Source organism: Guptibacillus sedimenti (genome assembly GCF_028610665.1).
In the GTDB taxonomy this organism is placed as follows: domain Bacteria; phylum Bacillota; class Bacilli; order Bacillales; family Guptibacillaceae; genus Guptibacillus; species Guptibacillus sedimenti.
In genome coordinates this window covers 57,229-172,571 of record NZ_JAQQWV010000002.1, presented here as the reverse complement: position 1 = coordinate 172,571, position 115,343 = coordinate 57,229, and the positions used below count along the sequence as shown (strand labels likewise).

The window sequence follows — 115,343 nt, the reverse complement described above, 5'->3', positions numbered from 1 at the left end:
GACACCGCTTACCTATAGCGCTGTTAAAGATGACAAGTGGCTTGTGACCCACTCTATTTCAGATATGCGTGATTATTACCAGCTTGGCTTTTGGGGCTATCACGGCGTTGACCTTTGGAGAGGAGTGATCAGAGCCATTGAGTCTGATGATGATTTAACCGCAACACAGCAAAAAATGCTCGAGAAAAATGCTTCAGAAAACACAGAACGTTCTCATAAGAAACCAAATATCCTTTTGATTCAATTGGAATCGTTCCAAGGGTCACTCATTGGACAGAAAATCAACGGCAAAGAGCTTACTCCCAATTTAAATCAGTTAAAAGAAGAAACGCTATACTTCTCTTCATTCTATCATCAAACGCATGAAGGAAGAACGTCTGATGCTGAATTTATAACAAATACGTCGCTCTATCCATTGAAATCCGGCTCCGTTTATACACGTTTTCCAGAAAATGAATTCGGGTCATTACCGCAGTTACTTAAAGAACATGGCTATGATACAGCGGCCATGCATGCGTATGACAAAGGCTTCTGGAATCGAGATAAAGTGTATGAGAACATTGGATTCAATCACTTCTTTAGCAACAAAGACTATCCGAACAAGAAAAAAATTGGCATGGCTTTGAACGATAAAAACTTTCTCACTACATCGATTGAACATATGGAAACGTTAAAAGAACCTTACTTTTCTTTCATGGTGGCTTTAACGAGCCATACGCCTTATGAGATACCTAAAGATGAGAGAGAATTTGATTTATCAGGATATGAGGATTCAATGTTAAAACGATATTATCAAACGGTCTATTATGTCGATCAGGCTGTAGGAATAATGATTGATGAGTTAAAACAGAAAGGAATGTGGGAAGACTCCCTTATCATTTTTTACGGTGACCATGATAGCGGCCTAACGAACGAAGGCAGTGAAATGAGAAAAGAAGCAAATGTTGAAAGTGCTGTAGATGCTTTTGAACTTGATCGTCAGGTACCTCTTTTTATAAAGCAACCGAATGACAGTAGTGGACAGGTGGTAAAAGAAAACGGTGGGCAAATCGACATCGCTCCAACGATTCTAGATATGTTAAATATGGATATGCCGTATATGATGGGAAACTCTCTTCTCGATGACGAATCCAATTTAACTGCATTTCGAGATGGGTCTTTCCGCTATAACGATTATTATTACGAAGCTGATTTAACAGAAGAAGCTGGAAACGGCACGTGCTATAACGTTTCTAGTGAAAAGAAAGTAGCGTTTGATAAATGTGAAGATCAAATTGAGAAGGTAGCAGAGCAACTTCGCCTTTCTGATGCGATTATTGAAAAGAATGGTCTTGAAAAAATAAACGAGTAAAAAACTGCGGTTCAGACATTTTAAGGTCTGGATCGTTTTTTTGTGGCTTATAGTACCTTTGACATAGCTTTTTTGAGAGAGAAGAAGCACAATTAAGAACTTCAGAGAAACCCGTCGAATTAACGGCGGTTACCGTTCGATAGACCTATTCTCCAACTAAGAAAGTTAGTGAAATGGTTCCTTGATTAATAGACAGAATATTCTTATAGTTGAGGAGGTATAAAACTCATTTCAAATAGGAGGGTTTTATGAAGAAATGGTTGGTGTCGCTATTGGTGTTGACGTTCCTACTTGCTCCCCCCTTTGCCCAGGATGCACAAGCCGGTATTATCGGAAAAGGTGATGCAACCGGAACCCCCGGCGAATGGTACATTGGAGATGAACCCACGTCCGTTAAATCTGGCTCCCTTCCACTCGTATTTGTACATGGTCTAAACAGCTCCTCAAAGACATGGATTGACCAAAACGACATGGACGAACTTACATACAGCAAGAACTACCAAACGGCTTACATTGATTTATATCCGACAGAAAACATGTGGGATAACGGACAGCTGCTTGCTAGCAAACTAAAAGAGATAAACGCTTACTTTGGGAAGAAAGTCATTCTTGTGACGCACAGTAAAGGCGGAGTGGATGCACAGGCTGCAATCGTTCACGCAAATGCCCAGCAGTATGTTGATAAAGTGATTACCCTTTCCACACCACATAAAGGATCTCAGCTTGCCGATCTTGCCCATAGTAGCTGGGCTGGGTGGCTAGCTGCCATTATTGGGAATCGAAATGACGCCACTTATTCACTTCAGACTGGCTACATGAGCTACTTCCGCTCAGTAACCGATTCGAAACCGACTATTTCCGCCACGCCTTATTATACATTTGGGGGAACGAGCTGGGGTAGCTTTGGCGGCGTGCTCTACTGGGGTGGATTGTACTTGAGGCCGTATGGTCCCAATGACGGAGCGGTTACTGTAAACAGTTCCAGACTCCCTTATGGAAATGAGATTCGCGTTGGCAATTGGGATCATTCTTCTATTCGAACAGGAAGCGCTACGCTCAACTTATTCGAACCTTATTTAACCCAGTCAGCCCCTGCCTTCGCCCCGCTCAATGCATTACAAGAAACTGAAACTGCCCAACCAGAAGTAGCCAGCGTTCTCATTAGAGGCGGCGAATTTAACGGGACCAAAATAGAAAGGATACAAATCGAACCAAACACAAAAAGTATCAACATTGATTGGATGAGCCAAAACAAAGATTCTGTGATTACCCTTCAAGGACCTGATCAAAAAACATATACGGCAACAAACACTTCCCAAGATAACGGCATGTTTGAAGGAGCGTTTCATCACCAAATGAAAGTGAACACCCCGACCCCAGGTACATGGAAACTAAAGGTGAAACAGTCTAAGAAAGAAAGTTATCTCATGCAGGTTGCTTATGAAAGTGAACTAAACGAGGACTTACAGATGGAGATGAGTAACTCGAAAGAAGTGAAGCTTCAAGTAAATAGCGCAAAGATTGATCAGAAATCCATTGAAGGCTCGATTCTAATTGAATATAGTCAAAACGGAAAAACCAAGCAAAAGAAAGTCTCACAAGAAGAATTCAACTCACTAAAATCCTTTCCAATTAAACATGCTGGAGAAGGAGTTTACCACATTATGCTTGATGTAAACGGTAAAACGACGAACGGCGCATCGTTTGAGCGAACAATTCTTCACACCGTTTATATGGATGCCAATGGAAAGGTTTATCAGCCTTAACTAAAGAAAGAACGCCGGACGAATCCGGCGTTCTTTTATACGTATCCTCTACTTTTATACCAATCAAGCGCTTTAGCTTCGATCTCCTCGACTAGTGGATTCTTTCCTTCAATGTAAGCTTCCATCTCATATGGGAACCGCTCCGCTAAATCGGCTTTCTTCTCACCATAGCGCATCCGGTCTTCCTCATGTTCACTTAAATAGTCTCGAAATGCTAAGTGCCGATCAATATCCGGGTGTCCTTTTTCATAAAGATGAACATGGTGCGAACGCTGATCGCCACCTTTTCGAAAAAAACGGCGTCCGGGTAGCCCATTTTCCCCAAGTGCTTCATAACCAAGGGATTCCATTGCTCCATTGTGGTGATCGACAGACGCGAGATCGTTTACAACAGGCATGAGATCTATCACTGGCTTTGCCTTTAAGCCCTTCACAGCGGTACTTCCGATATGATGAATTTCGATCATATTCTGACCAAATACTTGCTCAATCTTCCTCGCCTCTAACAAAAAAAGTTCACGCCAAATTTCTTTAAAGTTCTGAACTTCCACTTTTCTCATTCTTCTTCACCCCTTCTTACCTACTCCGGAGTCTAAATCGTGCGGTCAAGAGACCACTTACGCCAAATGTGCCGCTTTCAGAATCCCTTTGTTTCATTTCGGTCACTTCAACTGGCTCGAAATCCTGTTGAAAAATGGCAATCAGTTTCTCTTCTGTAAATCCCAGACCTTCCTGAAGACTCCGCTTTTGATATACTTCTAGATCCGAAAGAGAAGAACCTCCCAGTTCGCCATTCTCGATAAAACACGTTAACGCGAACTCTCCTTCTTCTTTTAAGGATCGCTTTACAAGCGCAATATAGCTCATTCGGCGATGGGGCGCAATGTGATGGAAGCAGCCCGAGTCATAAACAAAATCGTAGGTATGAGGAGTGAGCGAAAGGTAATATAGATTTTTTTCAATAAAATTTATGTTCACTTGCCTTTTATGCGCTTCATCCCTCGCCCAATTGAGTGCTTCTTTGGATGCATCCACTGCATCGACTTTACACCCTTTTTCAGCAAGATAAATCGCATTTCTTCCATGCCCACAGCCCAGTTCAAGAACTTTTCTAGGTTTGAACGACTCGCTTTGGAAATACCTAACGAGATTTTCATCTGGTAGATGGACGAAAAAAGGCACCTCACGCTTACGATCGGAATAAAACGCATCCCAGTTGATCGGCTTCTCTTCTTCGAGCAATTGATCTAGTAGTTGCAACAAATCCTCTTCATTTCGTATCACTTTCTCCATCGTTTCCACCTTTCTCCTTATTAAGAGCGTGCCCAAAGGAGGTTTATTGGCTAAATCTAAGATTTATTGTCCAAAATGCGGTTTTATTGGCCAAATTCGAGATATATTGGCCAAAATCAGTTTTTATTAGCTAACTAGAATTATTCCATTTAATTATACCATTATATGGAATAATCCCCATTCAATCTTAATGAAAATTTACAATCAAGACGTTTGTAACGAAGCGATGATGAGCGTATAATTTGGTAATTGATTGAGAGATAACAACTAAACAACTACTAATGAAAAATGATAAGAGATTACGAGAGGAGTCCTATCGTGACCACCAAACCTTACAACAAAGTATTAATTGCTACACTTCTACTAGCTGGAGCGTTTATTACAATTTTAAACCAAACTCTGATGATTACGGCGATTCCACCGATCATGGAGGAAATGAACATTACCGCAAATACAGCACAATGGCTGACAACAGTCTTTATGCTTGTAAACGGAATTATGATCCCGATCAGCGCTTTTCTCCTTGAGCGATTTACAACAAGACAACTTTTTATTTCTGCGATGAGTATTTTCTCAGTCGGAACGATCATTGGCGGATTCGCGCCGAACTTTGGCGTCTTGTTAATTGGACGTGTCATTCAATCCGCCGGCGCTGGCGTAATGATGCCGCTTATGCAGACCGTCTTTCTCATGATCTTTCCTGTTAATAAACGCGGCGCTGCAATGGGTTATATTGGACTTGTCATTTCCTTTGCGCCCGCTATTGGTCCTGCTTTATCTGGTTGGATTACAGCAAGCTATTCGTGGCGCCTCCTATTCTGGGCGATGTTACCACTCGCTATTATGATTATTGCAGTTGCCCATTTCGTTATGAAAAATGTCACAGAGCTCACGTTTCCAAAAGTCGATCCGATCTCGATTATTCTTTCAACGATCGGATTCGGAGGATTGCTATATGCGTTCACAAGTGCAGGAAACATTGGCTGGAGCAGCATGAGAACGATCGTTGTTCTGATCGTTGGCGTCGTAGCGCTAACTGTTTTCATTTTAAGACAGCTACGCCTTTCACAGCCGATGCTTGAGTTTAGAGTGTTTAAAGATAAGACTTTCACCATTACTACCATTATTGGGATGATGATGTTTCTTGGATTAATCGGGTCCGAAACGCTGATCCCACTATATATGCAAAACATGAGAGACTTCACCGCATTTGAGTCCGGACTTGTTCTACTTCCAGGGGCTGTTATTACAGCATTTATGTCCCCGATTACAGGACGGATCTTTGATAAAATCGGTGCGCGCCTCCTAGCAATTGTAGGCTTAACAATTGTAAGCGGCGCAACGCTCGGGTTCTCGTTTTTAAACACATCGACAACCATTACGTTCTTAACGGTGATGTATGCGATTCGTATGTTTGGTTTGTCAATGGTGATGATGCCGGTCACAACGGCTGGTTTGAATCAAATGCCTAAGCACCTTATTCCGCATGGAGCGGCGATGAACAATACGATGCGTCAGATTGCGGCATCAATTGGTACCGCCATCCTTGTGACCGTTATGACAACAACAGCTCAAACGGCTCAACAACAGCCGTCTATTGCTCGACCAGATATTCATGGCGTAAATATGGCCTTCCTCGTGATTCTAGTTCTGTCAATTGTCGCTCTTGGACTTTCGTTCTTTGTGAAGAAGAATGCGCCTGAACAAGAATACGCTCAAACGAATGAAGCACCGATTCAAAACAATCGACATCAACCTAAGTCAGTTAATGCGTAAAACAAACGTATTAATTTAACCGCTCAGTCGCTTGACTGAGCGGTTTTTTGAGTTGTATTGAATGACTACATATGTTCATTTACTCTATAAACAACTACACTAGAGTTAAAGCCCTTTGTTTAGCTCGAGGTGAAAACGATGCAAAAGTACCGCTTTAAATTAAGTACCATTATCATTATCTTTGTATGTACGGTAGTCACCATGTCACTCTTGATCACAGATCTTTTGATTACAAATACGACGAGTGAAACGATTGAAAATCAATTAGAGGATAAAGCGATTACCATATCCAGAACGATTGCGGAATCTAAAATTGTGAAAGATGGATTAACCGATGTACCTGAGGAAGAGATAAGCATACAGGAATATACCACTAACATTCAACAAGCTTCTGATGTCCTCTTTGTTGTGGTAATGGATATGGAAGGTATACGTAAATCACATCCTGATGTTCAAAAAATAGGAAAACATTTTGTTGGTGGCGATGAACTCAGGGCACTTAATGGAGAAGAATATATTTCCAGATCAACTGGTACTTTGGGTAAATCATTACGTGCATTCACACCGATTTACGACAATAATCAGAATCAGATTGGCGCTGTGGCAGTTGGTATTTCGTTAGAAGCTGTCACATCATCTATCCAACAGAGTCACAGGAAAATTCTTATTGGTTCAACGGTTGGCGTACTTATAGGAATTATTGGGGCATTTTTATTAGCACGATATATAAAAAACAGCCTTTTTGGGTTAGAACCATATGCGATTGCTCGTATACACGAAGAACGAAATACCATGTTACATTCTGTACATGAAGGGATTATTGCTATTGATCGTACCGGGACGATTATTCTCGTGAATAAGTCAGCACGACGCATTTTCACACAGGCTAGTTTGAAGAAACCTGATCCTCTAGGGATGAAAATCAGCGATTTCCTGCCAGGTACAAGGCTCGAAGAAGTTCTTATGTCACGAGAAGCAGAATTAGATCAAGAACAGTTGATTAATGGCGTCTCAATTATTACAAATCGTGTTCCTCTAATTGTAAATGGTCATGTGGTTGGGGCCATCGCCACTTTTAGAGATAAAACAGAAGTAAATCAATTAGCAGAGCAACTAACTGGTGTACAGATGTACGCAGATACATTACGAGCGCAATCTCATGAATTTAAGAATCAATTGCAAGTTCTACTCGGTTTAATCAAAATGGAAGATTATGAAGAGGTTACTCAATTTATTAGCAAATTGGTTGATCATCAAGCAGACGAAATTGGTAGTGTGACAAAGTACATTAAAGATCCAATATTCGCAGGTTTTATCATAGGGAAAATGAGCTACGCTCGAGAATCACACGTTACCATGACAATTGACTTTGAAACAGAGATTCCACAGGCTGGTCAGCCTAAAATCACGCATGAACTGATTACCATTCTGGGTAACATTATCGATAATGCAATCGATAGTGTTTCTACAAGTGAAAAGCAAGAAATCCGCATGATTTTCTCTTATATTGATGATTTATTAAGTATGACGATCATTGATACTGGAGAAGGGATTTCTGAAGACAAACTTGAAGACATATTTTTGAAAGGACATACTTCGAAAGACGGCAAACATAGGGGATTTGGCTTATTCCTTACTAGACAAAGCATTGATAAATTAGATGGTTCAATTGACGTAGATTCTATTTTAGGTGAAGGAACGACATTTACGATCATTGTTCCTTATGATCAGGGAGATGGTTCATTATGATTCAGGTTTTGATAGTAGAAGATGATCCAATGGTTGCACAATTGAACAAGCGATACGTTGAGGAACTGAAGGGTTTTACGCCAAGCCACCTTTCAAAAACAGCTAACGAAGCGTTATCGACATTAGCTTCCACAAAAATTGACCTCGTTCTTCTAGATGTCTATATGCCAGGAGTTAACGGTATCGAATTTCTGAAGTTAGTACGACAACAAAATCGGGATGTAGATGTTATTTTAATAACAGCCTCTTCCGAAATTAATCAAATTCAGCAAGCATTAAGGCTTGGTGCCATTGATTATCTCATTAAGCCTTTTGAATTCGATCGGTTTCAAGAAGCACTTCTGAACTATAAACAGAATTACTACAAGCTTAACGATAAAGAGCAGATGAATCAAAAAGAACTCGATCATATGCTCCGGGCCACACTTCCAGTTTCCGAAGAAGTTCATGTACCTTCAGATAATCGTCATTTACCTAAAGGTTTAACAAAAAACACACTTGAAACGATTAATACGACCATTCTATCACTTAAAGCTACTCAGTTTTCTACAGATGAAATTGCAACAACTACGAACATCTCAAGAGTATCTGTAAGAAAATATTTAAAGTTTCTAAGTAGTATTGGCTATTTGGAAGAGACGTTAACTTATGGGGTAGGCCGACCTATTTACCAATATGCGATTAATCCTGAAAAACAATCTACCATTCGCCATTACCTTTAAAAAGCAACCTTACCGGTTGCTTTTTTTAATTACATTACTATCAATAGTTACATAACGTGTGAATTTTCTGTCAATTATCTTATGATAAAAACAATAAATGAAAGCGTTTACGATACTGCTATTTTTATGATAACGCAAAAAAAGGAGTGAACAAATTGGTGCAAGCTGCTAAAGAGTTAAATTATGAGAATCAACCTGACCCCTCGTCCGAAAAGATAAGTCAAGAAAAGAAATCCATTAAAATTTTTGGTCTCCCAGTGCTATGGTTTGTGATATTTGCGGCCATTACACTCACAAGTCTCTATACTGGAAATCTTCCAGGCGGTATGATTGGTAGTTTACTTATTATGATTATACTTGGAGAATTACTAGGTTGGATTGGTGATCATACACCAATCGTCAAAACATACCTTGGGGGTGGCGCCATTATCGCCATCTTTGGTGCCGCATTCCTTGTTTACGAAGGTTGGTTACCTGAATCTTCGATCGCGACAATGACAACTTTCATGAAAGATGGGGCATTCTTGAACTTCTATATTGCTGCACTCATTACGGGAAGTATCCTTGGAATGAACAAGAAAATCCTCGTAAAGGTTGGTCTGCGCTACTTCTTACCTATTATGGGGGCCGTTGTCGGTGCAATTGTTGTCGCTGGTTTATTAGGTTCTCTTGTAGGCTTTTCTTTAAGAGACGCGATCCTCGTTATCACAATGCCAATTATGGGTGGTGGTATGGGTGCTGGTGCTGTTCCGATGAGTCAGGTTTATTCCGAGTTAATGGGTAATGATCCGGCATATTATATTTCCATGCTCGTCCCTGCACTTGCTCTTGGAAACGTATTTGCCATCGTACTCGCTAGCATGCTTAACTTACTCGGTAACAAATTCCCTTCCCTTACAGGTAACGGGCAATTAATAAAAGGGTTTCAATACAAAGAGGAGAAACAAACTTATGATATTCAAAAGATGGGAATTGGATTACTAGCCGCCATTACCTTCTTTGCGATTGGTGGATTACTTGGAGACTTCATTCCTCTACACCCGTATGCTTTAATGATTATTATCGTTGCTATTGCAAAAATAGCAGACATTATTCCAAAGAACGTCATTGATGGAGCAAGTCAGTGGTACAAATTCGTCGCAAGTAACTGGACACTTGCTCTACTGTTTGGCATCGGGATTGCTTATACTGATTTAAACACGGTACTCGAAGCCCTTACTCTACAATATATTTTAACCGTATTCGGTGTCGTTTTGGGTGCAATTATCGGTTCCGGATTAATTGGTAAATTGGTTGGGTTCTATCCGATTGAGGCTGCTATAACAGCTGGGTTATGTATGGCGAATATGGGTGGAACTGGTGATGTAGCCGTTCTATCCGCTTCAAGAAGAATGGAACTCATGCCATTTGCTCAGATATCATCCCGACTCGGCGGGGCATTAATTCTCTTGTTAGCAGGTTTAGTCATACCCTTTCTCGCTTGACCAAGGTATACTGTAAAGAACTCCCACTATCCGCATAGATAGTGGGAGTTCACGTCGTTCATTTATCAATAAACTAAAAAGCAAATGTGGTGAAGATCATCGATGTTATTCTAATTGTTTTACCGGCTTTTATTATCTTTGCGATTGGCTACATTGGCCAGAAGAAAATCGGATTTGATCGTAAATCCATTTCGACTTCTGCGCTGTATTTAATGTATCCGTTTCTCGCTTTTCAAACCTTTTATACAAACGAGATCACGATGGATTATGCTTATATCCTTATATTCTGCTTTCTCTTAATGATCATTCTAATTATTATCGTTACGATTATCTCGAGAATCAAAGCATTGAAACGTTCTAAATCCGCTGCTATGATCCTTTCTTCCGTATTTATGAATAGCGGCAACTATGGTGTGCCCATTATTCTATTTGCATACGGGGAAGAAGGAGTTCACTATGCGATTATCATGATGGTCATACAGTCATTGCTCATGAATACGGTCGGACTTTATTATGCATCGAAAGGGAGTAGCACATCAACGCATAGCCTGAAAGATTCTCTTCTAAAAATCTCTCGTATGCCAATTAATCATGCTGTTCTTCTCGGCATCATTGTGCAAATAACTGACTTCAAGGTTCCAGAGTTCGTCATGCAAGCAGTCAATCTAGTTGCAGATGCTACGATTCCAACGATTATGATTGTCCTCGGGATGCAGCTCGCTTCACTAACGAGAGGAAGTGTCAAATGGAGTGATTTATCTACGGTTTTTTCCATTAGAATGATTGTTTCTCCTGTACTCGCACTTCTTCTCACTATATTACTTGGCTTAAATCCTTTGCTTAGCAGTATTTTAGTTGTACTTGCATCCATGCCAACCGCTGCTAACACCACGATGTATTCCCTTGAGTTTAATACAGAACCACAACTTGTTTCTTATAGTACACTCTTAACAACAGTGGCAAGTATTATTACCGTCCCTCTAGTATTATGGCTAGTTGGAGCCGTATAGGAAAAGCTACTAACAATCTTAACCTTTTTCACAGGATTGTTTTCCCCTAATCAGGCAATACTTGTTAGTAAATTCAATTACAGGGATGAGCATATGATTTACATTTACCATGACTACGGTGGCACACACACCACCTCCATTGCAGCCGCTTTTCATTTACACCTCTTGAAGCCCTCTTCTCTTCCATTAACGAGTGAAGAGGTCCTTAACGTGCCCTTTTTTAACAAACTAACGAAAAAGGATGCGGGCCGTCTCCTTTTCCACGGCCGTGATTCAGATGGTCATAAAGTCTACACAATCGGAAAAAAATCGTCAAAACTCATTGTGCCTGCCCTATATGACATGACAATGATGCTTTTTGAACATTTTCAAGTAGAGGACCAGATTATCCTCTCAAACACATCACCGACCGTACCGTTCGTTATGTCAATAGGAGGAGGTCTTTCTCGAGGCCTTGGCATCGATGCTCTCGGAGTACCACTTCTCATCAAAGGGGCTAAAAAGTGCAGTCCACTGATTTATGATCTCGTTGAGCATACGAAAAAACAAGCCCACCAAACGACTGAAAAAGTACTTCTACTCGATAATGAGCAATTTAAAATTTAGTTTTTCTTCCTTAATAGCGCGTTGAATCATTGTTTGGTTCAACGTGCACTTTTCATTCAACCTGATTTCTAGGTTTTTGTTTAAAAAAGTAAATGCAACAAAATAATGCAATTATATCGATAGATAGATTGAATACAAAACCCTCGAGAGCAGTGCTCTCGAGGGTTTCATAATTACATAATTTTAACGCTTTGTAACAACGCTAAATAGCCTGATATGATAAACAATACGCTCATTAGAAACGAAAAGAGTGGTGCCATCTTTTTCATAAATCCAGCAATCATCACCACCATAAACACGACTGCTAAAGTGCCAAACAACAGCGCATTCACGTTAACGACTAATTCAACAGAGGCACCAGGTGGAACTAAGCCGTTTGTAAAAAGCGTAAACAGCGGAGATACGCCTTCAAGACTAATGAGAGAAGCCAGATTGTTTGGTGGTGAAGAGTGACTCATCGCACCCGTAGCGGCAAAAATCAGTAACACCATCACGGATTCTACTTTTGTCCACGGTCTAGGATCAAATGCATTGCTCTCTTTAAGCTTTTTCTTCATGATGACGCCATTCAGGAAGGCGTATCCAAGTAGTGGAACAATGAGCAAGTGTTTGATTAATAAGCTTTGTCCGTAAGAAACCATCCATGTATCAGGATAATCTTGTAATGGAATAACAAACTGCATTAACAATAACCCTGTGATCCCTACTACTGTGAAACAGATGACAGCGGTTGGATGAAACCATTTCAAAAATTGCGTCCAGTTTGCCGCGTTTTTTGAAAACCAGCTTATAACGAGTAGCAATCCTACCCAAGTAACGACAGCCGTAAAGTGTATTGTGTGAATGATGAATCCTTTAACTGGATGAATAGAGCTTGTGTGGCTCGCCCATCCTAGTCCTAGAATGAGAAACAGAAGAAGAACCACACCGATGAGTGGGTATCTCTTCTCCAGTCCATCATCAACAAAAAGAATATATAGGCTTAAAATAATGGATAGAAGAACCGTAAAAGTCCAAGCCTGACCTATTTTAAATGTAACTAATACCGACGACAGTGCTTGTCCTATTCCATAGTCCTCATATAAATAAAGAAGTAAATCCAAAATCGGCATGAAGGAAAAAAGCGCAATCCCTACGGCAGCCAAAAGCCGAACTTTTTTAGGAACATGAATAACCGGCTTTTTATCATTTGAAATAAATGAGAAAAGATAATCCGCAATCAGTAGCGCAAAGCTAATATAAAGCAGCGCTTCACTGATTACTGTTAGAATCAACATGGATTATTTTTTCCTCCTCATCAACAAAACACTTCCAATGAGTACGATAACCAGGACAGCAATAACGATGCCCATTACCGTACCGTTAGTACTTTCATCTTCAGCCGTATCTGCCTTTGTCTCTTCTTCTTTATCCACTAGTTCTTCTATATCTTCTGCTTCTGAATCATTCGTTGCTTCTTCAGAAGTTGACTCTTCTTCGGCCACTTCTGATTCAGGTGCGTCTACTGAAAAAGAAAACGTTCCTTCAATCGGATGACCATCAACTCCAATGATTTTCCACGGCACTTCATAATCTCCGTTTGCAATTGGCTGATCAAACGTTCCAGTCATCGTATTGTTTTCAACAGTGATGTTATCAACAGCTACAGTTTCACCATTCGCATTTTGTAATTCAAATGAGCTTGTTTCTTCTATTTCTGTTTCGAAAGTGAGCGTTACTGTGGTTAACTCCTCTGTGATCGTACTTCCATCCTCAGGGTTAGAACTTTCTATTCCAGTGTGGGCGTAAGTTAAATTCCCAAACGTGAGTAGACATGCTATCGTTAATACTACTATTTTCTTCATGATCGATCCTCCATTGTTTAATTCTGTTAGCAGCAAAGTTCACCCGTTTCATGTAACAGAATGAATCGGATAAACAACACATGATTAAATGTGTGAATAATTAACTAATCATCACATTCCTCAACAGCATACTTCCATTATGAAAAACGCTTAAAGTGAATTCAATGCCAACTTAGAAACAGTTTTGGATATTCCATGAACTTTCTCAGTAAGAATAGAAACAATATTCCCATTAAAGTCAAGACAGGGGTTCTGCCTTGACTTTTGTCCTTCGATCATTTTTTTATTGCGGTTTTGATTAAAAAACATTTGGGTGATGGCTACTATTTAGCCAGTTCTGCCTCGGACCTCATACTCGTTCGTTTGACCAAAACAACTCCTAGAAGTAGGAAAGCAAAGCTTAGCATCACACTTGAGCCTACGATCACACTAAATCGTATCGATATGATTTCTGCAGCTATTCCGCAGCCGACCATCACAGCGATAACAAAAATCGCCTCAATCCATTCGAATACACTGCCAATCCTTCCCATGACGTCAACAGGAATATTGTTTTGATAAAAAGTGTAGAAACCCGTATTCATGAATGAAAGGGAAAAGGAGAGGACAAAGCAGCCGATCGCGGCTAACTGAAATGATGACGATGTAGCAAATATCAGATACCCAATGGAAAGCACCATAGCTCCACCTCCTATTAACGAAAGCGGTTCTCCTTTTTCTGCAATAACGGTATTGATAATAGCTCCTAGAAGAACTCCGATTCCAGCAATACTTACGAGAAATCCATATTCGGTGTTTGCCAGATGAAGGACATCTGTTGCGAAGCTAGCTTCAAGTGAATCTACTCCCCAGCTCAATATGCCAACTGCACTCACTAGAAAGTAAATCAAAATAACAAAAATGGCGCTTCGGCTAAACGTGTATACAATGCGCCAATCTTCTCTCATCATTTGAAATGAAATCGTACCTGATCGATTCATGAGACTTCCTGTTTCTACATCAGGTAGCAATAAAAACAGCAGTCCAGCAAGAAATAATGCTCCTGCATTAAGGTAAATGGCATTGGTTGGCGTTCCTATGATAAATAACAGACCAGCAATCGCTGGTCCGATCACAAATGCACCTGAATCGACCAAGCTGCGAAGGGAATTGAAACGGATTCGCCTTTCTATAGGAACAAGCTTCGTCATGTAGGTCATTGATGTTGGATGAAAAATCGAGCTACCCATGTTAATCAGAAAAACAAGAGCATAAATCATCCATAGACTGGATAGTAGTGGGAGAATAAACATCACCAATGCCTGAGCGACATTCACTAAAATCATTAGCCTTCGTTGGTTCACGCGATCAATCAAGCTGCCCGCCCAGGGATTTGTGAACAGAGTGGCGAACGGCTTGAGTAAATACAGTCCTGTTACAGCGAGTACTGAGCCCGTTTGATCTAATAAGATGAGATTAAGGGCAATATGATAAACCCATCCACCGATATTTGTAATTCCCATTGATGTAAGCAACAGCAGGTCGTTCTTCCGAATAGCACTAAGACGTTTCATGACAAGTCAGCTCCGTTCGCGATAAGTATTTGAACCAATAAAAAAATCTCACCCCCAGGACATATAGTCCCGGGGGCGAGATTGCTTATCGCGGTGCCACCCCGGTTCAGTCATGTGTCGCCACATGACTCTTATTAGGTACGGCAGAAGCTGCTTATACCCTAGCTCTATAACGGGAGCTCCCGTTACACCATCCCCACGTTCGGTTCCGATGTACAGCTCAGAGGTTTGGTTCAATCGTGTGACCTTTACTCCTTTTCAGCTACCGGAGCTCTCTGTATAAGGTCGCATGATCTACTCTTCTCATCATAGCACTTGATTTTGTTATATAATACCAGTACAGTTACACCTTGTAAATGCTTATTTACAAGCCTCTTATTTTATTTAAAATCATGCGCTGTTCAACAGACGCAACCGACCTTCTTGTAGCAGCCACCGTGTCCGGATTTATGCTCACGCTATCGATTCCCTCTTTAATGAGGAACTCTGTAAATTCTGGGTAAGTCGATGGACCTTGCCCACAAATCGAGACGGTTTTGCCATATTTATGCGCTCCATGAATCAGCTGTTTAATCGCTCGTTTTACAGAAGGGTTACGCTCATCAAAGTAGCCCATGCTGTTTAGAATGCCAGAATCACGGTCAGATCCTAAAATAAGCTGTGTTAAATCATTGCTTCCGATGCTGAAGCCATCCACAAGCTGCGCGAATTCCTCTGCTTCAAAAATCACAGACGGCACTTCCGCCATAATCCAGATCTTGAATTCTTGATTTTGAATCAAGCCTTCTTCTGCCATAATTTTCTTTACTTTCTCCACTTCCCACGTTGTCCGTACGAATGGAAGCATTGTCCAAACGTTAATTAAGCCGTACTCATCGCGAACCTTTTTAATCGCTCGACACTCCAACCGAAATCCTTCTTCGTACTGAGGAGAAATATAGCGTGAGACGCCGCGCCAGCCGATCATTGGATTCGCTTCAACTGGCTCTACTTCATCTCCACCAATGAGTCCACGAAATTCATTTGAGCGGAAGTCACTCAAGCGAACAACCATTGGCTTTGGATAGATATCCTGGGCCACCTTCGTGATTCCTTCGGACATTTTTTCAATAAACATCTCTTCCTGTCCGGTTTTTAACAAATGCATCGGGTGAATACCGATATTTGAAAAGATAAATTCCGTTCGCATTAAGCCAATGCCGTCAAACGGCAGGTGTTTGTATTTATTGATTAGATCAGGCTCGCCGAGATTCATATAAATTTTTGTCCCTGTGATCGGAGCCAGCTGATGAAGAAGCGCTTCATTGAATCCTTCAGTACTGTTCATCACTTCGTTAGCCGCTTCTTTCATTTTCTTGACTGGTTGAGCTTCTTTTAGAATTCCTTCATAAACCACTCCACGCGTCGCATCAACCGTCACTTCCATTCCATCCATTAACACATCTGTCGCAATCGAAGATCCAACAATACATGGAATGCCAAACTCACGTGAAACAATGGCGGCGTGGCACGTACGGCCACCTTCATCTGTAACGAGTGCTGCCGCTTTTTTCATAGCAGGAATCATATCCGGATTCGTCATGATGGTCACTAGAATGTCGCCTTCTTCTACAAGAGAAACTTCACTAATATCTTTGATCTTGCGGACTTTTCCGCTAGCAGACCCAGGAGAGGCAGCTAATCCTCGAACAAGCATCTTCTTTGGCGTTTCTACCTTTTCAACCACTTTTGTTTCCTCCTCTTTAAGCGTTGTTATTGGACGAGCTTGTAGAATGTAAAGTTCGTTCGTTTGGCAATCAAGTCCCCACTCAATATCCTGCGGCGTTTGATAAAGTTCTTCAATCCGAACAGCGTCACGTGAAAGCTGAGCGATTTCAGCTTGTGATAAGCACTGTTGGTTCACATGTTTCTCACTTAAATATTCTTTCACCGCAACCGTATCCGTTCCGATTGCATTAGCTTTCTTTACGACAAGCACTTTCTTTTCGGCTACGTGCTTTTCGATTAATTTAAACGATCTCTTATCGACGATGTACTCATCTGGTGAAACCATCCCAGAAACAACCGCTTCCCCAAGTCCCCAGCTCGCATTAATCATCATCTGCTCGCGTTCACCTGTAATCGGATTCGCTGTAAAAATCACACCTGACTTTTCACTATTCACCATCAATTGAACGACCGCACAAAGAGAGACATCAAAATGGTTGAACTGCTGTTTTTCGCGATAGTAAATGGCTCGTGCTGTCCATAAGGATGCCCAGCATTTCTTGATGTGATAAAGAAGCGCTGTGATTCCAGAAATCTCAAGATATGTATCTTGCTGTCCTGCAAAAGAAGCTTCTGGAAGATCTTCAGCTGTCGCCGAGCTTCGAACGGCTACGAACGGATCGGTTACATTAAGATCCTGGCTAAAGGCTTCATAGGCATTGCGAATCTCGACTTCAAGCGATTCAAGCATATCTGTCTGCAGAATCCATTCTCTAATTTCTGCACTCACTTCATTAAGCTGATTGTTATTTTCATAATCAAGCGTTTTCATTTTTTGTGTAATCGACTGATCAAGTTCCCGTTCCGAGATAAACGTTGCGTACGCTTCAGCTGTTACACAAAAACCAGGCGGTACGTGTACACCGCTCTGCGTAAGCTCTCCAAGATTTGCTCCCTTACCACCAACAAGAGCAATATCCTCTTTCCTTATTTCATGAAACCATCGAATCGCACTTTGCTCCACCATTAATCCAACGCCTCCCTACTAGATTCGATTATTAGAATAACACATTAATTTAATTATGTCATACTATTTATTTTAAATAGTTTAATTATGATCCTTTTGTTCTTAAGTCTGTCACTTTTTCCATTTTGTTGCCACGCCTTCTTTCAATTGTGAAACCTAACAATTTCTTAACTTCTCTTTGTGAAATCCCACAAAGGGGGTAATTTTCTTGTATACTTTTAATTAGACGCCAAAGTACGAGTATTGAGATTAAGAAAGAAGTGGTTGTAAATGCATAACGATCAAGAAAGTCATAACCCTTTTCAGGGACCATTCCGTACATTAGAAGATTTAGCTGACTGTATCCGAGAGAACCTCGGTTGCCCAGTTACCATAGAAGATTCAGATCATCGCATTCTCGCGTATAGTTCGCATGATGAAAATGTGGACCCGGCGCGTATTGCCACCATTATGAAACGAAAAGTACCAGAAGAGGTAATCAAAAGCCTCTGGAAAAAAGGCATCATTCCACAGCTTTTTGAAAGTGATGACCCCGTGATAATCCCTGCTATTCCAGAGGTAGGACTTGGCCAAAGAGTCGCTATATCCGTTAGGAAAAATGAAGAGCTACTCGGTTTTATTTGGGCTCAATTAAATTGGGAAGTGACTCAAGAGGAGCTCGCGCTTCTAAAAAAAGCCGCGAAAGTGGTTAAAAACCAAATTCTGAAATTGGACATTAAGAAACGTCATTCAGAAGAAGGGCATCGCGAGTTTTTCTGGAAATTATTAACGGGTCATTACACAAAAGAAGAGCACATCCAACAGCAAGCTTCCATGTATCAGCTAAAAGTAAAGGGCGAGATGGCGATCGTCATCTTTGAATTTAGTGAAGAAATACAGCAGTCTCTTGAACGTCATATGAACTATTACATTCAGGCTTCACACCAAATCGAATTGATCTACAGTACGTTAGATCAAAACCAGCTCATTTTACTCGTTCGTCCTTCAAACCAATTCAACACAGCTGAACAGCTCACGAGTTTTGTCCAAGTTTTTGTTGAGAAAATTAGTAATCGTCTTGGTGTTGATACGTTAAAAGGCGGGGCAGGCGCCCTCTATCAAACCCCACTTTCGATAAAAGACAGCTACCGCGAAGCGCTTCATGTGCTGTCAATTAAAGAACGATTTAAAGGGGAAGTTACGGGGATCTATAGCTATCAGGATCTTGGGATTTATCAATTCATTGACCTCCTCTATCAAGAGCGTCAGCATTATCAAAACCCTTATATCGAGAAATTAAAGCAGTATGATGCCATTCATCATACACAACTACTTGAAACGCTCGATACTTATTTACAGCAGGACAGCAATGTGAAAGCAGCAGCTCACGCTCTTCACGTGCATACCAATACGTTGAACTATCGCCTCAAACGCATCGCTGATGTGGCGAACCTTGACTTAAAAAATGCCAATCAAAAAGTAACGCTTTTTCTTGATTTAAAAATCGAACAAATGAAATCATAGGGTGTTTGTGTAATTACACAAACACCCTATGACCTTTTCTCTTATTTACACAATGTGAAATGAAAAAAGGACGTCTATAATCGGAGGTACTTGTTCATTAAATACTGTCTAAGGGGATGAAATCATGTATATTGGAATTCCAAAGGAAATTAAAAATAATGAAAATCGCGTAGCGATTACACCAGCAGGTGTTATCGCCCTAACAAAGGCTGGACATCATGTAACAGTTGAGACCGAAGCAGGAATTGGAAGCGGTTTCGAGGATATTGACTATCGCGAAGCGGGCGCAACGATTGCAGCAGATGCTGCATCCGTTTGGAACCAAGAAATGGTGATGAAAGTAAAAGAACCACTTTCATCTGAATATGCTTATTTCCGTGATGGACTCATTCTCTTCACTTACCTTCACTTAGCAGCAGAGCCTGAATTAACAAAAGCGCTTAAAGATAGTGGCGTAACGGCAATCGCTTATGAAACAGTTGTGGATCGTGGAACACTCCCACTTCTTACACCAATGAGTGAAGTAGCTGGACGGATGGCTTCACAAATTGGCGCACAAATCCTTGAAAAACCTAAAGGTGGAAAAGGAATTCTTCTTGGCGGCGTTCCTGGAGTGAAACGCGGCAAAGTAACGATTATCGGCGGTGGCGTTGTTGGAACAAACGCAGCGAAGATCGCAATGGGCCTTGGAGCAGACGTAACAATTCTCGACTTAAGCGCTGAGCGCCTACGTCAGCTTGATGACATTTTCGGAAATGCGATTAACACGCTAATGTCAAACCCACTTAATATCGCTCAAGCTGTTAAAGAAGCGGACCTTGTGGTGGGCGCGGTGTTAATTCCAGGAGCAAAAGCACCGAAGCTTGTGACAGAAGAAATGGTGAAAAGCATGACACCAGGATCTGTTCTTGTTGATGTTGCCATTGACCAGGGTGGTATCATCGAAACAGTTGATCACATCACGACGCACGATAACCCAACATACGAAAAACATGGGGTTGTTCATTACGCAGTAGCGAATATGCCAGGGGCTGTTCCTAGAACATCAACAATCGCACTTACAAACGTAACAATTCCTTATGCGCTTCAAATTGCTAATAAAGGTGTAACGACTGCGATTCAAACCAACCCGGCACTCGAAAAAGGATTGAACGTAGCAAACGGCGCAATCACGTACGAAGCTGTCGCAAGAGACCTTGGCTATGACTATGTTTCAGCAAACGATGCATTGCTTGGAGCTCACGCTTAAAAATAGACGTTTATACTTCAAAGAGCCAGGAGGCATCATCTGCTTCCTGGCTCTTTCTTATTGCAAATAAAATGAAATAATAGCAATTAAGCTAGATACCTCGATTGACTTCCTTCATATTGTCCAAATTGATAGCGATTAAGAAGCTTATCAAGCTCTTGACTGGCCATGACAGTTTGTTTATGTGTAAATCCATGAGCTAACACTTTTGATGTTAAAACTACTTTTTTCTGATCAATGAGAGCTAGAAGATTTGATCTCGTGTAACATTGTATAGGCAATTTCAACGCTTCCCTTCCTTAATGATTGTAGTAGAAACAGAAGTAGATTTAAACAGCGTTCTATAAGTGGATATTAAGGAGTGAGTGAACGTAAAGGTCTTCCTTCACCCGAACAAAATAACGATCAACTTTCTTATCCAACGCTATCGAAGTCGTTCATTTAAAACAGTCCATGTTATAGTTTACTATATTTTGTAAAAAAAGGGTAGTGAAAATATTTTCATTTTTTTCTTACGACTACTCCTTAAATGAAGAATCCATATCTTCTGAATTCCTTTTCCTTGCCAATGGCTCCCCTGTTTTGATCGACGCTTGCCGCTCTAATCTTGGAGAAAGAGAGACCTTATCCTTTTCAAACAGAAGCACCACGGTGGAACCAAAACTAAAAAAGCCGACTTCCTCTCCTTTTTCTAGGTTTAAGGTTGGGTGTGTTAATTCAATCGTATTTACCCACATCGCTCCCACTTTTACGAGAGCCATAAACATCCCATCATCTTGTCTTAATTCAGACACAATTCTGTAGTTTGTCGAGAGGGGCGACTTTCCTAAAGTCATACCTAACTTATTGACCGGAGTAGATTTTCCACCAAGTTCATACTGTTTTCCTATAACAGCATTAGCAGGAGCGTGAATCCGATGATAATCTCTGGGACTAAGATATAACACAAGGAATACACCATGCCGATATCGAGCAATCATTTCCTTATCCTGCAATAAGTCCTCAATTGAATACCTAATTCCTTTCACTTTAATTAACGTGTCATCGATCTCACCAAACTGCTCCAACTTAGCATCAACAGGACTGACAATATCGCTATCTCTTCCTTTAACAGAACGTGAACCAGATTTAAGTTTTCTTACAAAAAATGCTTCTAATGACGTAAACTCCTTCAGCTTTAAATCCAGCTCGTTCGTTTGGATGTTAAACAGCTTCACGTATAAAGGAATCAGCCACCTGCTGAATCGAGTTCGGCTCATCTTATTAATGAAATAGCCTAACCTCCTAGAATTGAGCAAACCGATCATGCCTCGATACACTATCTTTTTCAATTGGACCCCTCCGCATATTCGATTCTATTGTTATAAACTACCCTATTTCCATCGATCTAATAGGGTGTAAGACAAGCACGATGATGTTAAGGATCGTCTTTCAACGTCGAATTTAAAATTTATCCACAAAAAGGTCGCCATCATCTTTTGATAGGCGACCTCTCTTTTTGTATGTGCGTGATTTTTGTAGCTCCTTCACCAAAGCGGTTCTTCTTCATTACTTAACGTATAATAAAACGGAGATAGAAGAAGAATCAGGACGAGAATGGCAAATGAAAAACCTAAATACAACCATAATGATAAATTGTATATCGTAGTAATGGCAAGTGGAATTACGACGAGCATTGATGTATAGCTTGATCGCTTTCTCGCTTTCGCAGAAAGAAATTGCTTTGTGTTACAGTTTGGACAGGCGGCTTTTGAACGATAGATTAGTCTCATCGCTTCCTTCCACCGCCAGATGTATCCACAGTTCTGGCAAGTTGGCATAACCAAACCTCCTTGATCTATTATCTTTCACAAGAAAAACTCCAGTTTATCGCAAGGATATCTTTTTCCAAGTTGACTTCTCCTCCTTTTTTTTCACATCCTTCAACGGCTGAGTCTATAACTTGATGATTAAAATACCATCCCACTCCTATGATAAAAAAGAAGCCGAGGGGGAGAAGCCATAATAAAGTAATTTTTTTTATACGCCTAGGCTCCTTTTTATTTTTCATTAAAATAGTCCTCAAAGTTGTTTGCGATCATTTCTAACTCTTCCTTATGTTTTGTCACAAATACCTCAACAGTCTCATCGTCCATAAGTTCATCTTCATTCGGAAGATCAGGAAATTCTTCTCCAAGAATCGTCGTGATTTCATCTCTCGTAAAGCTCCTATTTTTTTCTTGAACATGAAACTCATATCCTTTTGCATTTGGAACGAGAACGCTTAAATAAATCGCGTTGTAATGCATTGTTTTTAGGGCATTCTTGTTGTCAGAGGACCAGTAATCATGAAAGGTTTCTTCTGAACGATCACCTTTTACTTCATATGTAACGTTTATCTTTTCATTCGTTAGATCTAATTTCCCGACTGTTTCTCCACCTGGCAAGTGACTGAGTAGAGCGAGTACGTCAGAATTGTTGCCTACGTACGTGCCGCTGTAAGGAAGTATCGATTCATACTGAACGTCTTCCATCGTTTTAATGGCAGTTTGATCGCTCGCTACGCCACTTGAACAGCCAGCCGCTAGAAGAAGAACCAACGCTAACGTTAGCCGTATATTTCTCATCCTATCCCTCATTTCTTGGTTTTTATCTCTACTAATAAGTACGATAAACAATGCTAGAAAGTTTCAAACTACAAAAAGGGTAACTCCTTGTGAGTTACCCTAACTGCTTATGGCATTTTTTCCATTTCCATATAAAGAGCGTTCCAACGATGACCATCTAAATCAATAAATCCCATCCCATAGAGCCAGCCGTCCGTTAACCCTAGTTTTGCGAAAATAACTCCTCCAGCTTTTTCAACTTTTTTAACCAAATCATCCACTTCTTCACGGGTATCAACCCCTATCGAAAAAAGAACTTCGGTGGCCTTCCTAGCATCAGCTACTTTGCGCGAACGTTTCAAATCTTGCCTCAGGAAACAGCATCACGTTTGATCCCTGGATACCAACCTGCACACCATCTCCAATGGACTGTACCGAAAAGCCAATGTCGTGAAAAAACGCTTTCGACTTATCCAGATCCTTTACAGGCAAGTTCATCCATAGCTCCGTTGCCATTAACGTGTCTCCGTCTGAAGTTTCTTAATTTGATCTGAATGAAACGGGGAATCTTTCACCTCATTGACGACACTAAATGGATTTCCATCAGGATCATAAAAGTCGAAACAGGTCATGCCTCCAAACTTTTCAATCTCAGAGGTTCTAACTCCCTCACTTTTTAGCTCTTGATAAAAGGCATAAATATCATCTACAAGAAAATTAAAGTAACTATTTTTCTGTTCGTTCTGAACTCGAAACTCCGCCGATTGGCTCGTTTCAACCTGTTCAAGACCAAGCTGAGTAGAACCTTTTGGAAAGTAAAAACCTGCTCCCTTCCCAACGCCTTCTCCCCACTCCTCAATCTTCTTTACGCTAAGATTTTCTTCATACCATGCTGTTGCCTTTTCAAGATTTGTTACTGGAATAAATACACTACCAATTCGAATCATTACATCATCTCCTTTTTTCATCATGAATGGTGTCCATCAGATCAACCTCAATCTGTTCTGTATCCTTAAAATGATAAAAACGTTCAAGGTGCCAGGCACCTAACCTTCTCTTCAAACCGCTTTTGGTGATCCAAGTATGCAGTTCCTCATATGTATTTAAAATCCCCATGTTCGATCCCTTATGCTTTAGAACCGCATAGGTTTGAGAAGGAATTCTTAACGACACCATTCCCTCCGGCACAGCCTCTATCTTCTTTACTTGGTGGCATACCCAATACCCATCCTTCTCTTCAGATGAAGCGTCTACGACAAAAGCACCTAATTGCTGATGAAAATTCAACACATTAGCAATCTCTTTTTTACGGGCATCTAATTGTTTTGCCGCTAACGGAATTTGCCATGCGTACTCCTCTGCCGGGCAGCGAACTCTTATGCCGACAAGATAAAGCTTATCCAGCATTTCAACGTGAACCTTACGCTTTCCCATCAATTTGTCGGCTCCTCACTAATCGGATCTGGAACGAGATAACGTTCTTTGAATTCTGAACTGATTTCACTCCATACATCAAACATATTTCCATCTAGATCATAGAAGACAAAGTTTCTACCAGTATGTCCCCTGTTTTCCAGTTCACCGACCTTCATATTTTTCGACAAAAATTCCTCTCGAAGCATTTCAAGCTCTCGAATTCCATCCACTTCAAACGTTAAAGAAAAGTGCTCTTTTCCTTCACGATCATAGAAATTGGCACATTCCTTTTCTTGGGCTTTGACTAAAAAAATGCTTTGATGAGCCATATTCAAAATCGCTTTATGCTGATCTAGATAGCTCAGCTCGGCATTTAAATTCGATACATACCACTCTGTCGCTCGTTTAACATCCATAACAGGTAGATAAGTAGAACCAATGCGAAGCAAGGACTGCTTCATCACATCATCTCCTTTAGTACATTTTCTTAAATGTACTGTTCCATAGACATGTATGAAATCCCTTCCAACTTTAATACTAGTTAAGAAATGGATAAAAAAAAGTCTTTGACAACAATAAGAAATTGCTGTAAATTATCAAATGGACGAACATTTAAATAAAATTAAAACGTATTATTCGTTTTTAGGAGTGAATCTCATGGAAAACGTATTTGATTATGAAGATATCCAACTAATTCCCGCTAAATGTGTCGTAAACAGTCGATCAGAGTGTGATACTTCTGTTACACTTGGCAAGCATACATTTAAACTACCAGTTGTACCTGCAAACATGCAGACAATTATTGATGATACGATTGCGGTTACGTTAGCTGAAAAAGGCTACTTCTACGTGATGCATCGTTTTGAACCAGAAAAGCGGATTGCTTTTATTCAAGATATGAACGCACGTGAGCTGATCACATCGATTAGCGTTGGCGTAAAAGACGAGGAATACGCGTTTATCGAACAGCTTAAAGAACAGGGACTTACACCGGACTATATTACGATTGATATTGCGCACGGTCATTCGAATGCGGTTATCGAAATGATTGGTCACATTAAAAACCACTTACCTGATAGCTTTGTCATTGCCGGAAATGTTGGGACACCGGAAGCAGTCCGTGAACTCGAGCATGCTGGAGCGGACGCAACAAAGGTTGGAATTGGTCCCGGAAAAGTGTGTATTACAAAAATTAAAACCGGTTTTGGAACTGGTGGCTGGCAGCTAGCGGCACTTCGCTGGTGTGCAAAAGCTGCAACAAAGCCGATTATTGCTGACGGCGGCATTCGCACGCACGGCGATATTGCAAAATCCGTACGCTTTGGAGCTTCGATGGTCATGATTGGCTCCCTTTTTGCAGGACATGAAGAATCTCCTGGAGAAACCGTTGAACGCGACGGCAAGCGATTCAAAGAATATTTTGGATCAGCTTCTGAATTTCAAAAAGGCGAGAAGAAAAATGTGGAAGGTAAGAAAATGTTTGTGGAACATAAAGGGAACCTTCAAGACACCCTTACAGAAATGGAACAGGATCTTCAGTCGGCTATCTCATATTCTGGTGGAGACAAGCTTGAATCCATTCGTACAGTCGATTACGTTGTCGTCAAGAACTCTATTTTTAATGGAGATAAAGTTTATTAAGAAGCGCAGCTGCGATCATGCAGCTGCTTTTTTATGTTCTTTTCGCATAGGCTTAATGAACTACTTCTCTTCTTTTCTTATGTGTAAAAAGATTCAACTTACATTGAAATCAAAGGGGATTTGAATGCGATAAACGAAAGTTTATTAAGATCGAGTATTCAATAAATAAATCCGGAGGTGAGTGAAGAACTTCTTCTAAATCATTTAGACAAAAGGCTATTGGATCATACTAAACAACGAGGAGCTGATGAATTGAAACAAACTTTTAAAACCGGCCTAGTCCTCTTGCTGCTATTTGTTCTGATCTTTCCTCCTTTATCATCAAACCAGGATGTCAGTGCCGACAAAACAAATAGTAATCTTTCCACCGAGCTTAATGAGATCCTCTCAGATGAACGCCTTGATGGCGCCATTGCCGGAATAAGCGTACGATCAGCAAACTCCGGAGAACTGATTTATGAGAATTACAGCGAGACCCGCCTTACGCCTGCCTCTAACATGAAATTATTTACGGCTGGCGCTGCCCTTGAAACACTTGGACCGGATTACCGTTTTACGACCGAACTTTTAACGGATGGAGAAGTGAAAAACAAATTTTTGAAAGGGGATCTTTACCTTAAAGGAAAAGGCGATCCAACTCTCCTTAAAGAAGATTTCGATGAACTCGCACACTCATTAAAAGAAAAAGGTGTACATAAAATTAAAGGCGATTTGATCGGAGATAACAGCTGGTATGAAGATGAAGCTCTGTCTCAAGACCTTTCCTGGTCGGATGAAGATAACTACTATGGCGCCAAGATTTCAGCACTAACAGCTTCACCAAATGAAGATTATGATGCCGGTACTGTCATCGTAGAAGCATACCCGGGCAAACACCCTGGCGATCCAGTTGATGTTCGTCTATCACCTTCATCTGATGTGATCGAAGTACAGAACCGTGCGAAAACAGTCAGTGCAGACGAGGATGCGGAACTAAGCATCACACGTGAACATGGTTCAAGTACGATTTTAGTCGAAGGGGAAATATCTGTGGATGCAACGCGTAAGCGCGAATGGATTGCGGTTTGGAATCCAGCGGAATATGCGCTTAGTTTAATGAAGCAAGCCCTAAAAGAAGCTGGCATTCAATTTAAAGGTGACATGCTGCTGCGCACTACACCTAAAGAGGCAACTCTACTCGTTGAAAAGAAATCCATGCCACTATCGGAGCTTCTAATCCCTTTCATGAAGCTAAGTAATAACGGTCACGCAGAAATATTAGTAAAAGAAATGGGAAAAGTGAAGAAAAAGGAAGGCAGCTGGGATGCAGGGTTGGAAGTCATGAACGATTTCCTGAAAGAGGTTGGACTGGATACGGATGAGATGCGACTAAGAGACGGATCGGGCATTTCCCACGTTTCGTTAATAAAACCCAATCAGCTTTCCGACTACCTGTATCGCATTCAAACGAAAAGCTGGTTTGAAGCCTTTCACTATTCGCTCCCCGTTGCGGGCGATGTCGACCGCTTTGAAGGAGGTACCCTTCGTTATCGTATGAGAGATACCGCTGCAGAACAAATTGTTCATGCGAAAACCGGTTCCTTAACTGGGGTCTCTTCTCTTTCAGGCTATGTGGAACAAGGCAACGGCCTTGTGTTTTCCATTATGCTGAATCAATTTGTTGAAGAGGATGATATGAAGGATATTGAGGATGAAATTGCAGTTGTTTTGGCTATGTATTCAAATGAAAAATAGAATGAGCAAAGGGAGACTACATCAGTCTCCCTTTTTTGTATACCAGTGACTTGCCGCTTCATTATTTTTTGTATATTTAATGTCGCTTTTGATTAGCCGGTAATGCGATTTGATCAAAGTTTTCGACTAACCTTTTTAAAGCCTCTTCTAACTCTTCGCCTTCCATCTCTTCTCCATGTCCCGTCACAGCTAGTGTAGGCTGCAAACTAACTAGCTTTGATACTGACTTTTTCGCTTCCGCCCAATCCATCGTAAAATACTTTGGAGGACCGCTAATTTCCTTTTGTTGTAGCACCACACGATAAAGAGATTCCTGCTTAACGGTTACAAAGGCATCCCCTGCAATTAAAACACCATCTCTTTCTCGATAAAGAGAAACATGTCCTGGCGTATGTCCTGGCGTATGGATCCAGTTCCAGCCCTCCATATAGGGCACTTCACCATTATGGGGAAGGGGATAAAGGTTAGATGAAATGTCAATTCCATGATGTGGATATAGAGGCGAGAGCTCGCTAACAAGTCCACCATCAGCTTTCGCATCCCCTTTTGGATAATCCAGTTCCCCGTTTAAATAAGGAATTTCATCTTCATGAGCATAAACCGGTACGTCCCACTCTTTTAGTAATGGCTCGAGTGAACCTACATGATCAAAGTGTCCATGCGTTAATACAATGGCTTTCGGTTTTCCAGAATGTCCGAACCTTTTCTCAGCAGCATCCATGATCGCCTGCTTCGAATGAGGCATTCCACAATCAATCAACACCCACTCTCTCGCATTTGAATCACCATAGAGACAAATATTCACAACCTGATTCGTCCAATAATAAAGATCATTACAGACTTCACGCCCTTTTCTATTATTCATGCTAGTAAAGGGAAGATGAACGTTAGAAAAATCACTATCTAATGGCTTCACGTTATTTCCTCCTATCTGTACCTTACTGATGAGCCTTATCTGTTCAGTGTTTGAAGGTTTAGATCAAACCATTCTCAATCTGCAAGGGTAATTCATTCCATTCGTACATGGTGATACTGTTAGTGTATAAACTCGCCGGTAAAGCAAAAGATAAGCTTTGTGTTTCTTCAGTAAGGGAACCAATTTTTGGCATGGAAATATCCCTCGAGGAATTTATTCGGAGGGTATTCTGCTCTCTTGTGACTTTTCGAAAAAAAAAAGGAGGAACAAACATGCAACAACAAAGACCGAATCAACAAAATCAGGCAATGCCAAATGCACAACCCCCTATCCAAAACGCAGGTAATACAAATCATGGAGGGCACGAATTATTCGATGCTCATGAAGTCATTGCCGGCATCATAAACTTATTGGATCACTATCAAATGTATGAACAACACGTCCAGGATCCTGAATTAAAGACCATCTTAAACCATCAATCTCAGTTCGTTACAACGATGTATAATATGATTGTACAGAGCTTTCAAACAGGACAAGATCCAAAGGTGCCGACTGGACAATATACGATGCAACAATCAAATGAGGTTGTGTATGGTATTAACCCTGGACCACCAAAAAAACCAAATCAGTCGGTCAATGAGCTTTCCGATAAAGGGTTAACCGCTTATATGTTAGGTCACACAAAATCTCTCGCTTCTTTATTCACCATGACCGCTCTTGAAATGACGAATCCGATCTTACGACGCGTTGTGAGTGACAGTGTGCCAAACCTGATTGAATTAAGTTATGAAATTTTCCTTTATCAAAATAAGCATTCTTATTATCAAGTCCCTCAACTTGCTCAACAGGACATGCAACTCATGCTTCAAAGCTACGCTACTGTTCCGAGCCAGGGAACCATACATTAACTTAAAAAAGTTGAACGCCGCTGCGTTCAACTTTTTAGATTTAGCCAATATAACGAAATTTTAGCCAATAACTCGGATTTTATTGATAAATGAAGCGTTCCCCCATATATTTTTGGTTGCTAAGGACCGTTTCCATCACTTGTAGAGCTTCATAAGGATGTTCTTCGGGGTTAAGATGTTGAATTTCATTATGATAACCGTTACTAAAATTCAAAATATCTTCTACTGTTTCTTCTGTGCCTTCTTCATCCACCTCATAAATTCCATTGCCTAATCCGACTACCATTTCACCGTTCCACGATACTAAATTTCGAGGCATTTCCTTTATGTGCGCATTAATGAATCCTTCATTTTCTGCAAAGTTCCTATAAACTAATATCAAGCGGTTTTTGTAATCAGGATGACTCATATCAAGATCATTTAAATGATTGACAGATTCATTCATATTAAAAATAAGGTTATTCACCACAAACCCTAATTCTTCCTTTTCTTTCTTCTCTTCGTCATAGTAGTGATAAATTAGGAATATATTCAAAGCGAACGATAGCAGAAGGAAAGGTATAATCACTTTTTTTAATTTTTTCTTCATCTTACTCCCCCAACATGAGCTCATTGTTTCTATTGCTTAAACCGACGCTGAAGCTGCAGCTGCCTGGTCAGACTTCACACAATCAATCGCCACAACGAGCGCAATAATAATCGTTTCCATCTCATCATCTAGGATTTGAACTTTGTAACTATCGCCCCAGGTGAACCATTCCTTGCCCACTTTCGCTATGATTTCACCATCCTGCAACACTTGGAAATCCATATCCCACCAATTACCATTCACTTCAATTCCTTCCATATCAATGGTATAACGAGCTTTTAAGAAAGAAAATTCCTTCTTGATGGTTAAAATCTCCTGACCATTTACCTCCACAAAAAATTTGGGTAACAAGGTGAAGGCTTTTTTCTCAATAAGGGCTACTTCCTCTCTTGAAGTGTTCATTATGGAGAAAGTCTTTGGCACTTGCATAAAACTTCCTTCCACATAATAGCGATCATTCTCTTGCTGATCCTTTACTGTATATTTCCCACTAAGACTGAAGACCTTCTGCTTCATATAAAGTTGCTTCATCCATTTGCCTCCCAATTGCCTTTTAAAATACTTACGAGTTAGGTGGATATTTCGTTCCTTCAATGCATGAAATAGTCAATTAAAACTTTTATCTCCTTTTTTCGCATGACAAATAGGATAACAATCAGGATTAAAACAATTAGACCTAGTGAGATGAATGCTATACTCATTCCGCCCATACTCACATGATCACTGCCTGTCGAAAAAACCTCCTAATTTAATGAGTAACTTTTATTCCAGTTTTTAATAAGTAAAAAAAGATTCAACACGACTAAAAAACCTAAATGTAAGACAGGCGCGATTTGCAGTTGTACTAGCGCGGGAGAATCATTTGCTAAATCAGTTCTAAACACTAGCAGATTAAATGAAAATGCCAGAATGAGAAACCCAATTGAAATTCCTTTAACACTATTCTTTTTTATAGAAGCTAAAAAAAGTGCGAAGAATAATGTTGCAATAAAAAACAACAGCTGTGAAAAAAGCGCTTCAGTCGTTGTAAAGGATACAGGAATATCTGATATGATTAACATTTTATAGGAAAATGAAATTAGACCAAACAATAACCCTAAAGACATAAAAATCACTGACATAGTTGCATTTGCAATTGATTTAATAAGAACATCCACCCTTTTCTAATTGAAGGAGCTATTAATCTTCTAACCACTCATTTCAAAGTATTGATTTAACCACCATATAAAAAGACTAATACTCAGGATTCCCCACGCTACTGTACTCACGATCCACCAAATAATAGACCGACTTGCTCGGGCACTTTCTTTACTTTTCCCATTTACTTTTATAAGGGCAAGCCTATTTTCCATCGTTTTCTTCATAGACATAAGGACAATCAATCCGATTGTACAGAAACCAATAATAATCCAAAGTGAAGCGTACACCGGGATGCCTCCTCTAAATTCAACTTGTATTCGTTACAATTTCAAAAACCTTACTACCAATTATTTCAAAACACGTGTTATAACTCAAGAAAAAGAAGCCCACCGCAGGCTTCTTTTCCTAGTTATATAATTTTGCTAGGTCTGGCTCCCCAAAGAAACCCCTCTACCCAGCTTATTTCTTCAATTTAATCTGCACCGGCTTGCTTTCGTGCGCACGAATGGTTTTTCTACCCTTCTTTTGCAAAGCCGTTCGTTTAATTGAGCTCGTTACATCATGTATCATATCCCCCACATCATGCGCGGACTCGATCAATGGATCAACGGCTTCCATTTTTCCTTTCACATCATCGGAAATTTGGTTGGCGGTATGAATCAGTTCCTCTGCTTCTTCTGTAATGCCGTTAACTGAACTTCGGACACCAGACAGCGTCTCTTTCGTTTCAGCCAGTGTTGCCATAACTTTTCGTAAAGTTAAAATCAAATAGACAACAAGAATCACAAACGCGGCGGCTACAACAACTGCACTCCATCCAAAAATTGAGATCACTTCCCTTCTTTTCTCTAAGTCTATGAAGGTGAGTGGTCGGACATTCTTTTAGGTACAAGTTTTAAAGCTCCTTGTTAAACGAATAGGCGACACTAAACTGCTTCAAAAAAGCTTAGCCGAAAGTTCCTTGCTAATCTTTCTCAGTAAACTCCATAATATGAATACCCTCGGATGCTTTTGGCGCTTCAAAAAAGTTAGTCACATGAATAAATACCGCTTCCGTATCAAAAGCTGCTCTTTCTGGTTGTTCCTTACGCCTTTGTTCGATCTGACGTAAGCACTGCTCGTTAGATCGATTAAGATAAATTAATTGATGGTTTGCATTAATCTCAGATGCCAAATCCAAAAACCACTTCCGCTGTTTTTGAGTGTTCGCCGGAAAATCCATCACTACATCTGTGCCGACACTTAATATGTTTTGAACATGTTTTTTCAACAACGGCTTGAGTTGCGCTGAGAATGTCAAATAGTCCTCAAATGACGCAATCTGATTGGGATAAAGAGAAGAAAGCCATTCATCTTCAGACAAAAGTACCGCCTGATGGTCGATTGCGAATTGTTTTGATTTAGTTGATTTTCCTGCACCCATTTTTCCACAGAAAAAGTAGAGCGTTCCCAATTCCCTCATGTTTTTAGCCCCAATACTTATGTTTTATCTTCTAAAATAATAAAATAGTAAAAAGCGATTCATTACTCATTCTGAGTTAACTTACATTGATCTATTCATGATTGCGTCTGTAGCCACCTCATCCCCTCTAAAGTTAGGACTGAGAACATGTGAATTAGTATGTTTTTTCATCTGAACACCATGTCATCGATATACAGATATCTCATATAGTCTTATTATAAATCGATTTATATAAATCGATTTAAATATTCGCCAAATATTTTGTTCATAACTTTGGGTGTGTTTTCTAAATAAACATTCATTTGTTCAATGTTTGAGCCCAATTTATCAGAGTTTCTTTCATCTGTTGGAAAATCAGATATTCCTTTAATGATAATACATTCAACATCATTCTTCTGACAGATATAAGCAATTGCACCCGCTTCTGTATCGGCTATTGTGATTTCGTTTTCTTTCAGTTCTAAATAGTCCTTCCACATAACGACTGCTTTATCAGCGGTGCCAATCGTTCCGGTATAGAAATCATCGCCATATTTTGATAGATCCATATTAACTATGAAGGATTGTTTAATCAGAGGCTCGACTTCTTTTACTGTGCAATCATATTGAACGGCTTCATTGGGTACAAAAATATCCAAATTACTGAACCTATCATCTATTCCTGCACATGTTCCAGCAACGATTACTTTAGTTAAATTATATTTAGAAATCATATACTGATTACCACCAACACCATTTACTTTCCTTACACCAGTACTATAAAAAACAAGGTCGGTATCATTAATTGATCTTATAAAATACTCGCCATAAGGATAACCGAAACGTTCATTATCTTTCACGCCAAAATATTCCAATGCCGCTTCATATTCCCACTTCGTTGCTATACTTATTCCGATCATCAACTTATCATCCTATAAATAAAATTTGTCACTATTGAATGTCTCTACAAGGTCTGAATTTCATTTTCATCACTATCCTTCATACTCTATTCATCAACAATTCGTTATTAATAAGTAAATCCCCTTTTTTACCAACTTGCCCTTAAACGACATGGAGCGCTTACATTTTATTAAGCAAACGACTCCGAGATTATTGAATAACCTTTTCTAAATTACTATTTTCTTCACTAAAGAAAAAGCTGCTATTTATTCCTTTCAATACTAATCACGTCTTTTTTGGGAGTAAGATGATCCTTGTCTCCAATAGAAAAGTCAGACGTGTGACGATCTAACTCAACATATTGAACTACTTTACCACCGTTCACAAAAACCATAAGATAAATATCGTCTCTCATTTCGAGATTGCTCGGATCTTTGAAATAAAAACCTAATTGTTTTTCTATACTGCCTTGTGTACTGTAAGGCGTGAAAAGAAACGCTTCTTCCCATTCGAAATTGGTAAGCGATTTAACCCTTATCTCATTCTGGTTTTTATCTGCCACAATCGTATGAATAGCATTCTCCAAGTCTTTATCACGTTGAATATTATCCTGATTACACCCTACTAATAACAGCAACAGTAAACAGAGAATAGAAATTGTATTCTTCAAATAAGCCCCCCTCACATATTGAAGTCTATGTGATATTTAAAAATAGACTTTTCCACGAATTAAAAAGCACAACTTCTCTGCAAAACAAAATAGAGAAAGTGAGCTTTTCAGTTAATTCATTATTTTATTTGAACTAATATAAAACTGACTTTTTAGCTCAGCTATCTATTGAATTCATTAACTGGAAGAAGTATTCAGGTTTATGAGTCTTATTTAGGTTATACCATGAATGTAATACATCTGGTGTAAATACATCTATTTTTTTCAGCACTTCCATCGCAAATTCCAGAGGAGCTATCCCTGATGCAGTAACTAAATTCGCATCAGATACCGCAGATCTCAACTCATAATACTTTTCTCCCTTATAGTTAGGACATAACATTTTAGTATATTCTAAGTTATTACTTGTATGCTTTCTAGTATTTAAATATCCCATATTCGCTAGGCCCTCAGTTGCACCACAAATTGCAGCAACAATCGTGCCAAGCTTTAAAGCTTGGCCAATCCTTTCCAAGATAGGTTGATGAATTTCTTCACTCCAAGTAGTCCCTCCTGGTAAAATTAAAAGATCTTTACTCTCAAGCGTACATTCATCAAGAGAAATATCTGGTTTTATGCTCAGTCCTCCCATAGTAGTAATCATTTCGTTATTAGCTCCAACTGTAATGACTTTTAAAGGTGCTAAACCTTTTTTGAAATATCTTCCTGAGTTTAGTTCAGCAATTAAATATCCATATTCCCAGTCCGACATTGTATTAAAAACATATAGAAAAACTTTTTTTGTTTGCATCCAATAACACTCCCATCACATTTGATATAGCCAGTATAATAAAACTTCCCTGACAGTTAATGTCAGGGAAGTTATTTTACTTGATGAAATTCTATTAATTCCGACAGCACATCAACAAGTCGTTTCTTTAGACTGATTGGCTCAATCACTTTAATAGATTGATTGTACGGTAAAAGTAAATAAGGTACATATGTATGAATCACATCTTTTTCAAGAAGAAAAACTGCTTGATTTGAAGTCCGTTCTTGTAAATAATGTCCTAAAAACCAATGTTGGCAAATATCAGCCAATACACTTTTATCCCCTTGAATAACCAAAGAAATAATCCCTTCCTTATCTTCTATAGTTGGAAGAAGACTTTTTATAAAAAAGTCACGTGCTGAAAAATTTTCTGGTCGGTTAAACTTATTTTCGGTTAGCAATAGACTTTCAATTCGATCTACTCTAAAACTACGGATATCATTCCTAAGATGACAAAATCCAATCACATACCATTTATTATTCCAATAGATAATTCTGTACGGATCGACTAATCTATCATTTGATTGCTTTTCGCTACTTTTATGGTAAAGAATTTTTACTGAGTACCCTTCAGCTACGGCCTGCTCCAACTCTTTCAAAAGTGGGTCCACAGAGAGTGAACCTAATCGACTTATTATTTCTAGACTAGTTAAATGTTGGTTTATCTTTGCTTCCTGCTCTTGGTTTGAGTATTTACTTAGTTTTGAAATGGCCCTACTTAGTGCTTCACCTCCATAATACCCGGCTTCTTCTGCAAAAACAGCAGCGTGATATAGTGACGTTTGCTCCTCAAAATCAAAAAAAAGAGGAGCCTCAATAAAATTGTTCAATAAAGAATATCCACCGTTATGTCCAGGTTCTGAAATGATTGGTACACCACTTGTTGAAATTGTATCAATATAACGATACACAGTCCTAATATTCATCTCTAACTTTTCTGAAATTTGTTTTGCGGTCATTTTTTCACCTGAACGAAGCATCCATAGAATTGCTAACATATTGTCAATTTTCGGCATGTAATTCCACCTCTATATGAGATTGATGTCCTATTATGTATTTCCGATTTTTGGTGTTTCTTTTCGGTATCTTTCTATATAATGTCGCGCTTGCAGGAGCATCTCATTATGAAATTAACCATTCTATATACGCTTCATTACTGCCAATTATTTCAAATCAGAGAGAGTGACACAATAATTAATTTCATAAAAAGAAGCCTATCTAATTAAAGATAAGCTCCGAAATTGCAAAAGATATCGAAATGAAACTTTCCATAAGAAAAACATAGGAAGAATTTAATCTTCTTATGGTTTCCATCCTATAATTTATCTGTATGTTTTTGCTTCTTTTTTAAATACTCCGCACGTATTTTTTTTAGATGATCCTGCTTATCAAATTTGGCAGTCGTCTGTTTTTCATGGAACTTTGTCACAGCTACCTTACCTTTGTGATCCAATTGATATCTTCCCACTTTGTTCACCACTTTTCGTCTCTTACAAGAGAATCTCTTCAACAATATAATATACCTTATTTTACTGCATTAATCTTTATTTTGAACACTTATTTCATAAAAAAGTGTTCTTCCACTTCTTAAAGAAATGCTCCGATTTAATGTAAGAAATACTTTCTACATCTATTTTAATCACGCTGCCTTTTACCTATGTTATAACCAGTAATAATCCCTACTATTGTAAGAAATAAAATATCCTCTTCAAAGTCATTGAAAAATACCCCATATAATGCCCAAACTATTATAAAAGTAAATATTGAAATAAATAATCCTTTCATCTTGATTCCACCTTTTATACCTTCAATTCAATATCTAAAACTCTATTCAAATTGTTTCAAAAGAGCGTAAATCACTCAATCATTTATTTTACAAAAAAAGCCTATCCTATTACAGATAAGCTCCGAATTAATAAAAGATCATTTTACCCCACTAATAAATTCTTCAATAATATAGTTATACAAAACTGGTTTATCAATATTAGCAGTGTGTCCGGCATTTGGAATAATTCCAACATTTAGATTTGGATTTTCACTTTTCACATATGAACCAGCATTAACCTCGTGCTGTTCTTGATCACCATTTAATAATAGAGTAGGTACTTTTAATGAGGATAATTCTATATTTGTTACGGTTGGATATTTAAAGGTCATCGAGTGGAGGACACTTCTTAATGTCTTGTTCCATTTACTACCGTGAACAGTTTCGAAGTATGAAGCTGTCTCTTTATCATTCTTATCAATATTTAAAAAATGATTATATTGATTTTCCATTATTTCTTCAAGTTCTTTAGGAATGAAAGGAGAATAGCCAGTCAGCACAATCCCTTTAACTAAGTTAGGTTTTTCCATTGCAGTATGTATGGCTAACGAAGCACCTAATGACAATCCTATCAAATAGCCTTCACCATTTGCTTCTAAATACTGAATTAGCCATTCTAAAGTATCAGTAAAATACTCTTCTTGACTAGAATATTCATTTCCGCCGTGACCTGGCAGATCCACTGCATCAACTACATATTGCTTATCAAAATGAGAAATTTGTTCTTTAAAATGCAACTTGCCAGTTCCCATAAAACCGTGAAGCATATATATCTTTTCCAATTTAAATCCCCCAATTTAATTCTCTGATTTTGAATGTTAACTTCCTATCCAACAATACCAATTATTTCAATTTAGTGCGAATAACTCAATCTTTTACTTAAAATTAAAAAGAAGCCTATCTTATTACAGATAAGCTCCCTATTTTTTAAAACTGAGTTATTCATCTTTTACATGGATCACTTCAAACCGTTCACAAACAAGGGGCATATCCTTCGAAAATTCACGTCCAATTGCATTTAGTTCTTTTCTAAAGAATTTTTCATGTTCATCAAACCAATATCGATAGGTTCTGTCTCCTTCGCCTTCCGCAATAGCAAACTCTTCACTAACCTCATTCATTGGAGTTATAGAAACCTCTATTGTTTTAGTGATTGCTACAGGCTCATGATCACTGTTTAAAATAATATTGTAATCTTCCGTTGTTGGAAGGGCTTCATTCTCTAGTTCATAAAATATATGCCCTGAGCATGTTGCAGTTTTAATACCATCTATCACTAATTGCGCAAGAGTGTCAGGCTCGACTCCGAGTTGCCACGCAGTAACTGATTTAGGCTTATTTTGGCTCTTCCAATATTCATTCCAATATATTTCGGCTGCTTGATTCATAATATATATATCCCCTTATTTTATTCAATTAAATGGCCCAGTTACTAATTTAAACAAAAAGGCCATAATCCTTTTTAGATTAACGCTCCGAGTTAATGGAACAAGAAAAGCTAAAAACTTCATTCGTCCTCTTCTACTTCTCCAGAGTAGGAAATAACAAATTCTTTTAAGCTTGAAGCTATTTCTTCAATTCGTCTTGTTTCGTGATACCAAATATATATCCTGTTATCACAAACTCTTCCAGCATTCCTAAAACATAACTTGTCCCCTGTTCCATCTTCACCAATTGATATAAGCTCTTCCGACATTCCTTCATCCTTAATATCAATATTTTCTCTTACTATATCGTCCCACGTTCTCTTTAAATTTTTAGAGTCTTTAATAGGGAAAAGAGTCCATTCACCAACCTGAGCATTATTAGATAGTTTAAATAGTTCTTTGTATTGTTCCGGTAAATCCACATTTAATTTTTCTTCCGTTGATTTAATATCTAATTCGGTAATTCCAGGTTTTTTTGAATCAATTAAGTGGATTACGTCTTTCATTCAAATGCCCTTCCTTTCTAACTTTATCAAACAGTAAGACCTGGTATTCTTAAGTTATTTCCAAACAGCAACGCTATCTCTAAATCTGCATAGAGCGCTTACTTTTTATTAAGTAAACGCTCCGATTTAATTGAAGAAGGTAGTGCCGCTATATTATGGTTTTACTTTCACAACAATCATTTCTCTAACGTTATTTTCAACCTCTTAAGCATCGTGTCATAGCGGAGTCCCGTAACATCTTCGAAGCTTTTTTTAAAATCACCAGAGTTGCTAGTAGCATCGATAATATCTTCAATGACATTTTCACCATTCTTATCTATCAGAAATTTGATAGTGAAATAACTTTGATCATAGACATCTGTGCCATCTTGTTTTCTGGCGGTTTTCCATTGTTCGTAACTCCTAAGTTGGTCATAAGTTACGAATTCAAAATCACTCGCTTCGACAATGGTTCGATCATTTGCTATGTAATCAGCAACGCCTTCTTGAAACCATAAAGGATATTGGTTCATTGGAGTTTTGGTCCCTTCAACTTTACGGTCAAAAGTATAATGGGTAAATTCGTGCAAGATACTTTTTTGAAAAAAGTAGAGTGGCGTTTCTTTTCCGTTCAGTATCCCTTTCTTGTCATCTATTTTGATCCCTATGTATAAGCCGAAAGGGTCATAATACCCAGACACACTATCCAAAGTAGAAATTTTTTGAAAATCCTTTTCATTATTAAAAAAGATTATATCTACATCTCTATCTTTTATATCACCTAAAATTTCTTTGTTTTTGGTCTTAGCCCAGTCAATTGTATCCTTAATCAGTGGAACTAAGTCATTATCCTGTTTATCAATGTAGACAGAAACATTTTGATAGCTTTGCATATCTTTTGACGTTTTTGTTTTTCTCTCTAATTCACCATCATAGTTCAGATTTAGTATCGTTTTCACTGCTTGAAAATACGTTACTGGCTCTCCCGCAGTTTCTTCAACTTCACTGTGAATGTAGTTAACTCCTCCTATTAAGAGTAATAATAGAAGAAAAAATATACTTGAAAAGATGATGACAACCATTTTTATTGCTTTTTTCATATTTCCCCCTTTCATCCTATCTTGGTTCAATCTAAGACTAATTCACAACAACTTTACTTAGAATTTTTTTCTTTTTCGTAACTAAATTATATAAGCTGTTGTGCTTATAATTGTAAGTCAACATAGAAATTAATAATGCGACCAGAATAGTAGATAAAACAATCTTAATTACACAGTATTTAGAATAAGCCCCAAAAAGCAAACCAAAAATTAAAGGATAATCAAACAACTTAGAAGATATGATTTCTCTAATTAAATTGATAATGAGAACCTCCAAACCCTAATTACATAATCCTGCAACCTTCTTAATTCCAATTATTTCAAAATAACACGAACAACTCAATCTTTTAATTTCAGATAAAAGGAGCCTATCACTACAGATAAGCTCCCTGATACTGGAAGAATTGGTTTCGAAATATATTGAAGCAAATCTCAAACTAATGCACTCGTTAGTTCATGAAAGTTATCCTTCTTTATAATCAATAGTTTCCTTAAGATATTTAGCATTATTTTTATCAAGTTTATAATATTCTACTTGGTCCCAGCCTTCTCCACTACGCTCACCGATAATAGCACCATCATTTGTGAACCATACTCTAGAGTCAATTAAACAAACCGATTGTCTCGGACTTATTAACTTATAATAAATATCTGGATTTTCTTTATCTATATTTACATTCTTTATCTTCTCTTTACCTAAATAAATCATTAGTAAATTATCTATAATGGCTTGGTTTTCCGTATCTTTAAAAACATTGAGATAATCAATTTGACTTGGATTATCGCTGTCTTGATAACCAATTCTGATTTCCCTGGAAGCCTCATTATTGTTTATATTACCAGTAAAATAACCACCGACAAAAATAATTAAAGCAACAGCTATAACACCAGTTATTTTCATCAGCTTCATAAAATACGCCCTCCTTAATCAAATTCATTTTTAAAGTAACCTAAACTTACTCCGTTCGCACAATAAGCGATAGCCTCTGTACAGCTATCGCTCCGAGATAATGGAGCAAGACTTAATTTGAAAGACACACACCAAGCAATTAGTATCTTTGTTAGAAATATTTACCCATTGTAACCTTCTATAAAGATTAGGAATTTTGCTATCGCAATTCCTAATAAAGAAATGAAAAAGCAGAGGAGTAATATGAATAGTATGGCTCCCGCAATTCCTTTAATAGAACAATAGATGCAACCCAAAGCCATTGGGGTAGCAATAACATACATTAAACTGACTTTTCTTACGAAAAACCTCAGTATTACACTAATTATTAGCGCTATTAAACCAATATTAAACACATTAATTACTATGGTAATATCCACCATGAAAACTTCACTCCTGAGGAACAAAAATTAAGCTATATTAGTTCTACACACCTTGGTTGAATAAGAAGAAAAACAATATCTCAAACTGTCCTTCTCCAAGTCATTAAACTGCTCTAAATACTTACAGAGCGCTCACCTTTTATTGTGCAATCGCTCCGAGATGCTGAAGTACATAGTGTTAGATAAAATAATTAATACTACGAGACACTAGAAAATAAAAAGCAACAATACCTAAAACTAAATTAACTAAAGCTAATTTCTTATCACCTTTTTTGAAACTTATGGTAAAGCCATAAAGACATCTAACCATCCAAAAAGCTAACAAAAACAACCAACCAAAATGGTCATTTCTATAATTTTCATCGAAAAACATTTGTATCGCACCTATGACTAAAAGAATAAGGATGATGTTAATTAATATCTTTGGAGCCTTATTTAAGTTTTCTTTCTTCATATTAAACCACCCAATTTACTAAAATATCTCGAATTAAAGTCTTCAACAATGCTGCGCACACAAACCTCTAATACCAATTATTTCAAACCTACCTACATAACTCAATCTTTTATATCAAATTTAAAGGAGCTTATCCTATTGCAGATAAGCTCCGATTTAACTGAAAAGCGTATTGGAAGTTTTAAGCCTCCTTGGGAAACAAGTAAGAAATCAATAATAAAATTATACCAATCGCAAAACCTGTCCAAGTTATAGCATTAATTGTGTTGTATTCTAAATCCTGAGCTATTCCTGATACGAACACTACTAATCTTATAACGACAGAGAGCATTACAATTCCAAATGCAATCCACTGAATGATATTTCGTTTGCTGTAATCCTTACTTTTCATAAGTTAATCCTTTCAATAAGCATAAATTCACAATCCTACCTCACCCCTACATTGGAAACTTGCTTTTTATTACACAAAAGCTCCGATTTTCTTGAATACTAAAAATGTATTGATTTCAAACATCTCAACTTTTTGCGTTCCGAAGTTATTCATCTTTAAAATAATCATAATCAATTGCTTTCACTACAAAAGTGTGATTAATATCTACACCTACATTGTGGGCAACCATTAGCTTTGATAGTTCTATTCCATCAATCAGTATAATCTTTTTAGATTCTAAACGTTCCGCATATTTTTTTGCACCTTCTGTAAAATAAGATGTTGTAATGAAGACACCTTTTCTAGCACCTTTCCCATCTAATGCACCAGAAAAGCTTTGAACAACGTCACGACCAACAGAGTTGTTGGCTGCATATCTCTTTGCTTGAACATAGATATTATCTAATCCTAGCTTATCTTCTTTAATTACTCCATCCAAACCTTCATCATTTGTCCTCTGGGTTACTTGCCCATCTCCATATCCCATTTCAGTTAATAACTCTACAACTATATCCTCAAATTTTACCCAATGGACATTTCTTAATTGCTTCAATAGATTATCAGCTAATTCATTGGTTAAGTCAGTTAACTTTTCTTTGACAATTGTTAATGGGTCTACTACTTTCTCTAATTCCTCGATTTCTTCCTTAATCTCACTGCTACTCTCGTTAAGTAATTCTTTGCCTTCGTTAGTAATTTTGTATGTAAGTTTGTTTACTTCTTCGATGTAATTTTCCTTTTTTAAACTATATCTAACACTTCGAACTCTAGATAGAAATATGATATCTGAAGTATTTTCATACTTCATCAAGCGTTGCTCTTCACCTAATTTAAAGTATTCTACTAACTCCTCTGTAATTTCACTAGCAGAATATGCTTCTCCATCTTTGATAATTTCTAAATAAGGAATCATCATTTCTCCAGTAGAAGGAATTGTACCTTTGATTTTTTCATCAAATTCATTATGTATTGGATCCTGCCTATATTTTTCAATTAATCTCAGTTCTTCCTTCTCATTTTTAGGTATACCCTCTATATCAATTATCTTTTTAATTTCTGGAATAGTTAAGCCAGCTTCATTCATCTTTTTTAAAAACATCATAATCCTTAATGACTCTGAAGTGTACATAACCTTATTTTTGCTAGTAACAGTTGGGATACAATCTTTAAAATGCTTTACCCACCTCCTACCGTTTGCCTCTGACCAACCAACTATCTCTGACATCTTAGTTTTAGTTAATAATTCATTATTCACTATTCTTCCATCCTTCGAATACTTTTTATTAGATCATCTGGTATTACAAATAGACTTAATAAATTTTTCATAAATCAATATTAACATATACTCCCAACTATCTTATTTAAATAAAACAAGCTAAGCTCGGCACGCCTTGTATTAACATGCCATTAATTTAAGCGATCTCCTGGTAAAGCTCCATTTTCTGGATGACTCCAAATCAAGTACGTAATCTGAAACATTCCTCAATTATAGAATTCCATATGCGTTTTTCATTTTTAAAGAAGGACCTTATTAAAACATCGCCTACACATATGTAATACCAATCATTTCAAATTAGTGCAAACAACTTAATCTTTTCTTTTACACTAAAAAGAAGCCTATCTTATTAAAGATAAGCTCCGAGATAACAGAAGACTCGATATCGAGATGTTTCTTAATTAAAGGCACCCGTTTGTTTAATATCAATTAAAATTAATTATTCATAAAAACAAACGACTCTTTGTTTAGTTCACTACTCCCAGAAGCCCTTCTCTCGCCTTCATTATCCACTTGTTTTGTTTTCTTCTTACCTGAATAAATCCCAATCTTCTGCTGTTGAATGTCTATGATGCTCTTTACAACTGCTTGTATCGAAAAAATGAGAAGAACATATAAAACAAGAACCGGTACAATCAGCCAATATCGCTCAGTCATGATACCCATACGCATGGTTTCAAACATTCCAGTCCATTCGTAAGTTAATGACTGTGAAGCCACACCGCCACTCCTTACCCCTCCTCCTAAAAGTATTCTAAACACACTTAAATGCATTAGAACTTGAAGTGCTTGAATCATTTGTTGTCCAAAAAGGTGGACTAGCTTCGGAAAGAGATGAACTGTTATATGTTGAAATAAGAGTCTACTTTTACTTCCGCCTAATAAAATGGCTGCTTGTGCAAAGTCTCTTCTCAAGATTTCTTCAGCTTCACGACCAATTGTATTTAATACAACAGGGATAGCAAATAAAACGAGAATGCTAACTTCCAATATGATATTAGACGTCATAACAGATTCAGCAAAAAGTCTTTGGTCTTCATCAAAAATCAAAACATTTACTAACAAAATATACGCAATGAGAGAAAGAGGGAGGAATTGCATCCCATCAGCAATGTTATTAATAACTTTTTTAGATCGATTTCCTAACCAAAAAAGATAAGGTATTGAGAGCGCGTACCCAATAAAAATTCGTAAAAACGCAATCAATGCAGTAAGAAGAATGGTGTACTTCGCACCAACGATTAACTTACTTAAAATAGGATGACCATGCGTATCTGACCCTAACAGTAATACTCCGTCACCCGGCGGATGAGGCGGGTCATGATAAGTCCCTTGTTCACCTTGGATTATTCCAATGGTACTCACTGGAACTTCTGCAATATAGCTATACATAAAGCTTGTGATTGTGATCCCTAACAGATAGATCAGTGCTATTACAAACTTAGGCTTTTTACACAGAGATACAAAAAAACGTCCCATTTTGTTTATTAATGAAAAAATATGTATACCACGATTGGCTAGGCTTTTAGAATTCGTGGAGAATAGTTTCATACCACTCATGGAAACTCTTGAATCATTAAACTCCTCAGCTTGTTTCACATTGAAAATCCATTCTAGAACACTATAAATGATATAAAATGGTGTAAAAATTAGAATGAGAGTAATCGCTATGATAAACGGTCGAGTATCAAAAAAGATTAATCGAACGATACCATAGAAGTTATGTAAATACTCTATAACCAACAAGCTGGATAGTGTGATCCACACGATTGGCTTCGATTGAATCACCAGACTTATTTTAATATTCCTTAAGCAGTGCCATATCAAAACATGCATTCGACTAAACCCTTTACTTCTTACGTACTGAACATAATCTTTCTTCCATTCTTCCTCTAACAAAAGCAAAAATGCCCGATAAAATAAGACTGTCGGTAAGATACATAAAGATAAAATGGGAGACAAATAGATTTTCTCACCTAGATAAGCAAATTCAAACAGTAAAATATCAAAAGTCTTATAAATCCAGACTACAAGCATTTGCAGTAAAAAAATAAAAAGAATGTCAGGTAACGCTTCCAAACCATTTAACACAGTATGAATGGCATGTTTCATCTTATGAGGGAAACCAAAAGTTGATAGGGCAAACATCATTCCAAGAACAATAGCAATCACTAATGCAGCAAAAAGAATCGTCATGGAATAAAGGTAGTTGTCGAATATATAGGAAAACAACGGCTTCTCTACTAATTGGTGACCGACATATTGTTGAAAGTGCCAATTAGAAGGAGTAATGATTGAAAGGATGACGTCCCATAGATTATAAACGTAGAGACTTATATTCAGTTCAAATCCATCTGTAAAAAAAACAGTCATACAACTAATAAATATGATCCCTACAATGCCTACTATGTACTTGTAGAACACTTCAAATAACTTCATTTCCCACCACCTTAAAACCACTCAACTTTGAATTTATCAGTTAAATATTCCTATATATTGTATACGTCTGACAATTAAAAAAGTTTCATTCTATAATAAAGTGGTTTATTTAGATGTATAAAATATGGATTTCTACTTAACGGTTACGAGAAATTATTCACACGTAAGTATAACGCTTATCTTGAATTCAAGTCTTCCATTAAACTGCCCGATTACGGAACACTACTAACCCCTCATTTCAAATAATACATCCTAGCCATTTCCCCTTCATGCTTTTCTCCACTTCCAATCAGAAATTCTTTTCCTCTTTGAAAACCAATCTTCTCAAGAAGACGGGCAGAACCTCTATTTTCAATAAGACAGCACGTTTCAAAGCTTTTAAACCCTAGCTCATATCTACCAAAGTCTACGGCTTGTTCAGCAGCTTGTGTTCCAATCCCTTTCTTCCAAAAAGGAGGAGCCACCCAATAATCGATTGCGCCGATATCACCTTGTTCACGTCTAACGGAAATGCTTCCAGCGAATTCGCCATCAGCTATGATGGCAAAGGGGTAGTGGTTTTCTCCCTGATGTTCTTCCGAAACCATCTCATACCATTCTCTTGCCCCATTTGTTGGGTAAGGTTCTGGTACATTAGTCATTCTAGAGACACCTTCTATGGATAAGTAATGTTGAATAAGTGGAAGATCCTCTTCTATTATCAGTCGAAGAGTTACATTCATTTACTCATCTCCCTTCACAATGTGGTTTAGTAAGACCTTTTCTTTTGAAACATCATATCGCTAAATGCAATACCCGCTGCTAGCCCAAAGGAAGTAAACAATTGATACCCGTTAATACTGGAGGAAGTGAGTAATGAAACGAACACGTGAATGGCGCTTAGTCCGGCAAACCATTTGATGAACGTACCGACTCGCTCCTTCCTTTCGTACTTGTGAAGCATTCTCGTATTCCAGGCTGCTGTAAGAATAAAGTACAGAATGGACAGAAAAAAGTAAGCTAAACACCCAATAATTACTTCTGTTGCATAAGGATAAGTATCATTCCAATACACAGTGTAAGCCATTACACCTAAACTCATTAGCATAAAACTAAATAATACCACTGACAGTCGATTTGCTTTTTTCATTCAAACACCTCTTTCAGCTCAGCATCTATTTCCATTTTTTCACTTCAGGTAGATTTTGTCATCTGTTTTTGAAAATGATTCTCCAGTCAACGCAAAAAAAAGCTAAAGATAATAACACCTTCAGCTTTTTAAACCATTACAATTTATCGAAAAACGTCCCATTCAACAGCAGCACGATGTCTCCAAGAGCACCGATGCAGAAGAAAATAAAGTAGTAGCTTGCTTTTGATATAGTTTTGTTAAAAAGCTCTTGAAACGCTTGAATAAACACCTGCTCAAACTTAAACCAACTTAAAATCCACCCAATAAGTAAAAAGCTAACGATTGTCATAATCTACCTCCCCCTACACATACCGACACAGTTATACCTTTCACTCTATCATACGTCTAAAAGCGTTTAATCTCTAAAAAAAAAGCCGTTCAATCAAACGTGGCGTGCTTGATTGAACGGCTTTCTAATACTATTCTTTTTGATCTGTAATTAACATATGCCCTGGCGCATGCGTGATCATAATCTCTGGTTTAACGTTTAAGCCAACATACTGAGGGGTTACCCCGCACGCCCAGAACACAGGGATGCGTTCTTCTTCATCAAAAGGAGGAAATTCTCCGTAGTCTGGTTTTTCAATGTCCTGAATGCCAATCTCAGATGGGTGCCCAACGTGGATCGGAGCACCGTGCGCGTGTGGGAACTTTGATGTAATGGCAATGGTCTGATCAAGCTCTTCTTTCCGAATCGCTCTCATGCTGACGACCATATTCCCGTTAAACTGACCCGCTTCTTCGCACGGAATATTTGTTTGATACATTGGCACAACGAGATCCATTTCCTGGTGAAGTAGACTAATGCCGCGTTCCACAAGCGCTTTTTCAAAAGTAAAACTACATCCTAATAGAAACGTGACATAGTCCTCTTGCCAGACGTCCTTAAGGTCAAGCGTCTCCTTCTCTAACTCCCCGTTTTTGTAAATGCGGTATTTCGGAAGATCTGTTCGAATGTCTGCATCCGCAATGCGAGGGTTAACCTGACCTGCTTCAAGGACATCAACGATCGGACACGGCTTCGGATTTCGCTGACAAAATAGGAGAAACTCGAAAGCGTATTTTGAGGGAAGAGTAATCATATTCGCCTGCAAATAGCCATCACATACGCCTGATGTTGTCCCGGTCTCAAGATTGTCGCGATACTTTCGTCGCTGTGTTTGAGGGGTTACCATTACACCATCTCCTTAAGTTCATAGATTTCTAGAAACTTTGTATTAAAATCGCCTTCTACAAACTTCTCGTGATGAAATAATCTCTGATGGAATGGAATGGTTGTTTTCACGCCTTCGATCTTAAATTCATTGAGCGCTCGCTTCATCCGCTGCATGGCTTCTGTTCGAGTTGCGCCGTATGTAATCAGCTTCGCTACCATCGAGTCATAAAATGGCGGGATGACATAACCAGGATAAACGGCCGAATCCACTCGAACACCAAAGCCACCTGGCGGGAGATACGTTTCGACCTTACCGGGAGAAGGCATAAAGCCGTTATCCGGATCTTCTGCGTTAATGCGACATTCGATCGCCCATCCGCTCATCTCCACTTCATCTTGCGTAAGGGATAGTCGTTCGCCGTCAGCTAGTTTAATCTGTTCTTTAATTAAATCAACACCCGTGACCATTTCAGTGACAGGATGCTCTACCTGAATGCGCGTATTCATTTCCATAAAATAATAGTTTCCATCCTGGTCATAGATAAATTCGACTGTTCCAGCGCCGGCATAATTAACGGCCTTCGCTGCTCGAACAGCGGCTTCTCCCATTTCCGATCGAATCGATTTTGTTAGGGCAGGAGATGGGGTTTCCTCGACAAGCTTCTGCATCCGTCTTTGAATCGAGCAGTCGCGTTCCCCGAGATGAATGACGTTGCCATAAAGATCCGCGAGAACTTGAATTTCAATATGACGAAAGTCTTCAATGAACTTTTCCATATACACTCCAGGATTACCGAATGCCTTTTCTGCTTCCTGTTGGGTCATGTTAATCGCTTTGATTAATTCTTCTTCTTCTCTGACAACGCGAATCCCTTTACCGCCACCGCCGGCTGTTGCTTTAATAATGACAGGGAATCCCATTTCATTTGCCAGTTCAAGCGCTTCTTCCTTACTTGAAATAATGCCATTCGAACCTGGAACGACCGGAACGTTCGCATCTTGCATTGTCTTTCTCGCCACATCCTTGATTCCCATTTGACGAATGGATTCTTTGCTTGGACCGATAAAAGCAATGTTACAGTCCTCACACATCTCCGCAAAGTCCGCATTTTCAGCAAGAAAACCATAGCCAGGATGAATGGCATCCACGCCACTATTTGTAGCAACCGTCATGATATTCCCTACGTTTAAATAGCTATCACTAGACGAAGTAGGACCGATACAATAACGTTCATCCGCTAATTGCACATGCAAGGCATCACGATCCGCTTCAGAATAAACGGCGACAGCGGTTAAATCCAGCTCATGACAGGCGCGAATAATACGTACAGCAATTTCACCGCGATTTGCGATTAGTACTTTTTTGATTCCCATCTGATTCCCTCCTATGCTGGTTTTACAGTAAAGAGCGGCTGGCCAAATTCAACAAGATCTCCGTTTTCCACTAAAATTTCAGTGATTTCACCGTTCACATCTGCGTGCACATCATTAAACATTTTCATTGCTTCAAGACAACAAACGACCGTTTCTTCCTTCACCGCATCTCCTACTTCAATAAAGGCTGGATCATCCGGAGAAGGAGATGAATAGAACATACCAACCATAGGGGCTTTCACCGTATGCGTTTCCGGTGTTTCTTGCGGCTCTGCCTCAGGAGTAGGAGTTAGATCCTCCTGTCCTCGCTCTGCAACAGCGGTTGGAACCTGCGCTTTCGCTTCCTGAGGATCGCTTTTCTCACCTTCCGGATTCTGATTTTTCACCTTAACGACAAAGCTATCGTGCTCGTAATGGACTTCATCAACTGTTGACCCATCGACATATTTAATAATCTCAATGATTTCTTTTGAACTTAACATGCTGTGTCCTCCCTTTATCTCACAGATACTTTTTCTAACGTTCGAAGAAAACGATCATTCGTTTCAAACACTTCCTGTGCTTGTTCCACGGTTACTTCACGAAAGTGGATCGTACAGCCTGGCATCGCTTGCGCTAAGTATGGAATATCGCTTGAAATCACCGTGGCAATGCGCGTATAACCGCCTGTTGTTTGCCGGTCTGACATCAAAATAATCGGATCGCCATTCGCCGGAACCTGAATCCCGCCAAGCGGAATCGCTTCCGAAATAATATCAGCAGACGTTGCGTGCTCCACCTTCTCCCCTTTTAAGCGAAAGCCCATTCGATCGGACTGAGGGGTTACCTCATATGGAGTTGAAAGGAATGTTTGAATCCCCGCTTCCGTAAAAGCAGACTGGTGCGGTCCAAGTACGACTCTGACGGTTAACTCCTTTTTATAAGACGGGACTTCATCTGGATGAAGTGCACGTCCACTAATTCCTTTGATCTTTCCAGAAGTTTGAAGCATATCGCCTTTTACAAGTGCTCGTCCTTCGACGCCACCAATTCCAGCTTTCAAATAGGTCGACTTACTTCCCATCACAAGCGGTACATCATAACCACCTGCAATACTAATATACGAACGAGCACCAGCGAGAGGCTGACCAAACTCCAGGAGATCGCCTTCTTTAACAGTGAAACTTTTCCACATCGGTGCTTTTTCTCCGTTCACTTTCGGTGAGAGATTGCCACCGCAAATGGCAATAACCGCATCATCAAGCACATCGAAAGCTGGCCCCATAACCGTAATTTCAAGAACGGCTTCATCGCCTTTGTTTCCTACGAGGAAGTTCGCTACATTCATTGAAAAAGGATCCATTGCACCGGATACGACAATTCCGTATTGTTGGTACCCTTTTCTTCCACTATCCTGGATTGTCGAAAGCAACCCAGATTTTCGAACTTTAAAAATCGGTTTAGACATTGGCGTTCACTCCAACCCGTTGGATACGAATACCTTCATTCATAAGGCGCTCCCTTAACTGTTGGACAAACTTCAGGGCTTCAGGCTCATCTCCATGCACACAAATCGTATCGGCTTGAATGACAATGTCTTCCCCATTTACGGCTTTCACCTGCTGCTCATGAATCATGCGAATCACACGCTCAACCGCTTGATCGGCATTGTGGATCATGGCGTTTTGTTCAGACCTTGGTGTGAGGGTACCGTCAGGCTGATACGTGCGATCTGCGAAAACTTCCTGAGCAACCGTTAGTCCACGCTCTCGCCCTGCCTTAATTAATTCACTCCCCGCTAAACCATATAAAACTAACTCTGAATCCACTGCATAGACAGCGTTTGCAATCGCATTTGCAATGGCTGGATCTTTCGCTGCCACATTATAAAGAGCTCCGTGCGGTTTCACGTGGTGGACTTTTGTTTGGTGAACATTCGCTATACCCTGGATCGCTCCAATCTGATAAGCAACAAGGTTAAACACCTCATTAGAAGATAGCTTCATCTCACGCCTGCCGAATCCTCCGAGGTCAGGAAATCCCGGATGTGCACCAATGCTAACGCCAAGCTCTTTCGCTAGTGCCACTGTCTTCATCATGACATTGTGGTCGCCTGCATGATAACCGCAGGCAATGTTCGCTGATGAAATAAATTCGAGTACATTCTCATCGTTTCCAATCTTGTAAGCTCCAAAGCTTTCTCCTAAGTCGCTATTTACATCAACCGACTTCATGAACACTCACCTTCTTTTCTTCGGTTTCGACTACATACTCTCCACGTTTGATCGATTCTTTTATGTTTAAAAACTCTTCTTTACTAATTGGAGCAAACCGCAAATAATGTCCTGACTCGAGCAAAATCGGTCGCTCTCCTGTTGGGTCATATAGTTTCACAGGGGTTTGCCCAATAAGCTGCCAGCCACCTGGTGATTCTAGCGGATAAACCCCCGTTTGAGCTCCAGCAATACCAACAGATCCAGGCTCTATCTCAGCACGTGGATTTTCACGTCTTGGCGTTGCGATTTCTTCTGACATCCCTCCTAAATAAGGAAACCCGGGAACAAAGCCCATCATGTAAATGAGGTAATCTTTATTTGCGTGAATCGAGATCACTTCTTCTTTACTCAATCCATTATGCTCCGCTACAAACTCTAAATCGGATCCTACTTCATCCCCATAATAGGTTGGGATGATATAAACAAGAGAAGCAGATTCTGCTTCTCTTCCATGTTGTTGTTCGTCTAACTCTTCTAGCTTTTGTTTTAATGCGTTGAAAGAAATTTTATTCGGAAGATAATAAATGGTTAACGTGGTATACGCTGGTACCCATTCCACAACACCGTCAATCGGATGCTTCGCTAACTCATCGGCAAACATTCTAATCTTTTGATTCGTTTCTTCTGAAATCTCGGTGCCAAATACAAGCTGAATGCCTGTATCCCCAAGAGGATAATATTCAAAACTCACACGTATTCCTCCTAACCATTAAGAAAAAAGCTGTGGTACTTTATCAATAAGCGTCACGATGGCGAGATAGGCAGTAATAAGGAAGACAAACCCGCCAAAGATCGTGAGCCATAGTGGGTGTTTGTAGTCTCCGACAATGGATTTCTTATACGCCGCTACAAGAAGCGTTCCAAGAGCAACGGGCAAAATCAATCCATTAAAAGCTCCGGCAAGGATTAATAACAGAACCGGCTTACCGATAAACGCGAAAACGATTGTTGATACGGCGATAAAACCGATCGTTACACCAGAATGATGACGATCCACTTTTTTGGATAACGTTCTAAGGAACGAAACGGATGTATACGCCGCACCAACGACTGACGTAATTCCTGCTGCCCAAAGTACAACACCAAACATTTTATAGCCGACAGCTCCAGCTGCTTGTTGGAAAACAGATGCTGGTGGGTTGGCTGGGTCTAGTTTAAACCCTGTGGCGACAACACCTAACACAGCTAGGAATAAAAACACGCGCATGATCGACGCAATTAAAATGCCTGAAACCGAGCTCTTCGTTACCTGGTGTAAATTTTCTTTCCCCGAAATACCTGCATCAAGTAAGCGGTGCCCACCAGCAAACGTGATATAGCCACCTACAGTTCCACCTACGAGTGTAATAATCGCAAAAACATCGATTTTATCTGGCGCGAACGTATGAACAATCGCATCACCAACTGGTGGGTTACTTTGAAAAGCAACGTACAATGTAAGAAGAATCATGATCCCACCAAGGATTCGTGCGATTTTATCCATCGCTACTCCGGCTTCTTTTGAAAGGAAGATCCCAATTGTAATGACTCCTGTAATCGCTGCACCTATGCGTGGATCAATGCCGAAGAGCACGTTCATACCAAGCCCAGCCCCACCGACATTCCCAATGTTAAAAGCTAGTCCGCCAAGTGCTACTGCGAACGCGAGAAAGTATCCAAGACCAGGGACAACCATGTTCGCGATGTCCTGTCCTTTTCTCTTAGAGACGGCAATAATACGCCAGATATTCGCTTGTACCCCAATATCTAAAATAATTGACATTAAAATAACAAATCCGAAGCTTGCGAGTAGCTGCTCAGTAAAGACAGCCGTTTGTGTTAAAAAGCCTGGTCCGATTGCAGATGAGCCCATTAAGAATGCGGCACCGAGGATAACGCCCCACTTGCTTTTCGTTGGGCCGCCTTCTAACTCTGTTGGCTTTTGCTTTTCAATACCCATCAAATTCCCCCTTTTTCTATATGATTCATTCTTTGCTTGAATCGATGCGTTTTTTCTCTTACCTCTACGATATCACGTAATTTTCAGATAATTTTATAAGATTCCGCACAAAAAAACCGCCCATTTCGGGCGATTTCGCTCATGTAATATCATATTTATCAATTCTGCGCTGAAGGGCATAGCGGCTCATCCCTAATAATTTACTAGCCTGCGTGATATTCCACCTCGCATCTTGAATGGCTTTCTCGATGTATTTCTTTTCAATCGCTTCAATATGGTCTTCTAATGAAAAGCGATCATCGAAGACGACGTCGTCAACTGATTTAGAACCCTCTACATATCCTTCAACCGGGTTTAGAAAATCAAAGTGATAGGCCGCAAGCTCTTTCTCCTGGTGAAGAATCGCGATTCGTTCAATCGTATTTTTCAATTCCCTGACATTTCCGGGCCAATCGTAGCTCACTAAACGCTTTTTTGCATCACCTCGTAATGCTGGTTTTTCCTTTCTCATTTGTTGACAAAACTCATGGAGAAAATGTTCCGTTAGCATCACAATATCATCGCCTCGCTCGCGCAAAGGCGTTAACTTTACTGGAACGACGTTCAAACGATAGTAGAGATCGGATCGAAACGTCTTCTCTTGAATCATTTCCTCGAGCGATCGATTAGTGGCGGCAATGACGCGTACATCGATCTCAATATCATGTACACTACCGATTCGCTTAATTTTCTTATCTTCAAGAAAACGAAGAAGCTTCACTTGGATATCGAGTGAAAGGTCTCCAATTTCATCAAGAAACAACGTCCCTCCATCGGCCCACTCCATTAAGCCTACTTTTGGATTCACTTGTTCTGTCACGCTATTTTTTTCTCGACCGAAAAGCTCCATTTCAATTAAGTCTGCTGGAATGCTGGCACAGTTCACCGCAACAAACGGCCCTTCATGACGCTTACTTTGCTGATGAATGCTTCTTGCAACAAGCTCTTTCCCGGTACCTGTCTCCCCTCGAACTAAAACCGTCGTATCATTACTTTCAGAGATTAAGGAAATTTTATCTTTTAACTCGTGCATTTGCTTACTTTCACCGATCATTTGAACAAGTTTCGTTCGTCGCTCTTCCTCTCGATAGCGTTCGACTTCCTTCTCGAGATGGTGCTGTTTAATCCATTTCTGAAGCGTGATTTTCAGCTCTTCTAACTCAAAAGGCTTTGTTAAATAATCAAAAGCACCTTCTTTAATCGAGCGCACAGCTGTTTTCGCATCGCCATAGGCCGTTAACATCATCACAGCCATTTCTGGATAGCGTTCTCTAAATTCATGTAACGAATCGAGCCCGTTTCCATCAGGTAAGCGAATATCTAATAAAAGCACGTGCGGACTAAATTCATCGAGCATGCGCCATCCTTCTTCAAGCGTTGATGACGCTCTTACGTCGTACCCTTCATCTTCTAAAAACATTTGTAGCGTGAGACGAAGCGTTGTTTCATCGTCAATAATTCCTACTTTTACAGCCACTTAATTCTCCTCCCTTCCTGTTGGAAATGTGATCGAAAACTCCGTCCCTTTTCCAAGGATACTCTTTACATCAATTTCCCCATTGTTTTGAACGACTAACTGATGAACGATTGATAGCCCAAGGCCCGTTCCTTCTGCACGCGTTGTATAAAATGGATCAAAAATTTTCTCCATGACCGTATCCTCCATTCCAACACCCTTGTCAGCTATCATAATCGTTACGTCACGATCCCTTTGGTAGCTTGAAAGAATCAGTTCTCCGCCCTCTGGCATCGCGTTCATCCCATTCAGGATAAGATTTAACAGAATCTGTCGGAGGTGATCACGATCGACGTAAACTTCTGTATCGTTTTCGAAATGATGAAGGACTACATTTTTTTCATTCGCGATCGTTTTCATGAGCAACACGAGAGAATGGAGCGTTTCATCTACTTTCAACACAGAAGGATTTGTTTCCATCGGCCTTGAAAACTGCAGAATATTGGTGATGATCTTATTCACACGATCAATGTCCAACAGCATATTTTCCGTTAATGTAAGCTGATCCTTTGTTAGCTCAAGCCTGCGTGTTAATAATTCCGTCGTTGTTTTAATGCCTGCTAGCGGGTTTCGAATTTCATGGGCAATACCAGAAGCCATCTCACCTAATGAGGCAAGACGCGACATTCTTTCCACGCGCTGCTCTAATTTTCGTCGATGCGTAATATCTTCAAAGGTAATAATGGAACGTTGCTTTTCTGACGTTCCCAATACTTTGTAACTTACGGCATAGAACACTTTCTCTTCCTTCCGCTTATGACCCCAAATTTCCTCGCTTCTTCTTTTCGTTTCATGAATCGTTAACTTCCCAAGCCGTTCTTTTAATAGCGGATCTTCGTTCATCATCGTCTGAGCCGCTTCATTAAAAACTGAATCAGCCCCTTCAATCACAAGCACCATGCCAACGTGAACGCTATTTAGTATCGTCTCATTCAGCTTTTTGATTTTATCAATTTGCACATTACGCTCATCAAGCGTTTCCACCATTTCTTTCAATGACGAGGAAAGTACGCCTATTTCATCTTTCCGATTTTCATTCATCTCGATGTTCTTCGTTCTCTCTCCTAACGCAATTTGCTTACAAAAAGCCGCTAAATTCTTAATCGGTTTTGACAGGTGATAAGAAAGAATGATCGTAAATTGCACTGCAATGACACCAGTAAAAATGCTGATGAGAAGGGTGTATTTTTGAATATTAGGAAGTGAACCTGAATAAAAGGAAAAGGACATCGGCTGGTAAAGCGTCCAATTCCACTGCTCGATTTGTTCTGTGAGCACTGTGTTTTCGGTAAAAAAACTCGTTTTCGCTTCGCCATTGTACCAATCAAGTTCACTTGCTTGAACAACTTCTCCTTCAGAGGAAAGGGTGCCATCTGCTTCTTCTACGTACAGACCTTTCGTTTCATTGATCATGATTTTGATCAGCGATTTGGCTTCTTCTTCGTCCATCTCTCCGCTTTTCACACGATCATCAAGCTTCGCGGCATAACGACCAAGACTCGTTAAGTGTTCTTGAGCCGTCGCCTGCTTTAACTGTTTTTCTGACTGATAACTTGACCACATGGAAACGGCACCTATAATAAAAATCGGTACGAGTACAATAATTAAGAAAGGCACTAATATTTTTCGTTCAATGGAGTGACGCATCTGATCGCCCCCTTCCTTTTAGAAAGAAAAGAATGCCTGCTACCACAAGCGAAGGGAGAACGGGATGAAACACTGGCTGCAGCTCATTCGGAATAAGTAGAAAAGCCAGTACATACGTGATCACTCCTCCAAATGTTGAAAGAAGCGCATGACGATGACGGACGTTCGTATAAAGACCTCCATATAGCGGAAAGAACAACGACACCGCAATAATTCCCCAAATGTGACCACTAAATTGGACAATCCCCTGTGGTGGTGTAAAGGCAATCACAAGAGAAAAAGTGGCAAAGATAAATATCATCCACCTCGTCCATGAAATCACTTTTAGATCGGCTGCATGCTTATTTCGTATCGGAAGCGTGATATCATACACAAAGCTCGTCGCCATGATCAATAGCTGCGAATTCGCTGTTGAGATCGCAGCTGCGACAACGCTAATTAACAACACGCCTTTTAACGGTGTTTCGAGTAGGTAAGTAATAATGAACGGATAGATTTCATCTGTACTTGTGAATGGAACGCTAGGATCAAGCGCGCGAGACCCAATTCCGATCACAAAAATCGAAAGATAGATGAGGACAAGAAAAACGGTACTTGCGCCAACCATTCTTAGCGCAATTTGTTTGGAACGGGCGGAAAGAATACGAACAGCATATTGAGGATTCGCCGCAACGCCCAGTCCGAGCGAAAAGAACGCACTTAACAACGCCCAGAACGATAAGCCACCTTCAGGAAACAGCGACAAATAAGATGTGGATCCACTTTGATCTAAAGCTGAAAGATTACTCATGAGTTCCACAAGCCCACCAATTTCACCAACAATAAAGACGGCACCTAGAATGGTTCCAAAGAGGATTAAGCAAAAGTGAAAAATATCGGTTCGTGCCACAGAGTGAAGACCGCCAAATGTCGTATAGAGAACAAAAAGATAAATTAAAAACACACTAACCGTATAAGGAATTTCAAGCATCTGACTAACCACTATCCCGAATCCTCGAATTTGGATCACAACATAGAGAAGGTAGCTCACGCTCAAAATGATGCCAACCCAAATTTGAAGAAGCTTTGAATCATAGCGCACGAGAAAAAATTCCGGAACCGTTACAACGTTATATGTATAAAGTTTGGACGCTAGAAAAAACAGCCCTATAATTCCAAGTAACCATGCGATGGCCGTCGTCCATATCACGGAGACCCCACCTTCATAAATTAATCCTGGCAATCCAAGTAAAGAGGCTGCACTAAACCAGGTTGCACAGAAGGAAGCCACGCTTGGAAACAAAGGAAGATTTCTTCCCGCTAGAAAATATCCCTTCAATTCATCCGTCTTATCAAAACCATGCTTTCCTAGAATAAGAATGGCAATGGTATAAATGAGGAAAACGCTTAAATATAGTAGTTCATCCATTTCGTCTCCCCCCTCCCATTTCCTGTAAATAATAAAATCATTTCTCGTATCAGGATTCATTATATACAAAATCACGCACCTGAACCAGAATCGGCTATATGGCCACGTTTCTACCATAACATAAGAAAGCCGCTCCCCTTATATCGGGTAGCGACTTTATTCTTTAGTTCATTCGTTTCAAAAAGCGTCGGAACGCCTTTAGTCCCGCTTCATCTCGTTTAAATACGCCTGCGTGTTCTAAAACCGTCGAAAATCTTAACGCAATTTCATCTCTCAGTACGGTTTGTATCTGTTCCTTCTCAATTCCACCGTATTTATCAACGATCTTCTTCGCCCATGGTACATGTTTTGCAATCCGTTCATCCTGTTGCGCCTCATCAAGCTGTTCTTTTTCGATATAAGTCGCAAGGATTTCCATTTCATCAACAAGTCTTCCTGGAAGAACGGCAAGTCCCATCACTTCGATTAAACCAATGTTCTCTTTCTTAATATGGTGCACTTCCTCATGCGGATGGAAGATGCCCATCGGGTGCATTTTGTTCGTTCGGTTATTTCGTAATACGAGATCAAGTTCAAACTGGTCATCACGTTTTCTTGCGATGGGTGTTATTGTATTATGAGGTTCGCCGTTTGATTCGGCTATTAGCTCAACTTCACGGTCGCTATAACCTCGCCATAAAGCTAGGATTTCATCCGCAAGTTCAGTTAGCTGTTTCCGGTCCTTTCCTCGTAATCGAATAACAGACATTGGCCAATTCACGATCCCAACCATTACCTCGGCATATCGCTCGAGCTGAACTTCCTCTTGAATTTCAGCTTTCGCCATCGGAAATTCATGATGTCCTCCCTGGAAATGATCGTGACTTAAAATCGATCCTCCAACAATCGGAAGGTCTGCATTGCTACCAATAAAGTAATGTGGAAACTGCTCGGTAAAGTGAAGCAATCGATCAAACCCGTCTTTCGAAATGGCCATCGGTCGATGGTGTTCCGATAAAATAATCGCATGCTCATTGTAGTAAACATAAGGGGAGTATTGCAGGTACCACTTCTCTCCTTCAAGGTTAACGGGAATGACCCGATGTTGATCGCGCGCAGGGTGATCAAGTCTTCCGCCATATCCGACATTTTCCTTACAGAGCAAGCACTTTGGATAAAAAGAAGACGTATTTGCTTTCTCTGCAGCGATCGCTTTAGGATCTTTCTCAGGCTTTGAGAGATTAATCGTGATTTCTAGATCACCGTACTCTGTTTCACTATACCAGTGAACGTTTTTCCTGATGCGATTCGTTCGAATGTAATCCGAATCCTTAGATAGCTGATAGAAGAAGTCAGTAGCAGCGATTGGGCTGTGCTTATAGCGATCGAAAAACGCACGAACAATTTCAGACGGACGCGCAACGAGGGTATTCATAATCTTTGGATCAAACAGATCGCGCTCCGTTATCGTGTTTTCTTCTATTAATCCCTCTGCAACAGCATAATCAAGCATATTTTCAAGAATAGTCGTTGGCGTTTCGACTTGCTCTTCTGGAGGAGAAGGCAATGATTCTGTTCCATCGAGCTTAAAAAGGTGAAAAAGGGCGTTTCGAACGTAGTCAATATCAAGTTCTGAGATCATTTGCTTTTGAAATCCATATTGAATAAGTCGTTCGATTTCGAGATAGATCATGCGAAGTCCTCCACTTTATGAGCACCATCGCCTATTTCAACGACGTAGAAATCCCCTTCAAGACCGGTTTTCATGGTATATGTCTCCCCAACACGATCAATAAAAGACTGGATGTGATCTTTTTTCACGATACTAATTGTACATCCTCCAAAACCAGCGCCGGTCATTCTTGAACCCACGGCCCCTTCTTCCCAGGCTGCTTCTACCATCGCATCTAATTCCTTGCCCGTTACTTCATAATCATCACGCAGTGAAACGTGAGATTCATTCATTAGCTGACCAAAAGCTTCCACATTTCCTTCATTCAGAAAATCAACTGCTTTCATTGTGCGGCGATTTTCATACACCGCATGACGAGCACGTTTCCTCGCCTCCTGATCTCGAATTACATGCTGATGAGCATCGAACTGCTCTTCCTTCACATCGCCTAACGTGTCAATCGCAAGTTCTTGCTGCAAGGCTTTTAGAGCCTCTTCGCACTGAGTCCTGCGTTCATTGTATTTGGAATCGGCTAGTCCTCTTCGCTTTTTTGTATTCGCAATAATCAGCGCATGGCTCTCTAACTTAATCGGCGTTTGCTTATAATGAAGCGTGTCGCAGTTAAGTAAAATCGCATGATCTTTTTTCCCCATGCCAATCGCAAACTGGTCCATAATGCCGCAGTTCACACCTACAAATTCATTCTCTGCTCGTTGAGAAAGCTTCACCATTTCAACCATATCAACTGAAAGACCAAAAAGATCTCTTAGTACAACCGATGTTACTAGCTCAATCGATGCTGATGAAGACAGCCCCGCTCCGTTTGGAATATTGCCATAGAATGCTAGATCTAGTCCGGTTGGAATGGTATAACCTGCTCGTTGAAAAAGAGCAATCACACCTTTCGGATAATTCGCCCAATCATCTTGATCCTTATAGAAAAGGGAGTCTAATGATGTTTCGATGATTCCCTGATTAGGAAAGTTCATCGAATAGAACCGGACTTTCTGATCCTCACGCTTTCGTGCCACGGCATACGTGCCCACACTTAACGCACAAGGAAAGACATGCCCGCCATTATAATCGGTATGTTCACCAATCAAATTCACTCGCCCCGGTGCAAAAAAGAGCGCTTTTTCCCCTTCTTCTCCAAACTGTTCGTTAAATGTCTGTTTCAGTTCTTTCATATTGCTTCTCCCCTATCGTTATGCTCCGATATCACAAAGACATAAGAAGAAAAATCTCCAGATTCTTCTAGTCCACCTGTTTGTGATCCATCATACTCGCCTGGTAACTGAATGCCAGCACTCATTAGTTCATCTCCATAATACGTTCCTTCATAGCCACTTACTTCATATTCTTTCTCCGGATCAAGTCCTTTGACATACAATCGCTTAAACGATGGATTGGGCTCAGCTAGCACTTGATAATACCCAACGATCGCTTTCTTTCGATCAGCCGACACACTCATCCAGCTCGTCACATTGCCTTTTCCATCGAATGGACTGATTAAGCGGTAAAACGTTCCGTACTGAAGCAGCGCTCGGTTTTCTTTATACCAGTTGATTTGCTCAGTCATTGTAGTAAGCTCAGCATCACTCATCTTCGTCACATCAAGCTCATAGCCAAAGGCACCAAAGTAAGCCACATTTGCCCTTGTCTCTAGCGACGTAACTCGTTTTACTTGATGATTCGGAACAGCTGAGACATGCGCCCCCATACTGCTGATTGGATATACCATAGACGTTCCATATTGTATGCTCAGTCGTTCAACAGCATCTGTATCATCACTCGTCCATGCCTGTGGAGCATAATAAAGCATTCCTGGATCAAACCTCGCTCCACCACTGGCACACGATTCAAACAGCACATGTGGGAAGGCTTCGATTAAACGTTCATACAAAGCGTATACACCTAATATATAGCGGTGCGGTACTTCTGCCTGCTGACTTTTCAGCAAAGAAAGGGAGCCGATTTCCGTCATATAGCGATTCATATCCCATTTCACATAATCAATGTTTGCTTCTTTTAAAATCGTTGCCATCTGCTCATAAATGGTATCGACAACTTTAGGATTGGAAAAATCAAGCACAAGCTGATGGCGGCCGATTGATTTCGATCTTCCAGGTACTTGAATGACCCACTCTGGATGCTTCTTGTACAGTTCACTCTCTTCCGATACCATTTCAGGTTCAAACCAGAGCCCGAACATTAGTCCCAGATCGTTCATTTTAGACGCCAGACTTGGTAGCCCTTTTGGGAGCTTTGTTGAATCAACAAACCAGTCACCGAGAGAACTCCGATCGTCATTTCGCTTTCCGAACCATCCATCATCTAACACAAACAGCTCGACTCCTGTTTCCTTTGCTTGTTTCGCAATACTCAATAATTTTTCCTCATCAAAATCGAAATATGTGGCTTCCCAGTTGTTTAGTAACACTGGACGTTCTGCATCACGCCACTTTCCTCGAGCAAGCCGAGAGCGATAAAGATCATGATACGTTTGACTAAGATGATTTAATCCGTGCTCTGAATAAGCCATCACCACTTCTGGCGTTTGGAACGTTTCACCACTTCGGAGCACCCATGAGAAATCAAATGGATTAATTCCCATCGTCACTCTCGCTGTCTCGTAATGATCCACCTCAACCTGCGCTTGGAAATTCCCGCTATAAACGAAGCTAAAGCCATAAACTTCTCCTGCATATTCCGTTGTCATCGGTCTTTTTAAAGCAAGAAACGGGTTGTGCTGCGCACTGCTCGTTCCACGCGTACTTTGAATACTTTGCACACCTGGGCTAAGTCGTCGTTCATGAACATGTCGCTCTCTCGACCACGAACCTGAGAGCTGCATCATACTAAAATCTGCATCTGGAAAATCAATTGAAGCACTGTGTGCTCGCTTTATCACATGATCACGACTACCTTCATTCGTAAAAGCGGCCGAACGAATCATGACATTCCGCTCGTGATACACCGAGTACATTAAAGAAAGAGAGAGATTCATAGACGAATCATGCAAATGAATCACTATCGTATCTGCTTCTGATTCATCTTCTACATATGTCGCAGGTAAACCTGATAGGCGCGGCTTTCCTTTCACAAGTTCATACGATTGATAAGTAAAATTCGATATGCGGCTTCCATCCGGATGCTCGATTTGAAAAGCAGGCTCTCGATAGTCAGATGTTCCGTACCCCGGATATTCCTGTTTTATTAAATCTAGCGAAAAAGTTGGATCGTCCTCAAACACATAAGAAGACGCGACTCTCGCCTCCTTTTTTGATAGATGGCTAAAATCAGAGCGGTTACGTATCTTTTTACCAAAATAAAGTTGTCCTAACTGCCCATTTTTCATTACGTTAAAAACATAGCTAAGCTCTTTTCCTTGCAGATGAAACTGAAGATTTTCTTCATTAATGAATACTGGCATCTGTTTCCCTCCACGTCCTATTCGAAAACGTTTCCATTTCTCCGTTCTCGTTCCCGTGTCTAGTTTAAAAAAATCCCCGTCACTGTTCAATGGTAAAAAAAATAAAGATTTATGCCTTTTATTGCTTAGACTTCTTATGGAGGATAAGATAAAATGCTATTTAGAAAGTAATTTATCTGACTTATCTACACGATTAAACAGTACTATTTTGCTTATTAAGGAGAATGACCATGGAAGAAAAGCCATCACAATATGGGTCTTATGGGTATCGTTTCTCAGATCCGATGCTTCAAAACCTTGCTCAAATTTGGTCACTGGGGTGGGATGAGCAAACCACGACGCTCTATGACTGGGATGGGAAAAACCGGCTGGATACAGGTAAATTCATTTTTCAATATACGATCTCTGGAAAAGGGTGTATCGATATTGACGGCGAACGTCATGAACTAACGCCCGGGCAAGGATTTATCGTCAACATTCCTGGCAACTATCGGTACTACCTACCTGAAGACAGCGATCGATGGGAATTTATTTACTTAACGTTATACGGGGACGTTGTCAAAAAATATTGGGAAGACATCCAAAAAGACATGGGACATATTATACATTTCCAGCCTGACTCCGATCCGGTTCTTTACTTATTGAACCTGTTAAACATGGCTTCAAACCGTCAAATTTCGAACGCGCATCAAGCATCTGGTTATGCCTATCAATTTACGATGATGCTTTTTACGTATTGTTCGAATCTTGAAAAGCGACTTTCCGATTGGCCAGAGGCTATTGTTGAAGCGTCAATGTATGCAATGAATCATTACAGTGAAGAAATTGGACCAGATGAAATGGCCGCTTCTTCTGGTATGTCGCGATATCATTTCACGAGACAATTCAAGGAATATACGAACCAAACGCCCATTCAGTATTTAACGGACATTCGGATTAAAAAAGCAAAAGAACTTCTAGTGAACACCAAATATTCATCAGAAGATATTGCGCTACTTATTGGGTATAAAAACGCTAATTACTTTAATAAAGTTTTTAAAAAAGTGACAGGCACCTCACCTGGAAAGTATCGGACAACGTTGTTGCTCCAGAAGTAAGCGAAAAGGACCGCAAAAGCGGTCCCTTCTACTTTGAAACTTCAATTGTAATCGATCGTTTGTCATAATTAATAGTCATACTTTTTCCTGAAGCTACAAAATTCTCAAGCACATCCTTTGATAGCTGCAGTGCAAACTGCGTACGTTCAAGCTTCTCTATATCAGCTGGGTCCACAAGATCCAGCTTCATTTCCTGCTCGTTTACTTCTTTGTGCAGTTTCTCCAATGATTCGTAAACGCTATGATATAGCGATTCGATTGGCTCATTTGCCTTACTCATCCCACATCATCCTTCATTCCATTTGACATTGTTCCTATTATATCAAATGGAAATCGTGTGGAACATTACGAAATGATGCCAATCGGCGAAAGCAACGTATAAATCACAATCATGGCGACGGTTGCTGCAATTCCTACCGGATATAGAAGCTTCCACGGTGACATATCGACTTGGGCATTTTCTTCAAGAACAAAATCTTTATCACGCGGTGCAATCTTTCCGATAACAAGCATCAGAATCGTACAAGCGACAAACAGAATTCCAAGGATATGCAAGAAGTGAATACCTGTATCCCAAACGAGTTGAGTCGTTGCATAAACTGAAATAAACACAAACAGAGATACTTTAGCTGCAATCGATGGAACGCGTTTCGTTAAATAACCGACAATTAGAATCGTAAAGATTGGTACGTTATAAAAACCGTTCACAATTTGTAAGTATTGAAAGAATCCTTGAGGAACTTTATCAATCAATGGAGCGATACACATCGCAAAGATTGCGAGAATAATCCCTACAAATTTCCCTTTTCGCACAATCACATTATCTGGCGCTTTCGGATTAAAGTACGGCTTGTAAATGTTAAGCGCAATGAGTGTAACAGATGAATTTAGGGCAGAGTTAAAGGATGATAGAATCGCCCCAAATAGCACCGCAGCAAAAAATCCAACGAGTGGCTTTGGCAATACTTCATTTACTAACATCGGATAAGCATCAGTAGGCTCAAGACCTGGTCCAAACATATTGAAGGCGATAATACCAGGTAAAATAAGAAAAACAGGTCCTAGCAGCTTCAAGAAGGCTGCAATCAACACGCCCTTCTGCCCTTCCTTCAAATTCTTCGCAGCAATCGCACGTTGCATAATGTGCTGTGCGGTTCCCCAATAAAACAAATTTACTAGAAGCATCCCTGTAAACATTGTCCCAAATGGAACAGGACTATTCTCATCTCCGACTGAATTTAGTTTTTCAGGAGAATTTTCCACAATCGTGTTAAACCCACCAAAAATCGATCCATCACCAAGAACATAAAGCCCGATAATTGGAATCATTAATCCACCAATTAAAAGACCGATTCCGTTAATCGTATCCGATACTGCAACGGCTTTTAGACCACCGAATATCGCGTAAATTGCGCCAATAATTCCGATCGCAAAAACGGTTACATAAAGACTAGCCATGCGACTAAGTCCTAACGCTTCTGGAATATTAAATAGTCCGTTTAATGCAACGGCCCCTGAATAAAGAATAGGAGGAAGCAAGTTGAAAACGTAGCCAAAGAGAAAGAGAATCGTCACAATTTGCTTCGTGCCAAAATCGTATCGCTCCTCTAGAAAATCAGGAATCGTCGTAATTCCACCTTTAAGATAACGAGGCAATAAGAAGAAAGCGACAATCACCAGTGAAATGGCAGAACCGACTTCCCACCCCATAACGGCGATCGTATCTGAATATCCCTGGGCATTCAAACCTACTAATTGCTCGGTTGATAGATTCGTCAGCATCAACGAGCCGGCAATAACCCATGCGCCGAGACTTCTTCCTCCTAGAAAATAACCATCCTGTGTTGCTAAATCTTCTTTTCGAGTTACAAGGTATGAGATAACAGCAACCATACCTGTAAAAAATAGAAATGAACCGACTGTAAAGAAACTCATTGGTGCCTCTCCTTTTTGTAAGCGGAATCAAAGTAATCCACACCGCTATGTATGCGTTTAAATGTCTGTGTTTTATTCTATACCGCGTTCTGTAAGCGTTTCAACGGTAAAAAAAACAGAAAGTTGTGCACTTTTTTGCTTTATCCCGTTACCGAGGTATTAAAAAGCCGCTGTGTCGAAATGACAACAGCAGCTTATCTTTGTGAGTTAATTAAAAAGGAGTTTGCTCTTTCAAAAGAGAAATAGTAGATGACAAATGGAGGTTTTTCTTATGAGACAATTTCTATACAAGCTTACGTTAATTCCTGAACTACTTGAAGAAAGAAACTGGACCGACAAAGAAAACGACATTGTCTCAGAGCACTTTCACGCCCTTCAACTCCTGTTGAAAAATGATACGCTCATTATGGCAGGCCGCACCCTAAACAATGATTCTTCTGCTTTTGGAATTGTTGTCATACAAGTTCCATCAGAAGATGAGGCAGAAGCATTAATGAACAGTGATCCTGCTGTACGAGAAGGGATTATGACTGCAGAGCTATTTCCTTACAGCGTTGCCCTATATAATGATACTTTCTCAACACGTTAGCTTATGGAATGATCAATCAAAAAGCAGACGCCTCGTGGACGTCTGCTTTTTGATTAGAAATATTGAACCATATGCTCTTCGTTCAGAAACTGCCCCTGTACATAGAGAGCCTTCTCTTCAATATAAACGGTTTTAAAACCGAAGCTCTTGTAGAGGTGTTTTGCTCGTTCATTCGTTGATACGACGGATACACTTAATATAAGCAGCGCATCCTGGTTCTTTGCATACTCCATTACGCGAGAGAGAAGCGCTCTGCCTGCCCCTTTGCCACGATATTCCGGTGTAACGTAGACAGCAAACAAATCCGCTTTATGGCGAACTTTAATCCCAGACCCTCTCACAAATGTAACCACACCAATTAACGTCTCGTTATCAAAAGCGCCAAAAGTAGCGCCAGATTCCATGTTTCTCGCTGTGCTTTTAATCGGGTCATCCTTTAGAATCGCCTCTTCGTAACTTGACGCGAACGCCTCCGGATTTTTCTTTAATGCTTCTAATCGAAGCTCCCAATACGTTTCTGCATCATTTACTGTTAGCTGTCTTACTTCCATGTCAAAACCTCCTAAGCTATGAGTCCTTTTATAAATGCTTTACATTTTTCTGCAATGAATTCTTTATCATGATCGAGTGTGGCCACGTGATAGCTGTCATTCAACTCAATTACTTCTTTATTCGTTGAAGCAATTTCTTCATAAATAGTAGTCGAATTTTCTGGCGGTACAACATGATCCTCGATTGACTTAAAGATTAACGCTGGCATCGTAATGTTCGAAAGATCCTTTCGGGTAACGTCTACTAACTTCAAAATCTCTTGAATCGACTTCGTTGGCGTTTTCTCATAAGCCAGCTCATCAACGCCTTCCGCTTTAATATCTGAACCAATGGCATCAAGGAAGCGCGGCTCTGTTTTTCCTCTCATTTGTTCGAGGTCAGGCAAATCAATTGCTGCATTAATCGGCATAATTCCTTTTACTTCTGGGTGTTTGCTAGCTAAATAAAGCGTTAGCGTACCGCCCATTGATAACCCAGTGATGAAAAGCGTATCACAACGTTCATTCAACCATTGGTAGCCATCTTCAACAGACTCGATCCACTCTTCATATGTACTCTGTTCCATATCCTCATAATGTGTCCCGTGCCCTTTTAATCTTGGGCCACATACCGTGTAACCTTCCGAAGCCAGTAGCTCTCCTAGATAACGCATGCTTTGCGTTGAACCTGTAAAACCATGAAGAACTAAAACGCCTATTTTGTTTCCTTCAAAATAAAATGGTTCTGCACCTTGTTGAATCTCGTAATTCCCCATCTAAATCCCTCCTAATGGTTATCGTTATTCGTCACGGAAGCGCTTCATTCCTTTCAAGAAATGTGCGAATAGAGGTTTGAACTTGGCCATACAGTGGAACATATTACCTGGATATACTTAACAGGAGGAATGCAACGTGTCACACTTATTGAAGCAACATGATCCCCAACAAAAACAATCATTCATTCAACGTTTATTAGACCGCGGTGTATATAAATTAAAAGACAAACAGCTTTATGAATGTACAATGGAAGAATTAGAGCGACTTGTTCATATGGTTGAGCTACCATAACATCTCCAGAGGATACTGCCGGAGATGTTTTTTTGTGCAACTATTTACCCTTTTCCAACCAATCACTCGCCAGCATACTATAGACAACGTGATCATAGAATTCTCCGTTTACAATTTCCACCTGTCTAAGCACACCTTCTTTCGTAAACCCAAGTCGTTCAGGAATGGCACGGCTTTTCTTATTGGCAGACGCCGCACGGATCTCTATTCGATTTAACCCCATTTCCTTAAACCCTAAATGAATCATTCCCCGGCACGCCTCAGTCACAATCCCCTTCCGCTGAAATTTCTCACTTAGCCAGTAGCCAATCGTAGCGTATTGATGGGTTTTATTCACTTCATTAAATCCCACGGTTCCTGCAAGCTCACCTTTATAAAACATGCCAAGCGTTTTCGGATACCCTCCTGTTTCACTAACACCTTTTAATGTACTTTGGATAAAATCCCGTGAAGCCTCAACATCCGTATTGTAATCAACCCATGCGAGCCACTTTTTTAAGTGATCTCTTGATTCATCGATCAAGTGATAAAGTGCTTCTGCATCGTTAAGGGTGTACATTCTTAAATAAAGATCCTCGTTAAGCTGATATGTAAACATGTTCCTATTCTCCTCTTTTTTCACCTTAAGACTTTGTCTCGTCTTGTCATCCGTTTTCCGTTATGAACCTTGTTTTTCCTCTAAGTCGTTAGTCTTTTTTTAATCATGAGGATTTGGCCACGATGGCTAATTTCATCCTCCATAACATGGAACCATTTGAAATAATGGTTCGCCTTTTCATCCCAGCCAAAAGGCGTTACTTCTTCTAGCCAGGTATCGTCCTTTTCTCTTAATTCATTAAGCGTTTTCGCACGAACAAGACTAAGCTCACTCCAATAATAATCAAGGTCGCGCCCCTGAATCACTGTTCTCGCTTTATCTCCAAGCTCAATGCCTGTTTCAAGTTCCTCCCATTCCGCATCATTTAATTCCCGCTCTTGAAACGTCATGATTTGAAAGGCTCTTTCGATTGAAGACATATGATGAAGGAGCATCCCAATGGAATTACTCTTGTCATCTATGTGAAAATCGAGTTGATCAACCGCTAACCCTCTGATTGCCTCTTCTGTAGTGTGTCTGGCATAATCCATCATCGACACTAACCTACCAACCTCAGGCGTAAAGCCTTTCTTACGATCAATCATACAAAGATCATGATGTGGCATCGTTCGACATCCTCCTTTTGATCAAATCTAGCTTATTCTTACTACTTTCCATAGTAGACTCGAAAATCCCTCTTTGGTTCCTTACTTTTCCAGAAAAAGCCCTCGATTCTAGCATAGAATCGAGGGCTTTTGTGTGTTTAACCAATAAAATCTGGTTTTGGATAATATAATTGAATTTTGGACAATAAAAACGCAGTTTGGCCAATATATCCGAAATTTGGCCAATAAACGTCGAACAGCCGTCCTCCTGCCACCACAGCAACCAAAGAAATCACTGCATTTCCACGAAAACGTCTTTCACTTTGCCTGTAATATCGTGACTTGAGGCGCCTTCAACCATCATCGCAATCAATAAGTCCTTCTCATCCGTGTTATACGCAACAAAAAGTCCATTTTCTGGGCCTTCTTCTTCGCCTGCCGCTTTTAACTCAGCCGTTCCTGTCTTACCAGCGAGCGAAATGCCTTTAACCACTGGATCATAAGCGGTACCCTCAGGATCAGAAACCACCTTCTCAAGATCATCGCTCACAATCGAGGCGATTTCAGGGGAAATCACTTTATACTCCTCCGCTGACTCGTCTTCTACCGTTCGAAGCGTCGGTTTCAGCATCACACCATCATTCGCAAACGTCGTATAGGTCATCGCTAACTGATAAGGGGAAATCTGTAGCTCCCCCTGTCCATAGGCAGAGTCAGCTAAAAGAATGTCATTATCACCGAGCCCACCGTTTGAGATCGATGAGTTTTCAGTTGGAAAAGGAAACTTGACTTCCTGACCAATCTGGAATGATTCCAATCCTTTCTGGAACTTATCTGCGCCAAGATCAAGCGCTTTTCGTGCAAAATAAATATTGTCCGAATGCATAAGCGCTTCTGCAAGGTTTACTTCAGGATCAGCCGGCTTCACGCGCGTCACTTTATATCCACCCCAGCTTGAGTCTGGCTGCCACTTCAAACCATCAATTTTCTCAACTGCATTCGGATCTAAATCACCATCCCGCAGTGCGATCGAGGCAGTAAGCGGCTTAATTGTTGACCCAGGTGAATACGTTTTATTAAACTTCGCTGAAAAAGGAAGATCCTTATTACCAGCCAACTTCGCATACTCGCCTTCGTCAAACCCAAGCGTAAAATCATTTGGATTATAGGCAGGGGAGCTTGTTAATGCAAGCGTCTCACCTGTTGTTGGATGGAGCGCTACCGCAGTTCCCGGATCTTTTCCAAGCTCTTCAAACAACTTCTGTTGGACAGTGCCATCGATCGTAACTTGAATGTTCTCGCCATCAACCTTTTCCTTACTGGCAATCACTTTCTCAGGATCCGCTCCCTTTACTTCAATCGACCAGCCCGTTACACCATGAAGCTCGTCTTCATACACTTGCTCAAGGCCAGCTTTTCCAATGCTCTCATAGCTGGAATACCCTTTTCCTGCATACTTCTCAAGGTCTTCTTTCTGCATTTGTCGAATATAACCCGTCAAATGAGCGGCACTTTCACCAAAAGGATAAATCCTTTCTTTTGTATTATTAATCTGAACGCCGGTAATTTCACCTGCATCAGCAATAAGCTCTTCCTCTGTTTCCATGACGCTTTTTAGCGGAACGAACTGTGTGGGATCAGACTGCACCCAACCTTGATTAAGCTCTTTTTCTATATCCTCTACGCTCATTTTCAAAGCGTCACTAAGTTCATTCACAATCTTTTCTTGATCGGATTCAATAGCTTGCGGCACCACTCCAATTTGCTTCACCGTACCATTAACGGCTAATCCATCACCATTTCGATCGGTAATTTCACCACGAACTGGAACAGAAGAACGAATCGTAACCTGATCACCTTCTTCTAATTCTTTAAAAATAAACGAAGGGTCCCAATTCACCCCATAAGAATCAGCATCTTCTCCTTCAGTTAAAGTAAGCGTTGCTTCGTTATCAAACGAAACTTCCCCTGCTAGTGTCTGCATCGAAACTGAAAACGGAAACGTCACTTCTCCATTATCATTTGGCTCTGGCTCTTCTTCAGGTTTCTTAAAAGTAACGCTTAAATCCTCAACTTCCACATCGCCATAGATTGACTGATACCGCTCAACAAATTCATCTTCTGAAATCGATTTTTTTGTTGCTGGAGATAATTGCTTATACATGCTACTAAACTCCTGCTTGTTCCAGTCCTTTACGTATGTATCGAACGCATCAACCGCTGATGGTTGATCCGAACATCCCGCTAAAAACAGTAAAAAAAGCCCCATTGCGATAAATGATTTTAGTTTCACACTCTGCCCCTCTTTTTCTATTATTTTCCTCTTATTATAAAAGACTTTAAGACAGGAAGGAAGGGAAAAAGGTTATCCTTTGAATGCGTAAGTGCGACTTCCTTTTACATTTGTTTTCACACGAAACACTCCGCCGGCATACGGAAACTGCTTCAGTTCATCTTCACTCGTATTTGTTCGCGCTGTGGTAATGTAGAGCTCATTTCGCTCTTTTCCGCCAAAGACGCATGAGGTCACATTCAAGGCTGGTACGCTAACTTCTAGCAGTCTTTCACCAGTATCTGGGTTCCATCTTGTTACCTTAGAACCTCCCCAGTGAGCGATCCATAGATTTCCTTCTTCATCACTCGTCATACCATCTGGCATACCCTCGCCATCAGGAATCGTAATCACTTCAACAGGATTTCGGATATCACCTGTAGACAAATCATAGTCATAGCGAACGACTTTTTTCGTCGGCGTGTCAATAAAATACAAATAGCGCGTATCTGGTGACCAGGCGAGTCCATTGGACGTACTCACATGATCGATTTTTTTTGTCACTTCAAGGTTTTCATCAAGACAATAAAGCGCGCCTTCCCCTTTTAACCCTTCCATGTGCATCGTTCCTGCCCAAAACCGCCCAGCTGGATCGCATTTTCCATCATTAAAGCGATTATCAGGCAAATGACTCTCTGGATCGGTAATCGCCTCTACGTTCTCAGTTGAAAGATTCATAGCATAAAATCCCCCAGCCATCGCCATCACTAGACCACCTGATTCACGTGGTGCAATCGTTCCAACCATTTGCTCCTGCTTCATCTCAATATTACCTGCCGTCATCGGGTTGTAGGCATGAACCTTCTTTCCTTCAATATCAACCCAATAAAGAAGCTGACTCTGATCATCCCAGCAGGGTCCCTCCCCGAGTATTGCGCGTGCATCAATGACTAGTTTTGCTTCCATAAACTGTACCTCCTGATTAGTGAATCTTCTATTCTCTCTACTTTAACCCTTAATAAGAAAAGGGTCCACCTTCTATAGTTTAAGAAGGGAACCCATGCTTTTTAAATTAAAAATGGATTAGCTAAATCGGTCCACTGGTATTTTTGTCCCCAGCTTTCTTTTGCGAGCGTCGTTACCCGATCAATGATCTCCTGTGGAACCGTTTCAACGGCTCCCATTTCATTCGGGTTATAATGATAGGCATACACACGTGATAAAAATTGATCAAATGGAAGAGAGGCTTCTCCTTCCTCTTCCCCATGATTTCGGACCGTTGACTTAATGCCCTGTCCCCAATCCTGTCCGCTATCATTATTCGGATTATAAAAGTAAACTCTCGTTTCCCCAGATGGATCAGCATCAATACGCTGGATGCTAATCGCATGAAGACCGAGTAAATCGGCGTTCGCTGTAGTGACGAAGATCCCGACCGGGTTTGGATAAATCAGTTGATGACCTTCGTTGTAATCCGGATGATGCGTTGCATAAAAGAGTCGTGCAAACTGTTCATAGTTTGTTACAGCTCCGGTTACCGGATTTATAACGGATGAAAACTCCTTAGAAATCCACTGACCATAAAATTCCGGATTCACAAATTTATGACCATCTTCACCACGTAGAGCGCTTCGCTTCATCATTTCATCGTAAACGCGATCAAGATGAGGAACGAGAATAAGCGAAACGGCATCAAGCTCTTTATGAAGATCCGGGGCAAGGCCTCCCGCGATAAGCGACGAATTAATTTCAGCACCTTCAAACGAGATATCAATTTCCCCGTCTCGACACGCTCTTGCGACAAGCTCTAGCAAAAATCCTGGATCGTGCTGTGACCAGAGGCTGATGCCTCGGGCTGATTGACAGGTTGGGTTCATTCCCTGTCCAATACCAAGCGGTTGCCCTAATACGCTTAAAAGTCCAGATAATAGAATTCCTACCGGTGTGATGTCCTTTGGATTATCCCGTGATGCGAGTAAATCCTTTTCGACTTCAGGGAGCATCTCAATTTCAACCATACGCTCCAGTCCTGGAATGACAGGCGGAGAGGATAATACGCCGCGCTCAAGCATGCGCGCCAGTCCGTAAAGAGACTGAGCAGTGACAGGATAAATTGCTAATGAAACCAACTCTTTCACTAAGGAAAAATGCTCATTTAGGTTCGCTTCCCCTTTTTCAGTCAACCCAAGTGTTAAGACGAGTAAATGAGACGCGTCCTCTTCTGCAAGAGTACGTGCAAGATTGGCATGAACCGGTGAGACGAGGCCCGTATCACGCATCACGTCTGCAAATCGTTCTGCTTCTAACTCTTTTTCCATCTCAGATAGCGCATTAAATTGACTTTGATAGTCAGCAAAGTTAGGGTATTTCTTGCTCAGTTCTGTTGGTGCGTGCACGCTATCAAGGTAGCGCTGAATGCTTTCGCGTCCTTCTACGCTTAAGTCCTCTGAAGATAAGAGATTTTCAGCATAACCGATCATCTCTTTAATTCGCTTCACCATGATCGGGCGCTGAGCAGTCAATCGGTCGATTTCATCAACAAACGTAGCTGATAGCGATCCGAGCGACATTTTTTCAGCTAAAAATTGAAAGAGGAGGATGCCTCTCTTTTGTTCTTGCCCTTGATTAATTCTTGCTTCCTCCGTTTCAGCTGGAAAAATCATTTGGAGATTCAGCGCCATCACTTTGTTTAGAAAAGTGCGGGCTTGCTCACGTGAAACATCTGGGTGTGTATAGTCCTCTTTCGCAATTGCAAGCATACGAAGCTCACTTAGCACTTCAAAGATCGAATAGTTTCCGTCTATTTTAAACGATCCACCTACAAGAGGCGGTTGTAATTTACGAGGTTCTTCCCATGGTCCACCTTCAAAAATGCCTGCCTTATCATAGTCACCAGCAAGTTGATAAAGGGATTCGAGCTTATTCTGGTCAATGAGAACGGCAGCGTCTGATAACAATTCTTCTAACACAACTGGATTCTGGCGGTTTTCCTTGAATGACTGAAGAGTCCTGACAAACTTTTGCTGTTCTGAATTTGAAAATGATGTTTCCATTTCCATACATCCCCCATTATTTACAAGATAGCTATTTGTACCCCAATCCAGGAAAAGGAAACCACATCTAAGGAACTATTTATTTTCGATTATCGAGCATTTCGCGGAATTATTGAGAATATCACGGAATTATCATGATTTTCGCAGAATAAAAATAAATATCGCGGATATATTCCGAAATTCGCGGAAATAACAAGATCCTCTCTGAATAAAAGTTCTTCTAAAAGAAAAAACGGTCATCTTTATCGCAGATGACCGCTCTCAACATAAAATTTTACTCTTTTTCACTCGTTTTCCAAGATGATTCAAGCTCATACACTTTTAGAGATTCAAGCGTTACCTTTCCATTCATCGCATAGATCTCAAAACCATCACTATGCTCTGATGGGAAGATCCGATTGGTCATGACACGCTTTCCATCATTCGCAAACAATTCAACGGAAGAGCGATCAACAAAAAGATGGAGTTTCACTTTGCCATCTTCCGTTGGTTCTAGCGGAGCTCGATACACACCAGGAAACTGTTCATGAAAACTTGTATCGCCACTATTCTGTCGATCAATAAATGCTAGATTATTTTTTGAATCATATCCTACAATCGTTTCCTCTTCGTCTCCCTTTCGAACGCGGAAGCCGAATTCACCTGACGTTTCTAAATCGAATTCGGCAACGACTTCATAGGTATCAGCTTTAAAATCATCAAGCGGCATTCGACCTTCCACTTCTTTATCCGATAAATCCACTAACTTCTTAGAACGATTCGACTCAATCTCACCCGCAGGCTCTTGGATAAGACGCGTTTCTCCGTCCACTTCTTTCAAAGAAACCTCACGTGGTAAAGACATGGCACCTTTCCATGGATCTGTCGGTAAATCAGACGCATACATCCAGTTACTCATCCAGGCAAGCCAAATGGGATTGCCCTCATGGTTGCTGAAAGCTTGTGCCGCATAAAAATCGGTGCCGTAATCAACCCAGTTAATGTCGTCTTTTGCCCCTTCTCTCGTGAACGTCTTTCCATCGAAATCACCGATAAAATATTGTCCACCCGATCCACCAGCAATACTTCCTGGATTCATATCCACCTGTAGCACCCATTTCTCATTAGAAGAGTCGCCATCAACCGGTAATTGGAAAAGTTCTGGCGTCTCCCAAACACCACCCTGTGCGCCCTGATCAACACCGAATTCACTTAATTTCTCCCAGTCGATCAAATTATCTGAGCCATAGAAAATAACTTTATTTCCTGCGGCAAGAAGCATGATCCACTTTTCAGATTCTTCGTGCCAGACCACTTTAGGATCTCGAAAATCTTTTATCCCAGGGTTCAGAAGTATCGGATTCCCCCGGTATTTCTTCCACGTTTCTCCACCATCTTCACTATAAGCGAGACCCTGCGTTTGTTCTTCGCCCGCTATTGTATAAAAAGCCACAAGACCCGCTTTTCCTTCTGCAAAAAGGCCGCTCGTATTGGTTTTGTCATAAATCGCGCTACCAGAAAAAATCATCCCCTGATTATCCGCTTCTAGCGCCATCGGTTTTTCTTCCCAGTGATAAAGATCTTCACTGACCGCATGACCCCACCCCATGTTTCCGAATTCATTTCCTGTAGGGTTATGCTGGTAAAACAAATGGTATTTTCCTTCAACATACACCATCCCGTTTGGATCGTTCATCCAATTTTGTTCTGGCGTATAGTGAAACTGGGGACGTAGCGACTGATTGTATTCTTTTGGTATCTCAGGCTCTTTCTCTTCTTGTTCTGGCGATTCATTTTTGCCATTAAAGTTCGCAAAGATAAGAATGCCGATCACGACAATAACGCCTACAGCTAGCAACCATTTTCTCATAGTATCCAGCTCTCCTGTCTGTCAAACGAATAATGCCTCTAAATAGAAAAGTAACTGTCGAAGCTTCCCCTCCGACAGTTACCATCATTCTTATTTAAATACGCCAGCATCCATTTCTTTTAAAATCTTCGTTTCATCATTGTGAATCGAAAGTTTAAGAGATGGAGCTAATGTGCCGCCAAAGTGATCAAATTGATATTGCTCTGACTGCGCGCCAAGTTCATTGATTGTTAAACCGTTTAGGTCATAGAAGTTAGCAAAGCTAATCACTGTGCCATTCGGCATAACCATCCAAGAATAGGTCTGATAAGGCTCATTCTCCGGATTTGCTACAACAAGACCACTTCCGTTAAGAGGCTCATAGTCTGATGTTAGAGAATCCGATACAAAGCCATAAAGACCATCTGGACCAGTTATTCCTGGAGCAAACTTGTTTTTGTGCGTATCAGTGAAAAGATAGTATTTATTTCCCTTTGTTACGATATGCGGACGTTCAAGCTCCTGATTGAGGCTGTTCGCTTCCATCAGTGGAGGCATGATGTCAAACTCTGTGTAATCATCGTTTTCCGCTTTTGCGATTCCGATATTACCGTTAAAGAGTTTGGATTCTTCAGGTACTTCGTCTACTGTAGCGAAGTCTTCAGAACCGATGTGCTCTTGTTCAACAGAGCGTTCTGCAGGTGTACCGCCAGAGTTCCCTTCAAACAAGATGTAATCTTCGCCTGTTTTAGGATCTTCAAAGAACCACGGATCACGGAATGCATAAGCAATGTCTCCCTGCTTACTTTGTTCCATTGTCTGGTAGTATTCACCATCTGGCTCAAGAATCACTTCATGATCAGACCAGTTGTTGAATTCGATTCCCTTATTTGAAGCATCAACATCAGCAGAAGCCTTTACGAGACGCTGCTCATAAGTTAGCTGTTCTTCGCCTTTACGACCTGTTGCCGTATAGAAGAAATTAATCTCGCCATCTTCAATCATGGCTGAACCTGCCCATTGACGTGAACCTAGTGCCTGCTCTTCATTAAAAACAGTACCGCCAAGCTTCCAATCTTTCCCGTTCTTTGAAACGAAGTAGCGAATTTCAGCAATATCATGACGCTTACCAGGTAATACATCACTTGGAGCTGTTAGCGAGAAAATCACTTTATAACCGTTTAATGTTGCAATCGAACCATCTTTGTTACGTAGTGGCCACGTGTCCCAGATATGGTACTCTGGCGCAATTTGTTCAAGGTCTTTTGTGTTAATTTCTGGAGCTGTATTATCTTTGTTTTGAACAATTTTAGAAGCATCTTCTCTTGTCCAGTTCGACGTTTCACTCTCTGCTGCAAAGCTTGTTGCAGGGGCAAAACTTGAAAACAGGGTAGCGAATCCGAGAACGGAAGTCGCTACTGTTTTTGAAAACTTATTCATATGGGTAAGTCTCCTTTAGTCTGGTTTCCCAGTTTTAGTGTGAAGGCATAATTTGACCTGGCTTAAGTGCGCCAGTTACTTTTGTTTCATCACCATGAATCGAAAGCTTAAGCGTCGGAGCAAAAGTACCGCCAAATTGAAGTTCACCGTTCTCATCACGATACTCGTTCACAAAGCTGATCACTGTACCATTCGGCATCACTGCGTGAGAGTATGTCATAAATGGATCATCTTCAGGGTTTGCTACAACAAGACCGTTGCCGTTAAGCGGCTCGTAGTCACCGCGAAGAGAATCATTCGTAAAGCCATAAAGACCATCAGGGCCCGTTAATCCAGGAGCAAATGTAAATTTATGTGTGATTGTAAAGAGATAGTACTCTCCACCTTTTACAAGGATGTGTGGACGCTCAAGCTGCTGGTTGACACCATTTGCTTCGAGTAGTGGTGGAAGCAATTCAAAGTCTGTTAGCTCTTCATTCTGTGCTTCAGCAATCCCAACGTTACCGTTGTAATCTTCAGCGCCAGCTGGTACATCGTGAGTTTCACGGAAATCAGCATCACCAATATTTTCTGGATCTAGTGACTTGTCGTCCCCTGCTGTATTCCCTTCAAAGATTAAGTATTCTTTTCCTGTTTTAGGATCCTGGAAGAACCATGGGTCACGGAATGAATAAATAATATTTCCTGTTTTTTGTTCTTGCGTTTCATAGTACTCACCGTCAGCTTCAGCAAGGATTTCATGCTCACCAAAGTTGCTTAGCTCAACAGATTTAGATTTCTTATCTGCTTCGATATCAAACGTTGTTTTCGCAAGACGTTGTTCAAATGTTGTTTGTTCTTCACCTTTACGTCCAGTTGCTGTATAGAAAAGGTGAACCTTATCATCGTCATCCATCATTGCTGATCCTGCCCATTGGCGAGCGCCTAGTGCATCTTCTGATTCATAAGCGAGTCCGCCCATTTTCCAATCTTTTCCGTTCTTCGAGTAGAAGTAGCGAATTTGAGCTTCGTCGTGACGACCGCTCCATGTATATTCTTTAGAAGCTGTAAGAGCAAAGACAACCTGGTAACCATTTACCTGTGCAATCGATCCGTCACGATTACGTAGTGGCCATGTGTCCCAAACCCAATAATCTGGAGCCACTTCATCCACGTTGTCGATGTTAGGTGCGGTGTTGTCTTTCGATAAATCATAACCCTGCGCGTCTTGACGAGACCAAACTGCTGTCTCCACATCCTCAGCCGCATTTGTAGATAACGGCATGCCTGCAAATCCACTTACAAGCATAATTGTCGATAGTGCAATCCCCTTAAATACAGAAGACTTTTTCACGTTCCCCATCTGCCACACTCCTCAAAATTTAGTAAAATGTTTCGTTCGCCATAACTGTATGGAAAATATGTGAACCAGTCAATATGCCCGAAAAAGCAGAAATCTTACAGGTCTTTAGATAGGAAAACCTTATTCTGTCAATCAAGAAAGCGGTTATCAATTGGGTATCGAAAAGGCTTTCATCGCAAAAATAAATGGTTCTTTAGAATCAGGAATCGATTCCACATAGAGGCATATAGACCCATCTTATATGACAATTACTTTACTGCATTGTCATAATTTTAATATAAAAGTTAATGTCCTGTTATCAATTCACCTTAATCTTCCACTACAAATTGCTCGATTCATGTGCAAATTAACGTCTCTGGATTATAATAAAGACAACCTAACTAAGGAGGTTATACTTATGAAAAATAGCATCGAATTACATAAAGATTCTTACCTGAAAGAACTAGAAGAATTCTTGAAAATCCAAAGCATTTCAGCTGTCCCTAATCATAAATCAGATGTTCAAAAAGGAGCTAAATGGGTAGCCAACTCTTTGGAAAAGGCCGGCATGGAAAACATTGAAGTTATTGAAACAGAAGGTCATCCGATCGTCTACGCTGATTGGCTTCATGCAGAAGGTAAACCAACGATTCTGATCTATGGCCATTATGATGTGCAGCCCGCTGATCCACTCGATCTCTGGGAAACGCCACCATTTGAGCCCGTTATTCGTGATAACAAGATCTTTGCTCGTGGTGCGACGGATGATAAAGGTCAACTGTTTATTCATATCAAGGCGATGGAACTTTTGATGCAAGAAGATGGCAAGCTCCCCGTTAATGTGAAGTTCTGTATTGAAGGGGAAGAAGAAATCGCCAGCCCACACCTTGGACCTTTTATTGAAAAAAATACTGAGATACTTTCTGCTGACGCTGTTGTGATTTCAGATACCTCCTTTATTAAAGAAGGCTTACCTGCGATTTGTACATCGTTACGTGGGGCCCTTGCGATGGAGGTGAAGGTGAAAACAGCGAATACGGATCTCCATTCTGGCGTATACGGCGGTGGGGTTCCAAACGCAGTTCATTCCCTTGTTCGTCTACTCGATAGTCTTCACAGCGAAGATGGCGCCATTGCCGTTGATGGATTTTACGAAGGTGTGCCAGAACTGACTAAGGAATTGAAAGAAGAAATCGCTCAGATTCCGTCCGATGATGAAGGAATGAAGCAAGAGCTCGGATTAACTTCTTTATTTGGAGAAAAAGGATTCACTTTCAAGGAACAGACGGGTATTCGACCAACGCTTGAATTGAACGGGATTTCAGGTGGATACCAAGGTGACGGAATTAAGACAATCGTCCCCTCAGAAGCCACAGGTAAAATTAGCTGTCGTCTCGTCGGAGATCAAGATCCACAACAAATTTATGAACGTATTGAAAAACACCTTCTTGATCATCAACCAGTCGGTACAACCATAACCGTTAATCAATTTATCCAGGCCCGTCCCGTCTCTCTTGATTCAAACGATCCAATGATTCAAAAAGCGGCCGATGCTTATGAAAAGGTGTATGGCGTGCGTGCTCTCTTTCCTAAAGAAGGCGGCTCGATTCCAATTGTTGAAGTATTTGCTCGCGTCCTTGAAGCGCCTGTTGTGCTCATGGGCTTCGGACTCCCGTCAGAAAATTTACATGCGCCTAATGAACATTTTCATATCGAAAATTTCACAAAAGGGATCGAAACCGTTTGTACGTATTTCAAGTCACTTTCATAGAGAATTAACCTATTTTTATACCAAATTTAGATATACTAGAATTGCTTTAGTTATTTTAAAACAGCGGCACCTCTCTCCCATTATAATCAGGGATTGAGATGCCGCTTATGTTCATTCTTAACTTAGTTAATTTTCGCCAAGATCATCAGGAGCTCCGCCTTTTTAATTGGGCAACTAGATAAGCGGTAGTGTCATCCAAAAAGTGTGAGACTCTCCCTCTGACTTTAATCCAATCTGCCCTTGATGGTGTACAAGAATTGCTTTGGATATCGCGAGTCCAAGTCCTGTTCCGCCTGTATTACCTCTTTCGCGTGCAGAATTTGCACGATAGAACCTTTCAAAAATTTTATCTTTTTCTTGGATAGGAATTGCTTGTCCAGGACCGGAGATCGATAGCCTATAATGACTTTCTACTAATTCTCCTTTTATCATTATTGGTCCTGTTCCTTGATAGTATCTAATTGCATTATCAATTAAATTACTGATCACCTGCGAAATCTCTTCAGTAGAAACCTTTACTGTACCAGATTCAGCCTTTACCTCCACGTTAATTCCTGCACTTTCTAATGACCAACGAAACATTGCAACCGATTGATGTATTAGAAATTGCATATCGATTGGTTCTTTCTCGGTATACGTCTGTTTAGATATATAATCCCATTCCTTCACTTGTTCAAGCTGTTCCACCATGTGAATAAGTCGTTCCGATTCCTTCTGAAGAGAATGGTAAATTTGTTGATCCCCTTCAATCACACCATTTTTCAAAGCACCCAAATAACCATTCAAATTAGCTAATGGGGTACGAAATTCATGTGAAAAATCCAAAACCAGCTCTTTTCTATGTTGTTGCATCTCTTTTAATTGTTTCACCAGATCATTAAAATGAACAATTAATTCTCCTACTTCATCTCTCGTATTCACAATAATGGGGTTGGGATAATGACCTGCTTTCATTCTTTTCGTTGATTCAATTAGCTCTTTTAACGGTCTTATGATTTCCTTTACCAAGCGATAATGTATTAAACTTCCAATTGAAATGGCAGCTATACTAAATATCCATAAATATTGAAAAAGAATGGAGTTAAATAGTTGCTGTTTCTGGTCATTCCACGATCCCAATCCATTAGCCAAAGAACAGGCAGTATGATAGATCGCCCAACTGCTTAATGCGATAAATATACCAACGACAACGACATTAACAAATGTCAGACGTAATAAAAGTTTATTTGGCAGAAAGGTCTTTGCGCGTTTATTCCACAACAAATTTATACCCCATTCCTCGAACTGTTTGAATACGTTCAGGAATACCAGGATTAACCTCAATTTTTGCCCGTAGTTTCTTAATATGGGCATCAATCGTCCGATCCATAACCGTTTTATCGACGTAGGGGTATAATTGTAAAATCAAATCTTCTCTTGATCTAACAACATTTGGGTTTTCCATAAAATGATAGAGTAGATTGAATTCGTGTTTTGTTAAGTTTATCTGTTTATCATAGAGAAACACCTCACCGTTTCGAGGTTTGATACATAACCCTTTGTAAGTGACTTTTTGACAAAACTGTCCCGTACGTCGCAAAACGGCCTCAACGTGAGCAAGAAGTTCTTCTGGATCGAACGGCTTGGTCAAATAATCATCTGCTCCTATTTTTAATCCCTTGATTTTATCCTCTGTTCGCGCTTTGGCTGATAGCATAATAATCGAAACCTCATTCCGTTCTTGATCCCGTACCCACTTGCAAAATTCCTCTCCAGGTAAAAGGGGTAACATTAAATCAAGAACGACTAGACACGGATGGTGTTCTAAGAACACATTTTTCGCTAATTCACCGTTTGCAGCTTCTACTACCTCATAGCCTGCGTTTTTCAGATATATCGCGATAAGGTTTCGAATCATTTGATCATCTTCTACGACTAAAACTGTCTGCTTCACCAAACTCACCTCTTGGCTATTGTACTATATGTAAGACTATTTCATCTTTTCATATTGTTGTATCATGAGGTCATAATTTAATGCACCCATTGCAACGAATTGGATTCGACCATTTGAATCGATCATATATGAAGTTGGATATGCACTCACTTGATACGTATCAGAAACATCAGAATTCACATCCATCACAACTGGAAAGGTCATTCCGAATTCTTTTACAAATCCTTCGACTCCTTCAGTACTCTCTTCTGTTTCTGTGAGGTTTACGGCTAAGATCTCGACATCTTTTTTCTCGTACAGTTTTTGAAAATCAGGAATTTCTGCTCTACAAGGTGGACACCAGGTAGCCCAGAAGTTCACGATTACTCGTTTTCCTCTATAATCAGATAATTGCACAGCTTCTCCATTTAACGTTTGCAGTTTGAAGTTAGGTGCAATCTGCCCTTCATTTACCCCAACATCATTTGATTCTACTAAATCATCACCTTCAACCGCTTGAGTTGAAGGCTGAGAGCTGGCTACCTGATCATTACTGCTATTTTCCCCTTTAGCGTCATCAGTAGAGCTAGTAGAATCATATACTGCCCAACCAACCATACCTATAATAACGATAATTAGAATTGTTCTTCTCATTCCTCATCCCCCTTTATCCTAATTCTGATAACCATGTATTTTGTACTAGATCAAGCAAAAAGCCTGTTATTCGTGGCAATAGCCCGAAGAATAATACCAATCCCATAAGAATCATGATTACAGCACCGAACTTCATAATGACCTCACTATGCCGAACGATCCATCTAGTCGAACCGAGAAAGAATGTCAAAAGTATAAAAGGTAAAGAAAAACCAATTACATACATCACCGTATACACGATCCCATGCCCTGGATTACTCGCTGCCAATAATAGAATTGATCCAAAAATAGGACCGATACATGGTGTCCACCCAGCAGCAAAACCAAGCCCTACAAAAAAAGTGCCAAGGTATCCAACCGGTTTTTTAGAGTAGCGAATACGTCTTTCTTTCATTAAAGTTGGAATCGTTATCCACCCTGCAACAAAAAATCCCATGAGGATAATAAAAATTCCCGCAAAACGCTGAATTAATAAACCAGAGTCACCTAGTAATAAGTTTTGAACCCATTGACCTAATAATGATGCACTAGCCCCTAAACTAATAAAGACAAGTGATACCCCTAATAAGAAAAATAACGAATGGCTCAATAATTGACTACGAATCTTTGAATTTTTATTTCCCTGCAAATCCTTCACACTTATTCCAGTTATGTACGAAAGGTAGGCTGGAAAAATTGGTAATACACAGGGAGATAAGAAAGATAAAGCTCCAGCTCCCATTGCGAGGAACAGACCTACTAGTAGAGCTGTATCTGCTTCAATTCCAACCAAGTCTTTCCCTCCTTCTCTTATTTATGATGATGAACATACTAATTAAGTAAAATAATCCAACAAACCATGGAGTGATTATATAACCAAACAAAGTTACTATTGGTTGAATAAAATCTAGTAACACCATTCCTCCAGACCACGCCGTTATCGTCACAATGAGTAGCGTAGAGGATGCTATTTTTTCCCGCAAGCTAATGAATAAGACGAGGAGAAAACCAACAACAATTAAGGTTTCATAAGCATAGGCATTACTATTCCAAACCATTTGGATAAATTCATACGTAAATGCCGTTACTAATAAAACAAATACAAGAGATTCTATAAAGTAAGGCTTATTGTTAGACGGGTACTTGGATTTCAAGAGAGTGACAAGTGTACTAAGTAGAATCGCAAAATAAAAAGCATGTGAATTGCTCGGGTAAGCTAATATTGCCAGTGGATCTTTAATAAACAGAGAAAAATTTAAAATTATTTTCCCCATCCAAATGTAGAGAATAATGTTAATCAGTTGTGACACGATTTCTTCGATATGTTCTCTTCTCTTTTGCTTCGATAGATCACTTATCACATAGAAGGTTCCAAGTCCGATCATTAGACTTAAACTAATGATGCCAATTGATATTAATTTGCTTGCACTCACCATCCGTCGTTCCTCCATTTAACTGTATCTAAGAATTTAGTATAAGTGGGTTATATGAAAATTTGATGAAATTATTTCACCGTTAGGATAACCGCCCATATTCGTTGTATGGATTTTAGTAACACTGTGATAAGCTATAGGGAATCTAGTCTATCTTTCTTTTCTGCATGCGAACACCATTTGAGACTGAAAGGAGACCCATGATCATGTTTAAAAAAATATTAAAACGAGTCGAAAAACAAATCAAAAAGTCGAGTGGGAGTAGCCACAAAAGAAAACATTATCATAGAAGCAGCTCAAGCGGGCGGAAGCATTCGCCTTATGGCGGCAGTCATCGCTATAAACGAAGAGGCTCAAGTAGTAGTAGCTAATCATAAAACCAGCACCTGATCAGGTGCTGGTTTTATGATTAGGAATAGTACTTATTGTTTTATTAAGGTGATCTCGTACCTGGTAGATGCTCTTAAATCCAGTCTCAATCTGCAGCAGTTGCTTTATGAAATGTTCCGTAGCTGGATGGATGCTTAGTTCTTCTGTCCATGGGCGGTCTTTTCTACTGGTGGGTTCGTAAGAAGAGTAAAGCAAGAAGAGTAGAAAATCACCTAGATCATATAAATCCTTTTGAATGAGCTCAAGCGTCTCCTGATCTGACTTATTTTTCAGTGAGACCGCTAATCCAAAATCAATAACATAAAGCTGAGCGTTTTTTACCATCACATTCGGTATTCGGAGATCACCATGACTGATCTCGTGCATATGTAAATAAGCTACAATATCGATCAAACCTTTAAGAAACTCAAGAGATTCCAGTTCATTGAATCGATTGTATTGATCAAACAGAAGGTCTTCGAGGTTCACACCCTCAATGTAGTCCATTACTAAGAACTGATTACCGTTAAAATGAAAAGCATCATGGAGCTTAGGAATACGAACATGGTCTAAAGAAGCCAGTATCTCAGCCTCCACTTGATAGAAAGAAGTGTTACTGTTTTTCAGTTTACTTGGACGTATTTGCTTTACGACACATCGCTCTCTCGTTTTTTTATTTTTAGAGAGATACGTTATTCCGTAACTTCCCATCCCAATAACACGCTTCACTTCATATTGGTTAGCAATAAGAAACTGCGGCTTGTAGGGTCGATCGACAAAAAATCGATAAAGGTGTTTCATTCGCCTTCTCCAGTTATTCATACCTTACCCCATTAAAAGAAGCAGCCATTGATGTCAGCTGCTCTTGTTGGTTTTTATTCAAACATTTTTAGGCTCTTACCATCATATCTTCGTACGTTTGATCTTTCGGAAGCACTTCTACCAGTACTTTTCTTACGCGACGCTCTTCAACTTGTTCGACGACAATTTTAAGATTTTCATAATAGAAGGAATCCCCGTTACTAGGAACTGTTCCGAGATTCTCAATGACCCATCCACCTATTGTGTGATAAGAACTTTCAGATGTAGCCGCCTCCATTAAATCGAAGAAATCATCTAGCTGAAATTGAGCATCAAAACGATAGTTGCTATCGGAGATTCGTTGCATTGTACTGAATTTCTCATCTTGCTCATCCCAAATTTCTCCCACAATCTCTTCTAGTACGTCCTCTAATGTAACAATTCCTGACGTACCACCAAATTCATCTAGTACAATGGCCATGTGTACCTTTTCCTTTTGCAATTTTGGTAAGAGAGTGGAAATCTTCATTGATTCTACCACAAACAAAGGCTCTCGAATTAATTCTTTAATATCAACAGTTTGGTACTTAATCAAGTGAGTAAAAAATTCTTTCTCTGTTAAAATCCCAATAATATTATCAATACTATCTTGGTAGACAGGTATTCTTGAAAACCTCTCTTCAAAGAAAATTTCTTTCATTTCTTCTACGGATTGATCAATATCAATGGCCACGATGTCAATTCGCGGTGTTAAAACCTCACCTGCAAGCGTATCATCGAAATCCATCGATCGATGAATGAGGTCTCTTTCCTCTTTATCGATGACACCCTCTTCTTCACTAATATCTAACATCACTTTTAACTCTTCTTCTGTAACAGATGGCATTGTGCTGTTTTTCGCAAAAAGACTTGATACCCACACTTTCAATTTAACAAAAAAGAAATTAATAGGTGCAAGCAGCTTAATGAGAACATATAACACCGTTGCGATCATTAATGAATAAGATTCTGCATGTTCCTTTGCTAACGATTTAGGAAGTATTTCACCAAAGATTAAGACTAAAATAGTCATGAACACCGTACTAATGACGAGGCCAGCATTCCCACCAAATATTTCAGTTGCTACAGCAGCTGAAATACTAGCAGCAGCAATATTGACTATATTGTTTCCGATAAGAATCGTTGATAAGGCTTTATCAAAGTTTTCAGCAATGGCTAAAGCTCTTTTACTTCCACGCCTTCCTTCATCTGCGAAATTTCTTAACCTAATCTTGTTAACACTTGAATAGGCCGTTTCAGCTGATGAAAAAAAAGCAGATAACAGTAATAAGGAACCTAATAAAAGAATCGAATCCAGTGGTATGTCATTCAAAAAATTTCACTCTCCTGAGTTGTTGTTTATCCTAACTTTTTTTAAATTGCATTTGTACTTATTACACGATCAAGTTGAGTAAAGAAGCAATGATTGAATAAGTGCGACAGTTTGAGGCGAAAGATTTTTCTTAATCTTCGTTTGAGTTTCTTCATCTAATTTCTCAACACTTTCGTGAATATCCTTTAATTCTGCGCCTAAATATTCCATTTTATCAATTACTTGTTTCACCTGACTATGAATCATTTCTGTATCAACTTGACTAGCCTTTTTTACCGTTAGACGTTGGTGGATTTGACTTAACGTCATTTGCATTTCTTTGCATTGTTCGATGAACTTAATATCATCGATCGCATCTTCCCCATAGAAGCGATAATTCGTTTCAGAGCGCTCACACTGCAGTAATCCCATTTTTGTATAATAGTCAACTGTCCGTTTCGAAACATGGCAAACTTCAGCTAACTCCCCTATTTTTAACAACACCCCAAGATCGATCACCTCACAATCATTTTAAGTTAAAATGTGTGAACTGTACAGTATAACGTTATACTTCCTCTTTGTTTTTTGATCCGTTCACTGTGTTATAAGGGTATTGAGATGAAAAAACGGCGTGATTGTGAACTTAAAAAAAGCTGCGAATTCCGATTCGCAGCTCTTTTCATTTAAACACTAGATACCCTTTTTTCACTCTTTTTCCGTGAGAAGGATGCTCCAACCACTTGATATGCTGAAGTTTCTCTTCCAATTTCGCGGCAATTTTCCATTCAATTCGATGCATCATTGTTCTCGCCTTATATGGAGAGATGTCAAATTGATTCGCTGCTTCATGATAAGGAGAATATTTTTTTAGAAGGTTCAGGTATTGATCGGGTGTTGCAGCCGCTTTAATCAACCTTACTTCTAATTCATCAATGAACTGATAGAGGGCTTTCTCCTTCTCCGGGAGTTTTGCCACGATATCACGAACGAGCATCTTCAATAAATATTCATTGCACTCCATTCATCTTCCCCTACCCTTTTACCAGCTTGACTTCTTCACTCCAGGAATCTGCCCCTTATGAGCATATTCACGAAACGCAATTCTAGACATTTTAAATTTTCGTAAGTATCCCTTAGGGCGACCAGTCACTTCACAGCGATTATTTAACCGAGTTGGCGAAGAATCACGCGGCAATTTACGCAAAGCTTCATAATCACCTTTCGCTTTCAAATCCTGACGAAGCTCAGCATACTTCAAGACAAGCTCCTGACGCTTTTGTTCTTTTATTACTTTCGACTTCTTAGCCAAATAAATGCATTCCTTTCTCTATTTTAATCGTTGCGATTTGAGCACTAAGCAGTTATCCACAACTTATAACGATCAATCACTTTTACAAATCGTAATAATTACGTTTTGTATTATAAGCCTCTATTCGTTATAACGCAAGAAAGAGAACTTCGGAAGAGCTTAACTTTTGTTTAAGCCCTTCCTTTCACGTTCATCTTGTTTTCTTGATTTACTTCTTCCCATATGTAATGCAAGCTTATTAATGAATCCTAAAATAAGGCCAATTCCAGTAAACAAATATAAGATAGTAAAAATCTTACCAAAATCGGTTTGTGGACTAAAATCACCAAAGCCTACGGTCGTTAGCGTGACAACACTAAAATACAGAGAATCTAATACAGACCAACTCTCTACAGTGTGATAGAAAATCGTTCCTGAAATAAGGGTGATCGTTGTTAAAAAGAATAGCACCTGGAATTCTTTATCTTTAATAGCCCACCATAATGCGGATAGCATTCTCTTTAACGTGAGTAGAAAGGAAATCATATAAACCTCCTGTTTAAATGAAGGTCTATCACAGACAGCGATAGCCTAAAGCTGATTTTAGCATATCACTACTTATAAACGAGACTACCGATCCATAATTTTTTCGGCTCTTTCCCTGAAATTTTCTAAGCTAAAAGGGAATGCTGATAGATATGTCTAATTACTGTTAGATAGGAGCGTGGTGAAATGACAGAGAAAGATTGGCTCACACATGCCATTCAGTTAGCATCAAAAAGTGTTACAGATTATCGTGGTGGTCCATTTGGGGCTATCGTTGTAAAAGATGGCGTTGTGATTGGGGAAGGGTTCAATCAAGTGACAAGCGACCACGATCCAACTGCTCATGCAGAAGTTGTCGCTATTCGAAACGCCTGCAAAAAACTTGGAACGCATCAGCTTGACGGCTGTGTCATTTACGCAAGCTGCGAACCGTGTCCAATGTGCCTTGGCGCCATTTACTGGTCACGGCCTGATCGCGTTTACTTCGCAGCTTCAAGACACGAAGCTGCCGATGCCGGATTTGATGATGCTGTCATCTATGATGAAATCGAGAAAAAACCTGAACAAAGAACCATCCCGTTCCATCATATTGAGATGAAAGAAAAGAACGAGCCTTTTCAAAACTGGCAAAAACATGGCGAACGAGTAGAATACTAAAGAAGGATGTGCGTTAGCACATCCTTCTTTTCATAAACGAACTTCTAAAATTCTTCCATTTTCTTTTCGTTTACTTTATCGATTTTTAACTTCACTTCCATTGGTGTTACATCAAGAGAAACGTTAATGGCAGCATAAGATTCTTCCCCATTTATCTTCCCCCAGTACCCTTTCGTTTGATCCGTTTCTGAGAAAACAAGCTTAAACCCTTCCCCTTTTTTGTCACCAGTCAGTTCATAAGCGAGACCGATCGCTTCATTGGAGTCACTATCAACGAGATCATACGTAAGAACTCGTTTAAGTGCATCTTCACCAAAAATCCCTGTATTCGTAGTGCTTTCTGGGTAATAAGGTTGATCAATAAGAGGTTTATCTTCTGTGATCTGATACGTCTTTGATTCCCAGAAATAACGATCTCCTTTTTCAATGTAGCTGATGTTCACATCTTTCATTGCCGTCGGAAAATCTGTTGTTTTCTTAGCATTTGAAAGATCAACGATGACAAGCCCACTCTCTCCCACCACTTCAATTGATTGATCGTCATTATGAACAACCATTGCACTGTTTTCGTCAATACCGTAGCCCATTTCGTTACCAGCATCCCATGCCCCAACGATAAGTCGGCCAAAGCGTCCACGCTTCACAAAGTGCTGATCAACCGTACCACCCTCAAAGAAACCAAGCCCTTGGGTAAGGAAAACGCGATTGTCATCAGCATCACCATAGTTATCTTCATAGGTGACCCCTTCATTTAGCGCACCAGAGCTTGTACCTGCGCCAATCATCGGATCACTCATAATCGCTGCACCAGCACTGGAGCCGCCTAGAACGGCACCATCTTGATAGATCTGCCTGATTGAAGCTAATACAGGGGTGTCCTCCCCATCATTAATAAGAGTCTTCGTATAATCTAACTGATTCCCCCCTACAAACCAGATCGCATCATACTGCTTCACTTTGTCAGCAAGATCTTCATTGTATGCACCATCATTCCACTTCGATTCATCTTCCTCTGTAGAAGGATCATCACTTACGGCAATAGGAAGAATATCAATATTCTCCTCACTAACACCATAACGTACGAAGTCATCTTTGTAGGAAGATGCACTATCAATTGGCGTCGCACTGGCAGTTGGCAGAATGCCAATTTTCAATTTATCTTTTGTCTTGTTTCGGTAATCCATCCCTAATGACAGAAAGGAATTGTAAACTTCTTCATTGTCGGGACTTAAAGCCCCTCCTACAATCACCAGTGATCCTTTTGTTTCATTTGCGCCAGTGGCATTCGTTTCCAACTGCCTCCCTAGGATGACTAACACCATACAAACTGCGAGCATTGCTGTAACAGCGATAACATGCTTCCATTTCCCCAACTTCCACACTCCCTTTTTCATTGTTATCAAACTATTATGCAAGTTTCATTCCAACTCTCGAACCCTATAGTGTAGAGGTCAGTTTCTTTCGGTCACGTTTATCTGGTTGTTTAACCCACCCAAAAACAACCTAAAAAAAAGAGCAAATTCCTTATAGGAAAATGCTCATCATGGATGTTACCGCCATATTGCAAAAATAGCGTAAAGTTATTCCTTATTAGGATCATTTAGCACCTTAGAGGCACTTTTTGAACTAACTCGCTGAAGCATATATTCCAGCAAGAAAAGATAATCCTCCTGATTGCCTGTGTTTTTAGCAAGATCGGACAGTTGCTCTAAAATATACAAACAATCATTTTCATACAGACTATAATTATCAAATCCTAAAATCGTCTGGCGCGCAAATTCCCACAGATCTTCGTGTACATCCTCATCTAACGTTTTACTTAGAAGGGAGATCATCGTTAAAAGCTCCGTCATCACTGTAGAATTTTGATTTGCATACTCACGAATAGATGCGAACCCCTTATGAAGGTAATAAGGAAAATTCTTTTGATTTAAGATAACGCGAAGCTCGTCTTCCTGATCGAAAAGATAGGGAGAAAAGTTCGTAGACTGTCCAATGCTTTTCAACAAATCAGCAATCTGATGAATCGTATTCGTAACCGTAAGCGGGTCATTATGGCCTAAAGCTTTGATCGCTACTTCGGCAAGCTTCATTAATCCATACTCCAAATCTTGAATTTCTGTACGTTTTACTCCAATCTCAATAGACTTGATGTAGCGTTCAGGATTAATGCTTTGTCCATATTCCCAATAAGTAAGTAGTGGTGTTCCTTCTACTACAAATTCGCCAATTCTAACATCAAACCTTAGAAGGCAGTTGTCTTTATTCGCTTGTTTAATAAGTTTCGCAAAGTCAGCGACTTGAAAATAACCAGATTGACTTGTTTTCATTACCTTTCCATCAGACTCAAGAGGAAGAGATTCAGTCTCTACTTCCTTCTCAAGATGGTAAGCGTTTAATTCTTTTTCTAGGGAAGCCTGCACGGATTTCGACTTAACATTCATATTAAAACTGATGTTATGAACTTGCATCCAGGTTGCTGTATGGTTAATAAAATAAATAAAGGTTACCGCAGCTGTAATAGCTGTCAGAATGGATAATACCGGTGTCGCAACAACGTATTCCTCTTCCCCATGTGTCACATACAAAAAGTTTAAAAGTACATAAATAAAACTTCCATTAAAAATACCAAGTACGTGTTGGGTTGCCCGGTCACTGACAAAGTTTACGAGCATTTTGGAAGAGAACTGACCGCTAAACGTCGTGAGTGCGACGAGCAAAGAGTTAAGTGTAAAGGCACTTAACGTTAGCACCCCTCCAACGAGTGCACTTAGAAGCACCTGCAGTGTCTGTCCACTGAAGCCGATCCCGATCGGTAAATATAAGCTAATATCCACCACATAATCGAGATAATAGGTAAAAGCAGAAAGAGCGATCGCTCCAACAATATACCAAAACGGCATAAACCAAATGGTTGAGTTCAATTCACTTTTCCGCTGTCGCCTCGACATTTTTAAATATTTCTTTATATAGTAAATGAACCCCATAGTAGTCACCGTTCCTCAAAGTTTTAAATACTTCTTCTTACTACCCTGCAAAGAAGTAAACAAACCTAAATATTAATGTTTCCTTAAAAGTAGGGGACGAACCATCACCAACGTCTTTAATAATCTTCACAATTTTTTAGACATTAAGTCCTGTCGATAAGGAATCACTCTAACAAAAGAATGCCACTTTACTTTTAGCAAAAGTATTCTCTAAGTATCGAGGATTAAATAAACTTTTCGATAGGTTTTGTTACTCAAAAAATTAATTTCAAGTGATTCTTCTAAATGACCTCTAAGCTCTCCACCTATTATTTTTTCATTCAAAATGATAACGGCAATACCTGCTTTTGAAGCATCAATTGTTTTTATACAAAAAAAATCAAAAAGATCCAAGGGGAAAGGGTTAACGCATAATAAATATGCTGAGCCTTTCCCCTAGGACCTTTGATATCAAAAGGGGCTTCTCCTTTTGCAAAAGATATAGCTCTCGTCTCAGAAAACGAAACACCGGAATCCTCGAGTAGGACCAATCCTTTCGCACGAGAATAGTAATAATTAGCATCATCCGAATATGCTTTGTTTTCTTTTATCTCTTTATGAAAGTAATCTTCAAACGTTTGTGGTTCAGAACACCCTACTAATAATGACAATCCTATAGAAAACACTAGAAATAACTTTTTGTGAATACGTCTCCTCTCTTCAGTCTTACTGGTTATACATATTATTAATTTGATAGATATTTAGAGAATAACCATTGTCCTGTATGCCATATGTACGTGGAAGTTCTTTAACTGCCATCACTGCCTGCAAATCTCCTCGCGAAGCATAAAGGTTCATTACCCACACAAATATCCCGAACCAAATTCCCGTTCCAGAAATGAAAAGACTTAGTACAATGGAACTAGCTCCAAGAACGAACATTGGCGCCATGGTAATAATGAGATAAGCCTCTTTACTAAAGATTGCTTCACTTTTAGCAAAAATAAACGGTCCACTAATTCCATACTGGGCACTTATCCCACTATAATACTTCATCAAAATCCCATGGATGAATTCATGTAAGACAATATACACAAAAATTAATAACGGGAAAGTCAGAATTAATAGCGGTAACTGTTTGATTAAATGAATCAATTGCATTAAGGAAACAAAATATTGTCCTACCAGGATACTAATAAGACTTAGGATAACAATACTTATATTTAAAACCTTAGGAATTTTGAGTTCTTCCCAATCAAGCTTCTTAATTTCTTGATTATAATAAGATGGAATCAAAGCTTTGCTCCTTTTTACAAGATCGAAAAAATATTCTGTTTCAAAATTTTTTATGACCCGCATTTGATCTTTGGAATAATGGACATTCCGACCGTTATCCCTATGCATAATCCTATTACTAGCCCCACAATTGTATCTTCAACGATCGGAATAAAGATAAAATAGCCAATCGTTAAACCTAATGCAATAAACATAACCATTAATGTAAGTTTCAGAGTTATTCCATCTATCGCGCTCCTTTTCGTCTAATGACTAGTAATAATTGATTTTTAGTCATCTATGGTTACGATCTACATAACAAAAAGGTTTCCCACAAAATCTATACAGCCACTCTACTAGACTATTTCCGTCACTTTGCTCAGTTGTGTTCGGATTGGTTAATCACAATCGAAAGTTTGTAATTCACGTGAGCATTCAATCGAATAAGAAACTCATCCAGCTCTTTATTAGAAGGAAAGCGGCATTCTAGTAAATAACAACCATCGCCGCTGATTTTATAGTTATTCAGAACATATTCGCCTTCCACTTCTAGAAAAGAAAGGTAAGGTTGATGGTGAATATTTCTAGTATAAACGTTGATAAAACAATGCACGCCATACCCCATTTTCACCTGATCAACCTTAATTGTATAACCTTTTAAAATCCCTTCTTCTTCTAATCGAACGACCCTAGATGAAGCCGCCTGACCCGTTAAATGTACTTTTTCACCAAGCTCTTTCATCGTCATACGTCCATTCTTCGTTAGCTCTTTTACAATTCTCCTATCCGTACTGTCTAACATGCGACCATTTCCTTTCACATTTCAAGTATAATCCCGAAAACACTTGATTTTATGCCTGTATTTCCTCTTATCATTTATATTATCCTATAGATGAAGCAGATCAAAGGGAGGAACGCAACATGAATATTCACTTAATTCGTAACGCTACGCTCATTTTTAAATATGCAGACAAAAAGTTTTTAATCGATCCATTCCTATCCGAAAAAGGAGCAATGCCCCCTTTCCCAAATACCGCAAATCAGCATCTCTCCAACCCGACTGTCGGATTATCAACGTCGATCAACGAAATCATTGATGTAGACGCAGTCATTGTTACTCATCTTCACCCTGACCATTTCGATGAAAAGGCAAAAGATCATCTTCCAAAAGAGATCACCATCTTTGCTCAAAACCAGGAAGATGCAGAAGTGATAAAAGAAGAAGGATTTCAGAACGTCGTTTCCCTTGAGAAAGAATCCTCCTTTGCAAATGTTACGTTATCGCGGACAGACGGAAAACACGGAGAAGGCAAAATCTTAAAACAAACGGGAAAAGTATCCGGCATCGTATTTTCTCATCCCCAAGAAAAAACGTTATATGTCGCTGGAGATACTCTTTTTAACGAAGACGTCCAAGATGCGATTGAGAAACATCAACCAGAAGTGATCGTGGTAAATGCTGGGGCTGCTCAATTTCTTGAAGGTGGTCCAATTACAATGACAAAAGAAAATGTGGTGGAAACTTCTCAAGAAGCGCCAGAGGCAACGATCATTGCCGTGCATATGGAGTCACTCAATCACTGCCTGTTAACACGGGACGAATTAAAGCAATTCATCAAAGAAAAAGATCTTCTTAATAAAGTTCTCATTCCTGACGACGGTCAAACCCTGTCATTTTAAAGCATAAACCCGCAGCATATTGCGGGTTTATTTCTTTTCTTTGCTCCTAAATGACTCCTATCTGAAAAATCCATTACATATTCGAACAATCCATTTCATAAGCATAGAGATGTATCAAATTCGCTTAGGGAGGGGATTGCGATGTCTGAAAAAAATTCAACGAAGGAAGATAACATCGTAAAGAAGACATCTAAAGCCGCAAGTGATCTTGTGAATAAATCCGCTGACACAGCGAACGATATTGTAAAGTCCGTTAGCGGAGAAGGCGGTCTTGTTGGGAAAGCCGCTGATGCGTCAACAGACTTTGTCAAAAATGTAAGTAAAACAGGGAATAAAGTGGTTGGGAAATCTGTGGACACAGCTTCAAACGTTTTGAAAGGCGCTTCTAAAAAGGTTTTTGGAAAGAAAAAAGAGAAAGAGTAGGTATCAATACGAAAAGGACTCCGAAATCGGAGTCCTTTCTGCTTATCTCGCTACTCACCGGAGAGTTAGCTTAATTTTGTCGCAATTTCCTTCGCCACGATTGTTGTGGATTGAGGATTTTGACCAGTAATCAAATTTCCATCTACTTGCATATGCTCTGACCAGTTCTCTTTCGTCACAACATTAGCCCCTAGTTCTCGAAGTCGAGATTCAAGCAAGAAAGGCATATATTGATCAAGAGTTGTTTCTCTTTCTTCGTCGTCTGTAAACGCCGTAATGGTTTTCCCTGAAACTAATGGCGTACCATCTGAAAGGGTAACACCAACAAGTCCAGCAGGACCATGGCAGACTGAAGCAACAATTTTGTTTGATTCATAAAACTCACGAATTAAGTGTTGAAGCTTATCATTTTCTGGTAAATCAAACATTGTGCCATGTCCACCAGGCATGAAGATCGCATCAAACGTAGATGCCCCAACAATTTTTTCAAGCTTTTCTGTATCTTCAAGGTGTTTCGCAGTATCCAGAATTTCTTGAGGGGTTTCTCCACCTTCTAGACTGCGTTCATCCACTGGCGCTTTTCCACCTAGAGGACTTGCCACCGTGATTTGATAACCACGCTTTTCAAATTCGATATAGGCTTCCCCAAACTCCGATAACCATAAACCTGTTTTATGTCCTTCATTCATTGTATCTGCGGTTGTAACAACCATTAATATACGTTTGCTCATGACTGTTCCTCCTACTGTAATTATTACTTTTACAGTTAAGATCATAAGCTGTTCTTAAAGGGAAATCAAACAAAATGACTTCTAGAAATAAAAAATTACATAAAACTCCGCCTTTACAGGAAAGTTAATCAACAAAAAGGCAAGGTGAGTAAAGTGAAAAAAATAACAATTGTTGCGATCATCAGCTTTATTTTCTTCAATATCAATCTTCTTGAAGCAAATGCAGAAGCACCTCCAGAAGACTATGGTGCAAAAGGAGCATTACAAGACTCTTCTATTACACTTGAAGAAGCATTAACGTATGCATTAGAAGATGAATACCTTGCTCAGGCGCGATACGATGACATTATTAAAGAATTTGGCGAGATTAGACCCTTTACGCAAATAAAAGTAGCAGAACAAAGGCACATCACTGCGCTTCTTCCCTTATTTACAAGGTATAACATTAACGTTCCAGAAAATAATGCTAGTCAGTATACAACCACTCCAAAAACGCTAAAAGAAGCTTTCGAAGCTGGTGTACAAGGAGAAATCGATAACATCGCCATGTATGAGAAATTAGCCGATCTACCTGACCTCCCACAAGATGTACGAAGTGTAATGACCAGGCTAGGAGACGCATCCAAAAACCACCTTGCTGCATTTAAGAAAGGGTTAACTCAGTACCAATGAAGACAAGACCCCTACCGTATAGTAGGGGTCTTGTTCTATTCAAATGTACCTTTTACAAGACACTCTTGTCCTTCAACCATCTTACAACCTCTCGCAAAAACAGTATCAATTTGAAAATCCGAGTCAACGATCACAAGGTCCGCATCTTTCTCCACCGCAATCTCACCTTTTTGACTTAACTTCAATAGCGATGCCGGATTTTTCGTTATCACTTTAATAGCATCCGAAATCGGTACGCCATCTTCAACAATGGCATCTCGCACTTCTTTATAAAGTGAAGCCACTGAACCGATTTGTAGCCCTTCAAACTCTCCCGAAGCATTAAAAGCAGGTAAACTTGCTTGTCCGTCTGATGTAAACGTAATCCGCTCAACCGGAACACCAGCCTCAAGAGCACGCTTCAATCCCGTACTGCATTTCACTTCGCCTTGTTCAAGAAATTGTGGAATGGTGCTTGTCGTGAAATCAATGTTCCCGCCTTTTTTCCCATAAGCGACCCCGGCTTCGAAAAGTTCCTCTGTCCGATTGATATGCGTTGGGTGAAACGTCTTAATCGGGATATCCGTCGTCTCCACGACTTGCTCGAGTAACGATAGTTTAGACGGACTGTCCCCGAGGTGAATATTGACGATACCAGCCTTTCCCGAAAGCATTCCACCGATTCTTGCAGCGGAAGCAATCTTCGCCATTTCCTCTACTGTTGGCTGAGAAGAACGATGATCACTAATCGCAATCTCTCCCGCTCCGATCACGCGATCTATCAAGATAATGTCATCCTCAATTTTTCCAGTTAACGTTTTTACCGGTACTTGATAACTTCCTGTATGCACATAGCACGTAATACCTTCTTCTTCTAGTCCTCGCGCTTTCGCAATGAGGTCAGGCATTGTACGCGTTGTGCCATCTGTTCCAATCACTCCAACAATCGTCGTTACCCCAGCACTCGTCGCTTTCGATAACGTTAATTCCGGTGTTCTTGTTCGATAGCTCCCTTCACCGCCACCACCTGTAATGTGAACGTGAGAATCAATGAATCCCGGAAAGATGATCTTTCCATTCGCATCAATTACCTCATGCGGAATCTGATCAGGTAGTTTAATTTCATCCTCAATCATCGCGATTTTATCAAACGCGATTAGTATATCTTTCTTACCGATATGATCCGGCGCATAAATCTCGGCATTTCTTATGACTGTAAACATTGTCTTTCCTCCAAACGGTTGTTACTGGAAGTTCATGAGCGAAGCTGTAATCACAAAGACAGACGCGAGAACAAACAGCAAGATTTGAAATTTAATAATAAATTTAAACCACGTACCCCAGTCCATTCTAGCTGCACCAAGTGTACCCATTAGCGCCGCTGATGTAGGTACAATAATATTTGTCAGCCCGTCCCCTAGCTGGAAAGCTAGAACAGCAACTTGGCGCGTAACCCCAGCAATATCAGAGAGCGGGGCCATGAGAGGCATTGTGAGTGCCGCTTGGCCACTTCCAGATACAACAAAGAAATTAAAGACAGACTGGAAGACAAACATAAACCACGCTGATAGTGCAGCTGGAAAATCATCAACTAAATTTCCTGCACTATATAACATTGTATTTAACACAGAAGGTTCACCAGCAGCATCGCCGCCAAGAATAATCACAATCCCTTTGGCCATCCCAACGATTAACGCAGCCGGCAGCAAATCTTTTGCACCGTCTGTAAAACCCTCTGCAATATCATTTACTGTCATGCCATTCAACTTAAAGATCACAGCAATTACACCAGCGACAATTCCTATTGTAAAGAACTGAGTCGCAATCTCCGGGATGTAATAAGCATGTTCAATGACACCCCATATAATCCAGCCAATTCCTGCTACAAGTGTGAGGACAACAAGTCCATGGCCAAGCGTAAATTTGCTAGCTAGGTCTTGATTCTGATTGTACTCCCTAAAGTAGCGATTCGCATCTGTACTAAGCGATTTCCTTGGATCCTTACGAACACCATTCGCATACCACATTGTGTACGCAATCCCTATAATCGTAAAAACTCCCCACATTACCATTCGGAATGGTGAGCCTGACAAAACTGGAATGCCGGATACTCCTTGAGCAATCGCTACGCTAAACGGGTTCATCCACGAAGTCGCAAATCCAATTTGTGTCGCAACATACGTTATCATTACCCCTGTAATAGCGTCATACCCGAGAGCTACGACAAGTGGTATGAGTATCATCGCAAAGGCAATCGCCTCTTCCCCCATACCAAAAACAGCTCCACCAAGCGAAAATAAAAAGAACATAATCGGAATAATAAGTACTTCTCGACCCTTTGTTTTATCAATAATGGAGAGAATTCCTTGATCAATCGCCTTTGTACGCATGATGATCCCAAATGCACCACCAATAATTAAGATAAAAGCGACAACCCCTACAGCAGATCCCCATTTATCACCTGATACTAGCCCTTCGAACACATAATTTAGAAAACCCGCTCCACCATAAGGCTCAAATAGTGAAACCCCTTCTCGGACCGCATCTCCACCATCGTCCGTTACATACTTGAAACTGTCCGGGACAAGAACCGTTTTCGTTTGCTCCTCTCCCTGCTGCACATATGTTACATCCTCCGTTTCAAACGTTCCTTTTGGAATAAAGTACGTTAAAGCAGCAGCAGCAAGTACGACAAAAAATACAATCACAAACGTATGAGGCATCTTCATTTCTTTTTTTCTCTTTTCTTTTTCCATACTTCCCCTTCTTTCCGTTTTAATCATCATTACCTACTCTATAGAGAAGCAAGTTTCATGCCAACTTGATGAATACTTGAATTGTCCGAAAAATCATTAAACAAAGATCGTAATTGGTTCTTTTAAGTTCTTATCGGTGTTACAATAAAACCAAAACATTAGAAAAGATGTGAACAACTTGGAGCGACCTACCTTAACGCTAATTGCTGGAAGTACCCAAACGAAAAAAATACTCTATGATCAATTGCATCAGTTGGCCGGCGATTACATCGTCGTAAGAGCTTTTGCGATTGACGAATCTTTACCACATCAACTTGAAGATCACGTTATCTTGTATTCTTCCGAAGCAACTAAAACGGAAGCTGCTACGATAAGTAACATCTCAGGAAAAGAATCCATTGTAGGCAAACGAACCATTCGCCATGACTATATTGATCGTCTCCTTACGATTCCACATGGCGAAAGAGTCTTAATGGTGAATGATGACGATCCGTCCACGGTTGATGTTATTGAATCACTCTACCAACTTGGCATTAACCACGTGACGTTTCTTCCATTTAAACGAGGACAAATGTTTTACGACAATATTCACGTAGCCGTTTCTCCTGGCGAAACGCACTTATGCCCATCTTATATCCCTCAAATCATTGATATCGGAGTAAGACCTTTTGATATGGCGACGATTATTAAAGTAATGGATTATTTTCAACTGGACGATTCCGTTTCTTCCAAAATTTCCGAGCGCTACATTCGAAGTATGATCGTCTTACACCGCAAGATTCTTGGTGCTGAAAAAGAGGCGCTTCAAACAACAGAACATTACCAAAACGTCGTTAATACCGTCGATGATGGCATTCTTGCCATCAATAAAGAAAGAGAGATTACCTTGTTTAACCACCGACTTGAGGCACTGTTCCAGATGCCAGCCAAAGATGTCATTGGTCGTGATCTTTCATATGTAGTAGATACCGATCTTCAAGATTTTATCATTAATGGATTAGAGGAAAATAAATTCGTTTCGATGAACGGGGTAGATGTTGTCGCCTTTCGTCAATCAATTCCGGAGGAACATACGACAGTTGTTACTTTTAAGAGCGTGAATCAGGCGTTTGAAATTGAAAAAACGGCACAGCGAGAGCAGCATAAGAAGGGATTCGCTGCAAAATATGACTTCGAAGATATTCTCGGTGAACACCCCCGCCTTCTTGAACGCGTACGTATCGCAAAAAAACTCGCCATTGCAGAGCACCCTGTTTTGATTAACGGAGAAACAGGCGTTGGTAAAGAACTTTTCGCACATGCGATGCACCGTAACTCTCTTCGAAAAAACGGACCGTTTATCGCGATTAATTGTAGCGCTTTGACGGAAAGTCTTTTAGAGAGTGAATTATTTGGTTATGAAGAAGGCACATTTACAGGAGCTCAACGCGGAGGAAAGAAAGGACTATTTGAGCTCGCAGATAACGGAACGATTTTCCTCGATGAGATTGGTGATATTAGTCCAACAGTCCAAGCCCACTTACTGCGCGTTCTTCAAGAAAAAGAAATTAGAAGGATTGGTGGTAGAAAAATTACGCCGATTAATGTAAGAGTCATTGCCGCTACAAATAAAAACCTTGAACAAAAAATTACAGAAGGTACGTTTCGCTCGGATTTATTTTACCGATTAAATGTCCTTCAACTTGCGATCCCTCCACTTCGTGAACGTTTGAGCGACATTCAATCACTCACAAACTATTTTGTTACAAAAAGCGGCACGTGGATGAAAGTGGACCCGCAAGTGATTGAAGCGTTTATGGCCCATCATTGGCCAGGAAATATTCGCGAGCTGAAAAGCATGATTGATTATGCGCTTGTGGTCGCAGGCGGCTCTACGATTACACTTGACGACCTCCCCCACCATCGCCTTGAACCTAAAAGCGAGAAGCAAACGTCGCTTCCAGTAAGCACCATCGACGCAAAGGATCATTTCGTCATATTACAAATGATGAAAAACCGAAATGATGAAGGCAAAACCGCAAGCCGAGATTTTCTTTCAAAGAAAAGCGCAACCTTATCACACCCACTCTCTCCTCAGCAGATCCGGTTACGTTTAAACGATCTTGAAAGCAAGGGATATGTGGTAAAAGGTCGTGGTCGTGCCGGAACACAAATTACATTAGAAGGCGAGCAGTATTTAACTCAGTTAAAGGCGCATCAAAAAAGCCGTTAGGGATATCCCTAACGGCTTTCGTTTTATCGAGCTGGAAAATGTGGTACAACTTCTTCTCCAAGCTCTTGAATGACTTCATCTGCAGGACGGTTGCTATCAAAGAGCGCAAAGAAGAGATGATTCACTCCAGCTTCTTTATAGATGTTAAGAAGCTCGATCAACACGTTCCGTCCAATCCGAAAACCAAGTCGAATCGGCGTTGGCTGCTCATTCGGATCTTCTGACAAATCAAGATGCATCGGCTGGCTGAATGGTTTAAACACACCAGGATGATATTTCTCTGAAAGCTCTCGCCAAGCCGCAATCGCTTCTCTTTGTTGCTCTGGGCCTCGAGGATAGTACATCCACCCATCGCCGTGTTCCGCAAACCATTCCATCGACTGCTGCGCAAATCCTGTAATAAATGTAGGTACTCTTTTCGTAGGTTTTGGTACAAGATTCGCTCCATGAATCGTTCCCTGTTCAGAGTGAATCGATGGGTACTCCTGGTATAAAGCTTCATTTAAATAGTGAAATGCCTCTACAAAATCATGACCTCGGTTAGCATGGGATGCATTTAATCCACGGAAATCAGATTGTCTGTCACCTGATGAAACACCGAGAAAGAGTCTTTCAGGGAAAAGCTGATCAATCGTTGCTACTTCCTTCGCTACTCTTAAAGGGTGGCGAAGCGGCAAAACAGCCGCTGCCGTCCCAAGCCCAATTTTCGTCGTTTTCGAAGCAAGATACGTTAAATAAATCATCATATCGTAAATTTGACCGGTGGCAGGATCACCAAATTGCGGATCTTTTAAAAGAACATCCCGCAACCATAGCGCTGTGAAACCATATTGTTCGGCTCCTTGAGCCAGCTCCACCTGTTTTTCCATCGTCGGTGTACTGAACTGATAATTCTCAAGTGGAATATGAAGACCAAGCGTTAGCTCACCTTCCTGATACGTTCTTTTATAGGCTTGATGTTTTTCAAATAAATTCATGATTAGAACCTCCTACGCTTTTCTTTCCATCGCACGAAGCCAACCTGTAAGAGCGACCGCTCCTACAACCATAATGCCGCCAATCCACGGCGTGTGAATTAACCCAATTGAATCAACGATGACCCCACCGACAAACGACCCAATCGCAATACCAACGTTAAATGCTGCGATATTAAGTGCGGATGCTACGTTTACCGCTGAAGGAACATACTTTTCAGCAAGGTTAACAACAAGTACTTGCAACCCAGGAACATTCATAAAGGCAAATAATCCCATAAAGAATATCGTAATAATGCCAGCTACTTTAAACGGAAGTGCAAATGTCATCACGAAAAGAATGATCGCTTGCAGGACAAACATCCAGAACAATGCTTTTAATGGGTTTTTATCCGACGCTTTACCGCCAATCATATTTCCGATTGCAACTGCCACACCATACACGAGTAAAATGACACTAACAAATTTCGCACTAAACCCTGTGACATCTTCAAGAAGCGGCGCTAAATACGTAAAGGCAACAAATGTACCACCGTAACCTAACGCTGTAATCGCAAAAGCTAATAGTAATTTTCCATTCGTTAAGATCTTTAATTGTTCACTAAATTTCGCTGGCGGAGCTTCTTTCAAATCTTTTGGAACGAGAATGGCACTCGCGATAATTCCAATGACACCTAGTAAGGCAACACCAAGAAATGTCGCTCTCCAACCAAATGCTTGTCCGATAAATGTACCTAGTGGAACACCAGTTACTGTAGCAACAGTTAATCCTGTAAACATAAAGGCAATCGCACTCGCCCGTTTATTTTCTGGAACGAGGTCTGCTGCAATCGTTGAACCGATTGAAAAGAAAATTCCGTGTGAAAAAGCGGTAATAAACCTGGCGACGAGTAATAAACCGAACGATGTAGAAATTCCCGCTACAAGGTTACCAATGATAAAGACGACCATTAAGGACATCAGGAGCGTTTTCCGATTCATTTTTCCAGTTAACGCTGTGAGAACTGGAGCACCAATGGCTACTCCAATGGCGTACCCTGATATCAGTAAGCCAGCCAATGTAATTGAAATCGATAAGTCATCTGCAATAGAAGAAAGAAGTCCAACCGGAACAAACTCGGTTGTTCCAATTCCAAATGCACTAATGGCAAGAGCTAAAAGCGCAAGCGTACCGCTTGATTTTTCTTTTGATTTTGACATTGTATGTGTTTGAGAACTCATAAAGCGAATTCCTCCTTGAATTTTTTTAGTGCCGAAACGACAGGGAGGCGCCTCCCTTTTCGGCGGTACAACTGATTATGCAACCTTCTAGACAATAATGGAAGTACGTACTTTTTTGTACCGCAGTACCCAAAAAGTACGATAGGAACTTTAAAGTACCCACCCTACTCATCCCCTTGCGAAAAAGAAGCAACAAGAACAAGCTGACTCTGATTATGCGCTCGTTTCTTCACTCTGAAAAGTACGCACTTTGCTGTAATATAGGCACCTATAAGTTCCTAATGGCTCAAATCAAGATCTGCACACCAAAAAACCTCCCACTAAAATTTAGTGGGAGGTTCTGAGTTCTTGTTCTATTCTTCTTTTAAATCAAACGCGTTTACATAGTCACCTGGAATTCCGGCTTCAATGTAACTTCTAACAAGCTTCCAATTTCCTTGGACTTCTTTACGAAAGGTATTAAAAAAGACATTTCCTGTTTCACTTTGTTTGCCATCTACTTCAATAGAAGCGAAAATAATCGCAAGCATTTCATTTCTTCGAAGCGGCGTAACAGCTAGTTTCTTTAAAATCCATGTCGATCCATCATTCTTAAAAGCTTTAAATGCTTGCTCCCAGCCTTCAATCGATTCCTCATAGCCAAAATCGTATAATTCAGATTGACTGGAGATCTCCCTTGCTTGATAAGAATCACTTATTTTAACCTTTATTTCATCTAACGAGGAGTTCTCCCAGCTCGCTAGAAATTCATCTAAAAATTCTTGAAATCCACTCATAGCAATCGCTCTCCTTTCTCTTTCATTTTCGAGCTCCGATCATCGAATTCCTTCTCTCTCTTTTCGCCTCCTTTACGCAATAGGAACAACCGTCAGAATATGTTATATTACATAAGAAGTGATATTGAAAGGACTAAATGACATAATGAGTAACCATAAAGAATTACAAGAAGAAATAAAGAAGAGACGAACCTTTGCGATCATCTCTCACCCCGATGCTGGTAAAACAACATTAACAGAGAAACTGTTGTTTTTAGGTGGACAGATTCGCTCAACTGGAACCGTTAAATCTCGAAAATCATCTAAGTATGCCACATCTGACTGGATGGAAATTGAGAAACAGCGTGGTATATCCGTTACTTCCAGTGTAATGAACTTTAACTACAAAGGTCATACCATTAATATTCTCGATACACCAGGACACGAAGATTTTAGTGAAGATACGTACCGTACCCTTCTTGCCGTTGACAGTGTTGTCATGATTATCGATGCTGCTAAAGGGGTCGAGTCACAAACAAAGAAGCTCTTTAAAGTTGTTAGTGAACACGGCATTCCGATTTTTACCTTCATTAATAAAATGGATCGGCAGGGTCGCGAACCGCTTGAGCTTCTTGAAGAAATTGAAGATGTTCTAGGCATTGAATCCTATCCAATGAACTGGCCAATTGGTATCGGTCAATCGTTCCAGGGTGTTTATGATCGCCATCAAAAAGCAGTTGAATTTTATGATACAGAAGGCGACAACAAACAGGCGATCCAAATTTCAGATCTTGATGATCCTGTTCTTAAAGAAAAAGCCGGTGAAGATCTCGTGAATCAGCTACAAGAAGACGTGATGCTACTTGACGAAGCTGGCGCAACATATAGCGAAGAAGCCCTGCAATCTGGTAAGCAAACGCCTGTGTTCTTCGGAAGTGCGATTTCAAGCTTTGGTGTGCCTACCTTCTTAAACCACTTTCTTGATCTAGCTCCTTCTCCAGCACCTCGTGAGAGCTCTGAAGGGGAAGTGAAGCCAGATGACGAAACGTTCTCAGGGTTTATCTTTAAAATTCAAGCAAACATGAATCCGGCGCACCGTGACCGCGTGGCATTCTTACGTATCGTGTCAGGTACATTTGAAAAAGGAATGGAAGCTTGGCTTGAGCGTACAGGAAAAAGCTTAAAACTATCACAAGGGCAACTTTTCTTCGCCTCCTCTCGAGGCAATGTAGAAAAAGCATACCCTGGTGATATTGTTGGACTCTATGATTCAGGAACGTATCAAATCGGTGACACACTTGTTGGTTCGAAAAACGTCTATTCCTTCGGTGCTCTACCAACTTTCCCACCAGAGCATTTCGCGAAGGTTCGTGCCCAAAAAGCGATGAAACAGAAGCATTTCTACAAAGGGGTACAGCAGCTTTCAGAAGAAGGTGCTATCCAAGTCTATCGTACCGCTCACTGGGATGAAATCGTCATTGGTGTAGTGGGACGTCTACAGTTTGAGATCTTTGAATATCGCATGAAAGGTGAATACAACGTCGATATTCAATTTGATACAATGCCGCATCAGCATGCAAGATGGATTGAAACGGATAATCCAGAAGAGAAAGTAGACAGCGTTCGTAATATGCTTGTTTATGATCAGCTTAAGCGTCCTGTTCTTCTGTTCCAAAACGACTTTGCGCTTAGATGGTTCCAGGATAAAAATCCAGATATTCCTCTAAGAGAATCAAGATAAACATACACAAAAGGAACGTGCATCTGCACGTTCCTTTTAGTTTGCAATCGTTTCTTCAGAACGAGAGCGGTGAACTCTTCCCCATTTTTCCATTTCTTGAAGCAATGGTTCAAGAGCATAACCGTATGAAGTTAAAGAATACTCGACTTTGGGCGGTACATCATTCGATTCTACTCGGTTAATTAACCCATCCTGCTCGAGTTCTTTGAGATGTTTAATTAACGTTTGATGAGGAATGCGTGGTATCGCCTTTTTTATCTCACTAAATCGAAGAGGCTCCTCCACTAATTCTAGCAGCAAAACAGCTTTCCACTTCCCACAGACTACATCAAGCGTCGTTTTCATATCCTCCACGGATCTGTTCAAATTCCCCCTGCACCTCCAGGTATATAGTAATATACTTCTTCACAAAAACGCTCATTGTAGTAAGATAGCATATAATAACCTTATTTTATCATAAGTTAACTACAAAGTTAGAGGGGAGTTTCTATGTCCGAAAACATTTCACACACTGTCCAATCTATAGGGCAATCCATCCTACAAAACATCGATCAAATCGCAGCAAACGCTCGGCATCATATCGAAATTTCCATCAAAGAACAGAGTCTTCCAAGCATTGTGCCTTACACATTTACCGAACAGATCATCGTACCATTAGGTGAATCGATTGAAGCTGGAGAAGTTTCGTATCCAACAGAGCAAATTTCAAGCTTTAAAGAAATGGATGCTATTCCCGCTTATTTGGATACGGTGTTAATGAGCATTTCAGTCGTTAAAAAATCGCTTCTTAGATATATAGAAGAGAATCAGCAAACTTTCTCGCTTACGGTTTCAGACATCATTATCATTACAAAAATCGTCGATCCATTGATTGATTATTTCATTCATCATTTTACCGAAAGCTATTTAACACAAAAAACAAATAGCCTTCGATCAGAATACTATCAAGATGATGCATTATCTGTACCAATTATTAAACTATCTTCTCGTGTAGCGATTTGCCCAATCATTGGGGAAATTGACGAAAAACGCGCAAATCTTATTCTTGAACGAACATTAATGGAATCTAGCGCAAAAAAGATTCGCTCTCTTATTCTTGATCTATCCGGTGTCGCAACACTTGATACAATGATGACCCAACACCTCTTTAAAATCGTTGATTCACTAGAAGTAATGGGTGTGGATATTATTGTAACTGGGGTTAGTTCTGAAGTTGCAATCGGCGTTGTCTCATTAGGACTTGATTTGCAATCCCTTACAATTAAACAGAATTTAGAAGGAGCTCTAAAATCTCTCGGAATGGTAGAAGGGTAGTTCATCTATTCCACTGATATGAGATACTGCACTCAAATTAAAACTACACTTCGGTGTGGTTTTTAATTTGCTTTAAAAAAAGTGTCCTCTTTCGTTTATCATTCAGGAAATTGCTCAAGCTGTTTTAGGAAATGAACGAACCGCTCTTCAATTTGCGCTTTCGTACCATAACGAATCACCTGTTCACGACGTAATGATTTTTCATTTATTAACTGATAATGAGTATAGGTCATCGTAACAAGTTTCAAGAAAACTTCAATGTGCAGGTTATCCCGCTTTGAACGGGATGCATAGGCTTCTATAAACCCTTCAGCGTTAGCTCTTAATTGTGGAAGTGATTGAAGATAATTCCCTTTCCGGTATCTAAGCGTGTTATGAAAAGAAGGAAAGAGATAATGGTAATTGAAAACGTGATTCGCAGCTAGCGAAACACCCGGAGAAAGAAGCGGATACGGATCAAGCACCTTAAGGCCACCTTCTGAAAAGATCAGGTTCTCAGGAGACGTATCTTGATTCGTAAACGTTATTTTTTCACCGCTTACGGAACGAGCAGAGATCAGTTCTCTTCCAACTGCTTCAACTCGTTGCTTATCAAAACTATAGCCGCTTGCAAGCAAAAGATTTAACTCCTCAACATACTCCCTCGTCTCTTCCATAACGAACTCTATTTGATCCATATCTAGCTCACCTTTTAACTTACCATTCTGATCAAACTTCAAGTACCCAATCCCATTATAGGGAGGTTCCATTGATTCTAGAGCGAGAAAAAAGTCTCCTATTTCCCTTCCATATCGACGTGATTGGTTTATTGTCAAATCACCAAGTTGATCAGATTTACCCAAGTACGATTCTAACGTATACGTTAATTCTGGTTGTACGAAAAATGTAAAGAACTCAGGACATACCCCTTCTTTTGCTCGATTAGCATGTTGATAAAAAGCTTTTGTTGCAGCATACTCTGTTGTTAACTCTTTTTGTTGGAAGTGGACCTCTTTCTCATAGGCCACTTTCTTAGGAATCCTGAGAACGAGCTGTTCCTTCTCCAGTAAAAAGGCAAAGTGCCAGGCACCTTCTCCCAAGAGATGGATTTCACCTTGATTCGATAAGGGACGTAACCCTTCATTTGCTAGTGCTTGATTCATCAGATCAATTTCTGAAACGTTTTGTGTAGCAAGGAACTCCATCTTTATGTATTCTCCTTTTCATTTCCGAGATAAATCGTCTCCAACCGCTCTTCATCCACCTGCAGTCTTTCAACTTTATAGGCATACGCTTCTTTTCGTGAACTTACGACCACCTTCATCGAATCGTCCACATAGTGAACAGCTGCTCCATCGTCGAGCGCTATTCCTGGTTGCATGTGACCTGAATCAATCAAATCATGATAGGCAGATCGTCGCTTATCTTCTCCATCAAAGTGAGGACAGCTACTCCCTGGTAGAAAGCCAAGACAATCCAGTGCGTGAAGCTCATCTCCAAATGAATCCGTGACCCCTTCTTCAAACCAGCAGATCGCCCCTGCGCTTATTCCGGCTAAAACAATGCCTTGCTCCCATGCTTTCTTCATCACTTGATCAAGTCCCCATTCTTTCCAGAGGACGAGGAGATTTTTTGTGTTTCCTCCCCCTACATACAGAATATCCTGACTTAACAAGAAGGCTTCGATATCTTTCACATGTGGTTTAAATAAGGACAGATGGGAAGGCACGCATATTTGCTTCTCAAAAAAGGTATAGAATTTTGTTATGTATCCATCTGCATCACCGCTAGCAGTCGGGATAAAACAGATTTTCGGTTGCTTGCTGATAGCTTGCTTTAAGATATAGCGATCCAATAGCGGGTTGTCGGGTTCCATTGAAAAACCTCCGCCACCCATCGCGATAATTTGCTTCAACTTCCTCATTCCTTCCATAGTCACCTTTCATTAAGAAATTCCCGACCTTCTTCTTTTTTCCTGCAAAAAAGCTGCGTCCCCCTGGAGGAACACAGCTTATTTATCTTATTACACCGCTTCTTTTTGTGTTTTTGCTCTTTTTCTTTTCGATAATACTTCTTTACTCGCTGCTCGATAGAAAGAATAACCCATCATTAGGACAACGACTGAAAATGGTAAAGCGGCAAGGATTAGCATATTTTGCAAGCCTTGCGTTCCACCGAAGTAGACGATGATTGCTGCCATGGCAGAAAGGGATAAGCCCCATACGATCTTAATCACCGCTGAAGGATCCAATGATCCTGATGTACTAAGCATCCCTAATACAAATGTTGCCGAATCCGCTGATGTAATAAAGAAAATCGCAATAACAAAAATCGTAATAAACGACATTAATGTACCAAGAGGGTACTCTTGTAAAACAGCAAATGTTGCCGTCTCTATCGAATAATCGGAAATCGTTGCAATTCCACTTTGTTGCAAGTCGAGAGCTGAGACTCCAAAGACCGCAAAGAAAATGAAGCAGACGATTGAAGGAACAAATAATACACCAAGCATAAATTCTTTTATCGTACGCCCCCTTGAAATTCTCGCAATAAAGATTCCAACGAAAGGGGACCATGAAATCCACCATGCCCAGTAAAAAATTGTCCAACTATCAACCCATGAGCGCTGATCGTTGTTGATCGGTTCAATATGAAAACTCATATCAAAAAAGTTCGAGATGTAACCACCTAAAGAGCCAGTAAACATATTCATAATATATAGCGTTGGTCCGACAATAAGGAGAAGAATCATAAGAGCAAAACCGAGAATCATATTAATATTACTTAAATATTTAATTCCTCTTTTTAACCCAGACCATGCCGAAGCAATAAACAACACGGTTGAAATCACGAGAATGAGCAGCTGAACTGAGAAGTTTGCTGGAGCATCAAATAAAAACTTCAGTCCTTGATTAATTTGTGCTGATCCGAAGCCAAGCGTTGCCGCAACACCTACAACTGTCGCAACAACAGCAAGCGTGTCGATCATGTTTCCTAGCGTTCCCTGCATTCGTTTTTCTCCAAACAAAGGGGTTAGTGTAGCACTAATTAATCCGGGATACCCTTTATGGAATTTAAAATAAGCGAGTACGAGCGCAACAAGGGCATAAACAGCCCAGGCGTGAACACCCCAGTGAAAAAAGGAATATTGAAGGGATTCAACAATCGCTTTATCCGTTCCTAATTCGCCACTTGGACTACTTTTGAAAGCATGAGAAATTGGCTCTGCCGTTGTCCAGAAAACCATTCCCATACCCATTCCTGCACTGAACAGCATCGCAAACCATGTTGGCAAGCTGAACTCCGGCTTGTCATCTTTGCCACCAAGTTTAATATCTTTAAATCTTGAAAAAATCAAGTATACACAAAAAACAAGAATCCCCATTATAATGAGGAGGTAATACCATCCAAATCGACTTGATATGAAAGCTGTAGCTGTGGACGTTACTGACTGTAAATGCTCTGGCCAGATCGCTCCCCATAATACAACTAACGTACAAACAATGAGACTATACCAAAAAACAAGCGTTGCATTTTTCATTAACTCACCTCTTAAATATTTAACTTCTTACGTATAACAAACGATGCCGGATAAATACATCGAGATCTCCTTTCACTTTTGCATCAATTTCGTCTACCGTTATGTAGAATTCGTTCAAAATTCTCTTTTCTTCTTTTACCCTAATCATCATCATTTAAGCTATAAATTTAAAAAGAATGAAAATTTATTTCAATCACTATTTCTTAATCCTATCTCTTCAAAACAGAGGGAATCTTCTTAAATAATGATTTATTTTTCCATATCTATCCCATCAATGATACGATACTATAGAGATAGCAGAGTTTTTACGTCGTTAAAAGAGAGGTGAATAAAGTGATTTTGTCAAATACTCCTACCTATACTTCGATCGAGGATGCTTCGAGAGATGTACTAGAGGTTATAAGTAAATTCGTTGGTGTTAATACATTCTTCATAGCAAAAAATGATAAAACCGCTGTCGATATCATTTCTTCTTTTAACAGAGATGAAATTATTCTCGAATCAGGTTTTGAAACCCTTTATCGAGATTCTTACTGACAATTCATTGTTAAAGGCGGTCGTGAACCCCTTATCATTGATGATTTAGCTACTCATAATTCAACAAAAGATTTGGAAGTAACTAAAAACCTTGGTGGTGGCTCGTTAATCGGAGCACCAATTTATTACCGAAATGGCGATAATTTCGGAACGCTTTGCGGACTTGATTTAAAACCCTTTCACTATACCCAGGATCACATCGACTTGTTTAAAGCGATGGCCAATCTGTTAGGTAATGTTCTTGAATTAGAACGAGCAAATACAGAAATAGAGTCTCTCTCTGTCCCTGTTGTTCCTATCTCAGAGGAAGTGGCCATTCTTCCAATTATTGGTGACGTGAATGAGATACGAACGGAACGATTAATGGAAAGAGCACTTGCTGAGAGTGCAAAGAATCAGCTTGACTACTTGATCTTCGACTTATCAGGGTTAACGAATATTCATACTGAAAGTGCAGCGAACTTGCTAAAGATTGGACAATCTCTTAAGTTAATCGGTGTTCAGATGATTGTAACGGGTATTCGTCCAGAACTTGCGATTAAAGCCGTTCAGGCGACGAGTGATTTCGATCAAATTGTAGTGAAATCTAACCTTCAACAGGCCTTAAATTGGATTGGATACAACCTTATTAAGCATTAAAAAGGACCGCCCGTAAGTAAAGGCGGTCCTTTTTGTCTATGATTCAATTTCAAATCCAAGATCCTCTATCATTTGGTGATCTGCTGTTGCATCCGCACCATCTGTTGTTAAGTAGTCACCAACAAAGATTGAGTTTGCAGCATAGAGACCCATCACTTGAAGTGAGCGAAGATTTACCTCTCGCCCCCCCGAAATTCGAATTTCCTTCGTCGGATTCATGAACCGAAAAAGGGCTAGTACTTTCAGACAGTAGCGTGGATTCAGTTCATCCATCTTTTCAAGCTTAGTCCCTGGTACAGAATAGAGAAAATTAACAGGAATAGAATCGGCATCTAGCTGACGAAGTTCATTTGCCATGTCATACACATCTTCATGCGTTTCCCCCATACCTATGATGCAACCAGAACAAGGTGAAATCCCAGATCTTTTCACATTTTCTACCGTATTTACACGATGATCATATGTATGCGTTGAGGTAACCTTCTCATGGTACCCCTTACTTGTATTAACATTATGATTATAGCGATCGACCCCTGCCTGTTTTAACCGCTCTGTTTGTTCTTCAGAAAGAATACCAAGACACGCACAAATCTTTAGCGGCATTTCTGACTTTATATGCTCGACGGCACTTATCACTTTATCTAGTTCTCGATTTGTTGCACCGCGTCCACTCATAACGATACAGTAAGTGCCAGCTTTACGATGCATCGCTTCTTTAGCTCCTTCAACTAATGTTTCTTGATCAAGTAAAGGATATTTGCTGACGCTTGTGTCCGCAAAAGCGGATTGAGCACAGTACCCACAATCTTCCGGACATAGCCCACTTTTTGCGTTGATAATCATATTTAACTTCACTTTCTTACCATAGTAGTGCTTTCGTACTCTAAAAGCCGCATGCATTAGGGGTAATAGCTGCTCGTCTGGTGATGATAAAATCGTTAAGGCCTGTTCTTTTGTTAATGTTTTCCCCTCTAGTGCTAAATCAGCAAAATGCTCCCAGCTCTCCACCGTATGTTCCATTACTTTTTGCATCATACGCCTCCTAGAAATAAGTTAACTGAAAATAAATATAAGTTAACATTAAACTATCACCAGGTTAACAAACTGTCAATAGTGTCGATAGA

At 40.1% G+C, this 115,343-nt stretch carries 117 protein-coding genes and 1 other annotated feature (1 of these 118 running past the window's edge); of the genes, 27 read left to right on the top strand and 90 right to left on the bottom strand.

Annotation, left to right across the window (positions count from 1 at the left end):
• Both PQ578_RS09095 and PQ578_RS09090 read left to right on the top strand, forming a co-directional pair.
• On the top strand, positions 1 to 1,351 hold the 3' portion of the coding sequence (locus tag PQ578_RS09095; protein WP_273833696.1) for an LTA synthase family protein. Its footprint begins 464 nt before the window's first position; the window shows 1,351 of its 1,815 coding nt (coding positions 465-1,815); the start codon falls outside the window, past its left edge; the stop codon is at positions 1,349 to 1,351.
• A 248-nt stretch (positions 1,352 to 1,599) separates the two neighbouring features.
• Entirely contained in the window at positions 1,600 to 3,117 is a 1,518-nt protein-coding gene (locus tag PQ578_RS09090) for an esterase/lipase family protein (protein ID WP_273833694.1), read from the top strand.
• Between the two features lie 35 nt (positions 3,118 to 3,152).
• Here PQ578_RS09090 and PQ578_RS09085 read toward each other — a convergent pair whose 3' ends face one another.
• Together PQ578_RS09085 and PQ578_RS09080 are read right to left on the bottom strand one after the other, a co-directional pair.
• A complete protein-coding gene (locus PQ578_RS09085) occupies positions 3,153 to 3,677 on the bottom strand; it encodes a GrpB family protein (RefSeq protein ID WP_273833692.1) in 525 nt (174 codons plus the stop codon).
• A 16-nt stretch (positions 3,678 to 3,693) separates the two neighbouring features.
• Positions 3,694 to 4,410, bottom strand: coding sequence for a class I SAM-dependent methyltransferase (locus tag PQ578_RS09080; RefSeq protein WP_273833690.1), 717 nt, complete (start codon positions 4,408 to 4,410; stop codon positions 3,694 to 3,696).
• 318 nt (positions 4,411 to 4,728) lie between these two features.
• Between PQ578_RS09080 and PQ578_RS09075 the strand changes: the two genes are divergently transcribed.
• The 6 genes from PQ578_RS09075 to PQ578_RS09050 all read left to right on the top strand — a co-directional run bounded on the left by PQ578_RS09075 (position 4,729) and on the right by PQ578_RS09050 (position 11,757).
• Entirely contained in the window at positions 4,729 to 6,186 is a 1,458-nt protein-coding gene (locus tag PQ578_RS09075) for an MDR family MFS transporter (RefSeq protein ID WP_273833688.1), read from the top strand.
• A 138-nt stretch (positions 6,187 to 6,324) separates the two neighbouring features.
• Positions 6,325 to 7,935, top strand: a complete 1,611-nt coding sequence (dcuS, locus tag PQ578_RS09070; RefSeq protein WP_273833687.1) for a DcuS/MalK family sensor histidine kinase — start codon at positions 6,325 to 6,327, stop codon at positions 7,933 to 7,935.
• Positions 7,932 to 8,657, top strand: a complete 726-nt coding sequence (locus tag PQ578_RS09065) for a response regulator (RefSeq protein ID WP_273833685.1) — start codon at positions 7,932 to 7,934, stop codon at positions 8,655 to 8,657. Before dcuS ends, PQ578_RS09065 begins: the two co-directional genes overlap by 4 nt.
• A gap of 215 nt (positions 8,658 to 8,872) precedes the next feature.
• Entirely contained in the window at positions 8,873 to 10,141 is a 1,269-nt protein-coding gene (locus tag PQ578_RS09060) for a 2-hydroxycarboxylate transporter family protein (protein WP_273834956.1), read from the top strand.
• An 89-nt stretch (positions 10,142 to 10,230) separates the two neighbouring features.
• Positions 10,231 to 11,151 (top strand): AEC family transporter, encoded by a 921-nt coding sequence (locus PQ578_RS09055; RefSeq protein ID WP_273833684.1) that lies wholly within the window; start codon positions 10,231 to 10,233, stop codon positions 11,149 to 11,151.
• 93 nt (positions 11,152 to 11,244) lie between these two features.
• A complete protein-coding gene (locus PQ578_RS09050) occupies positions 11,245 to 11,757 on the top strand; it encodes a DUF3189 family protein (RefSeq protein WP_273833682.1) in 513 nt (170 codons plus the stop codon).
• Between the two features lie 173 nt (positions 11,758 to 11,930).
• On the opposite strand, the gene PQ578_RS09045 is transcribed toward PQ578_RS09050, so the two are convergent.
• The 4 genes from PQ578_RS09045 to ppsA all read right to left on the bottom strand — a co-directional run bounded on the left by PQ578_RS09045 (position 11,931) and on the right by ppsA (position 17,888).
• Positions 11,931 to 13,034 carry a copper resistance D family protein gene (locus tag PQ578_RS09045; protein ID WP_273833680.1) on the bottom strand — a complete coding sequence of 368 codons (1,104 nt, stop codon included), beginning with the start codon at positions 13,032 to 13,034 and terminating at the stop codon, positions 11,931 to 11,933.
• 3 nt (positions 13,035 to 13,037) lie between these two features.
• A complete protein-coding gene (locus tag PQ578_RS09040) occupies positions 13,038 to 13,601 on the bottom strand; it encodes a copper resistance CopC family protein (protein WP_273833678.1) in 564 nt (187 codons plus the stop codon).
• Positions 13,602 to 13,924: 323 nt separating this feature from the next.
• A complete protein-coding gene (locus PQ578_RS09035) occupies positions 13,925 to 15,154 on the bottom strand; it encodes an MFS transporter (protein ID WP_273833675.1) in 1,230 nt (409 codons plus the stop codon).
• 68 nt (positions 15,155 to 15,222) lie between these two features.
• Positions 15,223 to 15,473: a binding site (T-box leader), on the bottom strand.
• A gap of 45 nt (positions 15,474 to 15,518) precedes the next feature.
• On the bottom strand, positions 15,519 to 17,888 hold the full coding sequence (gene ppsA, locus PQ578_RS09030) for a phosphoenolpyruvate synthase (RefSeq protein WP_273833672.1): 2,370 nt from the start codon (positions 17,886 to 17,888) through the stop codon (positions 15,519 to 15,521).
• A gap of 270 nt (positions 17,889 to 18,158) precedes the next feature.
• Between ppsA and PQ578_RS09025 the strand changes: the two genes are divergently transcribed.
• Entirely contained in the window at positions 18,159 to 19,391 is a 1,233-nt protein-coding gene (locus PQ578_RS09025) for a PucR family transcriptional regulator (RefSeq protein WP_273833670.1), read from the top strand.
• Between the two features lie 124 nt (positions 19,392 to 19,515).
• Positions 19,516 to 20,640, top strand: a complete 1,125-nt coding sequence (ald, locus tag PQ578_RS09020) for an alanine dehydrogenase (protein WP_273833668.1) — start codon at positions 19,516 to 19,518, stop codon at positions 20,638 to 20,640.
• A gap of 86 nt (positions 20,641 to 20,726) precedes the next feature.
• On the opposite strand, the gene PQ578_RS09015 is transcribed toward ald, so the two are convergent.
• From PQ578_RS09015 to PQ578_RS08975, 10 genes are all read right to left on the bottom strand, one after another.
• Positions 20,727 to 20,921, bottom strand: a complete 195-nt coding sequence (locus tag PQ578_RS09015) for an aspartyl-phosphate phosphatase Spo0E family protein (RefSeq protein WP_224882834.1) — start codon at positions 20,919 to 20,921, stop codon at positions 20,727 to 20,729.
• Between the two features lie 237 nt (positions 20,922 to 21,158).
• Positions 21,159 to 21,971, bottom strand: a complete 813-nt coding sequence (locus PQ578_RS09010) for a phosphatidylserine decarboxylase (RefSeq protein ID WP_273833664.1) — start codon at positions 21,969 to 21,971, stop codon at positions 21,159 to 21,161.
• A gap of 195 nt (positions 21,972 to 22,166) precedes the next feature.
• Positions 22,167 to 22,460, bottom strand: coding sequence for a TIGR04104 family putative zinc finger protein (locus tag PQ578_RS09005; RefSeq protein WP_273833662.1), 294 nt, complete (start codon positions 22,458 to 22,460; stop codon positions 22,167 to 22,169).
• A 20-nt stretch (positions 22,461 to 22,480) separates the two neighbouring features.
• Positions 22,481 to 22,690, bottom strand: a complete 210-nt coding sequence (locus tag PQ578_RS09000) for a hypothetical protein (RefSeq protein ID WP_273833660.1) — start codon at positions 22,688 to 22,690, stop codon at positions 22,481 to 22,483.
• Positions 22,680 to 23,246, bottom strand: a complete 567-nt coding sequence (locus PQ578_RS08995) for a DUF4825 domain-containing protein (RefSeq protein WP_273833658.1) — start codon at positions 23,244 to 23,246, stop codon at positions 22,680 to 22,682. Before PQ578_RS08995 ends, PQ578_RS09000 begins: the two co-directional genes overlap by 11 nt.
• A gap of 107 nt (positions 23,247 to 23,353) precedes the next feature.
• Positions 23,354 to 23,587 (bottom strand): VOC family protein, encoded by a 234-nt coding sequence (locus PQ578_RS22410; protein ID WP_337958011.1) that lies wholly within the window; start codon positions 23,585 to 23,587, stop codon positions 23,354 to 23,356.
• Positions 23,562 to 23,741 carry a VOC family protein gene (locus PQ578_RS22405; protein WP_337958010.1) on the bottom strand — a complete coding sequence of 60 codons (180 nt, stop codon included), beginning with the start codon at positions 23,739 to 23,741 and terminating at the stop codon, positions 23,562 to 23,564. Before PQ578_RS22405 ends, PQ578_RS22410 begins: the two co-directional genes overlap by 26 nt.
• Positions 23,741 to 24,172 carry a VOC family protein gene (locus PQ578_RS08985; RefSeq protein WP_273833656.1) on the bottom strand — a complete coding sequence of 144 codons (432 nt, stop codon included), beginning with the start codon at positions 24,170 to 24,172 and terminating at the stop codon, positions 23,741 to 23,743. The genes PQ578_RS22405 and PQ578_RS08985 overlap by 1 nt, the downstream gene beginning before the upstream one ends.
• Before the next feature lie 4 nt (positions 24,173 to 24,176).
• Positions 24,177 to 24,659 (bottom strand): GyrI-like domain-containing protein, encoded by a 483-nt coding sequence (locus tag PQ578_RS08980; RefSeq protein WP_273833655.1) that lies wholly within the window; start codon positions 24,657 to 24,659, stop codon positions 24,177 to 24,179.
• Complete coding sequence (locus PQ578_RS08975; protein ID WP_273833653.1) at positions 24,659 to 25,102, bottom strand: VOC family protein; 444 nt, start codon at positions 25,100 to 25,102, stop codon at positions 24,659 to 24,661. The genes PQ578_RS08980 and PQ578_RS08975 overlap by 1 nt, the downstream gene beginning before the upstream one ends.
• Before the next feature lie 196 nt (positions 25,103 to 25,298).
• On the opposite strand from PQ578_RS08975, the gene guaC reads away from it, so the two are divergent.
• Complete coding sequence (guaC, locus tag PQ578_RS08970; protein ID WP_224882848.1) at positions 25,299 to 26,282, top strand: GMP reductase; 984 nt, start codon at positions 25,299 to 25,301, stop codon at positions 26,280 to 26,282.
• 252 nt (positions 26,283 to 26,534) lie between these two features.
• Positions 26,535 to 28,016 carry a D-alanyl-D-alanine carboxypeptidase/D-alanyl-D-alanine endopeptidase gene (dacB, locus tag PQ578_RS08965; protein ID WP_273833651.1) on the top strand — a complete coding sequence of 494 codons (1,482 nt, stop codon included), beginning with the start codon at positions 26,535 to 26,537 and terminating at the stop codon, positions 28,014 to 28,016.
• Positions 28,017 to 28,092: 76 nt separating this feature from the next.
• Here the strand turns inward: dacB and PQ578_RS08960 are convergent, their stop codons facing one another.
• Positions 28,093 to 28,881 (bottom strand): MBL fold metallo-hydrolase, encoded by a 789-nt coding sequence (locus tag PQ578_RS08960; protein ID WP_273834955.1) that lies wholly within the window; start codon positions 28,879 to 28,881, stop codon positions 28,093 to 28,095.
• 323 nt (positions 28,882 to 29,204) lie between these two features.
• Between PQ578_RS08960 and PQ578_RS08955 the strand changes: the two genes are divergently transcribed.
• Positions 29,205 to 29,840 (top strand): spore coat protein, encoded by a 636-nt coding sequence (locus PQ578_RS08955; protein ID WP_420541540.1) that lies wholly within the window; start codon positions 29,205 to 29,207, stop codon positions 29,838 to 29,840.
• 79 nt (positions 29,841 to 29,919) lie between these two features.
• Here PQ578_RS08955 and PQ578_RS08950 read toward each other — a convergent pair whose 3' ends face one another.
• From PQ578_RS08950 to PQ578_RS08780, 35 genes are all read right to left on the bottom strand, one after another.
• Entirely contained in the window at positions 29,920 to 30,429 is a 510-nt protein-coding gene (locus tag PQ578_RS08950) for a hypothetical protein (protein WP_273833649.1), read from the bottom strand.
• Positions 30,430 to 30,465: 36 nt separating this feature from the next.
• Positions 30,466 to 30,960 carry an LURP-one-related/scramblase family protein gene (locus PQ578_RS08945; protein WP_273833647.1) on the bottom strand — a complete coding sequence of 165 codons (495 nt, stop codon included), beginning with the start codon at positions 30,958 to 30,960 and terminating at the stop codon, positions 30,466 to 30,468.
• Positions 30,961 to 31,616: 656 nt separating this feature from the next.
• Entirely contained in the window at positions 31,617 to 31,856 is a 240-nt protein-coding gene (locus tag PQ578_RS08940; RefSeq protein ID WP_166000346.1) for a hypothetical protein, read from the bottom strand.
• A gap of 172 nt (positions 31,857 to 32,028) precedes the next feature.
• Positions 32,029 to 32,403: a DUF948 domain-containing protein gene (locus PQ578_RS08935; protein WP_273833642.1), complete on the bottom strand. Its 375-nt coding sequence runs from the start codon at positions 32,401 to 32,403 to the stop codon at positions 32,029 to 32,031.
• A 130-nt stretch (positions 32,404 to 32,533) separates the two neighbouring features.
• Complete coding sequence (locus PQ578_RS08930) at positions 32,534 to 33,031, bottom strand: P-loop nucleotide/nucleoside kinase family protein (protein WP_273833640.1); 498 nt, start codon at positions 33,029 to 33,031, stop codon at positions 32,534 to 32,536.
• A gap of 227 nt (positions 33,032 to 33,258) precedes the next feature.
• A complete protein-coding gene (locus tag PQ578_RS08925) occupies positions 33,259 to 33,930 on the bottom strand; it encodes a 5'-methylthioadenosine/S-adenosylhomocysteine nucleosidase family protein (RefSeq protein WP_273833637.1) in 672 nt (223 codons plus the stop codon).
• A gap of 242 nt (positions 33,931 to 34,172) precedes the next feature.
• A complete protein-coding gene (locus tag PQ578_RS08920; protein ID WP_273833634.1) occupies positions 34,173 to 34,580 on the bottom strand; it encodes a hypothetical protein in 408 nt (135 codons plus the stop codon).
• Between the two features lie 157 nt (positions 34,581 to 34,737).
• Positions 34,738 to 35,370: a type 1 glutamine amidotransferase family protein gene (locus PQ578_RS08915; protein WP_273833632.1), complete on the bottom strand. Its 633-nt coding sequence runs from the start codon at positions 35,368 to 35,370 to the stop codon at positions 34,738 to 34,740.
• Positions 35,371 to 35,441: 71 nt separating this feature from the next.
• On the bottom strand, positions 35,442 to 36,407 hold the full coding sequence (locus tag PQ578_RS08910; RefSeq protein WP_273833630.1) for a helix-turn-helix transcriptional regulator: 966 nt from the start codon (positions 36,405 to 36,407) through the stop codon (positions 35,442 to 35,444).
• A 299-nt stretch (positions 36,408 to 36,706) separates the two neighbouring features.
• Positions 36,707 to 36,859: a hypothetical protein gene (locus PQ578_RS08905; protein ID WP_273833628.1), complete on the bottom strand. Its 153-nt coding sequence runs from the start codon at positions 36,857 to 36,859 to the stop codon at positions 36,707 to 36,709.
• Positions 36,860 to 37,026: 167 nt separating this feature from the next.
• On the bottom strand, positions 37,027 to 37,176 hold the full coding sequence (locus PQ578_RS08900; protein ID WP_194218895.1) for a hypothetical protein: 150 nt from the start codon (positions 37,174 to 37,176) through the stop codon (positions 37,027 to 37,029).
• Between the two features lie 138 nt (positions 37,177 to 37,314).
• Positions 37,315 to 37,998, bottom strand: coding sequence for an alpha/beta fold hydrolase (locus tag PQ578_RS08895; protein WP_273833624.1), 684 nt, complete (start codon positions 37,996 to 37,998; stop codon positions 37,315 to 37,317).
• Between the two features lie 156 nt (positions 37,999 to 38,154).
• Positions 38,155 to 38,604, bottom strand: coding sequence for an ASCH domain-containing protein (locus tag PQ578_RS08890; RefSeq protein ID WP_273833623.1), 450 nt, complete (start codon positions 38,602 to 38,604; stop codon positions 38,155 to 38,157).
• A gap of 119 nt (positions 38,605 to 38,723) precedes the next feature.
• Complete coding sequence (locus PQ578_RS08885) at positions 38,724 to 39,149, bottom strand: SMI1/KNR4 family protein (RefSeq protein WP_273833621.1); 426 nt, start codon at positions 39,147 to 39,149, stop codon at positions 38,724 to 38,726.
• A gap of 176 nt (positions 39,150 to 39,325) precedes the next feature.
• Entirely contained in the window at positions 39,326 to 40,228 is a 903-nt protein-coding gene (locus PQ578_RS08880; protein ID WP_273833620.1) for a collagenase, read from the bottom strand.
• Positions 40,229 to 40,691: 463 nt separating this feature from the next.
• On the bottom strand, positions 40,692 to 41,138 hold the full coding sequence (locus PQ578_RS08875) for a hypothetical protein (RefSeq protein ID WP_273833619.1): 447 nt from the start codon (positions 41,136 to 41,138) through the stop codon (positions 40,692 to 40,694).
• 600 nt (positions 41,139 to 41,738) lie between these two features.
• A complete protein-coding gene (locus PQ578_RS08870; RefSeq protein ID WP_224882882.1) occupies positions 41,739 to 42,014 on the bottom strand; it encodes a hypothetical protein in 276 nt (91 codons plus the stop codon).
• Positions 42,015 to 42,550: 536 nt separating this feature from the next.
• Positions 42,551 to 43,699, bottom strand: a complete 1,149-nt coding sequence (locus PQ578_RS08865; RefSeq protein ID WP_273833613.1) for a restriction endonuclease — start codon at positions 43,697 to 43,699, stop codon at positions 42,551 to 42,553.
• A 456-nt stretch (positions 43,700 to 44,155) separates the two neighbouring features.
• The gene (locus tag PQ578_RS08860) at positions 44,156 to 46,159 is read right to left on the bottom strand and encodes a hypothetical protein (RefSeq protein ID WP_273833612.1); all 2,004 of its coding nucleotides are present in this window, start codon (positions 46,157 to 46,159) and stop codon (positions 44,156 to 44,158) included.
• 233 nt (positions 46,160 to 46,392) lie between these two features.
• Positions 46,393 to 46,881: a GNAT family N-acetyltransferase gene (locus PQ578_RS08855; RefSeq protein ID WP_273833610.1), complete on the bottom strand. Its 489-nt coding sequence runs from the start codon at positions 46,879 to 46,881 to the stop codon at positions 46,393 to 46,395.
• 26 nt (positions 46,882 to 46,907) lie between these two features.
• Positions 46,908 to 47,288 carry an Asp23/Gls24 family envelope stress response protein gene (locus tag PQ578_RS08850; protein WP_273833608.1) on the bottom strand — a complete coding sequence of 127 codons (381 nt, stop codon included), beginning with the start codon at positions 47,286 to 47,288 and terminating at the stop codon, positions 46,908 to 46,910.
• Positions 47,289 to 47,424: 136 nt separating this feature from the next.
• Positions 47,425 to 47,619, bottom strand: a complete 195-nt coding sequence (locus PQ578_RS08845) for a hypothetical protein (RefSeq protein ID WP_273833606.1) — start codon at positions 47,617 to 47,619, stop codon at positions 47,425 to 47,427.
• Between the two features lie 130 nt (positions 47,620 to 47,749).
• Positions 47,750 to 48,505: a putative hydro-lyase gene (locus PQ578_RS08840; protein ID WP_273833604.1), complete on the bottom strand. Its 756-nt coding sequence runs from the start codon at positions 48,503 to 48,505 to the stop codon at positions 47,750 to 47,752.
• The gene (accC, locus tag PQ578_RS08835) at positions 48,505 to 49,860 is read right to left on the bottom strand and encodes an acetyl-CoA carboxylase biotin carboxylase subunit (protein ID WP_273833602.1); all 1,356 of its coding nucleotides are present in this window, start codon (positions 49,858 to 49,860) and stop codon (positions 48,505 to 48,507) included. Before accC ends, PQ578_RS08840 begins: the two co-directional genes overlap by 1 nt.
• Before the next feature lie 11 nt (positions 49,861 to 49,871).
• Positions 49,872 to 50,342, bottom strand: a complete 471-nt coding sequence (gene accB / locus PQ578_RS08830; RefSeq protein WP_273833600.1) for an acetyl-CoA carboxylase biotin carboxyl carrier protein — start codon at positions 50,340 to 50,342, stop codon at positions 49,872 to 49,874.
• Between the two features lie 14 nt (positions 50,343 to 50,356).
• A complete protein-coding gene (locus PQ578_RS08825) occupies positions 50,357 to 51,307 on the bottom strand; it encodes a 5-oxoprolinase subunit C family protein (protein ID WP_273833598.1) in 951 nt (316 codons plus the stop codon).
• Entirely contained in the window at positions 51,300 to 52,073 is a 774-nt protein-coding gene (locus PQ578_RS08820) for a LamB/YcsF family protein (protein WP_273833596.1), read from the bottom strand. The genes PQ578_RS08825 and PQ578_RS08820 overlap by 8 nt, the downstream gene beginning before the upstream one ends.
• Positions 52,060 to 52,806 (bottom strand): 5-oxoprolinase subunit PxpB, encoded by a 747-nt coding sequence (gene pxpB / locus PQ578_RS08815; protein WP_273833592.1) that lies wholly within the window; start codon positions 52,804 to 52,806, stop codon positions 52,060 to 52,062. Before pxpB ends, PQ578_RS08820 begins: the two co-directional genes overlap by 14 nt.
• Before the next feature lie 18 nt (positions 52,807 to 52,824).
• Complete coding sequence (locus PQ578_RS08810; RefSeq protein ID WP_273833590.1) at positions 52,825 to 54,054, bottom strand: NRAMP family divalent metal transporter; 1,230 nt, start codon at positions 54,052 to 54,054, stop codon at positions 52,825 to 52,827.
• Positions 54,055 to 54,193: 139 nt separating this feature from the next.
• A complete protein-coding gene (locus PQ578_RS08805) occupies positions 54,194 to 55,570 on the bottom strand; it encodes a sigma-54-dependent transcriptional regulator (RefSeq protein WP_273833586.1) in 1,377 nt (458 codons plus the stop codon).
• Complete coding sequence (locus PQ578_RS08800) at positions 55,571 to 57,256, bottom strand: sensor histidine kinase (protein ID WP_273833582.1); 1,686 nt, start codon at positions 57,254 to 57,256, stop codon at positions 55,571 to 55,573.
• Entirely contained in the window at positions 57,240 to 58,664 is a 1,425-nt protein-coding gene (locus tag PQ578_RS08795) for a sodium:solute symporter family protein (protein WP_273833580.1), read from the bottom strand. Before PQ578_RS08795 ends, PQ578_RS08800 begins: the two co-directional genes overlap by 17 nt.
• Before the next feature lie 163 nt (positions 58,665 to 58,827).
• Positions 58,828 to 60,336, bottom strand: a complete 1,509-nt coding sequence (gene galT / locus PQ578_RS08790; protein ID WP_273833578.1) for a UDP-glucose--hexose-1-phosphate uridylyltransferase — start codon at positions 60,334 to 60,336, stop codon at positions 58,828 to 58,830.
• A complete protein-coding gene (locus tag PQ578_RS08785; protein ID WP_273833576.1) occupies positions 60,333 to 61,502 on the bottom strand; it encodes a galactokinase in 1,170 nt (389 codons plus the stop codon). Before PQ578_RS08785 ends, galT begins: the two co-directional genes overlap by 4 nt.
• Positions 61,499 to 63,748 (bottom strand): alpha-galactosidase, encoded by a 2,250-nt coding sequence (locus tag PQ578_RS08780; protein ID WP_273833574.1) that lies wholly within the window; start codon positions 63,746 to 63,748, stop codon positions 61,499 to 61,501. Before PQ578_RS08780 ends, PQ578_RS08785 begins: the two co-directional genes overlap by 4 nt.
• 230 nt (positions 63,749 to 63,978) lie before the next feature.
• Here PQ578_RS08780 and PQ578_RS08775 point away from each other — a divergent pair, with 230 nt between their 5' ends.
• Positions 63,979 to 64,845, top strand: coding sequence for a helix-turn-helix domain-containing protein (locus PQ578_RS08775; RefSeq protein WP_273833572.1), 867 nt, complete (start codon positions 63,979 to 63,981; stop codon positions 64,843 to 64,845).
• A gap of 28 nt (positions 64,846 to 64,873) precedes the next feature.
• Here the strand turns inward: PQ578_RS08775 and PQ578_RS08770 are convergent, their stop codons facing one another.
• Together PQ578_RS08770 and PQ578_RS08765 are read right to left on the bottom strand one after the other, a co-directional pair.
• Positions 64,874 to 65,125, bottom strand: coding sequence for a hypothetical protein (locus PQ578_RS08770; protein ID WP_159781475.1), 252 nt, complete (start codon positions 65,123 to 65,125; stop codon positions 64,874 to 64,876).
• A 65-nt stretch (positions 65,126 to 65,190) separates the two neighbouring features.
• On the bottom strand, positions 65,191 to 66,780 hold the full coding sequence (locus tag PQ578_RS08765; protein WP_273833569.1) for a solute:sodium symporter family transporter: 1,590 nt from the start codon (positions 66,778 to 66,780) through the stop codon (positions 65,191 to 65,193).
• Positions 66,781 to 67,051: 271 nt separating this feature from the next.
• On the opposite strand from PQ578_RS08765, the gene PQ578_RS08760 reads away from it, so the two are divergent.
• Positions 67,052 to 67,369, top strand: a complete 318-nt coding sequence (locus PQ578_RS08760; RefSeq protein ID WP_273833567.1) for a YciI family protein — start codon at positions 67,052 to 67,054, stop codon at positions 67,367 to 67,369.
• 53 nt (positions 67,370 to 67,422) lie between these two features.
• Here the strand turns inward: PQ578_RS08760 and PQ578_RS08755 are convergent, their stop codons facing one another.
• A complete protein-coding gene (locus PQ578_RS08755; RefSeq protein WP_273833566.1) occupies positions 67,423 to 67,920 on the bottom strand; it encodes a GNAT family N-acetyltransferase in 498 nt (165 codons plus the stop codon).
• A gap of 11 nt (positions 67,921 to 67,931) precedes the next feature.
• On the bottom strand, positions 67,932 to 68,675 hold the full coding sequence (locus PQ578_RS08750) for an alpha/beta hydrolase (RefSeq protein ID WP_273833563.1): 744 nt from the start codon (positions 68,673 to 68,675) through the stop codon (positions 67,932 to 67,934).
• Positions 68,676 to 68,811: 136 nt separating this feature from the next.
• Here PQ578_RS08750 and PQ578_RS08745 point away from each other — a divergent pair, with 136 nt between their 5' ends.
• Positions 68,812 to 68,967, top strand: coding sequence for a Fur-regulated basic protein FbpA (locus PQ578_RS08745; protein WP_273833560.1), 156 nt, complete (start codon positions 68,812 to 68,814; stop codon positions 68,965 to 68,967).
• Between the two features lie 40 nt (positions 68,968 to 69,007).
• On the opposite strand, the gene PQ578_RS08740 is transcribed toward PQ578_RS08745, so the two are convergent.
• The 8 genes from PQ578_RS08740 to PQ578_RS08705 all read right to left on the bottom strand — a co-directional run bounded on the left by PQ578_RS08740 (position 69,008) and on the right by PQ578_RS08705 (position 80,084).
• Positions 69,008 to 69,565 (bottom strand): GNAT family N-acetyltransferase, encoded by a 558-nt coding sequence (locus tag PQ578_RS08740; protein WP_273833558.1) that lies wholly within the window; start codon positions 69,563 to 69,565, stop codon positions 69,008 to 69,010.
• 80 nt (positions 69,566 to 69,645) lie between these two features.
• Positions 69,646 to 70,170 (bottom strand): DinB family protein, encoded by a 525-nt coding sequence (locus PQ578_RS08735; RefSeq protein ID WP_273833556.1) that lies wholly within the window; start codon positions 70,168 to 70,170, stop codon positions 69,646 to 69,648.
• A 271-nt stretch (positions 70,171 to 70,441) separates the two neighbouring features.
• Complete coding sequence (locus PQ578_RS08730) at positions 70,442 to 72,442, bottom strand: penicillin-binding transpeptidase domain-containing protein (RefSeq protein WP_273833554.1); 2,001 nt, start codon at positions 72,440 to 72,442, stop codon at positions 70,442 to 70,444.
• A gap of 72 nt (positions 72,443 to 72,514) precedes the next feature.
• The gene (locus PQ578_RS08725) at positions 72,515 to 73,387 is read right to left on the bottom strand and encodes an SMP-30/gluconolactonase/LRE family protein (protein WP_273833552.1); all 873 of its coding nucleotides are present in this window, start codon (positions 73,385 to 73,387) and stop codon (positions 72,515 to 72,517) included.
• Between the two features lie 101 nt (positions 73,388 to 73,488).
• A complete protein-coding gene (locus PQ578_RS08720) occupies positions 73,489 to 75,474 on the bottom strand; it encodes a hypothetical protein (RefSeq protein ID WP_273833550.1) in 1,986 nt (661 codons plus the stop codon).
• A gap of 274 nt (positions 75,475 to 75,748) precedes the next feature.
• Positions 75,749 to 77,323, bottom strand: a complete 1,575-nt coding sequence (locus PQ578_RS08715; RefSeq protein WP_273833548.1) for a glycoside hydrolase family 32 protein — start codon at positions 77,321 to 77,323, stop codon at positions 75,749 to 75,751.
• Between the two features lie 90 nt (positions 77,324 to 77,413).
• The gene (locus tag PQ578_RS08710; protein ID WP_159781467.1) at positions 77,414 to 78,742 is read right to left on the bottom strand and encodes a glycoside hydrolase family 68 protein; all 1,329 of its coding nucleotides are present in this window, start codon (positions 78,740 to 78,742) and stop codon (positions 77,414 to 77,416) included.
• Positions 78,743 to 78,776: 34 nt separating this feature from the next.
• A complete protein-coding gene (locus PQ578_RS08705) occupies positions 78,777 to 80,084 on the bottom strand; it encodes a glycoside hydrolase family 68 protein (protein WP_273833544.1) in 1,308 nt (435 codons plus the stop codon).
• A gap of 397 nt (positions 80,085 to 80,481) precedes the next feature.
• Here PQ578_RS08705 and PQ578_RS08700 point away from each other — a divergent pair, with 397 nt between their 5' ends.
• Positions 80,482 to 81,834 (top strand): dipeptidase, encoded by a 1,353-nt coding sequence (locus PQ578_RS08700; RefSeq protein WP_273833542.1) that lies wholly within the window; start codon positions 80,482 to 80,484, stop codon positions 81,832 to 81,834.
• Positions 81,835 to 82,008: 174 nt separating this feature from the next.
• Here the strand turns inward: PQ578_RS08700 and PQ578_RS08695 are convergent, their stop codons facing one another.
• Genes PQ578_RS08695 through PQ578_RS08675 form a run of 5 tightly spaced genes read right to left on the bottom strand, consistent with a single transcriptional unit; the run spans position 82,009 to position 85,815 of the window.
• Positions 82,009 to 83,094: a sensor histidine kinase gene (locus tag PQ578_RS08695; protein WP_273833540.1), complete on the bottom strand. Its 1,086-nt coding sequence runs from the start codon at positions 83,092 to 83,094 to the stop codon at positions 82,009 to 82,011.
• Complete coding sequence (locus PQ578_RS08690; protein WP_273833539.1) at positions 83,084 to 83,767, bottom strand: response regulator transcription factor; 684 nt, start codon at positions 83,765 to 83,767, stop codon at positions 83,084 to 83,086. The genes PQ578_RS08695 and PQ578_RS08690 overlap by 11 nt, the downstream gene beginning before the upstream one ends.
• Positions 83,768 to 83,803: 36 nt before the next feature.
• The gene (locus PQ578_RS08685) at positions 83,804 to 84,400 is read right to left on the bottom strand and encodes a TlpA family protein disulfide reductase (protein WP_273833537.1); all 597 of its coding nucleotides are present in this window, start codon (positions 84,398 to 84,400) and stop codon (positions 83,804 to 83,806) included.
• A gap of 13 nt (positions 84,401 to 84,413) precedes the next feature.
• Positions 84,414 to 85,172 (bottom strand): cytochrome c biogenesis CcdA family protein, encoded by a 759-nt coding sequence (locus tag PQ578_RS08680; protein ID WP_273833535.1) that lies wholly within the window; start codon positions 85,170 to 85,172, stop codon positions 84,414 to 84,416.
• Positions 85,159 to 85,815 carry a hypothetical protein gene (locus PQ578_RS08675; RefSeq protein WP_273833533.1) on the bottom strand — a complete coding sequence of 219 codons (657 nt, stop codon included), beginning with the start codon at positions 85,813 to 85,815 and terminating at the stop codon, positions 85,159 to 85,161. Before PQ578_RS08675 ends, PQ578_RS08680 begins: the two co-directional genes overlap by 14 nt.
• Positions 85,816 to 86,018: 203 nt before the next feature.
• Here PQ578_RS08675 and PQ578_RS08670 point away from each other — a divergent pair, with 203 nt between their 5' ends.
• Positions 86,019 to 86,183 carry a hypothetical protein gene (locus PQ578_RS08670; RefSeq protein WP_273833531.1) on the top strand — a complete coding sequence of 55 codons (165 nt, stop codon included), beginning with the start codon at positions 86,019 to 86,021 and terminating at the stop codon, positions 86,181 to 86,183.
• Positions 86,184 to 86,202: 19 nt separating this feature from the next.
• Here PQ578_RS08670 and PQ578_RS08665 read toward each other — a convergent pair whose 3' ends face one another.
• The 6 genes from PQ578_RS08665 to PQ578_RS08640 all read right to left on the bottom strand — a co-directional run bounded on the left by PQ578_RS08665 (position 86,203) and on the right by PQ578_RS08640 (position 90,167).
• On the bottom strand, positions 86,203 to 86,982 hold the full coding sequence (locus tag PQ578_RS08665) for a serine/threonine protein kinase (RefSeq protein WP_273833529.1): 780 nt from the start codon (positions 86,980 to 86,982) through the stop codon (positions 86,203 to 86,205).
• Between the two features lie 88 nt (positions 86,983 to 87,070).
• Positions 87,071 to 88,354 carry a hemolysin family protein gene (locus PQ578_RS08660; RefSeq protein WP_273833527.1) on the bottom strand — a complete coding sequence of 428 codons (1,284 nt, stop codon included), beginning with the start codon at positions 88,352 to 88,354 and terminating at the stop codon, positions 87,071 to 87,073.
• 69 nt (positions 88,355 to 88,423) lie between these two features.
• Positions 88,424 to 88,837, bottom strand: coding sequence for a MerR family transcriptional regulator (locus tag PQ578_RS08655; protein ID WP_273833525.1), 414 nt, complete (start codon positions 88,835 to 88,837; stop codon positions 88,424 to 88,426).
• 175 nt (positions 88,838 to 89,012) lie between these two features.
• On the bottom strand, positions 89,013 to 89,354 hold the full coding sequence (locus tag PQ578_RS08650; RefSeq protein WP_273833523.1) for a hypothetical protein: 342 nt from the start codon (positions 89,352 to 89,354) through the stop codon (positions 89,013 to 89,015).
• Between the two features lie 18 nt (positions 89,355 to 89,372).
• Complete coding sequence (gene rpsN, locus PQ578_RS08645; RefSeq protein WP_273833522.1) at positions 89,373 to 89,642, bottom strand: 30S ribosomal protein S14; 270 nt, start codon at positions 89,640 to 89,642, stop codon at positions 89,373 to 89,375.
• A gap of 159 nt (positions 89,643 to 89,801) precedes the next feature.
• Complete coding sequence (locus PQ578_RS08640; protein WP_160920345.1) at positions 89,802 to 90,167, bottom strand: potassium channel family protein; 366 nt, start codon at positions 90,165 to 90,167, stop codon at positions 89,802 to 89,804.
• 186 nt (positions 90,168 to 90,353) lie between these two features.
• On the opposite strand from PQ578_RS08640, the gene PQ578_RS08635 reads away from it, so the two are divergent.
• The gene (locus PQ578_RS08635) at positions 90,354 to 90,824 is read left to right on the top strand and encodes a nucleoside deaminase (protein WP_273833519.1); all 471 of its coding nucleotides are present in this window, start codon (positions 90,354 to 90,356) and stop codon (positions 90,822 to 90,824) included.
• A gap of 44 nt (positions 90,825 to 90,868) precedes the next feature.
• On the opposite strand, the gene PQ578_RS08630 is transcribed toward PQ578_RS08635, so the two are convergent.
• From PQ578_RS08630 to PQ578_RS08615, 4 genes are all read right to left on the bottom strand, one after another.
• A complete protein-coding gene (locus tag PQ578_RS08630; protein WP_273833517.1) occupies positions 90,869 to 92,197 on the bottom strand; it encodes a cyanophycinase in 1,329 nt (442 codons plus the stop codon).
• Positions 92,198 to 92,404: 207 nt separating this feature from the next.
• A complete protein-coding gene (locus PQ578_RS08625; protein WP_273833514.1) occupies positions 92,405 to 93,748 on the bottom strand; it encodes a DUF2254 domain-containing protein in 1,344 nt (447 codons plus the stop codon).
• Between the two features lie 768 nt (positions 93,749 to 94,516).
• On the bottom strand, positions 94,517 to 95,086 hold the full coding sequence (locus tag PQ578_RS08620; RefSeq protein ID WP_273833512.1) for a DUF3267 domain-containing protein: 570 nt from the start codon (positions 95,084 to 95,086) through the stop codon (positions 94,517 to 94,519).
• Between the two features lie 358 nt (positions 95,087 to 95,444).
• Entirely contained in the window at positions 95,445 to 95,867 is a 423-nt protein-coding gene (locus PQ578_RS08615; protein ID WP_273833510.1) for an Lrp/AsnC family transcriptional regulator, read from the bottom strand.
• A gap of 119 nt (positions 95,868 to 95,986) precedes the next feature.
• On the opposite strand from PQ578_RS08615, the gene PQ578_RS08610 reads away from it, so the two are divergent.
• Together PQ578_RS08610 and PQ578_RS08605 are read left to right on the top strand one after the other, a co-directional pair.
• Positions 95,987 to 96,745, top strand: coding sequence for an MBL fold metallo-hydrolase (locus tag PQ578_RS08610; protein ID WP_273833508.1), 759 nt, complete (start codon positions 95,987 to 95,989; stop codon positions 96,743 to 96,745).
• A 141-nt stretch (positions 96,746 to 96,886) separates the two neighbouring features.
• On the top strand, positions 96,887 to 97,168 hold the full coding sequence (locus PQ578_RS08605; protein ID WP_273833507.1) for a hypothetical protein: 282 nt from the start codon (positions 96,887 to 96,889) through the stop codon (positions 97,166 to 97,168).
• Between the two features lie 65 nt (positions 97,169 to 97,233).
• Here the strand turns inward: PQ578_RS08605 and PQ578_RS08600 are convergent, their stop codons facing one another.
• Positions 97,234 to 97,899 (bottom strand): type 1 glutamine amidotransferase domain-containing protein, encoded by a 666-nt coding sequence (locus PQ578_RS08600; protein WP_273833504.1) that lies wholly within the window; start codon positions 97,897 to 97,899, stop codon positions 97,234 to 97,236.
• A gap of 153 nt (positions 97,900 to 98,052) precedes the next feature.
• Between PQ578_RS08600 and PQ578_RS08595 the strand changes: the two genes are divergently transcribed.
• Positions 98,053 to 98,571 (top strand): ferritin-like domain-containing protein, encoded by a 519-nt coding sequence (locus PQ578_RS08595; RefSeq protein WP_273833502.1) that lies wholly within the window; start codon positions 98,053 to 98,055, stop codon positions 98,569 to 98,571.
• A gap of 35 nt (positions 98,572 to 98,606) precedes the next feature.
• On the opposite strand, the gene iadA is transcribed toward PQ578_RS08595, so the two are convergent.
• Complete coding sequence (gene iadA / locus PQ578_RS08590) at positions 98,607 to 99,773, bottom strand: beta-aspartyl-peptidase (protein ID WP_273833500.1); 1,167 nt, start codon at positions 99,771 to 99,773, stop codon at positions 98,607 to 98,609.
• A gap of 21 nt (positions 99,774 to 99,794) precedes the next feature.
• The gene (gene yfcC, locus PQ578_RS08585) at positions 99,795 to 101,306 is read right to left on the bottom strand and encodes a putative basic amino acid antiporter YfcC (protein WP_273833498.1); all 1,512 of its coding nucleotides are present in this window, start codon (positions 101,304 to 101,306) and stop codon (positions 99,795 to 99,797) included.
• 178 nt (positions 101,307 to 101,484) lie between these two features.
• On the opposite strand from yfcC, the gene PQ578_RS08580 reads away from it, so the two are divergent.
• Entirely contained in the window at positions 101,485 to 103,518 is a 2,034-nt protein-coding gene (locus tag PQ578_RS08580; protein WP_273833496.1) for a sigma-54 interaction domain-containing protein, read from the top strand.
• A 23-nt stretch (positions 103,519 to 103,541) separates the two neighbouring features.
• Here PQ578_RS08580 and PQ578_RS08575 read toward each other — a convergent pair whose 3' ends face one another.
• The 3 genes from PQ578_RS08575 to PQ578_RS08565 all read right to left on the bottom strand — a co-directional run bounded on the left by PQ578_RS08575 (position 103,542) and on the right by PQ578_RS08565 (position 106,489).
• A complete protein-coding gene (locus PQ578_RS08575; protein ID WP_273833494.1) occupies positions 103,542 to 104,495 on the bottom strand; it encodes an LLM class oxidoreductase in 954 nt (317 codons plus the stop codon).
• Positions 104,496 to 104,507: 12 nt separating this feature from the next.
• The gene (locus tag PQ578_RS08570) at positions 104,508 to 105,713 is read right to left on the bottom strand and encodes an MFS transporter (protein WP_273833492.1); all 1,206 of its coding nucleotides are present in this window, start codon (positions 105,711 to 105,713) and stop codon (positions 104,508 to 104,510) included.
• Between the two features lie 353 nt (positions 105,714 to 106,066).
• Positions 106,067 to 106,489, bottom strand: coding sequence for a flavoprotein (locus PQ578_RS08565; RefSeq protein ID WP_273833490.1), 423 nt, complete (start codon positions 106,487 to 106,489; stop codon positions 106,067 to 106,069).
• Between the two features lie 145 nt (positions 106,490 to 106,634).
• Here PQ578_RS08565 and PQ578_RS08560 point away from each other — a divergent pair, with 145 nt between their 5' ends.
• Positions 106,635 to 108,209: a peptide chain release factor 3 gene (locus PQ578_RS08560; protein ID WP_273833489.1), complete on the top strand. Its 1,575-nt coding sequence runs from the start codon at positions 106,635 to 106,637 to the stop codon at positions 108,207 to 108,209.
• Between the two features lie 36 nt (positions 108,210 to 108,245).
• Here the strand turns inward: PQ578_RS08560 and PQ578_RS08555 are convergent, their stop codons facing one another.
• Entirely contained in the window at positions 108,246 to 108,575 is a 330-nt protein-coding gene (locus PQ578_RS08555) for a winged helix-turn-helix transcriptional regulator (RefSeq protein WP_237438673.1), read from the bottom strand.
• A gap of 123 nt (positions 108,576 to 108,698) precedes the next feature.
• Between PQ578_RS08555 and PQ578_RS08550 the strand changes: the two genes are divergently transcribed.
• Positions 108,699 to 109,523, top strand: a complete 825-nt coding sequence (locus tag PQ578_RS08550) for an STAS domain-containing protein (RefSeq protein ID WP_273833486.1) — start codon at positions 108,699 to 108,701, stop codon at positions 109,521 to 109,523.
• Positions 109,524 to 109,621: 98 nt separating this feature from the next.
• Here the strand turns inward: PQ578_RS08550 and PQ578_RS08545 are convergent, their stop codons facing one another.
• From PQ578_RS08545 to PQ578_RS08535, 3 genes are all read right to left on the bottom strand, one after another.
• Positions 109,622 to 110,707, bottom strand: a complete 1,086-nt coding sequence (locus PQ578_RS08545; protein WP_273833485.1) for an aminoglycoside phosphotransferase family protein — start codon at positions 110,705 to 110,707, stop codon at positions 109,622 to 109,624.
• A gap of 2 nt (positions 110,708 to 110,709) precedes the next feature.
• Positions 110,710 to 111,417: a Type 1 glutamine amidotransferase-like domain-containing protein gene (locus PQ578_RS08540; protein ID WP_273833483.1), complete on the bottom strand. Its 708-nt coding sequence runs from the start codon at positions 111,415 to 111,417 to the stop codon at positions 110,710 to 110,712.
• A gap of 108 nt (positions 111,418 to 111,525) precedes the next feature.
• Positions 111,526 to 113,043 (bottom strand): BCCT family transporter, encoded by a 1,518-nt coding sequence (locus PQ578_RS08535; protein ID WP_273833481.1) that lies wholly within the window; start codon positions 113,041 to 113,043, stop codon positions 111,526 to 111,528.
• A gap of 333 nt (positions 113,044 to 113,376) precedes the next feature.
• On the opposite strand from PQ578_RS08535, the gene PQ578_RS08530 reads away from it, so the two are divergent.
• A complete protein-coding gene (locus tag PQ578_RS08530) occupies positions 113,377 to 113,580 on the top strand; it encodes a hypothetical protein (protein ID WP_273833479.1) in 204 nt (67 codons plus the stop codon).
• Positions 113,581 to 113,586: 6 nt separating this feature from the next.
• Positions 113,587 to 114,219: an STAS domain-containing protein gene (locus PQ578_RS08525; protein ID WP_337958021.1), complete on the top strand. Its 633-nt coding sequence runs from the start codon at positions 113,587 to 113,589 to the stop codon at positions 114,217 to 114,219.
• Between the two features lie 36 nt (positions 114,220 to 114,255).
• Here the strand turns inward: PQ578_RS08525 and bioB are convergent, their stop codons facing one another.
• Positions 114,256 to 115,251 carry a biotin synthase BioB gene (gene bioB / locus PQ578_RS08520; protein ID WP_273833475.1) on the bottom strand — a complete coding sequence of 332 codons (996 nt, stop codon included), beginning with the start codon at positions 115,249 to 115,251 and terminating at the stop codon, positions 114,256 to 114,258.
• Positions 115,252 to 115,343: the final 92 nt, after the last annotated feature.

Bases quoted from the DNA above. Each gene is read 5' to 3' on its own strand.
- PQ578_RS09090 (WP_273833694.1), top strand. From the start codon at position 1,600: ATGAAGAAATGGTTGGTGTCGCTATTGGTGTTGACGTTCCTACTTGCT.
- PQ578_RS09085 (WP_273833692.1), bottom strand. From the start codon at position 3,677: ATGAGAAAAGTGGAAGTTCAGAACTTTAAAGAAATTTGGCGTGAACTT.
- PQ578_RS09080 (WP_273833690.1), bottom strand. From the start codon at position 4,410: ATGGAGAAAGTGATACGAAATGAAGAGGATTTGTTGCAACTACTAGAT.
- dcuS (WP_273833687.1), top strand. From the start codon at position 6,325: ATGCAAAAGTACCGCTTTAAATTAAGTACCATTATCATTATCTTTGTA.
- PQ578_RS09065 (WP_273833685.1), top strand. From the start codon at position 7,932: ATGATTCAGGTTTTGATAGTAGAAGATGATCCAATGGTTGCACAATTG.
- PQ578_RS09050 (WP_273833682.1), top strand. From the start codon at position 11,245: ATGATTTACATTTACCATGACTACGGTGGCACACACACCACCTCCATT.
- PQ578_RS09045 (WP_273833680.1), bottom strand. From the start codon at position 13,034: ATGTTGATTCTAACAGTAATCAGTGAAGCGCTGCTTTATATTAGCTTT.
- PQ578_RS09040 (WP_273833678.1), bottom strand. From the start codon at position 13,601: ATGAAGAAAATAGTAGTATTAACGATAGCATGTCTACTCACGTTTGGG.
- PQ578_RS09035 (WP_273833675.1), bottom strand. From the start codon at position 15,154: ATGAAACGTCTTAGTGCTATTCGGAAGAACGACCTGCTGTTGCTTACA.
- ppsA (WP_273833672.1), bottom strand. From the start codon at position 17,888: ATGGTGGAGCAAAGTGCGATTCGATGGTTTCATGAAATAAGGAAAGAG.
- PQ578_RS09025 (WP_273833670.1), top strand. From the start codon at position 18,159: ATGCATAACGATCAAGAAAGTCATAACCCTTTTCAGGGACCATTCCGT.
- ald (WP_273833668.1), top strand. From the start codon at position 19,516: ATGTATATTGGAATTCCAAAGGAAATTAAAAATAATGAAAATCGCGTA.
- PQ578_RS09005 (WP_273833662.1), bottom strand. From the start codon at position 22,460: ATGCCAACTTGCCAGAACTGTGGATACATCTGGCGGTGGAAGGAAGCG.
- PQ578_RS09000 (WP_273833660.1), bottom strand. From the start codon at position 22,690: ATGAAAAATAAAAAGGAGCCTAGGCGTATAAAAAAAATTACTTTATTA.
- PQ578_RS08995 (WP_273833658.1), bottom strand. From the start codon at position 23,246: ATGAGAAATATACGGCTAACGTTAGCGTTGGTTCTTCTTCTAGCGGCT.
- PQ578_RS22405 (WP_337958010.1), bottom strand. From the start codon at position 23,741: ATGGCAACGGAGCTATGGATGAACTTGCCTGTAAAGGATCTGGATAAG.
- PQ578_RS08985 (WP_273833656.1), bottom strand. From the start codon at position 24,172: ATGATTCGAATTGGTAGTGTATTTATTCCAGTAACAAATCTTGAAAAG.
- PQ578_RS08980 (WP_273833655.1), bottom strand. From the start codon at position 24,659: ATGGGAAAGCGTAAGGTTCACGTTGAAATGCTGGATAAGCTTTATCTT.
- PQ578_RS08975 (WP_273833653.1), bottom strand. From the start codon at position 25,102: ATGAAGCAGTCCTTGCTTCGCATTGGTTCTACTTATCTACCTGTTATG.
- guaC (WP_224882848.1), top strand. From the start codon at position 25,299: ATGGAAAACGTATTTGATTATGAAGATATCCAACTAATTCCCGCTAAA.
- PQ578_RS08960 (WP_273834955.1), bottom strand. From the start codon at position 28,881: ATGAATAATAGAAAAGGGCGTGAAGTCTGTAATGATCTTTATTATTGG.
- PQ578_RS08955 (WP_420541540.1), top strand. From the start codon at position 29,205: ATGCAACAACAAAGACCGAATCAACAAAATCAGGCAATGCCAAATGCA.
- PQ578_RS08950 (WP_273833649.1), bottom strand. From the start codon at position 30,429: ATGAAGAAAAAATTAAAAAAAGTGATTATACCTTTCCTTCTGCTATCG.
- PQ578_RS08945 (WP_273833647.1), bottom strand. From the start codon at position 30,960: ATGAAGCAACTTTATATGAAGCAGAAGGTCTTCAGTCTTAGTGGGAAA.
- PQ578_RS08930 (WP_273833640.1), bottom strand. From the start codon at position 33,031: ATGAGGGAATTGGGAACGCTCTACTTTTTCTGTGGAAAAATGGGTGCA.
- PQ578_RS08925 (WP_273833637.1), bottom strand. From the start codon at position 33,930: ATGATCGGAATAAGTATAGCAACGAAGTGGGAATATGAAGCGGCATTG.
- PQ578_RS08915 (WP_273833632.1), bottom strand. From the start codon at position 35,370: ATGCAAACAAAAAAAGTTTTTCTATATGTTTTTAATACAATGTCGGAC.
- PQ578_RS08910 (WP_273833630.1), bottom strand. From the start codon at position 36,407: ATGCCGAAAATTGACAATATGTTAGCAATTCTATGGATGCTTCGTTCA.
- PQ578_RS08900 (WP_194218895.1), bottom strand. From the start codon at position 37,176: ATGAAAGGATTATTTATTTCAATATTTACTTTTATAATAGTTTGGGCA.
- PQ578_RS08890 (WP_273833623.1), bottom strand. From the start codon at position 38,604: ATGAATCAAGCAGCCGAAATATATTGGAATGAATATTGGAAGAGCCAA.
- PQ578_RS08885 (WP_273833621.1), bottom strand. From the start codon at position 39,149: ATGAAAGACGTAATCCACTTAATTGATTCAAAAAAACCTGGAATTACC.
- PQ578_RS08880 (WP_273833620.1), bottom strand. From the start codon at position 40,228: ATGAAAAAAGCAATAAAAATGGTTGTCATCATCTTTTCAAGTATATTT.
- PQ578_RS08875 (WP_273833619.1), bottom strand. From the start codon at position 41,138: ATGAAGCTGATGAAAATAACTGGTGTTATAGCTGTTGCTTTAATTATT.
- PQ578_RS08870 (WP_224882882.1), bottom strand. From the start codon at position 42,014: ATGAAGAAAGAAAACTTAAATAAGGCTCCAAAGATATTAATTAACATC.
- PQ578_RS08860 (WP_273833612.1), bottom strand. From the start codon at position 46,159: ATGAAGTTATTTGAAGTGTTCTACAAGTACATAGTAGGCATTGTAGGG.
- PQ578_RS08855 (WP_273833610.1), bottom strand. From the start codon at position 46,881: ATGAATGTAACTCTTCGACTGATAATAGAAGAGGATCTTCCACTTATT.
- PQ578_RS08850 (WP_273833608.1), bottom strand. From the start codon at position 47,288: ATGAAAAAAGCAAATCGACTGTCAGTGGTATTATTTAGTTTTATGCTA.
- PQ578_RS08845 (WP_273833606.1), bottom strand. From the start codon at position 47,619: ATGACAATCGTTAGCTTTTTACTTATTGGGTGGATTTTAAGTTGGTTT.
- PQ578_RS08840 (WP_273833604.1), bottom strand. From the start codon at position 48,505: ATGGTAACCCCTCAAACACAGCGACGAAAGTATCGCGACAATCTTGAG.
- accC (WP_273833602.1), bottom strand. From the start codon at position 49,860: ATGGGAATCAAAAAAGTACTAATCGCAAATCGCGGTGAAATTGCTGTA.
- accB (WP_273833600.1), bottom strand. From the start codon at position 50,342: ATGTTAAGTTCAAAAGAAATCATTGAGATTATTAAATATGTCGATGGG.
- PQ578_RS08825 (WP_273833598.1), bottom strand. From the start codon at position 51,307: ATGTCTAAACCGATTTTTAAAGTTCGAAAATCTGGGTTGCTTTCGACA.
- PQ578_RS08820 (WP_273833596.1), bottom strand. From the start codon at position 52,073: ATGAAGTCGGTTGATGTAAATAGCGACTTAGGAGAAAGCTTTGGAGCT.
- PQ578_RS08810 (WP_273833590.1), bottom strand. From the start codon at position 54,054: ATGGGTATTGAAAAGCAAAAGCCAACAGAGTTAGAAGGCGGCCCAACG.
- PQ578_RS08800 (WP_273833582.1), bottom strand. From the start codon at position 57,256: ATGCGTCACTCCATTGAACGAAAAATATTAGTGCCTTTCTTAATTATT.
- PQ578_RS08795 (WP_273833580.1), bottom strand. From the start codon at position 58,664: ATGGATGAACTACTATATTTAAGCGTTTTCCTCATTTATACCATTGCC.
- galT (WP_273833578.1), bottom strand. From the start codon at position 60,336: ATGATCTATCTCGAAATCGAACGACTTATTCAATATGGATTTCAAAAG.
- PQ578_RS08785 (WP_273833576.1), bottom strand. From the start codon at position 61,502: ATGAAAGAACTGAAACAGACATTTAACGAACAGTTTGGAGAAGAAGGG.
- PQ578_RS08780 (WP_273833574.1), bottom strand. From the start codon at position 63,748: ATGCCAGTATTCATTAATGAAGAAAATCTTCAGTTTCATCTGCAAGGA.
- PQ578_RS08775 (WP_273833572.1), top strand. From the start codon at position 63,979: ATGGAAGAAAAGCCATCACAATATGGGTCTTATGGGTATCGTTTCTCA.
- PQ578_RS08770 (WP_159781475.1), bottom strand. From the start codon at position 65,125: ATGAGTAAGGCAAATGAGCCAATCGAATCGCTATATCATAGCGTTTAC.
- PQ578_RS08765 (WP_273833569.1), bottom strand. From the start codon at position 66,780: ATGAGTTTCTTTACAGTCGGTTCATTTCTATTTTTTACAGGTATGGTT.
- PQ578_RS08760 (WP_273833567.1), top strand. From the start codon at position 67,052: ATGAGACAATTTCTATACAAGCTTACGTTAATTCCTGAACTACTTGAA.
- PQ578_RS08755 (WP_273833566.1), bottom strand. From the start codon at position 67,920: ATGGAAGTAAGACAGCTAACAGTAAATGATGCAGAAACGTATTGGGAG.
- PQ578_RS08750 (WP_273833563.1), bottom strand. From the start codon at position 68,675: ATGGGGAATTACGAGATTCAACAAGGTGCAGAACCATTTTATTTTGAA.
- PQ578_RS08740 (WP_273833558.1), bottom strand. From the start codon at position 69,565: ATGTTTACATATCAGCTTAACGAGGATCTTTATTTAAGAATGTACACC.
- PQ578_RS08735 (WP_273833556.1), bottom strand. From the start codon at position 70,170: ATGCCACATCATGATCTTTGTATGATTGATCGTAAGAAAGGCTTTACG.
- PQ578_RS08725 (WP_273833552.1), bottom strand. From the start codon at position 73,387: ATGGAAGCAAAACTAGTCATTGATGCACGCGCAATACTCGGGGAGGGA.
- PQ578_RS08720 (WP_273833550.1), bottom strand. From the start codon at position 75,474: ATGGAAACATCATTTTCAAATTCAGAACAGCAAAAGTTTGTCAGGACT.
- PQ578_RS08715 (WP_273833548.1), bottom strand. From the start codon at position 77,323: ATGAGAAAATGGTTGCTAGCTGTAGGCGTTATTGTCGTGATCGGCATT.
- PQ578_RS08710 (WP_159781467.1), bottom strand. From the start codon at position 78,742: ATGAATAAGTTTTCAAAAACAGTAGCGACTTCCGTTCTCGGATTCGCT.
- PQ578_RS08705 (WP_273833544.1), bottom strand. From the start codon at position 80,084: ATGGGGAACGTGAAAAAGTCTTCTGTATTTAAGGGGATTGCACTATCG.
- PQ578_RS08700 (WP_273833542.1), top strand. From the start codon at position 80,482: ATGAAAAATAGCATCGAATTACATAAAGATTCTTACCTGAAAGAACTA.
- PQ578_RS08685 (WP_273833537.1), bottom strand. From the start codon at position 84,400: ATGAGAAGAACAATTCTAATTATCGTTATTATAGGTATGGTTGGTTGG.
- PQ578_RS08675 (WP_273833533.1), bottom strand. From the start codon at position 85,815: ATGGTGAGTGCAAGCAAATTAATATCAATTGGCATCATTAGTTTAAGT.
- PQ578_RS08670 (WP_273833531.1), top strand. From the start codon at position 86,019: ATGTTTAAAAAAATATTAAAACGAGTCGAAAAACAAATCAAAAAGTCG.
- PQ578_RS08665 (WP_273833529.1), bottom strand. From the start codon at position 86,982: ATGAAACACCTTTATCGATTTTTTGTCGATCGACCCTACAAGCCGCAG.
- PQ578_RS08650 (WP_273833523.1), bottom strand. From the start codon at position 89,354: ATGGAGTGCAATGAATATTTATTGAAGATGCTCGTTCGTGATATCGTG.
- PQ578_RS08640 (WP_160920345.1), bottom strand. From the start codon at position 90,167: ATGATTTCCTTTCTACTCACGTTAAAGAGAATGCTATCCGCATTATGG.
- PQ578_RS08635 (WP_273833519.1), top strand. From the start codon at position 90,354: ATGACAGAGAAAGATTGGCTCACACATGCCATTCAGTTAGCATCAAAA.
- PQ578_RS08615 (WP_273833510.1), bottom strand. From the start codon at position 95,867: ATGTTAGACAGTACGGATAGGAGAATTGTAAAAGAGCTAACGAAGAAT.
- PQ578_RS08610 (WP_273833508.1), top strand. From the start codon at position 95,987: ATGAATATTCACTTAATTCGTAACGCTACGCTCATTTTTAAATATGCA.
- PQ578_RS08605 (WP_273833507.1), top strand. From the start codon at position 96,887: ATGTCTGAAAAAAATTCAACGAAGGAAGATAACATCGTAAAGAAGACA.
- PQ578_RS08600 (WP_273833504.1), bottom strand. From the start codon at position 97,899: ATGAGCAAACGTATATTAATGGTTGTTACAACCGCAGATACAATGAAT.
- iadA (WP_273833500.1), bottom strand. From the start codon at position 99,773: ATGTTTACAGTCATAAGAAATGCCGAGATTTATGCGCCGGATCATATC.
- yfcC (WP_273833498.1), bottom strand. From the start codon at position 101,306: ATGGAAAAAGAAAAGAGAAAAAAAGAAATGAAGATGCCTCATACGTTT.
- PQ578_RS08575 (WP_273833494.1), bottom strand. From the start codon at position 104,495: ATGAATTTATTTGAAAAACATCAAGCCTATAAAAGAACGTATCAGGAA.
- PQ578_RS08570 (WP_273833492.1), bottom strand. From the start codon at position 105,713: ATGAGTTCTCAAACACATACAATGTCAAAATCAAAAGAAAAATCAAGC.
- PQ578_RS08565 (WP_273833490.1), bottom strand. From the start codon at position 106,489: ATGAGTGGATTTCAAGAATTTTTAGATGAATTTCTAGCGAGCTGGGAG.
- PQ578_RS08560 (WP_273833489.1), top strand. From the start codon at position 106,635: ATGAGTAACCATAAAGAATTACAAGAAGAAATAAAGAAGAGACGAACC.
- PQ578_RS08550 (WP_273833486.1), top strand. From the start codon at position 108,699: ATGTCCGAAAACATTTCACACACTGTCCAATCTATAGGGCAATCCATC.
- PQ578_RS08545 (WP_273833485.1), bottom strand. From the start codon at position 110,707: ATGGAGTTCCTTGCTACACAAAACGTTTCAGAAATTGATCTGATGAAT.
- PQ578_RS08535 (WP_273833481.1), bottom strand. From the start codon at position 113,043: ATGAAAAATGCAACGCTTGTTTTTTGGTATAGTCTCATTGTTTGTACG.
- bioB (WP_273833475.1), bottom strand. From the start codon at position 115,251: ATGCAAAAAGTAATGGAACATACGGTGGAGAGCTGGGAGCATTTTGCT.